Annotated in this window: 88 protein-coding genes, 1 tRNA gene, 3 rRNA genes and 1 pseudogene (2 of these 93 only partly in view); 66 read left to right on the top strand and 27 right to left on the bottom strand. The window is 73.3% G+C overall.

Translation table 11 applies throughout. The annotated features are described in order from the left end of the window. From AAG742_RS07290 to xerD, 10 genes are all read left to right on the top strand, one after another. Positions 1-441 (top strand): 16S ribosomal RNA (locus tag AAG742_RS07290) (it extends 1,080 nt beyond the left edge of the window). A gap of 441 nt (positions 442-882) precedes the next feature. Continuing rightward, positions 883-3,975 (top strand): 23S ribosomal RNA (locus AAG742_RS07285). 184 nt (positions 3,976-4,159) lie between these two features. Then, positions 4,160-4,276: ribosomal RNA gene (gene rrf / locus AAG742_RS07280) — 5S ribosomal RNA — on the top strand. Together the 16S, 23S and 5S rRNA genes form the textbook arrangement of a ribosomal RNA operon. A gap of 682 nt (positions 4,277-4,958) precedes the next feature. Then, entirely contained in the window at positions 4,959-5,927 is a 969-nt protein-coding gene (locus tag AAG742_RS07275; RefSeq protein WP_298711405.1) for a hypothetical protein, read from the top strand. Beyond that, on the top strand, positions 5,924-6,739 hold the full coding sequence (locus tag AAG742_RS07270; RefSeq protein ID WP_298711403.1) for an HAD-IIA family hydrolase: 816 nt from the start codon (positions 5,924-5,926) through the stop codon (positions 6,737-6,739). Before AAG742_RS07275 ends, AAG742_RS07270 begins: the two co-directional genes overlap by 4 nt. Further along, positions 6,732-7,544 carry a TlyA family RNA methyltransferase gene (locus tag AAG742_RS07265; RefSeq protein WP_298711400.1) on the top strand — a complete coding sequence of 271 codons (813 nt, stop codon included), beginning with the start codon at positions 6,732-6,734 and terminating at the stop codon, positions 7,542-7,544. Before AAG742_RS07270 ends, AAG742_RS07265 begins: the two co-directional genes overlap by 8 nt. Positions 7,545-7,614: 70 nt before the next feature. Further along, positions 7,615-8,712: an NAD kinase gene (locus tag AAG742_RS07260; RefSeq protein WP_298711396.1), complete on the top strand. Its 1,098-nt coding sequence runs from the start codon at positions 7,615-7,617 to the stop codon at positions 8,710-8,712. After that, positions 8,709-10,463: a DNA repair protein RecN gene (gene recN, locus AAG742_RS07255; protein WP_298711393.1), complete on the top strand. Its 1,755-nt coding sequence runs from the start codon at positions 8,709-8,711 to the stop codon at positions 10,461-10,463. The genes AAG742_RS07260 and recN overlap by 4 nt, the downstream gene beginning before the upstream one ends. Continuing rightward, positions 10,456-11,163, top strand: coding sequence for an NUDIX hydrolase (locus tag AAG742_RS07250; protein WP_298711390.1), 708 nt, complete (start codon positions 10,456-10,458; stop codon positions 11,161-11,163). The genes recN and AAG742_RS07250 overlap by 8 nt, the downstream gene beginning before the upstream one ends. Positions 11,164-11,261: 98 nt before the next feature. Continuing rightward, positions 11,262-12,188, top strand: a complete 927-nt coding sequence (xerD, locus tag AAG742_RS07245; protein WP_298711431.1) for a site-specific tyrosine recombinase XerD — start codon at positions 11,262-11,264, stop codon at positions 12,186-12,188. Between the two features lie 202 nt (positions 12,189-12,390). Here xerD and AAG742_RS07240 read toward each other — a convergent pair whose 3' ends face one another. The 4 genes from AAG742_RS07240 to AAG742_RS07225 form a co-directional block, all read right to left on the bottom strand. After that, a complete protein-coding gene (locus tag AAG742_RS07240) occupies positions 12,391-13,536 on the bottom strand; it encodes a bifunctional 2-methylcitrate synthase/citrate synthase (protein WP_298711387.1) in 1,146 nt (381 codons plus the stop codon). Between the two features lie 67 nt (positions 13,537-13,603). Beyond that, positions 13,604-14,542, bottom strand: a complete 939-nt coding sequence (gene prpB, locus AAG742_RS07235) for a methylisocitrate lyase (RefSeq protein ID WP_298711384.1) — start codon at positions 14,540-14,542, stop codon at positions 13,604-13,606. After that, positions 14,542-16,068 carry an MmgE/PrpD family protein gene (locus AAG742_RS07230; RefSeq protein WP_298711381.1) on the bottom strand — a complete coding sequence of 509 codons (1,527 nt, stop codon included), beginning with the start codon at positions 16,066-16,068 and terminating at the stop codon, positions 14,542-14,544. The genes prpB and AAG742_RS07230 overlap by 1 nt, the downstream gene beginning before the upstream one ends. Then, on the bottom strand, positions 16,065-16,751 hold the full coding sequence (locus tag AAG742_RS07225) for a GntR family transcriptional regulator (protein WP_298711377.1): 687 nt from the start codon (positions 16,749-16,751) through the stop codon (positions 16,065-16,067). The genes AAG742_RS07230 and AAG742_RS07225 overlap by 4 nt, the downstream gene beginning before the upstream one ends. Positions 16,752-16,907: 156 nt before the next feature. Between AAG742_RS07225 and AAG742_RS07220 the strand changes: the two genes are divergently transcribed. The 9 genes and pseudogenes from AAG742_RS07220 to AAG742_RS07180 all read left to right on the top strand — a co-directional run bounded on the left by AAG742_RS07220 (position 16,908) and on the right by AAG742_RS07180 (position 27,005). Continuing rightward, positions 16,908-18,863 carry an AMP-binding protein gene (locus AAG742_RS07220; RefSeq protein WP_343281965.1) on the top strand — a complete coding sequence of 652 codons (1,956 nt, stop codon included), beginning with the start codon at positions 16,908-16,910 and terminating at the stop codon, positions 18,861-18,863. A 151-nt stretch (positions 18,864-19,014) separates the two neighbouring features. After that, positions 19,015-20,395, top strand: a pseudogene (locus AAG742_RS07215) (cation:dicarboxylase symporter family transporter). Positions 20,396-20,601: 206 nt separating this feature from the next. Beyond that, positions 20,602-21,462, top strand: a complete 861-nt coding sequence (locus AAG742_RS07210) for a ParA family protein (protein WP_343282421.1) — start codon at positions 20,602-20,604, stop codon at positions 21,460-21,462. A 129-nt stretch (positions 21,463-21,591) separates the two neighbouring features. Then, positions 21,592-22,551 (top strand): pseudouridine synthase, encoded by a 960-nt coding sequence (locus AAG742_RS07205; protein ID WP_343281964.1) that lies wholly within the window; start codon positions 21,592-21,594, stop codon positions 22,549-22,551. After that, positions 22,548-23,690 (top strand): prephenate dehydrogenase, encoded by a 1,143-nt coding sequence (locus AAG742_RS07200; RefSeq protein ID WP_343281963.1) that lies wholly within the window; start codon positions 22,548-22,550, stop codon positions 23,688-23,690. The genes AAG742_RS07205 and AAG742_RS07200 overlap by 4 nt, the downstream gene beginning before the upstream one ends. Before the next feature lie 2 nt (positions 23,691-23,692). After that, a complete protein-coding gene (gene cmk / locus AAG742_RS07195; RefSeq protein ID WP_343281962.1) occupies positions 23,693-24,466 on the top strand; it encodes a (d)CMP kinase in 774 nt (257 codons plus the stop codon). Further along, a complete protein-coding gene (der, locus tag AAG742_RS07190; protein ID WP_343281961.1) occupies positions 24,463-26,001 on the top strand; it encodes a ribosome biogenesis GTPase Der in 1,539 nt (512 codons plus the stop codon). The genes cmk and der overlap by 4 nt, the downstream gene beginning before the upstream one ends. A gap of 103 nt (positions 26,002-26,104) precedes the next feature. Beyond that, positions 26,105-26,593, top strand: a complete 489-nt coding sequence (locus AAG742_RS07185; RefSeq protein ID WP_343281960.1) for a hypothetical protein — start codon at positions 26,105-26,107, stop codon at positions 26,591-26,593. A gap of 338 nt (positions 26,594-26,931) precedes the next feature. Then, positions 26,932-27,005, top strand: a tRNA-Pro gene (locus tag AAG742_RS07180). A gap of 97 nt (positions 27,006-27,102) precedes the next feature. Here the strand turns inward: AAG742_RS07180 and AAG742_RS07175 are convergent. Beyond that, positions 27,103-27,624 carry an adenine phosphoribosyltransferase gene (locus tag AAG742_RS07175; protein ID WP_298711359.1) on the bottom strand — a complete coding sequence of 174 codons (522 nt, stop codon included), beginning with the start codon at positions 27,622-27,624 and terminating at the stop codon, positions 27,103-27,105. 141 nt (positions 27,625-27,765) lie between these two features. Between AAG742_RS07175 and AAG742_RS07170 the strand changes: the two genes are divergently transcribed. From AAG742_RS07170 to AAG742_RS07135, 8 genes are all read left to right on the top strand, one after another. Continuing rightward, the gene (locus AAG742_RS07170; protein ID WP_298711357.1) at positions 27,766-29,304 is read left to right on the top strand and encodes a peptide MFS transporter; all 1,539 of its coding nucleotides are present in this window, start codon (positions 27,766-27,768) and stop codon (positions 29,302-29,304) included. A 178-nt stretch (positions 29,305-29,482) separates the two neighbouring features. After that, complete coding sequence (gcvH, locus tag AAG742_RS07165) at positions 29,483-29,869, top strand: glycine cleavage system protein GcvH (RefSeq protein WP_248117743.1); 387 nt, start codon at positions 29,483-29,485, stop codon at positions 29,867-29,869. Between the two features lie 101 nt (positions 29,870-29,970). Next, the gene (locus tag AAG742_RS07160; RefSeq protein WP_298711355.1) at positions 29,971-30,396 is read left to right on the top strand and encodes an FHA domain-containing protein; all 426 of its coding nucleotides are present in this window, start codon (positions 29,971-29,973) and stop codon (positions 30,394-30,396) included. 91 nt (positions 30,397-30,487) lie between these two features. Continuing rightward, positions 30,488-31,168, top strand: coding sequence for a MerR family transcriptional regulator (locus AAG742_RS07155; RefSeq protein WP_298711425.1), 681 nt, complete (start codon positions 30,488-30,490; stop codon positions 31,166-31,168). Continuing rightward, a complete protein-coding gene (locus AAG742_RS07150; RefSeq protein WP_298711350.1) occupies positions 31,161-31,682 on the top strand; it encodes a bifunctional nuclease family protein in 522 nt (173 codons plus the stop codon). Before AAG742_RS07155 ends, AAG742_RS07150 begins: the two co-directional genes overlap by 8 nt. Positions 31,683-31,951: 269 nt before the next feature. After that, positions 31,952-32,530 (top strand): MerR family transcriptional regulator, encoded by a 579-nt coding sequence (locus AAG742_RS07145; RefSeq protein WP_248117737.1) that lies wholly within the window; start codon positions 31,952-31,954, stop codon positions 32,528-32,530. An 80-nt stretch (positions 32,531-32,610) separates the two neighbouring features. Beyond that, positions 32,611-36,141 carry a pyruvate carboxylase gene (locus tag AAG742_RS07140; RefSeq protein ID WP_298711347.1) on the top strand — a complete coding sequence of 1,177 codons (3,531 nt, stop codon included), beginning with the start codon at positions 32,611-32,613 and terminating at the stop codon, positions 36,139-36,141. A gap of 38 nt (positions 36,142-36,179) precedes the next feature. After that, on the top strand, positions 36,180-37,643 hold the full coding sequence (locus tag AAG742_RS07135) for a mycothione reductase (RefSeq protein WP_298711345.1): 1,464 nt from the start codon (positions 36,180-36,182) through the stop codon (positions 37,641-37,643). Positions 37,644-37,668: 25 nt separating this feature from the next. On the opposite strand, the gene AAG742_RS07130 is transcribed toward AAG742_RS07135, so the two are convergent. Together AAG742_RS07130 and AAG742_RS07125 are read right to left on the bottom strand one after the other, a co-directional pair. Beyond that, positions 37,669-39,504 (bottom strand): AMP-dependent synthetase/ligase, encoded by a 1,836-nt coding sequence (locus AAG742_RS07130; protein WP_298711342.1) that lies wholly within the window; start codon positions 39,502-39,504, stop codon positions 37,669-37,671. Positions 39,505-39,607: 103 nt separating this feature from the next. Further along, entirely contained in the window at positions 39,608-40,387 is a 780-nt protein-coding gene (locus tag AAG742_RS07125) for an alpha/beta fold hydrolase (RefSeq protein WP_298711340.1), read from the bottom strand. A gap of 70 nt (positions 40,388-40,457) precedes the next feature. Here AAG742_RS07125 and AAG742_RS07120 point away from each other — a divergent pair, with 70 nt between their 5' ends. Together AAG742_RS07120 and AAG742_RS07115 are read left to right on the top strand one after the other, a co-directional pair. Continuing rightward, positions 40,458-41,171 (top strand): lysophospholipid acyltransferase family protein, encoded by a 714-nt coding sequence (locus AAG742_RS07120; RefSeq protein WP_298711337.1) that lies wholly within the window; start codon positions 40,458-40,460, stop codon positions 41,169-41,171. Positions 41,172-41,236: 65 nt separating this feature from the next. Next, the gene (locus tag AAG742_RS07115) at positions 41,237-42,637 is read left to right on the top strand and encodes a 3-deoxy-7-phosphoheptulonate synthase class II (protein ID WP_298711332.1); all 1,401 of its coding nucleotides are present in this window, start codon (positions 41,237-41,239) and stop codon (positions 42,635-42,637) included. A 21-nt stretch (positions 42,638-42,658) separates the two neighbouring features. Here the strand turns inward: AAG742_RS07115 and pknB are convergent, their stop codons facing one another. After that, the gene (pknB, locus tag AAG742_RS07110; RefSeq protein WP_343281959.1) at positions 42,659-44,584 is read right to left on the bottom strand and encodes a Stk1 family PASTA domain-containing Ser/Thr kinase; all 1,926 of its coding nucleotides are present in this window, start codon (positions 44,582-44,584) and stop codon (positions 42,659-42,661) included. A 44-nt stretch (positions 44,585-44,628) separates the two neighbouring features. After that, the gene (locus AAG742_RS07105) at positions 44,629-45,969 is read right to left on the bottom strand and encodes a LysM peptidoglycan-binding domain-containing protein (protein ID WP_343281958.1); all 1,341 of its coding nucleotides are present in this window, start codon (positions 45,967-45,969) and stop codon (positions 44,629-44,631) included. Between the two features lie 269 nt (positions 45,970-46,238). On the opposite strand from AAG742_RS07105, the gene AAG742_RS07100 reads away from it, so the two are divergent. Further along, a complete protein-coding gene (locus AAG742_RS07100; protein WP_343281957.1) occupies positions 46,239-46,637 on the top strand; it encodes an Rv2175c family DNA-binding protein in 399 nt (132 codons plus the stop codon). A gap of 44 nt (positions 46,638-46,681) precedes the next feature. Here the strand turns inward: AAG742_RS07100 and AAG742_RS07095 are convergent, their stop codons facing one another. Further along, positions 46,682-47,803, bottom strand: coding sequence for a polyprenyl synthetase family protein (locus AAG742_RS07095; RefSeq protein ID WP_343281956.1), 1,122 nt, complete (start codon positions 47,801-47,803; stop codon positions 46,682-46,684). A 36-nt stretch (positions 47,804-47,839) separates the two neighbouring features. Here AAG742_RS07095 and dinB point away from each other — a divergent pair, with 36 nt between their 5' ends. The 24 genes from dinB to nrdR all read left to right on the top strand — a co-directional run bounded on the left by dinB (position 47,840) and on the right by nrdR (position 75,674). Beyond that, on the top strand, positions 47,840-49,111 hold the full coding sequence (gene dinB, locus AAG742_RS07090) for a DNA polymerase IV (protein ID WP_298985444.1): 1,272 nt from the start codon (positions 47,840-47,842) through the stop codon (positions 49,109-49,111). 63 nt (positions 49,112-49,174) lie between these two features. Then, positions 49,175-49,567 (top strand): DUF3040 domain-containing protein, encoded by a 393-nt coding sequence (locus tag AAG742_RS07085; RefSeq protein ID WP_343281955.1) that lies wholly within the window; start codon positions 49,175-49,177, stop codon positions 49,565-49,567. 395 nt (positions 49,568-49,962) lie between these two features. Further along, on the top strand, positions 49,963-50,394 hold the full coding sequence (gene mraZ, locus AAG742_RS07080; protein ID WP_248117707.1) for a division/cell wall cluster transcriptional repressor MraZ: 432 nt from the start codon (positions 49,963-49,965) through the stop codon (positions 50,392-50,394). 157 nt (positions 50,395-50,551) lie between these two features. After that, complete coding sequence (rsmH, locus tag AAG742_RS07075) at positions 50,552-51,577, top strand: 16S rRNA (cytosine(1402)-N(4))-methyltransferase RsmH (RefSeq protein WP_298711310.1); 1,026 nt, start codon at positions 50,552-50,554, stop codon at positions 51,575-51,577. A gap of 20 nt (positions 51,578-51,597) precedes the next feature. Then, entirely contained in the window at positions 51,598-52,197 is a 600-nt protein-coding gene (locus AAG742_RS07070; protein ID WP_298711307.1) for a hypothetical protein, read from the top strand. Then, positions 52,197-54,020, top strand: a complete 1,824-nt coding sequence (locus AAG742_RS07065; protein WP_298711304.1) for a penicillin-binding protein 2 — start codon at positions 52,197-52,199, stop codon at positions 54,018-54,020. The genes AAG742_RS07070 and AAG742_RS07065 overlap by 1 nt, the downstream gene beginning before the upstream one ends. 38 nt (positions 54,021-54,058) lie before the next feature. Next, positions 54,059-55,801: a UDP-N-acetylmuramoyl-L-alanyl-D-glutamate--2,6-diaminopimelate ligase gene (locus AAG742_RS07060; protein ID WP_298711301.1), complete on the top strand. Its 1,743-nt coding sequence runs from the start codon at positions 54,059-54,061 to the stop codon at positions 55,799-55,801. Further along, entirely contained in the window at positions 55,798-57,321 is a 1,524-nt protein-coding gene (gene murF, locus AAG742_RS07055) for a UDP-N-acetylmuramoyl-tripeptide--D-alanyl-D-alanine ligase (RefSeq protein WP_298711298.1), read from the top strand. Before AAG742_RS07060 ends, murF begins: the two co-directional genes overlap by 4 nt. After that, positions 57,318-58,445 (top strand): phospho-N-acetylmuramoyl-pentapeptide-transferase, encoded by a 1,128-nt coding sequence (gene mraY / locus AAG742_RS07050; RefSeq protein WP_298711296.1) that lies wholly within the window; start codon positions 57,318-57,320, stop codon positions 58,443-58,445. Before murF ends, mraY begins: the two co-directional genes overlap by 4 nt. A gap of 14 nt (positions 58,446-58,459) precedes the next feature. After that, positions 58,460-60,040, top strand: coding sequence for a UDP-N-acetylmuramoyl-L-alanine--D-glutamate ligase (gene murD / locus AAG742_RS07045; RefSeq protein ID WP_298711422.1), 1,581 nt, complete (start codon positions 58,460-58,462; stop codon positions 60,038-60,040). 32 nt (positions 60,041-60,072) lie between these two features. Continuing rightward, positions 60,073-61,467, top strand: coding sequence for a putative lipid II flippase FtsW (ftsW, locus tag AAG742_RS07040; RefSeq protein WP_298711293.1), 1,395 nt, complete (start codon positions 60,073-60,075; stop codon positions 61,465-61,467). Next, the gene (gene murG / locus AAG742_RS07035) at positions 61,467-62,600 is read left to right on the top strand and encodes an undecaprenyldiphospho-muramoylpentapeptide beta-N-acetylglucosaminyltransferase (protein WP_298711290.1); all 1,134 of its coding nucleotides are present in this window, start codon (positions 61,467-61,469) and stop codon (positions 62,598-62,600) included. Before ftsW ends, murG begins: the two co-directional genes overlap by 1 nt. After that, on the top strand, positions 62,597-64,081 hold the full coding sequence (gene murC / locus AAG742_RS07030) for a UDP-N-acetylmuramate--L-alanine ligase (RefSeq protein ID WP_298711287.1): 1,485 nt from the start codon (positions 62,597-62,599) through the stop codon (positions 64,079-64,081). Before murG ends, murC begins: the two co-directional genes overlap by 4 nt. Next, the gene (locus tag AAG742_RS07025; RefSeq protein WP_298711285.1) at positions 64,078-64,860 is read left to right on the top strand and encodes an FtsQ-type POTRA domain-containing protein; all 783 of its coding nucleotides are present in this window, start codon (positions 64,078-64,080) and stop codon (positions 64,858-64,860) included. Before murC ends, AAG742_RS07025 begins: the two co-directional genes overlap by 4 nt. A 311-nt stretch (positions 64,861-65,171) precedes the next feature. Beyond that, a complete protein-coding gene (gene ftsZ / locus AAG742_RS07020; RefSeq protein WP_298711282.1) occupies positions 65,172-66,431 on the top strand; it encodes a cell division protein FtsZ in 1,260 nt (419 codons plus the stop codon). Beyond that, positions 66,428-67,258, top strand: a complete 831-nt coding sequence (locus AAG742_RS07015) for a polyphenol oxidase family protein (protein ID WP_298711280.1) — start codon at positions 66,428-66,430, stop codon at positions 67,256-67,258. The genes ftsZ and AAG742_RS07015 overlap by 4 nt, the downstream gene beginning before the upstream one ends. Positions 67,259-67,307: 49 nt before the next feature. Continuing rightward, positions 67,308-68,087: a YggS family pyridoxal phosphate-dependent enzyme gene (locus AAG742_RS07010; RefSeq protein WP_298711419.1), complete on the top strand. Its 780-nt coding sequence runs from the start codon at positions 67,308-67,310 to the stop codon at positions 68,085-68,087. 111 nt (positions 68,088-68,198) lie between these two features. After that, the gene (gene sepF / locus AAG742_RS07005) at positions 68,199-68,819 is read left to right on the top strand and encodes a cell division protein SepF (RefSeq protein WP_298711277.1); all 621 of its coding nucleotides are present in this window, start codon (positions 68,199-68,201) and stop codon (positions 68,817-68,819) included. Between the two features lie 7 nt (positions 68,820-68,826). Then, the gene (locus AAG742_RS07000; protein WP_298711274.1) at positions 68,827-69,117 is read left to right on the top strand and encodes a YggT family protein; all 291 of its coding nucleotides are present in this window, start codon (positions 68,827-68,829) and stop codon (positions 69,115-69,117) included. A 125-nt stretch (positions 69,118-69,242) separates the two neighbouring features. Continuing rightward, positions 69,243-69,872, top strand: coding sequence for a DivIVA domain-containing protein (locus tag AAG742_RS06995; RefSeq protein WP_298711271.1), 630 nt, complete (start codon positions 69,243-69,245; stop codon positions 69,870-69,872). A gap of 74 nt (positions 69,873-69,946) precedes the next feature. Beyond that, positions 69,947-70,405, top strand: a complete 459-nt coding sequence (gene lspA, locus AAG742_RS06990) for a signal peptidase II (protein ID WP_248117795.1) — start codon at positions 69,947-69,949, stop codon at positions 70,403-70,405. 5 nt (positions 70,406-70,410) lie between these two features. After that, the gene (locus AAG742_RS06985; protein ID WP_298711268.1) at positions 70,411-71,388 is read left to right on the top strand and encodes an RluA family pseudouridine synthase; all 978 of its coding nucleotides are present in this window, start codon (positions 70,411-70,413) and stop codon (positions 71,386-71,388) included. Positions 71,389-71,509: 121 nt separating this feature from the next. Next, positions 71,510-75,112: a DNA polymerase III subunit alpha gene (gene dnaE / locus AAG742_RS06980; protein WP_298711265.1), complete on the top strand. Its 3,603-nt coding sequence runs from the start codon at positions 71,510-71,512 to the stop codon at positions 75,110-75,112. A 67-nt stretch (positions 75,113-75,179) separates the two neighbouring features. After that, positions 75,180-75,674 (top strand): transcriptional regulator NrdR, encoded by a 495-nt coding sequence (gene nrdR, locus AAG742_RS06975; protein WP_298711262.1) that lies wholly within the window; start codon positions 75,180-75,182, stop codon positions 75,672-75,674. A gap of 132 nt (positions 75,675-75,806) precedes the next feature. Here nrdR and AAG742_RS06970 read toward each other — a convergent pair whose 3' ends face one another. After that, a complete protein-coding gene (locus tag AAG742_RS06970) occupies positions 75,807-76,616 on the bottom strand; it encodes an ROK family protein (protein WP_298711416.1) in 810 nt (269 codons plus the stop codon). A gap of 74 nt (positions 76,617-76,690) precedes the next feature. Beyond that, the gene (gene map / locus AAG742_RS06965; protein WP_298711258.1) at positions 76,691-77,635 is read right to left on the bottom strand and encodes a type I methionyl aminopeptidase; all 945 of its coding nucleotides are present in this window, start codon (positions 77,633-77,635) and stop codon (positions 76,691-76,693) included. A gap of 36 nt (positions 77,636-77,671) precedes the next feature. Here map and AAG742_RS06960 point away from each other — a divergent pair, with 36 nt between their 5' ends. Further along, positions 77,672-77,896 (top strand): SPOR domain-containing protein, encoded by a 225-nt coding sequence (locus AAG742_RS06960; RefSeq protein ID WP_298711255.1) that lies wholly within the window; start codon positions 77,672-77,674, stop codon positions 77,894-77,896. Positions 77,897-77,956: 60 nt separating this feature from the next. On the opposite strand, the gene panB is transcribed toward AAG742_RS06960, so the two are convergent. Then, on the bottom strand, positions 77,957-78,841 hold the full coding sequence (gene panB, locus AAG742_RS06955; RefSeq protein WP_298711252.1) for a 3-methyl-2-oxobutanoate hydroxymethyltransferase: 885 nt from the start codon (positions 78,839-78,841) through the stop codon (positions 77,957-77,959). A gap of 39 nt (positions 78,842-78,880) precedes the next feature. On the opposite strand from panB, the gene glnA (AAG742_RS06950) reads away from it, so the two are divergent. Beyond that, entirely contained in the window at positions 78,881-80,221 is a 1,341-nt protein-coding gene (gene glnA / locus AAG742_RS06950) for a type I glutamate--ammonia ligase (protein ID WP_248115679.1), read from the top strand. A gap of 8 nt (positions 80,222-80,229) precedes the next feature. Continuing rightward, complete coding sequence (locus AAG742_RS06945) at positions 80,230-83,319, top strand: bifunctional [glutamine synthetase] adenylyltransferase/[glutamine synthetase]-adenylyl-L-tyrosine phosphorylase (RefSeq protein ID WP_298711249.1); 3,090 nt, start codon at positions 80,230-80,232, stop codon at positions 83,317-83,319. 15 nt (positions 83,320-83,334) lie between these two features. Here the strand turns inward: AAG742_RS06945 and AAG742_RS06940 are convergent, their stop codons facing one another. Next, positions 83,335-84,339 carry an LLM class flavin-dependent oxidoreductase gene (locus tag AAG742_RS06940; protein ID WP_248115677.1) on the bottom strand — a complete coding sequence of 335 codons (1,005 nt, stop codon included), beginning with the start codon at positions 84,337-84,339 and terminating at the stop codon, positions 83,335-83,337. A gap of 207 nt (positions 84,340-84,546) precedes the next feature. Further along, positions 84,547-85,971, bottom strand: a complete 1,425-nt coding sequence (glnA, locus tag AAG742_RS06935) for a type I glutamate--ammonia ligase (RefSeq protein WP_298711247.1) — start codon at positions 85,969-85,971, stop codon at positions 84,547-84,549. A gap of 158 nt (positions 85,972-86,129) precedes the next feature. Here glnA (AAG742_RS06935) and AAG742_RS06930 point away from each other — a divergent pair, with 158 nt between their 5' ends. Beyond that, positions 86,130-86,645: an RDD family protein gene (locus AAG742_RS06930; RefSeq protein WP_298711244.1), complete on the top strand. Its 516-nt coding sequence runs from the start codon at positions 86,130-86,132 to the stop codon at positions 86,643-86,645. Between the two features lie 85 nt (positions 86,646-86,730). On the opposite strand, the gene AAG742_RS06925 is transcribed toward AAG742_RS06930, so the two are convergent. From AAG742_RS06925 to lipB, 3 genes are read right to left on the bottom strand one after another with little or no spacing between them, the layout of a single operon-like run. Further along, positions 86,731-87,537 carry a DUF4191 domain-containing protein gene (locus tag AAG742_RS06925; RefSeq protein ID WP_298711240.1) on the bottom strand — a complete coding sequence of 269 codons (807 nt, stop codon included), beginning with the start codon at positions 87,535-87,537 and terminating at the stop codon, positions 86,731-86,733. A 27-nt stretch (positions 87,538-87,564) separates the two neighbouring features. Beyond that, positions 87,565-88,572: a lipoyl synthase gene (gene lipA / locus AAG742_RS06920; protein ID WP_298711235.1), complete on the bottom strand. Its 1,008-nt coding sequence runs from the start codon at positions 88,570-88,572 to the stop codon at positions 87,565-87,567. Further along, positions 88,569-89,270 (bottom strand): lipoyl(octanoyl) transferase LipB, encoded by a 702-nt coding sequence (gene lipB, locus AAG742_RS06915; protein ID WP_298711232.1) that lies wholly within the window; start codon positions 89,268-89,270, stop codon positions 88,569-88,571. Before lipB ends, lipA begins: the two co-directional genes overlap by 4 nt. 176 nt (positions 89,271-89,446) lie before the next feature. On the opposite strand from lipB, the gene AAG742_RS06910 reads away from it, so the two are divergent. Then, positions 89,447-91,180 (top strand): serine/threonine protein kinase, encoded by a 1,734-nt coding sequence (locus AAG742_RS06910; protein WP_298711229.1) that lies wholly within the window; start codon positions 89,447-89,449, stop codon positions 91,178-91,180. Positions 91,181-91,266: 86 nt separating this feature from the next. On the opposite strand, the gene AAG742_RS06905 is transcribed toward AAG742_RS06910, so the two are convergent. From AAG742_RS06905 to AAG742_RS06890, 4 genes are all read right to left on the bottom strand, one after another. Continuing rightward, positions 91,267-91,617: a hypothetical protein gene (locus AAG742_RS06905; RefSeq protein ID WP_248115670.1), complete on the bottom strand. Its 351-nt coding sequence runs from the start codon at positions 91,615-91,617 to the stop codon at positions 91,267-91,269. Positions 91,618-91,627: 10 nt separating this feature from the next. Further along, a complete protein-coding gene (gene sucB / locus AAG742_RS06900) occupies positions 91,628-93,484 on the bottom strand; it encodes a 2-oxoglutarate dehydrogenase, E2 component, dihydrolipoamide succinyltransferase (RefSeq protein WP_298711226.1) in 1,857 nt (618 codons plus the stop codon). 108 nt (positions 93,485-93,592) lie between these two features. After that, positions 93,593-94,972: a dihydrolipoyl dehydrogenase gene (gene lpdA / locus AAG742_RS06895; RefSeq protein WP_298711224.1), complete on the bottom strand. Its 1,380-nt coding sequence runs from the start codon at positions 94,970-94,972 to the stop codon at positions 93,593-93,595. 117 nt (positions 94,973-95,089) lie between these two features. Beyond that, positions 95,090-96,625, bottom strand: coding sequence for a leucyl aminopeptidase (locus tag AAG742_RS06890; RefSeq protein WP_298711219.1), 1,536 nt, complete (start codon positions 96,623-96,625; stop codon positions 95,090-95,092). Between the two features lie 242 nt (positions 96,626-96,867). Between AAG742_RS06890 and AAG742_RS06885 the strand changes: the two genes are divergently transcribed. The 3 genes from AAG742_RS06885 (at position 96,868) to AAG742_RS06875 (ending at position 100,832) form a co-directional block, all read left to right on the top strand. After that, complete coding sequence (locus AAG742_RS06885) at positions 96,868-97,857, top strand: PAC2 family protein (RefSeq protein ID WP_298711216.1); 990 nt, start codon at positions 96,868-96,870, stop codon at positions 97,855-97,857. Positions 97,858-97,894: 37 nt separating this feature from the next. Continuing rightward, positions 97,895-98,959, top strand: coding sequence for a DUF4192 family protein (locus AAG742_RS06880; RefSeq protein WP_298711213.1), 1,065 nt, complete (start codon positions 97,895-97,897; stop codon positions 98,957-98,959). 208 nt (positions 98,960-99,167) lie between these two features. Further along, positions 99,168-100,832 (top strand): RNA polymerase sigma factor, encoded by a 1,665-nt coding sequence (locus tag AAG742_RS06875; protein ID WP_298711210.1) that lies wholly within the window; start codon positions 99,168-99,170, stop codon positions 100,830-100,832. A gap of 118 nt (positions 100,833-100,950) precedes the next feature. On the opposite strand, the gene AAG742_RS06870 is transcribed toward AAG742_RS06875, so the two are convergent. After that, positions 100,951-101,151 carry a hypothetical protein gene (locus AAG742_RS06870; protein WP_248115663.1) on the bottom strand — a complete coding sequence of 67 codons (201 nt, stop codon included), beginning with the start codon at positions 101,149-101,151 and terminating at the stop codon, positions 100,951-100,953. A gap of 281 nt (positions 101,152-101,432) precedes the next feature. On the opposite strand from AAG742_RS06870, the gene AAG742_RS06865 reads away from it, so the two are divergent. Next, positions 101,433-103,529: a DNA topoisomerase IV subunit B gene (locus tag AAG742_RS06865; protein ID WP_248115662.1), complete on the top strand. Its 2,097-nt coding sequence runs from the start codon at positions 101,433-101,435 to the stop codon at positions 103,527-103,529. 208 nt (positions 103,530-103,737) lie between these two features. Here AAG742_RS06865 and AAG742_RS06860 read toward each other — a convergent pair whose 3' ends face one another. From AAG742_RS06860 to AAG742_RS06845, 4 genes are all read right to left on the bottom strand, one after another. After that, positions 103,738-104,811, bottom strand: coding sequence for an NAD-dependent epimerase/dehydratase family protein (locus AAG742_RS06860; RefSeq protein ID WP_298711208.1), 1,074 nt, complete (start codon positions 104,809-104,811; stop codon positions 103,738-103,740). Further along, positions 104,808-107,696, bottom strand: a complete 2,889-nt coding sequence (locus AAG742_RS06855; protein WP_298711205.1) for an alpha/beta fold hydrolase — start codon at positions 107,694-107,696, stop codon at positions 104,808-104,810. Before AAG742_RS06855 ends, AAG742_RS06860 begins: the two co-directional genes overlap by 4 nt. Before the next feature lie 15 nt (positions 107,697-107,711). Next, positions 107,712-108,743 (bottom strand): 3-oxoacyl-ACP synthase III, encoded by a 1,032-nt coding sequence (locus tag AAG742_RS06850; RefSeq protein WP_248115659.1) that lies wholly within the window; start codon positions 108,741-108,743, stop codon positions 107,712-107,714. A 118-nt stretch (positions 108,744-108,861) separates the two neighbouring features. Then, positions 108,862-111,462, bottom strand: a complete 2,601-nt coding sequence (locus AAG742_RS06845) for a DNA topoisomerase (ATP-hydrolyzing) (protein ID WP_298711203.1) — start codon at positions 111,460-111,462, stop codon at positions 108,862-108,864. Between the two features lie 48 nt (positions 111,463-111,510). Here AAG742_RS06845 and AAG742_RS06840 point away from each other — a divergent pair, with 48 nt between their 5' ends. The 3 genes in view from AAG742_RS06840 to AAG742_RS06830 are tightly spaced (at most 52 nt apart) and all read left to right on the top strand, a layout consistent with a single transcriptional unit that may run on beyond the window. Continuing rightward, a complete protein-coding gene (locus tag AAG742_RS06840) occupies positions 111,511-114,240 on the top strand; it encodes a GNAT family N-acetyltransferase (RefSeq protein ID WP_248115657.1) in 2,730 nt (909 codons plus the stop codon). 52 nt (positions 114,241-114,292) lie between these two features. Then, positions 114,293-114,964 carry a DUF5998 family protein gene (locus AAG742_RS06835; RefSeq protein WP_248115656.1) on the top strand — a complete coding sequence of 224 codons (672 nt, stop codon included), beginning with the start codon at positions 114,293-114,295 and terminating at the stop codon, positions 114,962-114,964. Further along, positions 114,961-115,343, top strand: partial view of a nucleotide pyrophosphatase/phosphodiesterase family protein gene (locus AAG742_RS06830; protein ID WP_248115655.1) — the 5' portion only. The gene runs 835 nt beyond the window's last position; 383 of the gene's 1,218 nt are visible here — the first part of the coding sequence; its start codon is at positions 114,961-114,963; the stop codon falls past the right edge of the window. Before AAG742_RS06835 ends, AAG742_RS06830 begins: the two co-directional genes overlap by 4 nt.

Below are 115,343 nucleotides of genomic sequence, written 5' to 3'. Positions count from 1 at the left end.
GAGCGCAACCCTCGTTCCATGTTGCCAGCACTTCGGGTGGGGACTCATGGGAGACTGCCGGGGTCAACTCGGAGGAAGGTGGGGACGACGTCAAATCATCATGCCCCTTATGTCTTGGGCTTCACGCATGCTACAATGGCCGGTACAATGGGTTGCGATACTGTGAGGTGGAGCTAATCCCAAAAAGCCGGTCTCAGTTCGGATTGGGGTCTGCAACTCGACCCCATGAAGTCGGAGTCGCTAGTAATCGCAGATCAGCAACGCTGCGGTGAATACGTTCCCGGGCCTTGTACACACCGCCCGTCAAGTCACGAAAGTCGGTAACACCCGAAGCCGGTGGCCTAACCCTTGTGGAGGGAGCCGTCGAAGGTGGGACCATCGATTGGGACTAAGTCGTAACAAGGTAGCCGTACCGGAAGGTGCGGCTGGATCACCTCCTTTCTAAGGAGCATTAGTGCCCGTTGCATCACCGCGTGTGTGATGGCGGGTTGCTCATGGGTGGAACATCAACGAATGGTGCTGGGGAGTGTCCTGGTTCTGGCTGAGTACGCCGGCTGTTTGCAGCTGGTTGGAATGGTTGGGGCTGGTGATGGTTTCTGGTGTTGGCACACTGTTGGGTCCTGGGACAGCAGGCGCCTGGCAGCCTTTTGGGGTTGTTGGGTGGTGTTGTTTCTGTTTCCCTTGCTTGGTGAGTCGCATCGTTGTGGTGTGGTGAGCGGGTGTGGGGGTTGTTGTTTGAGAACTGCATAGTGGACGCGAGCATCTTATTTTTGTTGCTGCACTGTTGATCGCCGTGTTTCCCCCTGGGGACGTGGTGTGAGGTGTGGTGACGCCGAGAATGACATCTTAGTTATATTTGCTCATTTTAGGGCTTTCATGTGTGTGAAAGTTTCTAAGGGCGCATGGTGGATGCCTTGGCAACAGGAGCCGAAGAAGGACGTGGGAATCTGCGATAAGCCTGGTGGAGTCGATAACCGGACGTTGAGACCAGGATTTCCGAATGGGGAAACCCCGCACGACGTGTCGTGTGACCGCCCGTTGAACACATAGACGGGTTGGAGGGAACGTGGGGAAGTGAAACATCTCAGTACCCACAGGAAGAGAAAACAAAAGTGATTCCGTTAGTAGTGGCGAGCGAACGCGGATGGGGCTAAACCGTATGTGTGTGATACCCGGCAGGGGTTGCATGTGCGGTGTTGTGGGCCCCTCCTTGTCATGTCTGCCGGCATGGCGCGGTGAGGTGCGGGTGTATAGACGAACCGCTTTGGATGGCGGACCGTAGAGGGTGAGAGTCCCGTAGTCGAAATGCATTCCGCCGCCGTTGGAGGGTTGCCCGAGTAGCACGGGGCCCGAGAAATCCCGTGTGAATCTGCCAGGACCACCTGGTAAGCCTGAATACTACCTGTTGACCGATAGCGGATAAGTACCGTGAGGGAATGGTGAAAAGTACCCCGGGAGGGGAGTGAAATAGTACCTGAAACCATGTGCCTACAAACCGTCGGAGCCTCCTTGTAGGGGTGACGGCGTGCCTTTTGAAGAATGAGCCTGCGAGTTAGTGATACGTGGCGAGGTTAACCCGTGTGGGGAAGCCGTAGCGAAAGCGAGTCTGAATAGGGCGATTGAGTCGCGTGTCCTAGACCCGAAGCGGAGTGATCTACCCATGGCCAGGTTGAAGCGCGTGTAAGAGCGCGTGGAGGACCGAACCCACTTCAGTTGAAAATGGAGGGGATGAGCTGTGGGTAGGGGTGAAAGGCCAATCAAACTCCGTGATAGCTGGTTCTCCCCGAAATGCATTTAGGTGCAGCGTCACGTGTTTCTTCCCGGAGGTAGAGCTACTGGATGGACGATGGGCCCTACAAGGTTACTGACTTCAGCCAAACTCCGAATGCCGGGAAGTGAGAGCGTGGCAGTGAGACTGTGGGGGATAAGCTTCATAGTCGAGAGGGAAACAGCCCAGACCACCGGTTAAGGCCCCTAAGCGTGTGCTAAGTGGGAAAGGATGTGGAGTTGCTGAGACAACCAGGAGGTTGGCTTAGAAGCAGCCACCCTTGAAAGAGTGCGTAATAGCTCACTGGTCAAGTGATTCCGCGCCGACAATGTAGCGGGGCTCAAGTACACCGCCGAAACCGTGGCATTCAGCTTTTGTTGGATGGGTAGGGGAGCGTCGTTCACGAGGTGAAGCCAGCGAGTGATTTCTGGTGGATTGTGGACGAGTGAGAATGCAGGCATGAGTAGCGAAAGACGGGTGAGAAACCCGTCCGCCGGATGACTAAGGGTTCCAGGGTCAAGCTAATCTGCCCTGGGTAAGTCGGGACCTAAGGCGAGGCCGACAGGCGTAGTCGATGGACAACGGGTTGATATTCCCGTACCAGTGAAGAACCGTCCCTGCTGAGCCGGTGATACTAACCGCCCGAACCATCCCAAACCTGGTCTTTGATCAGGATGGTGGTGGGGAGCGCGGGACCTGAACCGGGGAGGCAAGCGTATTAACAGGTGTGACGCAGGAAGGTAGCCGGGCCAGGCAATGGAATCGACCTGGTCTAAGGGTGTAGGGCTGCTGGTAGGTAAATCCGCCAGCTTTGTGCTTGAGACCTGATGGGCGCCCACTTGGTGGGTGATCCGGTGATCCTATGCTGCCTAGAAAAGCATCGGCGCGAGGTTCAAACTGCCCGTACCCTAAACCGACACAGGTAGTCAGGTAGAGAATACTAAGGCGATCGAGAGAATCATGGTTAAGGAACTCGGCAAAATGCCCCCGTAACTTCGGGAGAAGGGGGGCCTCAACCTTGAGCATCACTTGCTGGTGTGAGGGGATCGGGGCCGCAGAGACCAGGGGGAAGCGACTGTTTATCAAAAACACAGGTCCGTGCGAAGTCGTAAGACGATGTATACGGACTGACTCCTGCCCGGTGCTGGAAGGTTAAGAGGACCCGTTAGCTTCGGCGAAGCGGAGAATTTAAGCCCCAGTAAACGGCGGTGGTAACTATAACCATCCTAAGGTAGCGAAATTCCTTGTCGGGTAAGTTCCGACCTGCACGAATGGAGTAACGACTTCCCCGCTGTCTCAACCGTGAACTCGGCGAAATTGCATTACGAGTAAAGATGCTCGTTACGCGCAGAAGGACGGAAAGACCCCGTGACCTTTACTATAGTTTGGTATTGGTGTTCGGTGTGGCTTGTGTAGGATAGGTGGGAGACTTTGAAGCGGGCACGCCAGTGTTCGTGGAGTCATCGTTGAAATACCACTCTGGTCACTCTGGATATCTAACTTCGGCCCGTGATCCGGGTCAGGGACAGTGCCTGATGGGTAGTTTAACTGGGGCGGTTGCCTCCCAAAATGTAACGGAGGCGCCCAAAGGTTCCCTCAGCCTGGTTGGCAATCAGGTGTCGAGTGCAAGTGCACAAGGGAGCTTGACTGTGAGAGTGGCAGCTCGAGCAGGGACGAAAGTCGGGACTAGTGATCCGGCGGCTCGTTGTGGAACGGCCGTCGCTCAACGGATAAAAGGTACCTCGGGGATAACAGGCTGATCTTGCCCAAGAGTCCATATCGACGGCATGGTTTGGCACCTCGATGTCGGCTCGTCGCATCCTGGGGCTGGAGTAGGTCCCAAGGGTTGGGCTGTTCGCCCATTAAAGCGGTACGCGAGCTGGGTTCAGAACGTCGTGAGACAGTTCGGTCCCTATCCTCTGCGCGCGTTGGAAATTTGAGAAGGTCTGTCCTTAGTACGAGAGGACCGGGACGGACGAACCTCTGGTATGTCAGTTGTACCGCCAGGTGCATGGCTGATTAGCTACGTTCGGGATGGATAACCGCTGAAAGCATCTAAGCGGGAAGCCGGCTTCGAGATGAGATTTCCTTGCCCCTTGAGGGTGTGAGGCCCCCAGCGAGAACACTGGGTTGATAGGCTGGATGTGGAAGCGAGGACTGAAGACTCGTGGAGCTGACCAGTACTAATAGGCCGATGATTTTTACACACATGTTCCTTCTGCTGCTTCAAGCGGGAGGGGTGATGGTGCTTGCGTCCACTGTGCGGTTGTCTGATTGCAACCGGTCCTGTTCCTTGTGGGGGGTGGGGTTGAGAATTGAAGAGTGTGTCACTGTTGTGTGACCCGATGGTTTCCCGCTGCGCCTGTTTGGGTGTGTAGGTGGGGTTAGGGTTACGGCGGTCATAGCGTGGGGGAAACGCCCGGTTCCATTCCGAACCCGGAAGCTAAGGCCCACAGCGCCGATGGTACTGCAACCGGGAGGTTGTGGGAGAGTAGGTCGCCGCCGGACATCTTTTGAAGAGGGAAAAGGCCCTGCACCGAGTGTGCAGGGCCTTTTTCTGTTTCTGCACCACTACGCTGGACGACAGACCTCGCGTTGCCTCGGACCTCGAGGACGAGCGCGGATTGAGCACCGCCCGATGCGTCCCTTTCCACGGGGCGGCGGGGAGAGAGGACACCACATGGCAGACGGCACCCCCCGCGGGGAGACCCCCCGAGACGATCGCCGCGATCGACCCTCCGGAGGCCGTGGGCATCCGGAGCGCTCCTCCGACGGCGGTCAGCGTTCTCGCTCTCCCCAGGCAGGGGCGGGACGCGGGGACCGCCGCCGGGATGACGCCGGGGGTGGTCAGCGTCGCGCCTTCTCCGGGGACCGTCGTCGCGACGACGCCGGCGGCGGAGAGCGGCGCGCGTGGGGTGGCGACCGTCGCCGCGACGAGGCGGCGGGCGATCGGCGGTCCTCCTTCGATGATCGCCGGCGCGACGGTGCGGGCAGTGGCGAGCGGCGCGCCTCCTTCGGTGATCGCCGCGGCGGCGCGGGGGAGCGGCGCCGGGACGGTGCCCCTCAGGGAGCCCGGCGGCAGGGCGACCGTGACGCCCGCGGCGGACGTCCGTTCGAGGACCGCCGCCGCCCGGACGCCGAACGTCAGCGCCCTGCCCACAACCCCCGGGATCTGCGCGCCGCGAACCGGGTGGACCAGGAGCGCTCCCCGGACATCGACCACGATGTGACCGGCAAGGAGCTGGACCGCGGCACTCTCAAGGAGATCGGCGGCCTCGACGAGCGCCCCGCGGAGTGGGTGGCCAAGCACCTGGTGATGGCCGGCCGTTACCTCGAGGACGATCCGGCCCTGGCGTTCCAGCACGCCCTCGCCGCGTCCCGCAAGGGCGGCCGCCTCTCCCGCGTCCGTGAGGCCGTCGCGCTCACCGCCTACGCGGCGGGGGAGTACGGCGACGCCCTGCGCGAGTTCCGCACCTACCGTCGCATGACCGGCGACGACACCCACATCGCGGCGCAGGTGGACAGCGAGCGGGCCCTCGGCCGTCTCGGCAAGGCGCTGCAGCTGGCCGCTGAGGTCGACCCCGCGGAGCTCAGCCGTGAGGCCCGGGTCGAGCTGGTGATGGTCGTCTCCGGCGTACACGAGGACCTGGGTGACCTGCAGGGCGCCCACGACGCGCTCCAGATCCCCGAGCTGGACCGCCGACGCGGATACCCCTTCTCTCCGCGCCTCTTCCAGCGGCAGGCCGACGTCCTGGCAGCCCTCGGCCGACGCGAGGAGGCCCGCCTGTGGGCGCGCTCCGTCCGTGTGGCGGAGAAGGCGCTCGGCATCGGCGGGTTCGCCGAGCCCGAGATCATGGACATCGAGGTGGAGCCGGCGGAGGAGCCCGACCGGGGTGCTCGGGCCGGCGACCGGGGCGGTGCCCGCCACGGACGCGCCGATGACCGCCGCGAGGACCGTCCTCCTCGCCCCGCGAGCCCCCACGAGGAGGCGTCGGTGCCCGATACCGCGGACACCGACGAGGCCGCTCCCTCGGTCGTCGTCGACCACGACCCGGAACAGATGGCCCTCTTCGACGCTCCGGCGGACGCCTCGGCCGAGGTCGCCGCGGCAGATCGGGCCTCGGAGGACGGTGCGGCGGCGGAGGGCCACGCCCGATGACGGCCCACGGTGTGCTCCACGGACACGACGGCCTGCTCTGCGACCTCGACGGGGTCGTCTACGCCGGCGGCGCCGCGATCCCGGGTGCGGTCGAGACCCTGACCACCCTGCAGGACCGGGGTGTCCCGGTCGCGTTCGTCACCAACAACGCCTCGCGCGCCCCCGAGGCGGTCGCCGAGCACCTCACCGCGCTGGGCATCCCCGCCGAGCCGTCCCAGGTCTTCGGCTCCGCCGTTGCGGGGGCCGACCTGCTCGGGGAGACGCTCGGGTCTCAGGCCGGCCGTGTGCTCGTCGTCGGGTCGCCATACCTGCGGGAGGTCGTGGCCGAGCGCGGCCACACCCTCGTGGAGTCCGCGGCCGAGCACCCGGATGCCGTCATCCAGGGCTTCGACCCGTCCCTCGCGTGGTCGGACCTCGCGGAGGCGGCCTACGCCGTCAACGCCGGCGCCGCGTGGGTGGCGACCAACCTCGACCGGTCCATCCCCCGGGGCGAGGGCGTCGCCCCCGGCAACGGCGCTCTCGTGGCGGCGGTCGGCCACGCGACGGGCACGTCCCCTGTGGCCGCCGGAAAGCCCGAGCCGCACCTGTTCCGCAGCGCTGCCCGCGCGCTCGGCCTCTCCCGTCCCCTCGTGGTGGGAGACCGCTTGGACACGGACATCCGCGGGGGCAACGCCGCCGGCTTCGACACCGTCCTCGTCCTCACGGGCATCGACACGCGTGCGACGGCCGAAGCGGCGCCCGCGGGGGACCGCCCCACGTGGATCGTCGCGGACCTCTCCGCCCTCCTCGAGGCGCTCGGGGCCGATGCCTGAGGTCGGACGCGCCGACGTCGTCCTGGCCGCCCGGGGCCTCGCCCGTTCCCGCACGGACGCCGCCGCCCTGATCCGCGCCGGCCAGGTCCTGGCGGACGGGACGCCGGTGCGCCGTCCCGCCCAGCCCGTGGGGCCCGGCGTCGAGCTCGCCCTCGTGGACGACGGCCCGCGGTACGTGTCCCGTGCCGCCCACAAGCTCGTGAGCGCCCTCGCGGCCTTCCCGGACGTGGCGGTCGCCGGGCGCCGCGCCCTGGACGCTGGGGCCTCCACGGGCGGCTTCACCCAGGTGCTCCTCGAACGCGGGGCCGCCCCCGTGGTGGCCGTCGACGTCGGCCACGACCAGCTGGCGGCCGAGATCCGGGCGGACGAGCGGGTGACCGTGCATGAGGGGCTGAACGTCCGCGATCTCACGGCCGCGCACACGGGAGGGCCGGTCGAGCTCGTCGTCTCCGACCTCTCCTTCATCTCCCTGCGCCTCGTGGTGGGAGCCATCGCGGGCGTGTGCACGCCCGACGCCGACCTGCTGCTCATGGTGAAGCCCCAGTTCGAGGTGGGCCGGACCGCGCTGCCGCGCACCGGCGTCGTGACGGACCCCTCGGCGCGCCGGCGCGCGGTGACCGACGTGGTGGCCGCGGCGCATCGCGCAGGGCTCGAGGCCACCGGCGTGGCCCGCTCGGGCCTGCCCGGCCAGGACGGCAACGTGGAGTTCTTCCTCCGCCTGCGCGCCGCCGCCTCGCCCTCCACCGACGACGCGGCGGGGCACGCGGAGCGGCTGTGCACCGCCCAGGCCGTCGACTGGGGCTGAGGCCGCCCCGCCTGGTTATCCTGGTCGGACGCGTCTCGCCCCACCCCGCCGTCCGCCCGCGGAAGGAACCATGCCCCAGAACCCCGCACGCCGCGTCCTCGTGCTCGCCCACACCGGGCGGCAGGACGCCATCAGTGCGGCGCTCCAGGCCACCGCGGCACTCGCGGACGAGGGCCTGAGTACCGTGATGCTCGAGCAGGACATCCGGGCCATCCGTGAGGCGGCCGACGAGCCGCACGGCTTCGCGCCCCTCACCCTCGGCGTGGACTGCGCGCTGACCGACGTCGCCCTCGGACTCGTGCTCGGCGGCGACGGCTCGGTGCTGCGCGCCGCCGACTTCGTGCGCGGGCACGGGGTCCCGCTCCTCGCCGTCAACCTCGGCCACGTCGGCTTCCTCGCCGAGTCGGAGCGCACCGACCTGCACCGCACGGTCCAGGCGATCGCGGACGAGGCGTACGTGGTCATCGAGCGGATGGCGCTCGACGTCGTGGTCCGGGTGGACGGGCATGAGGTGGCCCGCACGTGGGCGCTGAACGAGGCCTCCGTCGAGAAGTCGAACCGGGAGCGCATGCTGGAGGTCGTCGTCTCGGTGGACGACTCGCCGCTGACGGCCTTCGGCTGCGACGGTGTCGTCCTGGCCACCCCGACCGGCTCCACCGCCTACGCGTTCTCCGCGGGCGGTCCCGTGGTGTGGCCCGGGGTGGAGGCCCTGCTGTTCGTGCCCATCAGCGCCCACGCCCTCTTCGCCAAGCCGTGCGTGGTCGGCCCGCGCAGCACGATCGCCGTGGACGTCATGACCCGCACGCGGGAGACCGGCGTGCTGTGGTGCGACGGCCGCCGCACCGTCGAGCTGCCGCCCCAGGCGCGGGTCGAGGTGTCCCGCTCGGCGGAGCCGGTGCGGCTGGCCCGGCTGAACCCCACCCCCTTCGCGGAGCGCCTCGTGCGCAAGTTCCGCCTGCCCACCGAGGGGTGGCGTGGCCCTGTGACGGCCGAGGAGAGGGACGCGGCCGCGGGCTACGCCGTGGAGACGGTCGAGCCGCGGCACGCGGGTCCGCGTCCTGAGGTCGTCGCCCCGGCCACCGCCAGCCTGCCCGTGCTCTCCCCGGAGGAGCTGCGGCGGCACCGGGAAGAGGGCCGCCCGTGGCGCCGCTCGGAGGAGGGCTCGTGATCGACGTCCTGCGCATCTCCGGTCTCGGGGTGATCGGGGAGGCCAGCGTGGAGCTGGACCCCGGCTTCACCGTCGTCACCGGTGAGACCGGCGCCGGCAAGACCATGGTGGTCACCGCGCTCGGCCTGCTGCTGGGCGCGCGGGCCGACGCCGGCGTGGTCCGGCGCGGCGCCAGGTGCGCCGCGGTGGACGCCGAGGTCCGCGTCCCCGAGGGGCACGCGGCGCTGGCGCTCGCGGAGGGGGCCGGTGCCGTCGTCGACGAGGCGGACGAGGCCGGGGTGCGCGACCTGGTGCTCAGCCGTTCCGTGACCGCGTCCGGGGACGGCACCCGGTCCCGCGCGAGCGCGGGAGGACGCACGGTCCCTGTGGGGCTGCTCTCCGAGATCGGCGCCACGCTCGTCGCCGTGCACGGCCAGAACGACCAGGTGCGCCTGCAGAGCGCGCAGGCCCAGCGGCGCGCCCTCGACGCGTTCGGCGGGCCGCCGCTGCAGGCCGTGCTCGCCGCTTACCGCGGCGACCACGCGGCGTGGAGCGCCGCCCGCCGTGAACGCGACGAGCTCAGCACCCACCAGCAGGAGCGCGCCCGCGAGGCCGAGGCCCTGCAGCGCTCCCTCGAGGAGATCGACCTCGCCCAGCCGGCCGCGGGGGAGGACGAGGAGCTGCGGACGCGGATCCGCCGCCTCGAGGACGTCGAGGAGCTGCGCGCCGCCTCCGGCACCGCGTATGCCCACCTGACGGGCGGCGACGTGGACGCCGCCGAGGAGATCCCCGGGGCCGTGGCTCTCGTGGAGGCGGCCCGGCAGGCCCTGGCGGCCGCCCCCGGGAAGGACGCGGACCTCGAGGCCGCGGCGGCGCGCCTGGCCGAGGCCTCCCTCGTGCTCACGGACATCGCCGGGGACCTCGCGGGCTACGGCGCCGACCTCGACGCCGACGCCGCCGGAGACCTCGACGCCGCCCAGTCCCGGCTGGCCGAGCTCACCCGTCTCCAGCGCCTCTACGGGCCCGAGCTCACGGACGTCGTGGCGTGGGCCGAGACGCAGCGCCCGCGCCTCGACGAGCTGCAGGGAGACACCGGCCGCCTCGAGGAGCTCGACGCGGAGCTCGCCCGCCTGGACGCCGTCCTGCGCGAGCGCGCCGCGGAGCTCAGCGCCCTGCGCGCCGCCGCCGCCGAGCAGCTGGAGGCGGCCGTCACCGAGGAGCTGCACGCCCTGTTCATGCCAGACGCGTCCTTCCACGTGGGCCTCACCCCCCTGCCCGGGGAGGAGCTCGGACCGCACGGCGCGGAGGAGGTGGCCCTCGCGCTGCGCCCGCACGCCGGCTCCGAGCCGCGTCCACTGGGCCGCGGCGCCTCGGGCGGCGAACTGAGCCGCGTGATGCTCGCGCTCGAGGTCGTCCTGGCCGCCACGGACCCGGTGCCCACCTTCGTCTTCGACGAGGTCGACGCCGGCGTGGGCGGCGAGGCCGCCGTGCGCATCGGCGCCCGCCTGGCCCGCCTGGCCCGCCACGTGCAGGTGATCGCCGTGACCCACCTGCCCCAGGTGGCCGCCTACGCGGACCGCCACGTGCGCGTGGAGAAGAACTCGGATCCCGGAGCGGGCGTGACCGTCTCCGACGTCGTGACCCTCAGCGAGGAGGAACGCGTCGAGGAGCTGGCCCGCATGCTGGCCGGCCACGGGGACTCCGCGGCCGCCCGGGCCCACGCCCGAGAGCTGCTCGAATCCCGCACCCACGAGGAGGACGACGATGCCTGAGATCCCCGCCGCCGCGGGCCGCGCCCCGCTGCGCGACCTGCACGTCCCGCGCAAGGTGAAGAAGGCCAAGACCGTGTTCGAGGGGCGCGTGTGGGACATCGCCCGCGAGACCTTCCGGCTGGACCCGGCCGAGAAGGAGGTCGAGCCGATCACGCGCGAGCTCATGGTGCACCCCGGCGCCGTCGCCGTGCTGGCCCTGCGCACCGCCATGACCGGGGCCGGACCGCAGGAGCAGGTCGCCCTCGTGCGGCAGTACCGGCACCCCGTGGGCATGGAGCTGTGGGAGATCCCGGCCGGGCTGCGGGACGTGGACGGCGAGGCGATCCACGAGGTCGCCGTGCGCGAGCTGCACGAGGAGGCGGACCTGCGCGCCGACGAGTGGCACACCCTCGTGGACTACTTCACCACCCCGGGCGGCTCCACCGAGGCCATCCGCGTTTTCCTCGCCCGGAAGGTGCGCGAGGTGGGGGAGGAGGAGCGCTTCGCCCGCACCGACGAGGAGGCCGCCATGCCGCTGGCCTGGGTGGGCGTGGACGAGGTCGTCGACGCCGTCCTCGACGGACGGGTGCACAACCCCTCCACCGTGGTGGCCGTGCTCGCCCTCCAGGCGCACCGCGCGCGCGGCTGGCGGCGGCTGCGGCCCGTGGACGCCCCGTTCGTGCCGGACCGGCAGGGCCCGGGGGCGGACTGGCCCGCGTGAACGCGGCGAGGACGACGACGGCCGGCGGCCCGGGGGGACAGGGCGGGCCCGGCGAGACCGGGCGCGAACCCGACGCACCCTCGCCGCTCGCGGCCCCGATCCGGCGACATCTGGACCACCTCGCCGTCGAGCGGGGACTGGCCGCGAACACGCTGGCCGCGTACCGGCGCGACCTCGAGCGCTACCGGGCCTGGCTGGACGCACACGGCATCAGCGAGCCGCGCGCCGTGGAGCCGGGGCACGTCTCCGGCTTCCTCCAGGCGCTCGGCTCCGGAGCCGACGGCGGCCGTCCCCTCGCGGTGCGCTCGGCTGCGCGGGTGCTCGCCGCGGTGCGCGGCCTGCATCGGTTCTGGGCGCTCGAGGGGATCACCGAGTCCGACCCCGCGCGGGACGTCCACCCCCCGCGGCCCGGTGCCCGCCTCCCGAAGGCGCTGCCCGTGGAGCAGGTGACCGCGCTGCTCGAGTCCGTCTCCGTGGACACCCCGGCGGGGCTGCGCGACCGCGCCCTGCTGGAGTTCCTGTACGGCACCGGAGCGCGCATCTCCGAGGTCGTCGGCCTGGACGTGGACGACGTCGTGGGGCTCAGGGGCGTCGAGGACGGCGACGGCGGCCAGCCCGTGGTGCGCCTGTTCGGCAAGGGCTCGAAGGAGCGCGTGGTGCCCGTCGGCTCGTACGCGTCCGAGGCCCTCGAGGCGTGGCTCGTGCGGGGCCGGCCCGCGATGGTGGGCGGGGCGACGGCCTCCTCGCCCGCGCTGTTCGTGAACCGGCGCGGCGGGCGGCTCTCCCGGCAGTCCGCATGGGCCGTGCTGAAGCGAGCGGCGGAGCGCGCCGGGATCGACGCCGAGGTCTCCCCGCACACGCTGCGCCACTGCTTCGCCACACACCTGCTGGCCGGCGGCGCGGACGTGCGCGTCGTGCAGGAGCTGCTCGGCCACGCCTCCGTCACCACCACGCAGGTGTACACGCTCGTCACCGTCGAGTCGCTGCGCGAGGTCTACGCCACGGCGCACCCGCGGGCACGCTGATCCGCGCACGCTGACCCGGGCCGGCACGACGACGGCGGGCCGCCTCCCGTGTGGGGGGGGGGGCGACCCGCCGTCGTCGTGGGTCAGGTCGTGACGGCCGGTCCGGCCGCGGCCCTGGATCTGACCCCGCAGGCTGGTCACGACACGCCGTGTGCCGTTTCCGCACACGGCGTGTCGTGACCACTCTGCGGCGAGGGGGTGCTCACTGCTGGGGCAGCTCGCGCTGCTCGGGGCCGTCGTAGGCCGAGAGGGGGCGGATCAGCGCGTTGGCGGCGCGCTGCTCCATGATGTGGGCGGTCCAGCCCGTGATGCGCGCGGCGATGAAGATCGGCGTGAACATCTCCGTGTCGAAGCCCATGAGGTGGTAGGTCGGGCCGGCCGGGTAGTCGAGGTTCGGCTTGATCTGCTTCGCCTCGTCCATGGCCTGCTCGAGACCGTCGTACAGGCCGAGCATCTCGTGCCGTCCGTAGTGCTCGATCATGCGGTCCAGCGCGGCCTTCATGGTGGGCACCCGGGAGTCGCCCTTCTTGTACACGCGGTGCCCGAAGCCCATGACCTTCTTCTTCTGGGCCAGCGCGTCCTCCATCCACGCCTTCGACCGGGCGGCGGCGTCCTCGCGGGACTCCTCCTTGCGGATGCCGATCTCGTCGAAGGTGTGCATGACGGCCTCGTTCGCGCCGCCGTGCAGCGGGCCCTTGAGCGCGCCGATCGCGCCGGTCACGGCCGAGTGCAGGTCGGAGAGCGTGGAGGTGATGACGCGCGCCGTGAAGGTGGACGCGTTGAAGGAGTGCTCGGCGTAGAGCACCATCGAGACGCGGAACGCGTCCACCACCTCGGGGGCGGCCTCCTCGCCGAACGTCATCCAGAGGAAGTTCTGCGAGTAGTCCAGGTCCTCGCGGGGCTCCACGACGTCCTGGCCGCGGCGGCGGCGCTGGTCGTAGGCGACGACGGCCGGGAACGCCGCGAACAGCGCCTTGGCCTTCTCCAGCTCGGCCTCCGGGGACGAGTCCTCCGCCTTCGGGTGGTTGGCGCCCAGCACGGACACGGCGGTGCGGCCCACGTCCATGGGGTGGCAGTCCGTGGGGAGCAGGTCGATCGCGGCCTTCACCTTCGGGTCCAGGACGCGGTGGGCGCGCTCGAAGCGCTCGAACTCGGAGAGCTCCTCGTCCGAGGGCAGCTCGCCGGTCCAGAGCAGCAGCGCGACGGCCTCGAACGGCAGGCTCGCCGCGAGGTCCTGCACGGGGTAGCCGCGGTAGAGCAGGGAGTTGGTCTCGGGGTTGACCTTGGAGACCGCCGTGGTGTCCACGACGACGCCGGCCAGGCCCTTCTTGATCTCGGTCTCGGTCATGATGTGCCTCCTAGAGGAGAGGCGGCCCGCCCGGGCGGGCGGGCCGCGGTGGTGTCAACGGTGACGGTCAGAGATTGGCGTTGTTGGACTCGATGTCCGTGGTCGGCACATCGAAGTTGAAGATGCCGGTGTCGAAGGCGTTGTAGGCCTCGTAGTCCACGAGCTCGTACAGGCGGGCGCGGGTGAGCATGTGCTCCACCTGCGACTGCTGGGTGCCCTCGGACGAGATCGCGTCGAGCACACGCTCGGCGGCGCCCATCGCGGAGCGCAGCAGGGTCACCGGGTAGATGACCATGGCCACGCCCGCCTCCGCCAGCTGCTCACGGGTGAACAGCTCGGACTTGCCGAACTCGGTCATGTTGGCCAGCACGGGCACGCCGAGCGGGGCGAGCTCGCGGCACACGGTCTCGAACTCGGAGATGTCCTTGAGCGCCTCCGGGAAGATCGCGTCCGCGCCGGCCTCCACGAGCGCCTTCATGCGGGCGATCGCGGCGTCCAGGCCCTCGACGGCGCGCAGGTCGGTGCGCGCCATGACGAGGAAGTTCGGGTCCCGGCGGGCGTCCACCGCGGCGGCGATGCGCTTGACGGCGGTGTCCAGGTCCACCATGTTCTTGCCGTCGAGGTGGCCGCACCGCTTCGGGTTGAACTGGTCCTCGATGTGGCATCCGGCGAGTCCGGCGTTCTCGAGCTCCTGCACGGTGCGGGCCACGTTCATCGGCTCGCCGAAGCCCGTGTCCGCGTCGATCAGGCAGGGCAGGTCCGTGAGGCGGGCGATCTGCCCGCCGCGCTGGGCCACCTCGGTCAGCGTGGTCAGCCCGACGTCGGGCAGGCCGAGCTCATTGGCGAGCACGGCTCCGGAGATGTAGACGCCCGGGAACCCCTTCTCCTCGATGAGCTTCGCGGTGAGCGGGGTGAACGCGCCGGGGAACTGCTGCGCGCCGCCCTTCGCGAGGGTCTCGCGGAGGTCCCTGCGCTTCTGTTCGGCGGTCTTCGTGGAGTACAGCATCAGAAGAGGCCCTTCGGAGCGGCGGCCAGGTCGGCCTCGGACAGGTAGGCCGGGTCGGCCTGGACGTTGAGCTGGTCCAGCTCGCCGGCCTCCAGCTCGGACACGCGCTGGGCGGCCGCGAGGAAGCGGTCCTGCTCCTCGGGCGTGACGATGCCCTCGGCGAGGGTGCGGAACTTCTGGATGTACTGCTCGCGGGAGAACGGGCGCGCGCCGAGCGGGTGCGCGTCGGCCACCGCGATCTCGTCCGTGATGACGGTGCCGTCGGCCAGCGTGATCTCCACGGCGCCGCCGAACGCCTTCTCGGACAGGTCGAGGGAGTGGTAGCGGCGGGTCCACTCGGGATCCTCCACCGTGGTGACCTTGTGCCACAGCTCCACGGTGTCCGGGCGCGCGGCGCGCTCCGGGGCGTAGGAGTCCACGTGGTGCCACGCGCCGTCCTGGAGGGCCACCGTGAAGATGTAGGGGATCGAGTGGTCGAGGGTCTCGCGGGACGCGGTCGGGTCGTACTTCTGGGGGTCGTTCGCGCCGGAGCCGATGACGTTGTGGGTGTGGTGCGAGGTCTTGATCAGCACGGACGCCACGTTCTTCGGGTCCGTGGCCTCGGGGTGCTCGCCGTGCAGCTTGCGGGCGAGGTCGATCCAGGCCTGCGCCTGGTACTCCGCGGAGTGCTCCTTGGTGTAGGTGTCCAGGATGCCGCGCTTGGGTTCGCCCTTCTCGGGCAGCGGGACCTCGTAGGAGGCGTCCGGGCCGTCGAGCATCCACGCGATGACACCGTCCTCGCCCTCGTAGATCGGCACGGGGGAGGTCTGGCCGCGCATCGCGCGGTCCGCGGCCTCGACGGCCATCTTGCCGGCGAAGGCCGGGGCGTGGGCCTTCCACGTGGAGATCTCCCCCTTGCGGGACTGGCGGGTGGCCGTCGTCGTGTGCAGGCCCTGGCCGATGGCCTGGAAGATCGTCTCGGCGTCGAGGCCGAGGAGCGTGCCGATGCCGGCGGAGGCCGAGGGGCCGATGTGCGCGACGTGGTCGATCTTGTGGCCGTACAGGTTGATGGACTTCACGAGGTCCACCTGCACCTCGTAGCCGGTCGCGATGCCGCGCACGAGGTCCTTGCCGGAACGGCCCGCGTGCTGGGCGACCGCGAGGATCGGCGGGATGTTGTCGCCGGGGTGGGAGTACTCGGCGGCCAGGAACGTGTCGTGGTAGTCGAGCTCGCGCACGGCCACGCCGTTGGCCCAGGCCGCCCACTCGGGGGAGACCTTCTGGTCGATGCCGAACACGGTGGCGCCCTCGCCGCCGGTGGAGGCGGGGTGGGCGAGCGCCTGGGCGCGGGCGGCGACGATCGGGCCGCGCTTGAGCGAGGCGACGGCGACGGAGGCGTTGTCGATGATGCGGTTGACGATCATCTCCTCCACCTCCGGGAGGATCTCCACCGGGTCCACGGCGACCTCGGCGAGCTTCATGGCGAGCTGGTCCTTGCGCTCGAGGTTCTCTTCGGAGCGGTGGACGCGGACGTGGTGGTTCTTCATGGTCGGTCTCCTTCGGTGGGGGTCAGCAGGGCCCCGGCGTCGTCGCGACGGCTCCGGGTGAGGTGGTGGAAGGCGTGGTGCAGGTGGACGCGGGTGGTGGCCTCGGCCAGGTCGGCGGCGCCGGAGGCGACGGCGGACGCGATGTCCGCGTGCTCCTCGGCGGAGGTGGCCAGGCGTGCCGGGTCGTTCGCCGCGAGCCGGCGCAGGCGCGCGAGGTGCAGGCGCAGCGTCCGCAGGGTCGAGACGAGGTACGGGTTGTCCGCCGCGGCGTCGAGCGAGGCGTCCAGCTCGGACGTCATCGCGTAGTAGGCGGTCGGGTCGGACCCCGTGCGCAGGGACGGCGCGGTGGCCGCGAACCGCTCGGCCAGATCGGCCAGCGACTCGGCCGCCTCGTCCGTCGCCCGCTGGGCGGCGCGCCGGGCGAGGAGGGACTCGAGCGCGATCCGCAGCTCGAACAGCTGGTCCGCCTGCTCGAGGGAGATGTCGGCCACGACGGCGCCGCGCCCCGTGGCCTGTTCGGCCAGGCCGTCCGCGACGAGCCGGGAGATGGCCTCCCGCACCGGGGTGCGGGAGATCCCCAGCCGCTCGGCCAGCTCGACCTCGGCGAGCCCGGCGCCGGGCGGCAGGGACCAGTCGAGGATCTCCGTCCTCAGCGTCTGGTAGGCCCGCTCACTCGCTCGCATGCCAGAAGTGTATACACGGGCACTCCCCACCGCCAAGGCCCCTTCGGGGTGAATGCGCCTCAGAATCGCCTCGGTGGCCTCACGCAGGCCTGTAGTTGCGAGAACATGTATACAGAAACCCTTGATCTCTGTGATGCGGCGCACTACGATCGCGGCATGGCGACTCCCGACGCATCCCCGGCCCCCGGCACCCGCAGCTCCTACGCGGACGTCCACGCCCGCTCCCTCGCCGACCCGGAGGGGTTCTGGCTCGAGGCCGCCCAGGCGATCGACTGGACCACTCCGCCCACGCGCGCGGTCGACTCCTCGAACGCGCCCCTGCACCGCTGGTTCCCGGACGGCGTCCTGAACACCGCCCACAACTGCCTGGACCGCCACGTGGACGCCGGCCGCGGCGACGCGCTCGCGCTGGTCCACGACTCGGCGATGACCGGCACGGTCACCCGCTACACCTACGCGCAGCTGCGGGACGAGGTGGCCGCGCTCGCGGGCGCCCTCGCGGCCCAGGGGGTGGGCAAGGGGGACCGCGTGCTCGTCTACCTGCCGATGATCCCGCGGGCGCCCGTCGCGATGCTCGCGTGCGCCCGCCTCGGCGCCGTCCACTCGGTGGTCTTCGGCGGCTTCGCCCCGCGCGAGCTCGCCGCCCGCATCGACGACGCCGCGCCCGACGTCGTGCTGACGTGCTCGGGCGGCATCGAGCCGAAGCGCCGCGTGGAGTACCTGCCCGCCGTCGCCGAGGCGCTCGAGACGGCTTCGCACCCGGTGCGGACGGTCCTCGTCCACCACCGCGACGGCTTCGAGACCGCGCTGGCCGACGTCGCCGAGCGCGGGGGAGCGGCGTGGAAGGACTGGGACGAGGCCGTGGCCGCCGCTGAGCCGGCCGCCTGCGTGGACGTCGCCGCCACCGATCCGCTCTACGTGCTCTACACCTCCGGGACCACGGGCAGGCCCAAGGGTGTGGTCCGGGACAACGGCGGACACGCCGTGGCCCTGCGGTGGACCATGGAGAACATCTACGACGTCGGCCCGGGCCAGGCCATGTGCACCGCCTCGGACGTGGGCTGGGTGGTGGGTCACTCCTACATCGTCTACGGTCCGCTGCTGGCCGGGGCGACCACCGTCATGTACGAGGGCAAGCCCGTGGGCACGCCCGATGCGGGGGCGTTCTGGCGCCTGATCGAGGACCACGGCGTCCGCTCCTTCTTCACGGCCCCCACCGCGCTGCGCGCCATCCGCCGTCAGGACCCCGAGGGCGCGCTCATGAAGGAGCACGATCTCAGCACGCTCGCGCACTTCTACGCCGCCGGCGAGCGCCTGGACCCGGAGACCCAGCGCTGGATCGAGGGCCTGCTGGGCATGCCGGTCATCGACCACTGGTGGCAGACGGAGACGGGCTGGGCGATCGCCGCGAACCCGGTGGGGCTGGAGGAGCTGCCCGTGAAGATCGGCTCCTCGTCTGTGCCCTCGCCCGGCTTCGACCTCGTGGTGCTGGACGGCCTGGGCGAGCCGGTGGGCCCCGGAGAGGAGGGGAACATCGCGGTGCGCCTGCCCCTGCCCCCGGGCACCCTGCCCACCCTGTGGGGCGACGACCAGCGGTACATCGACTCCTACCTCTCCGCCTTCGAGGGCCACTACGCGACGGGCGACTCGGGCCTCGTGGACGAGGACGGCTACGTGTTCGTCCTGGGCCGCACCGACGACGTCATCAACGTGTCCGGGCACCGCCTCTCCACGGGCGTCCTCGAGGCGGCGCTCGCCGCGCACCCGGCCGTGGCGGAGTGCGCCGTCGTCGGGCTCGCGGATCCGCTCAAGGGCCAGCGCCCCTCCGGCTACGTGGTGCTCAAGTCCGGGGTGGAGACGCCGGAGCCGGGCTCCCCGGCAGAGGCCGCGCTCCTCGAGGAGCTGCGCCAGGCGGTGCGGCGGGGCGTGGGCCCCGTGGCCGACTTCCGCGACGTCGCGATCGTGGACGCCCTGCCCAAGACCCGCTCCGGCAAGATCCTGCGCAAGACCATGCGCCAGATGGCGGACGGCGAGGAGTACACGGTGCCCTCCACGATCGAGGACGCCTCCGTCCTGGACGATCTGCGCCGGCTCCTGCACCCGCAGCGCTGAGGCCGCGTCGAGGGCACGCGCCGTGACGGGGGTGGGAAGGCCGGCCGGCCTCTCCCGCCCCCGTCGCAATGCCGTGCGTGGCCGAAGTGGCGCTCATCTCATCGTAGGGTGATCCTTGACATCTCTCGCACCCTCTGAAACGACCGTGCCCATGGCGCACACGACCGCCGCCGCGCCGCCCACGGCGAAGAAGCCGAAGGACCGCACCCACTGGCTCTACATCTCCGTGATCGCCTCGGTGGTCCTCGGCGCCCTCGTGGGCCTGCTGTTCCCGGAGTTCGGCACGTCCCTCAAGCCCCTGGGTGACGGCTTCGTCTCCCTCATCAAGATGATGATCGGCCCCGTCATCTTCTGAACGATCGTGCTCGGCATCGGCTCGATCGCCAAGGCCGCCACCGTCGGCAAGGTCGGCGGCATCGCGCTGCTCTCCTTCATCACGAAGTCCACCTTCGCCCTGGCCATCGGCCTCGTGGTCGGCAACTTCGTGCACCCGGGCGAGGGCCTGGCCCTGAAGCCCTATGACCCGAGCGCCCCCAAGCCGGAGATGGACTCCACGGTCAAGTTCCTGCTGGACATCATCCCGGGCTCCGTGCCCGTGCTCCCCGTGCTGTTCGTGGCGCTGCTCGTGGGCCTCGCGCTGCAGCAGACGGGCCCGGCCGGCGCGCCGCTGCTGCGCGGCCTCACGCTCATCCAGGGCGTCGTGTTCCGCATCCTCATGATGATCACGTGGATCGCTCCCATCGGCGCCTTCGGGGCGATCGCGGCCGTCGTCGGGTCCACGGGCTGGTCCGCGATCGGCGCCATGCCCCTGCTGATGGGCTCGTTCTACCTGACCTGCATCCTGTTCATCACCCTGATCCTGGGCACCCTCCTGAAGGTGGTCACGGGCCTGAGCATCTTCTCGCTCATGAAGTACCTGGGCCGCGAGTACCTGCTCATCTTCGCCACGAGCTCCTCCGAGTCCGCCCTGCCGCGCCTGATCGCCAAGATGGAGCACGCCGGCGTGCACAAGTCCGTGGTCGGCGTGACCGTGCCCACCGGCTACTCCTTCAACCTGGACGGCACCGCCATCTACCTGACGATGGCCGCCCTCTTCGTCTCCAACGCGATGGGGATGGAGATGAACCTCGGCGAGCAGGTCGGCCTGCTGCTCTTCATGATCATCGCCTCCAAGGGCGCCGCCGGCGTGACGGGCGCCGGCCTGGCCACCCTGGCCGCCGGCCTGAAGGCGCACCGCCCCGAGCTGCTCGGCGGCATGGGCGTGATCGTGGGCATCGACAAGTTCATGTCCGAGGCCCGCGCGCTCACCAACTTCACCGGCAACGCCGTGGCCACCCTCCTCATCGGCCGCTGGGTCGGGGAGCTCGACGGGGAGCGCGCGCGCCGTCCTCGCCGGCGAGGTGAAGTTCGACGAGGCCTCCGTGGTCGGTCACGACGTCGTCGAGTCGCCCACGGCCGCCGAGCAGGCGTTCGAGGGCCACCCCGGGTCGAGCCTGCACACCGCGATCCCGGACGAGGCGACGCGCCGCTGACCGGACGGCGCACGCGCCGCCGTCGCGGAGGGGCCGGGGGCTGCTGCCCTCGGCCCCTCGGCGTCTCCGCCCAGGCACTAGGGTGGAGGGCGAGCATCGCGCCGACGGCAGCCGCGCGCCCGTGACCGGGCGAGGCGCCGGCAGGGCGCCACACCCCCGTGGAAGGAGCCGGCACCGCCGTGACCTCGAAGGAACCCACCCCCGTCATGACCATCCACGGGGAGCCCGTGATCGGCCCCACCGGCCGCCCCAAGCACGAGTTCCCCGAGCCTGCGCCCCTGGAGGGCCACGGCCCGGCCCGCATCATCTCGATGGTGAACCAGAAGGGCGGCGTCGGGAAGACGACGTCGACCATCAACCTGGGCGCCGCCCTCGCCGGGTACGGGCGCCGAGTGCTCATGGTGGACTTCGATCCCCAGGGCGCGCTCTCCGCGGGCCTCGGCGCGAGCCCCCACGAGCTCGACACCACCGTGTACAACGTGCTCATGGAGCGCTCCGTGACGGCGCGGGACGCGATCCTGCGGACCCCCTTCGAGAACATGGACCTGCTGCCGGCCAACATCGACCTCTCGGCCGCGGAGGTGCAGCTCGTGAACGAGGTGGCCCGGGAGCAGGTGCTCGACCGGGCCCTGCGCCAGGTGCGCGACGACTACGACGTGGTCCTCATCGACTGCCAGCCCTCCCTCGGCCTGCTCACCGTGAACGCGCTGACGGCCTCCCACGGCGTGATCATCCCGCTCACCGCGGAGTTCCTCGCGCTGCGCGCCGTCGCGCTGCTCGTGGAGACCATCGAGAAGGTCCAGGATCGGCTCAACCCTGACCTGGAGATCGACGGCGTGCTGGCCACGATGTTCGACCAGCGCACCCTCCACTCGAAGGAGGTCGTGGGCTCGCTCGTGGCCGGCTTCGGGGACAAGGTGTTCGAGACCGTGATCAAGCGCTCCATCAAGTTCGCCGACGCGACCGTGGCCGCCACGCCGATCACCAGCTACGCCGAGAACCACGACGGCGCCCGGGCCTACCGCCAGCTCGCCCGCGAGCTCATCAGCCGCGGCGGCGCCCCGTGATCCGCTGAGCGTCCGGGATCTGCGACAATGGAGGGTGCACGCGTGCGAACCGCCGCGTGAACCCCTCCGCATTCCGGCCCCTGGCGGACGGTCTGCGGTCGAACGCCTCCCGGAAGGAAGCACCCTCCCATGAACTCCCGCAAGCCGCGAGGCTCCGGACGAACCCCCGCCGTCGGACGACGAGGCGGCCCGTTCCAGGAGCGCGACTTCCAGCGTCAGATCGGCCCCCGCCGCGGGGCCGCCGCCCGTCCGCAGGACGAGGCCCCCTTCGACGAGAACGCCGTCGAGCGCCCCCGCGGGCGTCGCGGCCGCGGCGCCGGCGCCGCCCGCGCGAAGGCCGCGGACCTCACGGGCGTCCACACCGAGGACGGCGAGCGCCTCCAGAAGGTGCTGGCCTCGGCCGGCGTCGCGTCCCGTCGCGTGTGCGAGGACCTGATCGCCGAGGGCCGCGTGGAGGTCAACGGCAAGATCGTCACCGAGCCCGGCGTCCGCGTGGAGCCCCGCTCCGCCGTGATCCGCGTGGACGGCATCACGGTGCAGACGGACACCTCCCGTCAGTACCTCGTCTTCAACAAGCCCCGCGGCGTCATCTCCACGATGATCGACCCCGAGGCCCGTCCCTCGATCGCCACGTACCTCAAGCCGGGCCAGGAGCACCTCTTCCACGTGGGCCGCCTGGACAACGAGACCGAGGGGCTGCTGCTCCTCACCAACGACGGCGAGCTGGCCAACCGCCTCACCCACCCCAGCTACGAGGTCCCCAAGACCTACGTGGTGCAGACGCGCGGCCCGCTCGCGAAGGGCGTGTCCAACCGCCTGCGCGAGGGCATCGAGCTCGAGGACGGCATCGCCAAGGTGGACTCCTTCAAGCTCGTGGACTCCACGCCGGGCCACGTGCTCGTCGAGGTCGTCCTGCACTCGGGCAAGAACCGGATCGTGCGCCGCCTCTTCCAGGAGATCGGCCACCCCGTGGAGCGTCTCGTCCGCGTGAAGGTGGGCCCGATCCTCCTGGGCGACCAGAAGCAGGGCAGCGTCCGTCCGCTCTCGCAGCAGGAGCTGGGCCACCTCAAGGCCCTGGTCGGGCTGTGAGCACCGCCGAGGCGCCCGCCGCCGCGGTCGGCGTCCCGGATCCCGTGCTCATCCGCGGCACGGGCCTGCTCGGCACCTCGATCGGCATCGGCCTCAGCGCGGCCGGGTCCACCGTGCTCCTCCACGACCCCTCGCCCTCGGCGAGCGGCGTGGCCCAGGACATCGGGGCCGGCGTCGCGGTGGACCTCGACGGCGACGCCCTCCGGGACACCCCGCCCGTCCTCGTGGTGGTGGCGGCGCCGCCGGACGTGACGGCCGCCGTCGTGGTGGACTCGCTGCGGCGCTGGCCGGGCGCCGTCGTGGTGGACATCGCCTCCGTCAAGGAGGGCGTGGCCCGCGCGGTGCGGGAGGCCGTGGAGCGCGGGGAGATCTCCGCCGCCGACGCCGATCGCCACCTGGGCACCCACCCCATGGCCGGCTCCGAGCGCTCGGGCCCCGTGGCCGCCCGCGGGACGCTGTTCACGGCAAGCCCGTGGGTGCTGTGCCCCGAGCCCACGACCGCGCCGGCGGCCCTGGCGGCGGGGGAGGCCCTCGCCCGCGTCCTGAAGGCGACCCCGTCCCGCATGCACGCGCAGGCGCACGACGAGGCGGTGGCCCTGATCTCGCACCTCCCCCAGATCGCGGCCTCCCTCGTGGCGGCGCGACTGCAGGACACCGCGGACGCGTCGCTCGCGCTCGCGGGCAACGGGCTGCGGGACACCACCCGGATCGCCGCGTCGGACCCGCAGCTGTGGGTGCAGATCCTGGCGGGCAACGCCGAGCGGATCGTGCCTGCCCTGCGCAGCCTCCGGGACGACCTGGACGGCCTGCTCGACGTGCTCGAGGAGCCGGCGGCGCCGGGCGCGCGCCTGGGGATCGCCCGGCTCATCGCCGAGGGGAACGCGGGCCGGGCCCGCATCCCCGGCAAGCACGGGACGCCGCCTCAGGCGTTCGCCGTGGTGACCGTGGTCGTCGACGACGCCCCGGGCCAGATCGCAGCGCTCCTGGAGGCCGTCGGCCGCACGGGCGTCAACGTGGAGGACCTGCGCCTCGAGCACGCCTCCGGGCATCGGGCGGGCATGGTGGACGTGTCCGTGCTGCCCGGATGCAAGGACGAACTCGTGTCGGCACTGGCCGACGCCGGATGGAAGGTGGTCTGAGGATGACCGAGAACACCGCTGAGCACGCCCGCGCGGCCGAGGCCGCGCGCACGGACGCCGCGCCCCTCGTGGTGGCCGTCGACGGCCCCTCCGGGTCCGGCAAGTCCTCCGTGTCCCGCGAGGTGGCCCGCCGCCTGGGCGCCGCCTACCTGGACACGGGGGCGATGTACCGCGCCGTGGCGTGGCACTGCCTGGACTCCGGGGTGGACCTCGCCGACCCCGAGGCCATCCTCGAGGCGGCGCGCACCATGCCGCTGACCCAGTCGACCCACCCGGACGAGGACGTCGTGCTCGTGGGCGAGGCGGACGTCACCGAGGCCATCCGCGGTGCCGAGGTGACCGACGTCGTCTCCACCGTGGCCGTCGTCATCCCCGTGCGTGAGGAGCTGCGCCGCCGCCAGCGCGCGGCCATCGCGGACGCCGGGCGCATGGTGGCCGAGGGTCGGGACATCACGACCGTGGTGGCCCCCGATGCCCACGCCCGCGTCCTGCTGACGGCCTCCGAGGCCGTGCGCACGGCCCGCCGCTCCGGCCAGCTGGCCGCCGCCGGCGAGCCCGGCGTCGACGCCGGCACGCTGACTCGCCAGGTGGTCGGGCGCGACGCGCGCGACGCCACCGTCTCCACGTTCGACCGCCCCGCCGAGGGCGTGGTGCTCGTGGACTCCACCGAGCTCGACTTCGAGCAGACCGTGGCGGCCGTGATGGCCGCCGTCGAGGAACAGGCCGGGGAGGCAGCCCGTGGGGCGCGCCCGGCCGAGAAGGGACAGGGACGATGAGCGAGAACCCGCAGAACCGCCCCGAGGACGACGAGTACACGCCCGCGGGCGACGACAAGGTGGCCGAGCGCCTCGCCGCGATGAGCGACGAGGAGGCCGCCGCGCGGGCCGCCTCGCTGCGCGCCGGCCTGGCCGACTACGAGCTGGACGACGAGGACGCCGCGCTCCTGGGCGACTGGGACGTGGACGACGACCTCGAGCCCGATGCGCCCGTGCCCCCGGTGCTCGCGATCGTGGGCCGCCCCAACGTGGGCAAGTCCACCCTCGTGAACCGCATCATCGGCCGCCGCGAGGCCGTGGTGGAGGACGTGCCGGGAGTGACCCGTGACCGCGTCTCCTACGAGGCGGAGTGGAACGGCCGCACCTTCACCGTGGTGGACACCGGCGGCTGGGAGCACGACGCGAAGGGCATCCACCGCCGCGTGGCCGAGCAGGCCGAGCTGGCGGTGGACGTGGCCGACGCCGTGGTGTTCGTGGTGGACTCCACCGTGGGCATGACCTCCACCGACGAGGCCGTGGTGACCATGCTGCGTCGCAAGGACCGCCCCGTGATCGTGGCCGCCAACAAGGTGGACGACATGGTGCAGGAGGCCGAGGCGGCCTCGCTGTGGTCCCTCGGCTTCGGCTACCCCCAGCCCGTCTCGGCCGTGCACGGCCGCGGCGTGGCCGACCTGCTGGACGCCGCCCTCGAGGCGCTCCCCGAGGAGTCGGCGCACGGGGGCCTGGTGCCGCGTGGCGGCCCCCGCCGCGTCGCCCTCGTGGGCCGCCCGAACGTGGGCAAGTCCTCCCTGCTGAACAAGCTCGCGGGCTCCGACCGCGTGGTGGTGGACGACCTCGCGGGCACGACCCGTGACCCGGTGGACGAGCTGATCGAGCTCGGCGGGCGCCTGTGGCGCTTCGTGGACACGGCGGGCATCCGCCGCCGCCAGCACATGGCGCACGGGGCGGACTACTACGCCTCCCTGCGCACCGCGTCCGCCCTGGACCGGGCCGAGGTGGCCGTGGTCCTCCTGGAGGCCCCCTCGGTCATCTCGGAGCAGGACGTGCGCATCCTGCAGATGGCGCTCGAGTCCGGCCGCGCCCTCGTGGTGGCGTTCAACAAGTGGGACAAGGTGGACGAGGACCGCCGTGAGCAGCTCGAGAAGGAGATCGACCGGGACCTCGCGCACGTGGCGTGGGCTCCGCGCGTGAACATCTCGGCGCTCACCGGCTGGCACAAGGACCGCCTCGTGCCCGCGCTGGACACGGCGCTCGACTCGTGGGAGACCCGCATCCCCACGGGCAAGCTCAACGCGTTCCTCGGCGAGCTCGTGGCCGCGCACCCGCACCCGCTGCGCGGCGGCAAGCAGCCCCGCATCCTCTTCGCGACGCAGGCCTCGGTCCGCCCCCCGAAGTTCGTGCTGTTCACGACGGGCTTCCTGGATCCGGGCTACCGCCGCTTCATCACGCGCCGCCTCCGCGAGACCTTCGGGTTCGAGGGCACGCCGATCGAGATCGGCATGCGCGTGCGCGAGAAGCGCGGCCGCCGCCGCTGACGCCGGCACCCCCTCCGCCGGGGGAGTCCGCCGCTCGTGGACTCCCAGGCGGCGGAGGCGGTGCTCCCATGCGGCGTCCATGCCGCCCGGCTAGCCTGGATCCATGAGAACCCGCCGACGCCCCCGCCCCGCGGCCTCGATGGCCGCCGTCGCCGCCCTGGCGCTGACCCTCAGCGGCTGTGCCGCGGACGACTCCGACACCCAGGCCGCCCTGGAGAGCGCGAACGAGCGGATCTCCAGGGCCGAGCAGCGCATCCAGGAGCTCGAGGACGAGGCCGACCGCCGGGTCGACCTCCCGGACCTGCGGCAGCGGGCCGAGGACGCCCTCTCCGGGCTCGGCGACGCCTCCGAGGACGCGCAGGCCACGGCCGACGAGCTCGTGTCCTCCCTGCCCTCCGTGGACGACGTCGTGGACGTGGAGGCCATGAAGGAGGAGGGCAGGGTGATCGTGGACTACGCCGACGACGTCCTCTCCGCGGACCCCGCCGAGCTCGAGGATCAGCTGCGGGACGCCGCCGAGAGGGCCAAGGAGTCCATGCCGGACCTGAAGGACGTGGAGTTCCGCGTGGGGGACCGCGCGTTCACGTTCTGACCTGCGGCGCCGTGGCACGGCGGGAGGCGGCTCCCGTGCTATCCTCGCCTGCGTACGCATGATCATCGATGGTTCGTGCCGTCCCCCGGGACGGCCCTGCCGCAGATGCGTGTAGACCACCGCGGGACGCCTCGGCGAAGGCCGCGGACACCGGGGGACTCTCGGTCGGGTCACCCTTGGTACAGGGGCAAGGGGTGCATGGTCGCGGAAGCGGACGTGGGCCCCTTGTTCGTCTCCGGGCGGCGGGTCCCCGCCGCGTCGTCCTCGCCGATTCGCCTCCCGGCCGGGGGCGGTGTAGGATCATCGGGTGCCGAACCGCGCAGGACGCGGAGTCGCCACGGGCTGTAGCGCAGCTTGGTAGCGCACTTGACTGGGGGTCAAGGGGTCGCAGGTTCAAATCCTGTCAGCCCGACCGATCGAAGGACCCGGTTCCGCCGCAGGCGGGGCCGGGTCCTTCTGCGTGCGGGCCCGTCGGTGTGACGGGCCGTCCATGTGACCGCCCGTCCGGGTCAGACGCGGATGAGTGCGTGGGCATCGGGCACGGCCGCCCGTCCGCCGAGGCTCTCGAGCTCGAGCAGGCACGCCGCGCCGGCCACGTGTGCCCCCCGCTCCCTCACCAGCCGCGCCGCCGCGGCGAGCGTGCCGCCCGTGGCCAGGACGTCGTCGAGGACGAGGACGCGGTCTCCCGCGTGCAGGTCGGCGGAGACCTCGATGGCGGCCTCCCCGTACTCCAGCGCATAGCTCGCGGAGGCCACCGGGGCGGGGAGCCTGCCCGCCTTGCGCAGCGGCACGAGTCCCGTGCCCGTGAGCACCGCGGCGGCGCCTGCCAGCAGGAAGCCGCGGGCCTCCACCCCGGCCACCACGTCGAACGACCCCGCGAAAGGCTCCACCAGCGCCTCCACGCACGCCCGGAACGCCCGGGCGTCGGCCAGGAGCGGGGTGATGTCCTGGAACGCCACGCCCGGGACGGGGTGGTCCTGGACGACGCGGATCAGGGAGCGGGCGCGGTCGATCTCGGGGGAGTGCGGCATCGGGCCAGCGTAGACGGGCGCCCGCGGGTGGCCCTCCGCGCGCGGGATGAGAGAGCCCGCCGCCCCCGCAACGTCCGTCGAGTGTCGAGCATCACCCCTTGTCAGTTTGATAACGAGGGCGTCCGGGAGGACAGTGGATCGGTGATCCATCGCACAGACACCGCCCCCGGCTCCGCGCCCGACGTCGAGCCCTCCGCCCGCGTGAACCCCGCCATGGCGCCGTCGCCCGGCGCGCCGGACGCGCACAACCCCTCGGGCCGGCGGTTCTTCGGCCAGCCCGGATCCCTCGCCAACATCTTCTCCGTGGAGATGTGGGAGCGGTTCTCCTTCTACGGCATGCAGGCCATGCTCGTGTACTACATGTACTGGTCCGTCGCGGACGGCGGCCTGGGGATCGACCGCGCGGTCGCCACGGGCATCGTGGGCGCGTACGGCGGCATGGTCTACGTCTTCTGCATCCTCGGCGGCTGGGTCGCCGACCGCCTGATCGGCTCCGAGAAGACCCTGTTCTTCTCCGCCATCGGGATCATGCTCGGCCACATCGCCCTCGCCCTCGTCCCGGGCGTGCCGGGCCTCATCCTCGGCCTCTTCCTCGTGGCCATCGGCTCCGGCGGCCTCAAGGCGAACGCGGCCAACATCGTGGGCTCGCTCTACGCCAAGGGCGACCGGGCCCGTGACGCCGGCTTCTCCATCTTCTACATGGGCGTGAACATCGGCGCCCTCATCGGCCCGCTCCTCACGGGCTGGGCCCGCGACATGTGGGGCTTCCACGTGGGCTTCGGCCTCGCCGCGGCGGGCATGGCCATCGGCCTGACGCAGTACGCCCTGACGCGCACGGACCTCCCGGACAGCGTGCACGGCGTCCCGGACCCGCTGCCGCGCTCCCAGTACGGCCGCTGGGCGCTCATCGCGCTCGCCGCCGTGGCCGTCGTCGCGGCGCTGTTCCTCACCGGACTGGTGACGGTGGACAACCTCGCCGACGCCGTCGTCGCGCTCTCCGCCCTCGCGGCGGTCGGGATCTTCGTGATGCTCCTGACCTCGTCCAAGGTGGACGCGGACGAGCGGTCGCGCGTGAAGGCCTTCATCCCGCTCTTCGTCGGCACCGCGGTGTTCTTCGCGCTGTTCCAGCAGCAGTTCACCGTGGTGGCCCTGTACTCGGAGAACCGCCTCGACCGCGTCGTCGCCGGCTGGGAGGCCCCGATGGAGTGGGTCAACTCGATCAATCCGGTGTTCATCATCGCCTTCGCGCCGATCTACGCGGCCCTGTGGACCCGCCTCGGGAACCGCCAGCCCTCCACCCCGGTGAAGTTCGGCATCGGCATCCTCCTGATCGGCCTCGCGTTCCTGCTCTTCATCCCCATGGCGGGCGTGGCCTCCGTGCCGCTGCTGTGGCTCACGCTGATCCTCTTCGTCATGACGCTGGGCGAACTGATGGTGTCGCCCGTCGGCCTCTCCCTGTCCACGAAGCTGGCGCCCGCGGCCTTCCCCGTGATGACGGTGGCACTGTTCAACCTCGCCGTCGCGCTGGGCTCGGCCCTCGCCGGGTCCCTCGCCGGGTCCTACTCCGAGCAGAACGAGGCCGGCTACTTCGGCGTCATCGGCGCCGTGACCGTGGGCGTGGGCCTGCTCATGCTCCTGTTGGCCCCGGCCATCCGCCGCGGCATGCGCGGCGTGCGCTGACGCACGCCGTTCCCCTCCCGGCCCGCGCGCCGTCGCAGGCCCGCTCCGCGCCCCGCACCCCTCCCGGTGCGGGGCGCCGAGCGTTCCGAGTGCCGTGCGGTGGCGCGAGTCACCCGCGGATTCGGTAAGGTGCTGGAGAGCACCCACCGTCGTCTCCACCAGTGAAGGGGCCCTCCCGATGAGCACCATCCCCGCAGGACTGAAGTACTCCGCCGAGCACGAGTGGATCGCCGAGGCCGACGCCGCGGGCACCGTGCGCGTCGGCATCACCGACTTCGCCCAGGACGCCCTCGGCGACGTGGTCTACGTCGACCTCCCCGAGGTCGGCACCGAGGTCACCGCGGGCACCGCTGTCGGTGAGGTCGAGTCCACCAAGTCGGTCTCCGACATCTACGCCCCGGTGTCCGGCACGGTCTCGGCCGTCAACGAGGAGCTCGACGGCGAGCCCGGCCTCGTCAACAGCGCCTCGTACGAGGGCGGCTGGCTGCTGGAGATCACCCTCTCCGACGCCGCCGAGCTCGACGGCCTCATGGACGCCGAGGGCTACGCCTCGCACGTCAGCTGATCCCCTCCCTCCGACGCCGCCCCGCCCCCTTCGCGCGGGGGCGGCGTCGGCGGCACCCACACCACCCCCGCGCGTCGGGGGCCCGCGCACAGGAGCACCCCATGCAGCAGCCCGGACACGAACCGGACCTCCACACCTCCTCCATCAGCCTGACGGAGCTCGCCCCCCTCGTGGCGGCCGACCTCACCCCGGAGGAGTCCGATGCGGTGCGCGCGCTGCCCGTCGGCTCCGCGCTGCTGCTGGCCCACGGCGGCCCCGACCACGGGGCGCGCTTCCTCCTGGACCAGCCCGTGGTGACCGTGGGCCGCCATCCGGACGCGGACATCTTCCTCGACGACGTGACCGTCTCCCGCCGCCACGCCGAGCTGCGCGCGGAGGGCGGCGGGCACCGGATCGTGGACATGAACTCCCTCAACGGCACCTACGTGAACAACGACCGGGTGGACGAGGTGCGCCTGCGCTCCGGCATGCAGGTGCAGATCGGCAAGTACCGCCTCGCCTACTACGCCGGCGTCGCCGGCGCCTGAGCGCCGCCTCCGCTCCGTGAGCGCCCCCTCCGACGAGCCGACGCCGCCGTCCCGCACCGACGCGGGGACGCGGCCGCTCGGCGCGCTCGGCATCGGGGACGTGGTGGCCGAGCTCAAGCCGCACTTCCCCGCCGTGAGCGCCTCCAAGGTCCGATTCCTCCAGGAGCGCGGCCTGGTCCATCCGGAGCGCACCCCGGCCGGATACCGCCGCTACACCCCGGCCGACGTCGACCGGCTGCGGTTCGTGCTCACCCTCCAGCGCGACCAGTTCCTCCCGTTGAAGGTGATCCGGGAGCACCTCGACGCCATCGACCGCGGCGAGCGCCCCCAGGACCTGCCGGGCGGGGTCACGCTGGCCCCCCAGTCCGAGGCCGAGCGCCTCGGCCACGAGGTGGCCGGAGGCGAGCGGCGGCGGTCCCGCGCCGAGCTCGCGCGGGACTCCGGGGCGGCGGAGGAGCTGCTGGAGGAGCTCGAGAAGTACTCCCTGCTCCCCGTGGACGACGACGACGGGTACAGCGTGCACGCCGTGAGCGTGGCGAGGGCCGCCGTCGCCCTGGCCGCCCACGGGCTCGAACCGCGCCACCTGCGCCCCTTCCGTGCGGCAGCGGACCGGGAGCTCGGCCTCGTGGAGCGGGCCGTCGTGCCCCTGACGTCGCGCCGCGACGCCGCGACCCGCACCCGCGTGGCCCGCCGGGCCCACGAGATCGCCGAGGCGTGCCTCCAGCTGCACTCCGCGCTGGTGAGCACCGGCCTGGAGCAGTGGGATGACTGAGGGCGGGGACGGCAAGGCCCGCGGACCGCGCAGGCGCGGTCCGGACGTGCCGCTCACGGTGCTCGGCGTGCGCGTCGAGCTGCCGGAGCAGCACCACGTCGTCCTGCTGCTGAACCCGGAGGGGGACACGATGCTGCCCCTCTGGGTCGGGGCGCCGGAGGCCGCGGCCGCCGCGCTCGCCCTGGACGCCGCACCCACCCCGCGGCCGCTCACCCACGAGCTGCTGGTCTCCGTCCTGGCGGCCCTGGGCCAGACGCTCGAGCGCGTCCGCCTCACGGAGGTGCGGGACGACGTCGTGCATGCCGAGCTCCACCTCAGCGGCGGCGCGACCGTGGACGCCCGGGCCTCCGACGCCGTGGTGCTGGCCCTGCGGGCCGAGGCCCCCGTGCTGTGCGACCCCGCGGTGCTGGCCGAGGCCGGGATGGACGCGCGCGGGCAGGAGGCCGGAGACGAGGGCGAGCTGGACGACTTCCGTCACTTCCTGGACTCGGTGCGCCCCGAGGACTTCGGCTGAGCGGTGCGCCCGGGCCCGCGCGGTGACGCCGGGCGAGTCCCCGCGGGCGCGAGCCGGGAGGGTCCGGGGGCCCGAGCCGGGAGGGTCCGGGGGCGCGACACGACCGCCGTTCACGGCCGGGTTCGTTGACCGGCCCGGGGCTCGGACGTACCGTCGAGCAGAAGGGTCCCGCGCCGTGGACCGCCAGGACGCGTCCCCGCCTCGCCGGCCGGGCCGTCCGGGCGTCCTCGGCATCTCGCACGGGGGCCCATGATCAGAAGGGTCCACCCATGACGCCGAGGACAGGTGCCGGCCATCCGCCCGTGATCGACGGCCGGCAGGACAGCCTCTTCGAGGCCGCCTCACCCGACGGCGACGTCGGCTACCGCGGCCCGACCGCGTGCAAGGCCGCGGGCATCACGTACCGGCAGCTCGACTACTGGGCGCGCACCGACCTCGTGGTGCCCACCGTGCGCGGAGCGGCCGGCAGCGGATCTCAGCGCCTCTACTCGTTCCGCGACATCCTCGTGCTCAAGGTCGTCAAGCGGCTCCTGGACACGGGCGTGTCCCTCCAGCAGATCCGCACCGCCGTCGCGCACCTGCGCGAGCGCGGCGTCGCGGACCTGGCCCAGATCACCCTGATGAGCGACGGCGCCTCCGTGTACGAGTGCACCTCCGCGGACGAGGTCGTGGACCTCGTGCAGGGCGGGCAGGGCGTCTTCGGGATCGCCGTGGGCCGCGTGTGGCGTGAGGTCGAGGGGAGCCTGGCCGACCTCCCCAGCGAGCTGCTCGGCGCCGCGACGGACGAGCCCGCGGACGAGCTCGCCCGGCGTCGGCACGCCCGCCGGCCCGCCCGCAGCGCCTCCTGAGACCCGCCTGGCGGCGGCCCCGCGCGTCATGTGTGGGTCAGGTCAAGGGAAATCAGGGTGCGCTGTGACACACTCGGGGTATGAATGCACCTGAGGAATCCGTCACCACCCGCAGCGCCGCGGGTCGGCAGGCCGAGGCCGGTTCGACCCCCGTCTTCTCCAAGGTCCTCGTGGCGAACCGCGGCGAGATCGCGGTGCGCGCCTTCCGTGCCTGCTACGAGCTGGGAGCCCGCACCGTCGCGGTCTTCCCCGTCGAGGACCGCAACTCCATCCACCGCCAGAAGGCGGACGAGGCCTACCGCATCGGCGAGGAGGGCCACCCGGTCCGCGCCTACCTCGACGTGGACGAGATCATCCGCGTCGCCAAGGACGCCGGCGCGGAAGCGATCTACCCCGGCTACGGCTTCCTCTCCGAGAACGCGGGCCTGGCCCGCGCGGCGGCCGAGAACGGCATCACCTTCGTGGGCCCGCCCGCGGACGTGCTGGAGCTGACCGGCAACAAGGTGGAGGCCCTGCGCGCCGCGAAGAAGGCGGGCATCCCCACGCTCGCCTCCTCCGAGCCGAGCGCGGACGTCGAGTGGCTCCTGGAACAGGCGGAGGGCATCGGCTTCCCCATCTTCGTCAAGGCCGTCGCCGGCGGCGGCGGTCGCGGCATGCGCCGTGTCGAGCGACGCGAGGACCTGCGGGACTCCCTCCAGGCCGCGATGCGCGAGGCGGAGACCGCGTTCGGCGACCCCACGGTCTTCCTCGAGCAGGCCGTCCTGCGCCCCCGGCACATCGAGGTCCAGATCCTTGCGGACTCCGAGGGCAACGTGGTGCACCTCTTCGAGCGCGACTGCTCGCTGCAGCGGCGCCACCAAAAGGTCATCGAGATGGCACCGGCACCGAACCTGGACGAGGACATCCGCCAGGCCCTGCACCGGGACGCCGTCGCCTTCGCCAAGGAGATGGGGTACGTCAACGCCGGCACCGTCGAGTTCCTGGTGGACACCGCAGGCGAGCGCGCCGGCCAGCACGTGTTCATCGAGATGAACCCCCGCATCCAGGTGGAGCACACGGTCACCGAGGAGGTCACGGACGTCGACCTCGTGGCGGCCCAGCTGCGCATCGCCGGCGGCGCCACCCTGCCGGAGCTCGGCATCACGCAGGACTCCCTGCACGTGCGCGGCTTCGCCATGCAGTGCCGCATCACCACCGAGGACCCGGCAAACGGGTTCCGCCCGGACACCGGCACCATCACGGCGTACAGGTCCGCCGGCGGCTCGGGCGTGCGGCTCGACGGCGGCACCATCTACGCCGGTGCCGAGGTCAGCCCCCACTTCGACTCGATGCTCGTGAAGCTCACGTGCCGCGGGCGGGACTACGCCACCGCCGTGCGCCGCGTTCGCCGCGCGCTGGCCGAGTTCCGCGTGCGCGGCGTGGCGACGAACATCCCCTTCCTCATGAACGTCATGGACGACCCGCAGTTCCTCAGCGGGGACGTGGCCACCGACTTCATCGACAAGCACCCCGAGCTGGCCTCCGTGAACCGCTCGCAGGACCGCGGCTCCAAGGCGCTGCAGTTCCTCGCAGACATCACGGTCAACCAGCCGCACGGCCCCCGCGTCGAGGGCATCGACCCGCGCGACCGGCTGCCCGAGCACCCCGGGGACAAGCGCCAGGAGCCCGACCGCTCGCCGTTCGACGGGCCGAGCCGTGACCCCGCGGCCGTGCCGCCGCCCGGCTGGCGCCAAGTGCTGCTCGAGCGGGGCCCGGAGGGCTTCGCCGCCGCGCTGCGCGAGCAGACCGCGCTGGCCGTCACGGACACCACGTTCCGCGACGCCCACCAGTCCCTCCTCGCCACCCGCGTGCGCACGCGCGACCTCCTGGCCGCCGCGCCCGCCGTCGCCCACACCCTCCCCGGGCTGCTGTCCGTGGAGGCCTGGGGCGGGGCCACGTACGACGTCGCCCTGCGCTTCCTGCACGAGGACCCGTGGAAGCGGCTGGCGCTGCTCCGCGCGGAGCTGCCCAACATCCCGATCCAGATGCTGCTGCGCGGGCGGAACACCGTGGGCTACACGCCGTACCCCACCGAGGTGACGGACGCGTTCGTGGCCGAGGCCGCCGCCACCGGCGTGGACGTCTTCCGCATCTTCGACGCCCTCAACGACGTCTCCCAGATCACCCCGGCGATCGAGGCCGTGCGGGCCACGGGCACCGCCGTCGCGGAGGCGGCGCTGTGCTACACGGGCAACATGACCGACCCGGCTGAGACCCTCTACACCCTCGACTACTACCTGGGGCTCGCCCGCCGGATGGTCGACGCCGGCGCGCACGTGCTGGCCATCAAGGACATGGCCGGGCTGCTGCGCCCCGCCGCCGCGCGGGAGCTCGTGGGCGGCCTGCGCGCCGAGTTCGACCTGCCCGTCCACCTGCACACGCACGACACGGCCGGCGGCCAGCTGGCCACCCTGCTCGCGGCCTCCGAGGCGGGCGTCGACGCCGTGGACACGGCCACCGCGTCCATGGCGGGCACCACGAGCCAGGTGCCGCTGTCCGCTCTGGTGGCCGCGCTCGAGCACACCGAGCGGGACACCGGCCTCGGCCTCGACGCGGCCACGGCCATGGAGCCCTACTGGGAGTCCGTGCGCACCGTGTACGCGCCGTTCGAGGCCGGCCTGCCGGCACCGACCGGCCGCGTGTACCGCCACGAGATCCCGGGCGGCCAGCTCTCCAACCTCCGCACCCAGGCGATCGCCCTGGGGTTGGGGGAGCGGTTCGAGCAGATCGAGTCGATGTACGCGGCGGCCAACGGCCTGCTGGGCAACATCGTGAAGGTGACCCCGTCCTCCAAGGTGGTGGGCGACCTCGCACTCCAGCTCGTGGGCCAGGGCGTGGACCCGGCGGAGTTCGGGGAGCGGCCGCAGGACTTCGACATCCCCGACTCCGTGGTCGGCTTCCTGCGCGGCGAGCTCGGCGACCCGCCCGGGGGCTGGCCGGAGCCCTTCCGCACGAAGGCCCTGCAGGGCCGCCGCGAGGGCGCCGGCACGGCCGAGGTGAGCTCCGAGGACGCGGCCGCCCTGGCCGCCGGCGGCCAGGCGCGCCGCGACACCCTGAACCGCCTCCTCTTCCCCGCCCCCACGCGGGAGTACGAGGCGCACCGCGAGGAGTTCGGCGACACCGGGACGCTGCACACGCGTGACTTCCTCTACGGGCTCGTCCCGGGGCGGGAGCACGTCGTCTCGCTCGGCCGCGGCGTCCGCCTGCTGGCCGTCCTGCAGTCCGTCTCCGAGCCCGACGAGAAGGGCATGCGCACCGTCATGCTCACCCTCAACGGGCAGCTGCGCCAGGTGATGGTGCGGGACCGCTCGGTGGAGTCCACGGTCCGCACCGCCGAGAAGGCCGACCCCGCGGCGGCCGGCCACGTGGCGGCGCCCTTCGCGGGCTCGGTGACGGTGCAGGTCGCCGTGGGCGACGCCGTGGAGGCCGGCCGGCCCGTGGCCACGATCGAGGCCATGAAGATGGAGGCGGCCATCACCGCCCCCGTCACTGGCACGGTCTCGCGAGTGGTGACGGAGGGCGTGACGCCCGTCAACGGTGGCGACCTGATCCTGGTGATCGACGGTCAGTGAGCCAGCGACGACATGCCCCCAGCCCCTAGGCTGGGGGCATGTCCACGTCTGAGGAACACTTCGACCTGATCGTCATCGGCTCCGGATCGGGCAACACGCTCATCACGGAGCACTGGGAGGGCCGCCGCGTCGCCCTCGTGGACTCCGGCACCTTCGGAGGCACGTGCCTGAACGTGGGCTGCATCCCCACGAAGATGTACGCCTACCCCGCCCAGCTCGCGGCGACCCCCGCCGAGGCCGCGCGCCTCGGGGTGGGGCTCGATTTCACGGGGGCGGACTTCCCGGCCATCCGTGATCGGATCTTCACGCGCATCGACGGCATCAGCGCCGACGGGCTGCGCTTCCGCAGCGAGGACCAGCCGCACGTCACCGTGGTGCGCGAGGAGGTCAGGTTCACGGGGGAGCGGCGCCTGGAGACGGCGACCGGGCGCGTGCTCACCGCTGACCGTGTGGTCGTGGCGGTCGGCTCCCGCCCGGCTGTGCCGGACGTCCCGGGCATGGACCTGCCCTCGGTCCACACCTCGGACACGGTGATGCGCCTGGACCGTCTCCCGCGCCGACTGGTGGTGGTCGGCGGCGGCTACATCGGCGTGGAGTTCGCCGCGATCTTCTCCGCCCTCGGCTCCGAGGTGATCGTGCTGAACCGCGGACACCGGCTGCTGAAGGAGCACGACCTCACGGTGTCCACGCGCTTCACCGAGATCGCCCGCGAGCAGTGGGACGTGCGCACCGGATGGACGCTGGCCGGCGTCGAGCCCGCCGAGGACGAGGCGCGCGCCGCCGACGGCTGGGTGCGGGTCCGCCTGGACCCCGCCGAGGGCCAGGAGCAGAGCGGGACGGTGGAGGAGGAGATCGAGGCCGACGCGGTGCTCATGGCCGTCGGCCGCATCCCCAACACGGACCGGCTGCACGTGGACGCCGCCGGCCTGGACCTCACCGAGGGCGGCGTGCTCGCGGTGGACGAGCACCAGCGCGTGCTGCGCGGCGGCGAGCCGGCCGAGGGGGTCTTCGCCCTGGGCGACGCCGCCAACGACTGGCAGCTCAAGCACGTCGCCAACCGCGAGGCCCGCGTGGTGGCGCACAACCTCGAGCACCCCGACGACCTCCGCGCCATCGGCGACGTCCCGGTCCCCGCCGCGGTGTTCACGCGGCCCCAGGTCGCCTCGGTCGGGCAGACCGAGGCCCAGGCCCTCCTCGAGCACGGCGCGGAGGCCGTCACCGTGAAGGTCCAGCGGTTCGGCGACGTGGCGTACGGCTGGGCCATGGAGGACCGTGAGGGGCTGTGCACGGTGGTGGCCGAGCGGGCGACGGGACGCATCCTGGGCGCCCACATCCTCGGGCACGAGGCCGCCAACCTCATCCAGCCCTTCGTGCAGGCCATGACGTTCGGGCTCGACGCCCACACGATGGCGCGGGGGCAGTACTGGCCGCACCCCGCCCTCACGGAGGTCATCGAGAACGCCCTGCTGGGGCTCGACGTCCCGGACTGCGGGCTCCTCTGACGCCGCCCCCGCCACGCCGCCCCGGTCAGGGGCGGGGGGCGGCGCCCGCGTAGATGTCCTCGATCTCCTTCTGGAAGTCGCGGAGGATGGCCGCGCGCTTCATCTTCAGCGAGGGCGTCATGTGGCCCTCGTCCTGGGAGAAGTCCCGGTCCAGGATCCGGAACTCGCGGATGCCCTCCGCGCGGGACACGGTGGCGTTGGCGCGGTCCACGGCGGCCTGGATGTGGGCGCGCACCTTCTCCTCCCGGGCGGCGGCGGCAACATCCAGGGTCCGGGGCAGGCCGTGGGCGGCGAGCCAGGCGGGCAGGGTCTCGGCGTCGAGGGTCACGATCGCCGCGACGAAGGGCTTCGCATCGCCCACGACCATCACCTGGGAGATGAGCGCGTCGGAGCGGATGGCGTCCTCCAGCTGGGCCGGCGCCACGTTCTTGCCGCCGGCCGTCACGAGGATCTCCTTCTTGCGGCCCGTGATGCGCAGGTAGCCGTCGTCGTCGAGGCTGCCGAAGTCGCCGGTGCGGAACCAGCCGTCCTCGAAGGCCTCGGCGTCCGCCTCGGGACGGTTGTGGTAGCCGCGCATGAGCGAGGTGCCGCGGGTGAGGATCTCCCCGTCCTCGGCGATCCGGACCTCGTTGCCGCCCAGCGGAAGACCCACCGTGCCGATGCGCAGGCCGCCCGGACGGCCGACCGTCACGGGCGCCGTCGTCTCGGTCAGGCCGTAGCCCTCGAGGATGGTGACGCCCAGGCCGCGGAAGAAGTGCGCGAGGTCGGGGGAGAGGGGGCCGCCGCCGGAGACCGCGTACCGCAGGCGTCCGCCCATGGCGGTGCGGATGCGACGGTAGATGAGCGCCGAGTAGAAGGCGCGGCTGACGCGCAGCGGCACGGGCACCTTCCCGGAGTCCAGGGCCTTGGAGTAGCGGACCGCGATGTCCGCGCCGCGCTCGAAGATCCGCCCCTTGCCCCCGGACTGCGCGGAGAGCAGTGCGGCGTTGTAGATCTTCTCGAACACGCGGGGCACGGCCAGGAGGAACGTGGGCTGGAAGGACTGCAGCGAGCCCGAGAGCTGCGCGAGGTCCGCGACGTGCCCGCAGCGCGCGCCGGCCCCCACGGTGAGCACCGAGACGAAGCGTGCGAACACATGCGCGAGCGGGATGAACAGCACGGTGCTGGCGTCCTCGGTGACGACCTCGCCCAGCGAGGAGGAGAGGGTCTGGTTCACCAGCTCCGCGAAGTTCCCGTGGGTGAGCTCGCACCCCTTGGGGCGGCCGGTCGTGCCCGAGGTGTAGATGATCGTGGCGAGGTCGGCCAGGTGCGTGGCGGAGCGCCGCGCCTCGAGGTCGGCCTCCGTGACGTCCGCCCCGAGGCGGGTCAGCTCGTCCAGTCCGGCGCCCGGCTCGCCGTCGGGGGCGTCCATGGTCCAGAGGCCCACCAGGGCGTCGAGCCCCTCACGGTGCACGGCGTCCCGCACGGTCTTGGCGCGCTCGGCGGTGTCGGCGACCACGGCGCGAACACCGGAGTCCTCGAGGATCCAGGCCACCTGGGAGGCGGACGAGGTCTCGTAGATCGGCACGGTGACGGCGCCGGCGTACCAGATGGCGAAGTCCACCAGCGTCCACTCCAGGCGCGTGGCGGCCATGAGGCCCACGCGGTCCCCGGGACCGATGCCGGCGGCCATGAGCCCGCGGGCGAACTCGGCGACGCGGTCCCGGGCCTGCGCCGCGGTGACGTCCCGCCAGCCGCCCTCGCCCTCGGGCACGGCGAAGAGCGCGGCGTCCGGGCGTTCGCGGGCCTGGCGCTCCAGGACGTCGGTGATGTTGGCCTCCGGCGCCAGCCGGGGGTGGTAGGGCTCGCTGACTTCGCGCATGGTCCTCCTTGGGTCGGGTGCCTCCTCTGCGCCGCTGCGGGGACCCGGGCGGATCGCGGCGTGGACGCACGGGGCTGGCAGGTGAGGCGGATCACAGGCCAGCCTACCGCAGGAGCCCCTGCACGGCGCCGGCGACGGCGGTCCGGCTGCGCTCGACCAGCAGCTCCCTGTCGAGGTCCATCGTGGCCACGTGCCGACTGCGCGGCAGGGGCACCACCTGGACGGGCGCGCGGCGCAGTCCGCGCAGGAGGGTGCGGTGGCTCGCGGCGGGGACGACGGCGTCGCGCGCCGAGCGGAAGACCGTCACGGGAGCCGTGACCCGGCCGAGCCCGCGGCGCGCCGCCCGCTGGATCGCGCCCACGGCCGCGACGCCGGCCACCGGCGTGCGCTCGTACGCGAGCTCGTCCGCCTCGGGGTCGGCCACGTCGTTGGCGATCGAGGCCACGGTGGGCACCACGTGCCGCAGCAGCGGTGCGGTCGGGGCGAGCGGGCTTGCGAAGCGCAGGGCGGGGTTCACGAGCAGGACGCCCGCCACCGGCCGGTGCGCGGCGGCGTCGAGGGCCAGGGCGCCGCCCAGGGACAGGCCTGCGACGACGACCGGCAGCCCGCGGGCGAGCTCGGCGTCGACGGTCCGGCGCACGGCCGCCCGGATCTCAGGGGCGGGGGTGTCCGCGAGGTCGCGCCAGTGGGTGCCGTGGCCGGGGAGCAGCGGGACGGCGACCTCGGAGCCCGCCGCCGCGAGGCCCTCGGCCCACGCCCGCACGGAGTGGGGACCGGAGGTGAAGCCGTGCAGCATCACCACGGTGTGCGGCACGCGGGCGGGCGCGGCGGGGGGCAGGCGGAACGGGCGGTGCTCGGCGCGGACTTCGGAGTGCTGGACCATGGCGTCAGACTACGACGGACCCCTGCGTAGGATGGTCTCCGCACCCGCCCCGTCTCCGGAAGGCCCCGCCGTGTCCACGTTCTACTGGTCCGCCAAGACCTTCGTCGTGGCCCCCGCCACCCGCGTGCTGTTCCGCCCCTGGGTCAAGGGCCTGGGCAACGTCCCGGCGTCCGGCCCGGCGATCCTCGCGTGCAACCACCTCTCCGTCTCGGACTCCGTGTTCATGCCGGCGATGCTCGACCGCCAGGTGCACTTCCTGGCGAAGAAGGAGTACTTCACCGGACCCGGCGTCAAGGGCTGGGTCACCCGGAAGTTCTTCGAGGCCGCCAACCAGCTGCCCATGGACCGCTCGGGCGGGGCCGCCTCCCTGCGCTCGCTCGAGGCAGGCGTGGACTGCCTGCGCCGGGGGGACCTGTTGGGCATCTACCCCGAGGGGACCCGCAGCCCGGACGGGCGGCTGCACCGCGGCAAGATCGGCGTGGCGAAGCTCGCCCTGGCCACCGGCGCCCCCGTGGTGCCGATCGCCATGATCGGCACGGACCGCGTGCAGCCGATCGGACGCAGCCTGCCCTCGATCCGCCGCCTCGGGATGATCTTCGGCGAGCCCCTGGACTTCTCCGACCGCGTCGCGGACGCGGACGACCCGCGCGTCCTGCGCGAGGTCACTGACGAGGTCATGGAGGCGATCCGCCGGCTCTCCGGCCAGGAGTACGTGGATGCGTACGCCGGGGACGTGAAGGCGGGCCGCGCCGTGGCCCCGCCCCGGAGACGCCCGGGCGCGTGAGGCGCGGGCCGCCGCGCCGCGTCATGCGCGCGCCCCGGCCCCCGGTGCGCCCCTAGCCTGGAGGCATGAGTTCGGACCCCCGCGATCAGATCCTGGCCTTCGGCACCGCCATCACGGAGGGCGCCGCGGACACCCCGGGCCTCGACGACTGGCGCTCGCTGCCCATCACGCAGGCCCCCTCCTGGGCGGACCGGGAGGACTACGAGGCGGCCGTCGCCGAGCTGAGCACCGTGCCCCCGCTCGTCTTCGCCGGCGAGGTGGACGTGCTGCGCACCCGCCTGGCCGCCGTGGCCCGCGGTGAGGCGTTCCTCCTTCAGGGCGGCGACTGCGCCGAGACCTTCGCCGGCTCCACCGCCAACCGCATCAGCGCCCGCGTGAAGACCATCCTCCAGATGTCCGCCGTGCTCACCTACGGGGCGTCGATGCCCGTGGTGAAGATGGGGCGGATCGCCGGGCAGTTCGCCAAGCCGCGCTCCTCGGACACCGAGACCCGCGACGGGGTCACCCTGCCGAGCTTCCGCGGGGAGATCGTGAACGGCTACGAGTTCACGGAGGAGGCGCGCCGCCACGACGCGCGGCGCATGGTGCGGGCCTACCACACGGCCGCCTCCACCCTGAACCTGGTGCGAGCGTTCACGCAGGGCGGCTTCGCGGACCTGCGCAGCGTCCACCAGTGGAACCAGGGGTTCATGGCCAACCCCGCGTACGCGCAGTACGAGGAGCTCGCGGCGGAGATCGACCGCGCCGTCCGGTTCATGGACGCCGCCGGCGTGGACTTCGAGGCGATGCGCCGCACCGAGTTCTACTCCGCGCACGAGGCGCTGCTCCTCGACTACGAGCGTGCGCTGACGCGCGTGGACTCCCGCAGCGGCGACCCCTACGCCACGAGCGCGCACTTCCTGTGGATCGGGGAGCGCACGCGCGACGTGGCCGGCGCCCACGTGGACTACCTCTCCCGCGTCCGCAACCCGATCGGCGTGAAGCTCGGCCCCACCACGACGGCGGCGGACGCGCTCGAGCTCGCGGAGAAGCTGGACCCGGAGCGCGAGCCCGGCCGCCTCACCTTCATCACGCGCATGGGGGCGGGCGTCATCCGCGACGTCCTCCCCGGGATCGTGGAGGGCGTGCGCGATGCGGGCGTGCAGCCGGTGTGGGTCACCGATCCCATGCACGGCAACACGGTCACCGCCGCGAACGGCTACAAGACGCGCCGCTTCGAGGACGTCATGGACGAGGTCAGCGGATTCTTCGAGGTGCACCGCGCCCTCGGCACCCACCCGGGCGGCATGCACGTGGAGCTCACGGGCGACGACGTGGCCGAGTGCCTCGGCGGCTCGGAGCCGGTGAACGAGGCCGACTTCGACGCGCGCTACGAGACCCTGTGCGACCCGCGGCTGAACCATCAGCAGTCGCTCGAGATGGCGTTCGCCGTCACCGACGCGCTCTCCCACCCCGAGCGCGGCTGACCTTCGGCGGGGAGGGCGCCGTCAGAGGCCCCAGACCTCGACGGCGGTGCCCTCGTCCAGCTCCGTCCCGGCGGCAGGGCTCTGGCGCGCCACGACGGGGGAGCGCTCCCGCAGCGGCGTGAGCGGGGCCTCGTGGACGCGCACCGTGAAGCCCAGCTCCTCGAGGGCGGCCCGGGCCCGGGCCACGTCCTGCCCGCCGAGCTCGGGCACGACGCGGCGCGCCGGACCCGCGGACACCACCACGCGGACCGCGGAGTCCGGCGCGGCCTGCGCTCCGGCGGCCGGGGTCTGGAGGAGCACGGTGCCGGCCGGGACCTCGCGGTCGGTCCGCCGCTCCGCCACGCTCACCCGCAGGTGCCCTTCGGCGGCGCGCGCGTGGGCCCGCCTGATGGTGGAGCCCGTCAGGTCCGGGACGGACACGGGGGCCGGGCCGGTGGAGACGGTCAGCTCCACGCGCGTGCCCGGGGCCAGCGGGGCTCCCGCGGCCGGAGCGGCGGCCGCGACCGTGCCGTCCGAGTAGCGCTCGTCGGCCCGGGCCGAGACCTCGACCGCCACACGGGCATGGGCGAGCCGCTCCTCCGCCGTGGCGCGGTCCAGCCCCTCGAGCGCCGGCATGACGGCGACGCCGGCCGCGCCGAGCGGGGCACCGCCCGAGCCGAGCGTCCATCCCAGGAGCAGCGCGGCACCGGTGAGCAGGAGGGTGACCGCCGTGCCGATCGCCACCGTCCTGCCGGCCCCCTCGCCGAGCGGCACCTCGGCCCGGCGCGCGGCGCGACGGCCCTCACGGGCCGGACGGGGGGGACGGGGGGTGGCCGCGGGGCGCGCGCGGGACGCGGCGGGCTCCCGCATGTCAGGACGGTCTCGCGACGCGGGCGGGTCCGTGCGCGGGAGCGGCGCCGGGTCCGCCGCCGGTGCCGGGGATGCCGACGGTGCGGGCGCCGGGGAGGAGCGGGGCGTGGAGGCGCCGTGGACGGCGTCGAGCACGGCGGTCTCGGGGTCGCCGGAGTGCCGCGGCGCAGAGGCCAGCACCCGCGTCTCGTCGTCCACCGGGACAGGATGGCCGTGGGGACGGTGGTCCAACTCCTCGGGCGTGAGCCGCACGGCCAGGGAGCGCAGCTCGGTGAGGAGCGCCCCGGCGTCGGCGGGACGATCCGCGGGGTCCGGCTCCGTGCACCACAGGACGAGGTCGTCGAGGGGCTCGGGCAGCCCGGGGACCACCGAGGACGGCACGGGCACGCGCTCGTGCACGTGCCGGTAGGCCACGCGGATGGGGGTCGCCGCCGGATAGGGCTGCCGGCCCGTGAGCAGCTCGAAGAGCACGATGCCCGCCGCGTACACGTCGGCGCGGGCGTCCGCGGTCCCGCCCGTGATGAGCTCCGGGGCGAGGTAGGCCGGCGTGCCCACGAGCGCCTGGCCCGTGGCGGTGTGGGTGGTGGCCGCGCGGGAGAGGCCGAAGTCTGCCACGGTGATCCGCCCGTCCGTGGAGACCAGGACGTTCTCCGGCTTCACATCCCGGTGCACGAGCCCCGCATGGTGGGCCGCCGCCAGGCCGTCCACCGCCGGGGCGAGGACGTCGAGGGCCTCGCGCGGGGTCAGCGGCGCGTCCTCACGGATCACCGTGCGCAGCGTGTGGCCCGGCACGAGCTCCATGACGAGGTAGGCCAGCACCCCGCCGTCGCCGTCGTCGGTGTGCCCCTGGTCCAGCACCGCGACGACGTGCGGGTGCGAGAGCCGGGCGGCGGTCTTCGCCTCGCGTTCGAAGCGGCCCACGAGGGCCGGGTCCTCCGCGAGGTGCGGGTGCATGACCTTGAGCGCGACCTCGCGGTCGAGGCGCAGGTCCACGGCCCGGTAGACCGTGGACATGCCGCCGCGGGCGAGGCGGTCCCGGACCTCGTAGCGGCCGTCGACGATGCCCCCGACGAGGGGGTCGCGGCGTGTGCTGCTCATCGCTCCAGCCTAGAGGACCGGATCCCGCCCGCGGCGGGCGCCGCTCAGAACATGGCCATCGCGGCCTTCACCTTGGCGATGTAGTCCACGGTGTCCGGGCGGGGGCCGTCGCGCAGCACGCCGCCGAGGCCCTGGTAGTAGGCGCCGATCCCCAGCTCGAGGGTGGGCGTGCGGGCCTGGATGTACTTGATGTACGCGATGCCTGCCGTCACGTTGTCGTACGGGTCCAGCAGGTTCAGCTTCCGGCCCACCAGCTGGGACGCGAACTCGCCCGTCACGGGGATGACCTGCATCGTGCCGATCGCGTTGGCGGGGGAGACCGCCCGCTGGTTGAAGCGCGACTCGGTGTACGCGTGGGCCAGGGCCAGGCGCGGGTCGACGCCCATCTTGGCGGCCGTCTCGCGGACGATCTGCTGCATCTGCTCGCGGGAGGGCACCGGCACGGACTGGAGCAGGCGGTAGTTCTCGTTGGCCGCGGCGGTCACGTGCGGCGGGTACGTGTAGTGCAGGAAGGTGTTGCCGATCGGCTGGACGTCCGAGACGGGCTGCGGGGCCACGGCGCCGTTGGAGATCACGAGCACCTGGCCGGGCCGCAGGATGGACTCCGCGGTGATCCTGTTCAGGCTGAGCAGCTGGGAGATGGAGACCTCGAAGCGCTGGGAGATGCCCCACAGGGTGTCGCCGGTGACCACGGTGTAGCGCACGGTGGACCCGGTGGTCGGCGCGGGGGCGGGCGTCGGGGTCGGCGCGGGGGCCGGGGCGGAGGCGGCCGCGCCGGTCTTCAGGACCATGCCGGGGTGGAGCATCGTGGAGGCGCTCATCCCGTTGAGGGACCACAGGGTGGACATGGAGACGCCGGTGCGCTCCGAGATGACCCACCAGCCGTCGCCGGGGCGCACGGTGTAGGTGCCGGACCCGGTGGTCGGCGCGGGGGCCGGGGTGGAGGCGGCCGCGCCGGTCTTCAGGACCATGCCGGGGTGGAGCATCGTGGAGGCGCTCATCCCGTTGAGGGACCACAGGGTGGACATGGAGACGCCGGTGCGCTCCGAGATGACCCACCAGCCGTCGCCGGGGCGCACGGTGTAGGTGCCGGACCCGGTGGTCGGCGCGGGGGCCGGGGTGGAGGCGGCCGCGCCGGTCTTCAGGACCATGCCGGGGTGGAGCATCGTGGAGGCGCTCATCCCGTTGAGGGACCACAGGGTGGACATGGAGACGCCGGTGCGCTCCGAGATGACCCACCAGCCGTCGCCGGGGCGCACGGTGTAGGTGGTCTCAGCGGCCTGGGACTGCGCCGGGACGGCGGCCAGGAGCATCAGGGGGACGGCTCCGCCGGCGAGTGCGGAGCGCAGGCGGCGGCGGGCGGGGGTGCGAGCGGAGAGGGGCACGGTGAGGACCTCGGATCCAGGGTCATGCGGGACATGGCGGTGGGGAAGCGCCGGGGGTTCCCCAGCAGTCGGGCGGAGTGGGGGAGCGTGAGCCCTCCCCGTCGTGCCGTGCGACCTCGTCGATGTTATCGGAACGTGATCTGATCTCCTATTCCCCATTGCTGAGGAATTTCTGTGCAGCTCGGACGTCAATTGTCACTCGCAGTTCACCCTGTATTCACCGTCACGGGGGCCCGGAGGCGTCCCGCGGCCGCGCGTACCCTTGACGCGTGACCATTCCTTCCTCAGACTCCCGCGTCCCCGCCGACGCCATCCCCGCCGAGCTCGATGCCCTCGTGGGCGAGTGGCTCGCGCTGCCCGACGTCGCCGAGCGGCTCGACGTCGTGGTGACGCGCGTGCACTCCCTCGTGAAGGACCGCCGCCTCATCGCCGTCCGTCGTCCCGATCCCGCGGTGCGCGCCGTCCCGGCGCTCTTCCTCGACGAGGAGGGGATCCTCGACTCCCTGCGCGGCACGCTCGTGCTCCTGCAGGACGCCGGGTACAACGACGCCGAGGCCCTGCGCTGGCTCTTCACACCGGACGAGTCCCTCCCTGGCCGCCCGATCGACGCGCTGCGCGGCGGACACAAGACCGAGGTGCGGCGGCGCGCGCAGGCACTCGCCTGGTGACGTCGGCCGGGTGAGCCCTCCCGTGGTGCCGCGCGCGCCCCACCTCAGGCGGAGCGGCGGGTGAACGCGTCGATCAGCCCGCTCACCGCAGAGCAGACCGCGTCCTCCACGCCCAGCCCCTCCCAGGCGGCGACCCCCGCGGTCGCCTCGGCGGAGAGCCGGTCGACGTCGGCCGCCACCGCGGCGCGCGCGCCGCACTCCTCCAGGCGGCGCTGCCAGTGGGCCACCCGGTCGTCCGCGAGGTCGGCGTCGCCCAGGTCGGCGTCCAGGGCCTCCGCCTCGGCGGGGTCGAGGAGCGCCGCGGCCCGCGCGATCAGGACCGTCCGCTTGCCCTCCCGCAGGTCGTCTCCACTCGGCTTGCCCGTGAGGGCAGGGTCGCCGAAGACGCCCAGCAGGTCGTCGTGATACTGGAAGGCCAGGCCGAACGGCAGCGAGACCGCCGCGAACGCCTCCAGGAGGGCGTCCTCGGCCCCGGCGAGCAGTGCGCCCAGGGCGAGGGGGTGCACGGCCGAGTAGCGGGCCGACTTGAACTCCACGACGGTGGCCGCGGAACGCACGGCCTCGGCGGGATCCGGGTCCGGGGGCGTCATCTCCGCGAGGACGTCCAGGTACTGGCCGGCCATCACCTCGAAGCGCATCCGCTCCATCTCCGCACGAGCCCGGCCCGCCCGCGGCGAGCCGGCGATCGCCTCGGCGAACGCCTCGTCGCTCAGGGCCAGGCACACGTCGCCGGCCAGGATGGCCGCGGAGACGCCGAAGTGCTCCGCCTCGTGACGCCATCCCGCCGCGCGGTGCGTCGCCTCGAAGTGCCGGTGCACGCTGGGCATGCCGCGGCGCGTGTCCGAGCGGTCCAGGATGTCGTCGTGGATGAGCGCCGCCGCCTGGAAGAGCTCGAAGGCGGCCCCTGCCGTCACGATGCGCGGGTCGGCCGGGTCCGCGCCGGCGGCGCGCCAGCCCAGCCAGCACAGCACGGCGCGCAGGCGCTTGCCGCCCGAGGTGAGCCGGGCGATGGCGTCCACCACCGGCACGGCCCCGGGGTGGATCGCCCGCGCGTCGTCCCGCCGTCGGTCCAGGATCTCCTCGAGCCGGGCCGCGACGGCGGCGCGGTGGGTGTCCGGCGAGGGCGCGTCGGCGGGGGAGGGGCTCAGGGTCGCGGCGTCGGGCATGCCCACACCCTAGCCGCCGGTCACTAGGCTCGACCCATGCCCGCACGCCCGTCCGATGCCGCCGCCGCACCCGTGCGGGAGGCCTCGATCCTGCACGTGGACATGGACGCCTTCTTCCTGTCCGTGGAGGTGCGGGAGCGGCCCGGGCTCCGGGGCCTGCCCGCGGCCGTCGCGTCCCCGATCGGGCGCTCCGTCGTCCTCTCCGCCTCGTACGAGGCGCGCGCGTACGGCGTCCGCTCCGCCATGCCGCTCGCCCACGCCAAGGCGCTGTGCCCCCCGCTCGCGGTGGTGGCCCCGCGGCAGGACGTCTACCGTGCGGTCTCGGCGGAGGTCATGGCGCTGCTGGGGAGCGTCACCCCGGTGATGGAGCAGCTCAGCGTGGACGAGGCGTTCCTGGACGTGGCCGGCGCCCGACGGCGGCTGGGACCGCCCGAGCGCATCGCCCGGCTCATCCGCCGTCGGGTGGCGGACGAGCTGGGCCTGCCCTGCACGGTGGGCGGGGCCGCCGTGAAGTTCGTGGCGAAGATGGCCTCCACCGCCGCGAAGCCGGACGGGCTGCTGATCGTCCCGCCCGAGCGCACCCTCGCCTTCCTCCACCCCCGGCCCGTGGGGCACCTGTGGGGCGTGGGCCCGGTGATGGCGGGACGGCTCGAGACCCGGGGGATCGCCACGATCGGCGACCTCGCGCGGACCGACCCCGAGCGGCTGCGCGGGTGGTTCGGCGCCGCCGGCGCGGCCTGGTCCGAGCTCGCCCGCGGCCGGGATCCCCGCCCGGTGGCCCCGCGCGCGGCGGCGCGCACGGTGGGCGCCGACCACACCTTCGACGTCGACCCCACCGACGGGGAGGCGGTGGCCCTCGAGCTGCTGCGTCTCGGCCACCGGGTCGCGGCGCGGCTGCGCGCCGACGGCGTGGAGGCCGCGGGGGTGACGGTGCGCCTGAAGGACCCCCGCGGCCTGGTGCGCGCCCGCACCGCACGGCTGCCGAGGCCGAGCGCGGCCGCCCACGACCTCGTGGCCGCGGGCCGGCGGCTGGCCGACGAGCTGCTGGCAGAACGCCGTCACCCCGTCCGTCTCGTGGGACTGCGGGCCGAGCGCCTGACAGCAGCGGGGGAGCCCGTCCTCGAGCAGGACGCGCTCTTCCCCGCCGAGGGTGAGGAGCCGGCGGCCTCGTCGTCGGCCTGGACGGAGGCCGAGACCGCCGCCGACGCCGTCGCCCGGCGCTTCCCGGGGGCGGCCGTCCGTCCGGCGTCGCTGCTGCCGGCCCCGCGGCCGGACTCGCGCGGGGCTCCTGGCACGCCCGTCCGGTGAGCACTATCCTGGTCTGACCCGGCGCCCCGTGCGCCCGCGTCCGCGGCCTCACGGACGACGCCTGTGATCGAAGGAGCGGGAGTGCCTCTCTCGGAGCACGAACAGCGCATGCTGGACCAGCTGGAGCGCCAGCTCAACGACGAGGACCCACGCCTCGCCACCCAGCTCGCGGAGACGTCGCGACCCGCCCTCCCGGTGCGTCGCATCGTGCTGGGGGCGGTGCTCGGCGTCGTCGGCCTGCTCGTCATCCTGGCGGGCGTGTCCACCCACCTCCTCCTCGTCGGCGTGCTGGGAACGCTCCTGCTGGGCGCCGGGATCCTGGTGCTCACGGCACGGAGGCCGGCCCAGGCCGCCCGCCCCGGGCGCTCCGGGCGTCCGACCCCGGACGCCGGGCGGGGCGAGTTCATGTCCCGCCTCGAGCAGCGCTGGGACGAGCGCCGGCGCCGCGAGCCGTGACCGCACCGGCGCGCTGAGCCCGCCGGTGCGGGAGATCCGGTCCGTCCTCGCGCCGCCCCGTCCCCACTCTCCTCCACCAGACCCCTCCACTTTCCTCCTCCACCGCCTCCTCGGCCCTCCATCGGCCCCGATCCCGCCCCGGGATCGGGGCCGGCGGCGTCCTGGGGCTCATCGGCGTGTCCCGGAGTGGGCGGCTCTCCACCGCCCCCCACCCGCCGACGACCGCGGGATTCCGCGGAGGTGAGCGGCGTCATCGGGCCGACGGGAAACGCCGCGCCGACGCGGTGGGAGGAGGGGGTTGTCGGTGGGGGAAAGTGGGGTAAAGTGGAGCACAGGAGAGAGCAGTGGTCCCGACTCTGGTCGGGAGGGACCACTCGGCGAGTCAGGGGGGTGCCATGTTCCTCGGGACCTACACCCCCCGGCTCGACGAGAAGTTCCGGCTGATCCTCCCCGCGAAGTTCCGTGAGGAGCTGTCCGAGGGACTCGTCCTGACGCGCGGGCAGGAGCGGTGCCTCTACGTCTTCAGCGCCCGTGAGTTCGAGAGGGTCCACGAGCAGATGAGGGCGGCTCCGCTGTCCTCCCGCCAAGCCCGTGACTACATCCGCGTCTTCCTCTCGGGAGCGTCGGACGAGGTCCCGGACAAGCAGGGCCGCGTGACCGTGCCCGCTCCGCTGCGCCAGTACGCGGGGCTGGACCGGGACGTGACCGTGATCGGCGCGGGGACCCGGGTCGAGATCTGGGACACCGCGTCCTGGAACGAGTACCTGGCGGAGCAGGAGGCCGCGTTCTCCGAGACCGACGAGGACGTCCTCCCCGGCGTGTTCTGACCACCGACTCACCGACTTCCCCCGCGTGAGACCTCCACCCGACGTCGCCGCACCTGACCCGCCTTCCCCTGGGCCAGGCACGGCGACGGACGGATGGGGATCCCGCCCGAGGGACCATGTCCCACCGATGGATGAGAGCAGGAGCAGGAGGTCGCCCATGGACGCCGACGCCCCCCTCTCGGACCGCTCCGCGGATTCCGCCCCCCGCCCCGAGGACCGCCACGTCCCCGTCATGCGCGACCGTGTGGTCGACCTGCTCGCCCCCGCCGTCCAGGCCGCCGTCGGCGCCGGGCGCGTCCCCGTCGCGATCGACGGCACGCTGGGCATGGGCGGGCACACGCAGGCCCTGCTCCGCCGTTTTCCCACGCTGCGCGTGATCGGGATCGACCGCGACCCCCACGCCCTGCGCATGGCGCAGGAGCGCCTCGGGGAGCTCGCAGAGCGCCTCGTCCCCCACCACGGCACCTACGACGAGGTGCCCGAGGCCATGGATGCCGCCGGCGTGAGGCGCGTGGACGCGGCCCTCTACGACCTCGGCGTCTCCTCCTACCAGCTGGACGACCGGGAGCGGGGCTTCGCGTACTCCTACGACGCGCCGCTCGACATGCGCATGGACACCACCGCAGAGCGCTCGGCCGCGACGCTGGTGGCGGACCTGGACGAGGACGAGCTGCGTCGCATCATCCGACGCGACGGCGAGGAGCGGTTCGCCGGGCCGATCGCCGCGGCGATCGTGCGCGCCCGTGACGAGGCCCCCATCGAGACCACGGGCCGCCTCGTGGACGTCATCCGGGATGTCGTGCCCGTCTCCGCCGGCGCCAAGGGCGGCCACCCGGCCAAGCGCACCTTCCAGGCCCTGCGGATCGCGGTGAACGAGGAGCTCGACATCCTCGACGCCGCCGTGCCGGCCGTCCTGGACGCCCTCGCCGTGGGAGGCCGCCTCGTCGTGATGAGCTACCACTCGCTCGAGGACCGGATCGCCAAACGGCACCTGAGCGCCTGGGCCACCTCGACCGCGCCGCCCGGGTTCCCCGTGGTCCTGGAGGAGCACGAGCCCGTGGTGCGCATGCTGACCCGCGGCACCGAGAAGCCCACTTCCAGGGAAATCGCTGAGAACCGCCGCGCCTCCTCCGCGAAAGTGCGTGCGGTTGAGAAGATCAGGGCGACGAGGACACCGCAATGACGGCGTATGAGGAGTTGGGCATGAGCGCACAGGCGCGGATCGAGACCACGCTGCACCCGGTCTCGCCCTACGAGGCGGTCCCGCCGCGGGCCCCCGAGCCGCGCACCCCCCTCTCCGTCGTCCCCGCCCCGCTGCCGCGCTCCGGACCGGGGCTCGTCGTGTTCTGCGTGAGCCTGCTGGTCGCGGCCCTCGCGGCCGTCCTCGTGCTCAACATCACGCTCTCCAACCGTCAGTACGCCCTGCTCGAGCTGCGCGCAGAGCAGCAGACCCTGATGCAGACCAACGAGCGCCTGGCCGAGCAGGTGGGCTACCTCGAAGCACCCCAGAACCTCGCCGCGCGCGCCGACGCCCTCGGCATGGTGCCCCCCGCCGGCACCGCGGCCCTGGACGCCTCCACCGGAGAGTTCTCCGGCGAGGCCGTCGGGGCGGGCACCGGCAGCGTCTCGGCCGCCTTCGTCGCCCCGCCCGCCGGCGCTGACGCGGCGGGCCCCGCGGACGCCGAGGGCCGCATCCCCGCGCCGCGCACGGGGGCCGGCGCGGCCGACCCGGCAGCGGCCGCCCCTGCCTCCGGCGAGCCGTCTGCGCCCGCCGCAGGCCAGCCGGGGCCCTCCGTCGACTGATGACGCGTTCCGCCCCCCACCCCGCCCACGGCGGGTCTCGGGTCCTCTCCGCGCCCGGACTGCCCACCGTCCGCACCCGAGCCGCCCTGCTGGTGGTGTTGGGACTCCTCGCCGCCCTCGCGCTTCGCCTCCTCTTCGTGCAGGGCGTGGACCCCACGGGCCAGGCCGCCAGGGCCATGGACGAGAGGCTGCGCACCCAGACGCTCGAGCCCGAGCGCGGGTCCATCCTCGACCGCGACGGCGACGTCCTCGCCGCCAGCGTCCGCCGCTACGACATCGTGGTGGACCAGCGCCTCGTCAAGGACTTCGACGAGTGGGACCGGGAGAGTGGCGGGGAGAAGCGGGTGAGCGTGGACGAGCGGCTCCGGGAGCTCGCCGGGGTGCTGGAGCTCTCCGAGGAGGAGGTGCGCCGCTCCACCCTCGGCGACCGTCCCTACGCGGTGGTCAAGCGCTCCGTCACCCCCGAGGTCCGTGAGCGGGCGCTCGCCGTCCGCGTGCCCGGCGTCCTGGCCGATCCGGTGGACCGTCGGACCTATCCGAACGGGGCGGTGGCCGGCAGCGTCGTGGGCTTCATGGGCGGCGACGGCGAACCCCTCGAGGGCCTCGAGCTCAGCCAGGACGCCGTCATGTCCGGCACGGAGGGCACGCGCACCTTCGAAGTGGGCGCGGACGGCATCCGCATCCCCAACGCGGAGTACGAGGAGACACCCGCGGTGGACGGTGCGGACCTGCGCCTCACGCTGGACAAGGACGCCCAGTGGTTTGCGCAGGAGCAGATGGGCGCCCTCGCGGCCCAGCACCAGGCGGAGTGGGCGAACGCCGTCGTGATGGACGCCCGCACCGGCGACGTGCTGGCCATGGCCGACTCCACCACGGTCGACCCGGCGGAGCCGGACGCCACCGACGCCCGCTTCCGCACGCCCACCACGCTCACCACGCCGTACGAGCCGGGGTCCACGGGCAAGGCCCTCACGCTGGCTGCGGCCCTCGACGCCGGCGTGGTCGAGCCGGAGGACGCCTTCACCGTCCCCAACCGGATGGACTTCCACGGCCAGACGATCAGCGACGCCGGGCGGCACCCGACCTTCGACATGACGGCGGCGGGCATCTTCGCGCGCTCGTACAACACGGGCACGGTCCAGATCGCGGAGCGGCTCACGGACCAGCAGCGGTACGACGCGATGCGCGCCTTCGGGATCGGCCAGCCGATCCCGCTCGGCCTTCCCGCGCCCGCGACGTCCGTGCTCGTCCCGCCCTCCGCGTGGGACGGCCGCCAGCGCCTCGTCACGGCCTTCGGGCAGGGCTACACGCAGACCACCCTGCACACCGCCCAGATGTACCAGGCCCTCGCCAACGGCGGCATGCTCATGCCCGCGCGGCTGATCGACGCGGCCGTCGACGCGGACGGGGCGGAGCGGCGCTGGGAGGACGGGCGCACGCCGCGCCGCGTGGTCTCCGAGGACACCGCGGCAGAGATGCTACGCATGATGGAGACGGTGATCACCCAGGGGACGAGCAAGGCCGCCGCGATCCCCGGGTACCGCGTGGGCGGCAAGTCCTCCACCGCCGAGGCCGCCGGACAGACCGGGCGCTACGACGGGTACAACTACGGCTTCACGGCGGTGGCGCCGCTGGACGACCCGCGCTTCGTGGTCTCGGTGTCCCTGCACCGCCCCACGGCAGGCGGCAGCTCGAAGGTGGCCGCGGAGGCCGCCGCGCGGATCATGGAGCACATGCTGCGCCAGGCCAACGTCCCCGCCACCGGGGCGGACCCCCACGACTACCGTGTGTTCGTGGACGACCCGCAGGAGCGCCCGTGGTGACGCGAGGACAGACAGTGACGAGCACGGAGGAGCACCCCATGACGCAGACGCCCGGACCCGAGGCGCCGCTGAGCCCGGCGGAGCAGGACGGGGCGTTCCGACCCGCGCACGTGGACCCGCTGCCGTGGGACGCCCTCCTGAGCGCTCTCGAGACCGCCGGGCAGCCTGCCCGCGTGCACGGCGAGGCGCCCGCCGCGGGCCTCACGGGGGCGTCCCTCGACTCACGGGTCGTCCGCCCCGGCGACCTCTACATCGCCCTGCCCGGTGCGCGTGCCCACGGCGCCGCGTTCGCGGGGGCCGCCCTCGACGCGGGCGCCCGCGCCGTTCTCACCGACGCCGCCGGCGTGCGGCTGCTGGCCGAGGCCGGTCGCGACGCCGTGCCCGTCCTGGACGTGGAGTCAGTGCGCACCGCCGCCGGCGTGGCGGCGGCGGCGGTCTACGGCCGGGGCCTGGATGCGGGGCCCCGACTGGTGGGCGTGACGGGCACGAACGGCAAGACCACCACGAGCTTCCTCGCCGCCGCGCTGCTCGAGGCGCTCGGGCGCCGCAGCGGGATCATCGGCACCATCCTCACCCGCGCGGGGGAGCGCACGGTGCCCTCCACCCTCACCACCCCGGAGTCCACCCAGCTGCACGCCCTCATGGCGCTCATGCGTGAGGAGGGCGTGGACACCACGGTCATGGAGGTCTCCTCGCACGCCGTCTCCTACCGGCGCATCGCGGGGCTGCGGTACGCCGTGGCCGGCTTCACGAACCTCACGCAGGACCACCTGGACCTGCACGGCTCCATGGACGAGTACTTCGCGGCCAAGGCCGGGCTCTTCGACGCCGACCGCACGGACCGCGCCGTCATCACCGTCGACGGCGGCGAGGGCCCCCGCTGGGGCCTGTCCATGGCACGGGCCGCGCAGGCGCCCGTGACCACGCTCGCGCTCGGCCCCGCGGCCCCCGTGCCCGGCGCGCTCGCCGAGGAGGACCCGGACTTCCGCGCGGACTGGGCGATCACGGAGCTGACGCCGGACGGCCTCGGCCACCGGTTCACCCTGCACCACGCCGCGTCGGGGCGGGTCCTGCGGGCCTCCGTGGGCCTGCCCGGGCGCTTCAACGCGGCCAACGCCGCGCTCGCGGCCCTCCTGGTGCTGCACGCCGTCGGGGAGGACCAGCTGGACGCGCTCGAGGCCGTGCTGGACGTCCCGGCGGGGGAGGGCCCGTTCGCCGCGGCCGTCCCCGGCCGCATGGAGGTCGTGGGGCGCGAGCCGGACGCCGTGGTGGACTTCGCCCACAACCCCGACGGCATGGTCCAGGCGCTCACCTCCCTCTCGGACGCCCGCGCGGCCGGCGGCCGGACGGGGCGCACGCTCATCGTCTTCGGCGCCACGGGCGACCGCGACGTCACGAAGCGTCCGCTCATGGGGCGGATCGCCGTCGACCACGCCGACGTCGTGATCGTCACGGACGACACGCCCCACTCGGAGGACCCCGCGCCCATCCGCGGCGCCGTGCTCGCGGGTGCCCGCGAGCAGGCCGCCCGTGCGGCGGCCGAGGGCCGCACGGTGCTCGTGGAGGAGGTCGTCCCGCGCGCCGCGGCGATTCGGCGGGCCGTGGAGCTCGCGGGGGACGCGGACGGCATCCTCGTGGCCGGCCGCGGCCACGAGACGGAGCAGGACTTCGACGGCGTGGCCGTGCCGCTGGACGACCGCGTCGAGCTGCGCTCCGCGCTGGCCGAGCGCACGAGGGGCCGGTCGCAGGCGTCCTCCGGGGGTAAGGTCGACCCGTCATGATCGCTCTCACCGCCGCCCAGATCGCCGACGCCGTCTCCGGCGCGCTCACCGCCGCCCTCGACCCCGAGACCGTGCTCGTGCACGCCACCCCGGACTCCCGGCAGGTGGAGGGGGCCGGCACGCTCTACATCGCGAAGCCGGGGGAGAGCGCCGACGGCCACGACTTCATCGACGAGGCCCTCGCCGCCGGCGCCTCCGCGGTGCTGGCCGAGCGCGTCACCCACGCCCCCGACGGCGCGGAGCATCCCGCGATCGTCGTGCCGGATGCGGTGCTCGCGATGGGCGCCCTCGCCCGCGAGGTGATCCGCCGCATCCGCGCGCACTCCGAGACCACCGTCGTCGGGATCACCGGCTCGGCCGGCAAGACCACGACGAAGGACCTGCTGGCGGCCCTGCTGTCCACGCAGGGCCCCACCGTCGCCCCCGTCGGATCCTTCAACGGCGAGGTCGGCGTGCCGCTGACGGCCTTCCGCGCCGAGCTGGACACGCGCTTCCTGATCGTGGAGATGGGGGCCGACCACGTCGGCAACATCGCCTATCTGTGCGACATCGTGCAGCCGGACGTCGGCGTGGTGCTCATGGTGGGCACCGCCCACGCGGGCAGCTTCGGCGGGGTGGAGAACATCGCCACGACGAAGGGCGAGCTCGTCGAGGCGCTGGCCGCCGACGGCGTCGCGATCCTCAACCGGGACGACCCGAAGGTCGCCGCGATGGCCTCCCGCACCCAGGCCCCCGTCACCTGGTTCTCCGCCGACGAGGACGCCCTCGCCACCGTGGCCGAGGACGTCGCCGCGGGCCGCGCCGCCGCCCTCGTGGCCGCCCGCGACCTGCGCATGGACGCGGAGGAGCGTCCCGAGTTCGACCTCCAGGTCGGCGCCGACCTCGACGCGCCCCGCCACCCGGTCCGCTCGGGCCTGACGGGCGCCCACCACGCCTCCAACGCTCTCGCGGCGGCCGCGGCCGCCCACGCCGCGGGCATGGAGCCCGCCGAGATCGCCCGCGTCCTCGACGGGCTCGGCCCCACGAGCCGCTTCCGCATGGAGCGCACGGACCGCGCGGACGGCGTCACGGTCATCAACGACGCGTACAACGCCAACCCCGAGTCCATGCGCGCCGCCCTGCGGACCCTGGCCACGCTCGGCCGCTCCACGGGGCGCCGCACGTGGGCCGTCCTCGGCGAGATGCTCGAGCTGGGCGACGCCCGCGTGCGCGAGCACACCCTCGTGGGCGAGTCCGTCGTGCGCCTGAACATCGCCCAGCTGCTCGTGGTCGGCGCCGGCGCGCGCCCCCTCTACCTCGCCGCCCTCAACGAGGGCAGCTGGGGCGAGGAGGCCCACTTCGTGGACGACGCCGCGCAGGCCGAGGCGTTCCTCGCCGCGCGCCTCGAGCCCGGCGACATCGTGCTCGTGAAGTCCTCGAACGGGGTCGGTCTGGCCGCCCTCGGCGAGCGGCTCGCGACCGCGGACGTCGACCCCTCCGCCTCCCCCTCCGTCCCGTCTCTCAAGGAGCCCCGCCCGTGATCGGCCTTCTCGTCGGTGGCCTCCTCGGCCTGATCCTCTCGATCGTCGGCACCCCCCTGTTCATCCGGTTCCTCGTGCGGAAGGGGTACGGCCAGTTCATCCGTGACGACGGTCCCACCACGCACAAGACCAAGCGCGGCACGCCCACCATGGGCGGCGCCGTGATCATCGGGGCGCTCGTGCTCGGCTACCTCCTCACGCACGCGGTGCTCGCCCTGATCGGCAGCCCCATGGCCGGCCCCACGGCGTCGGGCCTGATCCTGCTGTTCCTGACCGTCGGCATGGCGTTCGTGGGCTTCGTGGACGACTTCACGAAGATCACGAAGCAGCAGTCCCTCGGCCTCACGGCGCGCGGCAAGATCATCCTGCAGGCGCTGATCGGCACCGCGTTCGCGCTGCTGGCCCTGAACTTCCGCGACGAGCGGGGCCTCACCCCCGCCTCCACCGCGGTCTCCTTCGTGCGCGACGTGCCGTGGCTCGACCTCGCCTTCGCCGGCCCCGTGCTGGCCGTGGTGCTGTTCGTGATCTGGTCCAACCTCATCACCACCGCCACCACGAACGCGGTGAACCTCACGGACGGCCTGGACGGCCTGGCCACGGGCGCGACCGCCATGGCGACCGGCGCGTACGTGCTCATGTCCCTGTTCCAGGCGAGCCAGCACTGCGGGCTCGGCGGAGCGCCCGGGTGCTACGAGGTCCGCGACCCCATGGACCTCGCCCTGCTGGCCGCCGTGCTCACCGGCGCGCTGCTCGGCTTCCTGTGGTGGAACACCTCGCCGGCCAAGATCTTCATGGGCGACACCGGCTCCCTCGGCCTCGGCGGCGCCCTCGCCGGCTTCGCGATCTTCACGCGCACCGAGATCCTCGTGGTGCTGCTCGCCGGCCTCATGGTGGCCATCACCCTCTCCGTGATCATCCAGGTGGGCTGGTTCAAGATCTCCGGCGGCAAGCGCGTGTTCCTCATGGCGCCGCTGCAGCACCACTTCGAGCTGAAGGGCTGGGCCGAGGTCACCGTGGTGGTCCGGTTCTGGCTCGTGGCGCTGATGTGCGTCATCGCCGCCCTCGCCGTCTTCTACGGCGAGTGGCTGCTCGCCCAGGGCGGCCTCGCCGGGGTGACCCCGTGAGCGTCGTCGAGGGGATGGGCCCCGTGCTGAGCCCCCGTGCGGACACCCCCCGCACGGAGTCCCTGCACGGGTGGGACGCGCCGGGCTGGCGCGGCCTGCGCGTCGTGGTCACCGGGCTGGGCGTCAGCGGATTCTCCGTGGCGGACACGCTGGCCGAGCTCGGCGCCGTCGTGACGGTGGTGGACGGCAACGACGGCCCGGAGAACCAGGCCCGCGCGGAGACCCTGCGCATCGTCGGCGTCTCCGAGGTGCTCCTCGACGCCGAGGCGACCCGCTCCCTGCCCGCCGTGGCCGGGGAGCCGGCGGACCTCGTCGTGACCTCCCCGGGCTGGCGCCCGGACCAGCCGCTGCTCATGGAGGCGCACGCCGCCGGCCTGCCGATCTGGTCGGACATCGAGCTGGCCTGGCGCGTGCGGGAGCGGCCCGGCCGCCCGACCGCCGAGTGGGTCTGCCTCACGGGCACCAACGGCAAGACGACCACCGTGACGATGGTCGAGGCCATCCTGCGCGCCGACGGGCGCCGCGCGATCGCGTGCGGCAACGTGGGCACGCCCGTGCTCGACGCCGTCCGCGACCCCGAGGGCTTCGACGTCCTCGCCCTCGAGCTCTCGAGCTTCCAGCTGCACTGGACGCACAGCCTCGCCCCGGCCGCCGCCGCCGTGCTCAACCTCGCCGAGGACCACGTCGACTGGCACGGCTCCCTGGAGGCCTACGCCGCGGACAAGGGCAAGGTCTATCAGAACGCTCGCGTGGCCTGTGTCTACAACGAGGCCGACGCCCTGACGCGCACCCTCGTGGAGCGCGCGGACGTGCAGGAGGGCTGCCGCGCAATCGCCTTCACCACGGGCACCCCCGGGCTGTCCACGGTGGGCATGGTGGACGGCATCCTCGTGGACCGCGCCTTCACCGAGAACCGCCGGCACGAGGCCGTCGCCCTCGCCGCGCGCTCCGACCTGGGCACCGTCGCCCCGAAGCACACGGTGGCGAACGCCGCGGCCGCCGCCGCGCTCACCCGTGCCGTGGGCGTGAGCCCCGAGGCCGTCGCGGAGGGCCTGCGCGGCTACGACCGCGGCGAGCACCGCATCCAGCTCGTGGCCACCTCCCGCGACGTGATGTGGGTGAACGACTCCAAGGCCACGAACCCCCACGCCGCCGACGCCTCCCTGGCCGCGTTCACATCGATCGTCTGGCTCGCGGGCGGACTGCCCAAGGGCGTGACCTTCGACGAGCTCGTGAGCACGCACGCGAGGCGGCTGCGCGCCGTGGTCCTGCTCGGCACGGACACCTCCGTGCTGCGCGCGGCCCTCGCGGCCCACGCCCCGGACGTGCCCGTCCACGCGCCGCTGGCGGCCGCCGACGGCGCCGGATCGCCGGACGGCCCGGCCGTCATGGCCGAGGCCGTGCGGCTCGCGGACAGGCTCGCCCGGCCGGGGGACACCGTCCTCATGGCGCCGGCCGCGGCGTCCATGGACCAGTTCCGCTCGTACGCCGAGCGCGGAGACAGCTTCATCGCCTCCGTCGCGGCCCTGATGCAGGAGCACGGCTGGGACGTGGACGGCGAGGGCCCCGGCCCCGACGCCCCGGACCCGTCCTGACCACCCGACCGACCGCCACCCCGAGGAGCACCATGCCGCACACCGCACCGAGCCGCCCGGCGGCGACGCGCGGAGCGCACGGCGCCCCGGGCCGTCTTGCCCGCCCCGGCAGCCCGATGACCCGGGTCTGGGCGGGCCTGGAGGGCGCCCGCGCCCTGGACCTCTCCGCGTTCCTGATCGGGACCAGCGCGGCCCTCCTGACCGTGCTGGGCCTCGTGATGGTCCTCTCCTCGTCCTCGGTCGAGGCCATCGGCACCGGCGGAGGCTCCTACGACCTGTTCCTGCGCCAGCTCATGTGGGCCGGCGTGGGCGTGGCCGTGCTCATCGGGTTCTCCCTCACGCCCCTGCGGGTGCTGAAGGCGCTGGCGTGGCCGGCGATCGGCATGGCGATCCTGCTCCTGGTGCTCGTGGCCTTCACCCCGCTGGGCGTGGAGGTCGGCGGCAACCGCAACTGGCTCGGCATCGGCGGCTTCCGGATGCAGCCCTCGGAGGCGGCCAAGCTCGCCCTCGCGCTGTGGAGCGGGGCCGTGCTGGAACGCAAGGCCCGCCTCATCTCCCACGTCAAGCACGCGCTGCTGCCCGTGCTCCCCATGGCCGCGCTCCTGATCGGCCTCGTGCTCGCCGGCCGGGACCTCGGCACCGCCCTCATCCTCGCCCTCGTCCTCATGACCGTCCTCTTCGTGGCCGGCACCCACCGGGGGGTGTTCCTCGTCTCCGGAGCCGTGGTGACGGTGGGGGCGATCCTGATGACCGTGTTCGCCCAGCACCGCATGGTGCGCGTGCAGGCGTGGCGCGGGATCTGCGACTTCCCCACGGACCCGTGCTTCCAGCCGGACCACGGCATGTTCGCGCTCGCCTCGGGCGGCTGGTGGGGGGTGGGCCTCGGCCAGTCCCGCCAGAAGTGGAGCTACATCCCGGAGGCGGAGAACGACTTCATCTTCACCATCCTGGGCGAGGAGCTCGGCCTCGTCGGCACCCTCGCCGTGATCCTGGCGTTCGCCGCCCTGGCCGTCGGCATGTACCGCGTGGCCGCCCGCACCACGTCCACGTTCATCCGCCTGACCACGTGGGGGATCCTCGCGTGGCTCGTGGGACAGGCCTTCGTGAACATCGCCATGGTCTCCGGGATGATCCCCGTGGTGGGCGTGCCCCTGCCGTTCATCTCCTACGGCGGCTCGGCGCTCACGCTGTCCCTGGCCGCGGTGGGCGTGGTCCTCTCCTTCGCCCGCCACGAGCGCCAGCGCGCCGCAGAGCTGCGGGCACTGGCCCACGACGACGACGGCGCCGCCGGCCTCGACGACGGGCCGGCGGCCGACGCCGTGCCGGACGCCCGGCCCGCCTCCCGGGCGCACACCGACTCGGCGGAGCCGGAGACCGATCCCATCCCGCTCGTCCCTTCCCCCACCCGTGCACCGCAGGAGTCCTGATGCCGCAGATCCCCGAGACCGACCGTCCGCTCCGCGTCGTCCTGGCCGGCGGCGGCACCGCCGGCCACATCTCGCCCATGCTCGCCATCGCCCGTGCCCTGGGGGCGGACCAGGGGCAGGCCCCCGCCGTGTGCACCATGGTGGGCACCGCCTCCGGCATGGAGACCCGCCTGGTTCCCGAGGCCGGCTTCGAGCTGGACCTCATCGACCGCGTCCCCATGCCCCGACGCCCCTCGATGGACGTCGTCCGCTTTCCGGGGCGCTTCCGCGCGGCCATCGGCGCGGCGAGCCGCATCCTCGCCGAGCGGGAGGCGGACGTGCTCGTGGGCGTGGGCGGCTACGTCGCCACGCCGATGTACCTCGCCGCCCAGCGGGCCGGCATCCCGTACGTGGTCCACGAGGCCAACGCGAAGCCGGGGCTGGCCAACCGCCTCGGCGCCCGCCGGGCCTCGCGCGTCGGCACCGCCCTGCCCCAGACCCGCCTGCCGCGCGCGGAGTGGGTCGGGATGCCCATGCGCCCGGAGATCTCAGGCCTCGACCGCAGCGCCGCACGGGCCGCCGCCCGCGCCGAGCTCGACCTGGACCCGGAGCGCACCACCGTGGTGGTGACCGGAGGCAGCTCCGGTGCGCTGGCCGTGAACCGCACCGTGCGCGAGTCGCTGGACGACCTCCTCGGAGCGGGCCTGCAGGTCTTCCACCTCACGGGCCGAGGCAAGGAGCTCACCGACGACGCCGGCCACCGGGTCCAGCGCGACGGCTACGTCCAGCGCGAGTTCCTGAGCGGCATGGAGCAGGCCTACGCCGCCGCCGACCTCATGGTCGCCCGCTCCGGCGCCGGCACGGTGTGCGAGGTCTCGGCGGTGGGGCTGCCCGCCGTGTTCGTCCCGCTGCCCGTGGGCAACGGCGAGCAGGCGCTCAACGCCGGGCCCGTGGTGGAGGCCGGCGGCGCCCTCCTCGTGCGCGACGACATGTTCCGCGCGGACTGGGTCCGACGCGAGCTGATCCCCCTGGCCACCGACCCCGCGCGCCTGTCCGCGATGGCGGAGGCCTCCGCGCGCCTGGGCGTGCGGGACGCGGACGTGACGATGGCCGGCCTCGTGCGCGCGGCGGCCCAGGAAGGAGCACGGCGATGAGCCACCAGACCACCCCCGCATCCGAGGGGCGCTTCGCCGACCTCGGCCGCGTCCACCTGCTCGGGATCGGCGGCGTCGGCGTCTCCGGCGTCGCGCGCATCCTCCAGGACCAGGGCGTCGCGATCTCCGGGTCGGACGCCAAGGACCTGCCCGTCATGCGCGAGCTCGCCGCGGGCGGGGCCCGCATCACGGTGGGCTACGCGGCCGAGCACGTGGGGGAGGACGTCACCACCGTGATCGCCTCCTCGATCGCCGGCCCGGGCAACCCGGAGCACGACGCCGCCGTGGAGCGCGGCCTGCGCGTGCTGCACCGCTCGGAGGGCCTCGCCCTCGCCATGGCGGGGCACCGGGTGCTCGCCGTCGCCGGCACCCACGGCAAGACCACGACCTCGTCCATGGCGGCGATGGCCTTCTCCTCCGCGGGCTGGGACCCGACGTTCGCCGTCGGCGCCGCCGTCGCCGGGCTCGGCACGAACGCCCAGGCCGGCCGGGGCGAGTGGTTCATCGCGGAGGCCGACGAGTCCGACGGCACGCTCGTGAACTACCCCAGCACGATCGCCGTGGTCACCACCGTGGAGGCCGACCACCTGGACCACTACGGCACGGAGGAGGCGGTGCACCAGGTGTTCCGCGACTTCGCGGCCGGGCTGCCGGCCGCCGCGGACGGCGGAGCACTCGTGGCGTGCCTGGACGACGACGGCGCGGCCGCCCTGGCCGCGTGGGTGCGGGTCCACACCGCGGCGCGGGTCCTCACCTACGGCTCCGCCGAGCGCGACGGAGTGCGTCCGGACCTGCTGGTCTCGGACCTCACGGTGGAGCCGGGGGAGTCGGGGGTGGGCCAGCGCGCCCGCTTCACGCTCGCCGACGGGACCTCCGCGGAGGTCCGGCTGCTGGTGCCGGGACGCCACAACGCCCTGAACGCGGCGGCCGTGGCGCTCGCCGCCGTCGAGGCCGGCATGGCGTTCGAGGACGCCGTGCGCGGCCTCGAGGCCTTCCGAGGCACCGCCCGGCGCTTCGAGTTCCGCGGCGCCGGCCGTGGCGTGCGCGTCTTCGACGACTATGCGCACCACCCCACCGAGGTGGCGGCCGCCGTCTCGGCGGCCCGTGCGGTGGCGGACGGGCACCGCGTGCACGTGCTCTTCCAGCCGCACCTGTTCTCCCGGACGCGCGAGTTCGCCGCCGAGTTCGCCTCGGCGCTCTCCGGAGCGGACGTCGTGCGCGTGCTGCCCGTGTACGCGGCCCGCGAGCAGCCGATGGAGGGGGTGGACTCCTCGCTCATCGCGTCCCGCCTGACCACCGCCGACCCGGCAGACCGGGCCGTGGCGGAGGACCGCGCCGCCGCCGTGGCCCAGCTGGCCCGCGGTGCGGCGGACGGCGACGTGATCCTCACGATGGGCGCGGGCGACGTCACCGCCCATGGCGCCGACCTCGTGGCGGCCCTGGCCGACGACGCGGGCACGGCGTCCTCCCCCGCCTCGTGAGCGAGCGGCCGGGCCGTCCGCTGCCTCCCGTGGGGGACGCCGGGTCCACGGTGGTCCGCTTCCCCGGGCGCAGCGCCCGCCAGCGCCGGGCCGCCCGCTGGGCGATCGGCGCCGGCGTTGCCGCGCTCCTGGCCCTCGTCGCCTGGATCCTGTTCTTGTCTCCCGTCCTCGCGGTCGACCGCGTGTCGGTGACCGGCACGCGGCTGGTGGACCGGGCCGACGTCGAGCGTCGTCTCGAGCCGCTGCGGGGCGAGCCGCTGCCGCGCATCGGGACGGGCCGGGTGGAGGGCCTGCTCGCGGACGTCCCGGGCATCGCCGAGGTGCGCTCCGTGGCCCAGCCGCCCACCGGTGTGGAGGTGGTCGTGCGCGAGGAGACCCCCGTGGCGCGGAAGGAGGCGGGGGACGGGGTCGACGTGCTGCTCGCGGACGGCTCCGTCCTGTCCGGCATCGCGGACGAGGCGCCCGGGGTCGGCGCGCTGCCCTCCATGGCGGATCCCCTGCCCGGCGGGGACGAGGCGGTGCGCGCCGAGGCGGCCCGCGTCCTCACCACGCTGCCGGACGCGGTCCGCTCCCGCGTGGAGACGGTGGGCGCGGGCGCGCCCGGGCAGGTGAGGCTCGGGCTCGACGGCGGCACGGTCCTCGTGTGGGGAGACGACTCGCACGCCGACCTCAAGGGGGATGTCGTCGAGGCCTTCCTGGACGAGGACGGCGGCGGCCCGGACCTGCGCCGTGTGAAGGAGCTGGACGTCTCGGTCCCGGAGCGGCCGATCACCCGCTGACGCGGCTTCCCGAGGGCGACGGGGTCTCAAGGTGAAAGTGAAGCTGAAGGTTGTGCGCGGCGGGCCGGCGCCCCCGGTCGACCTGCTCCGACGAGGACCTGAAGTTCGACTCTCATGTGAAGGTTGAACAACGACACGCGCGAGCCCCGCCGTGATGCGGATTTCTTTGCGCTGGCCGCGCCCGTGCCAGTACGGTGGTCCTGAACGCGCGTGAGCGGCATCATTCAAGCTGAGCTTGAAGGCGGCTCGTCAAGGGGTCCGTACCCCGTCGGGCGTGGACATCGCGATTCCGAGCAAAGGGACTGAACACCGTGGCTGCACCCCAGAACTACCTGGCCGTCATCAAGGTCGTCGGCATCGGCGGCGGCGGCGTCAACGCCGTGAACCGCATGATCGAGGTGGGGCTCCGCGGCGTGGAGTTCATCGCGATCAACACGGACGCACAGGCGCTCCTGATGTCCGACGCGGACGTGAAGCTGGACGTGGGCCGCGAGCTCACCCGCGGCCTCGGTGCCGGCGCGAACCCCGAGGTGGGCCGCCAGGCCGCCGAGGACCACGCCGATGAGATCGAGGAGGTCCTGCGCGGGGCGGACATGGTCTTCGTGACCGCCGGAGAGGGCGGCGGCACCGGCACCGGCGGCGCCCCCGTGGTGGCCCGCATCGCCCGCTCGCTCGGGGCGCTGACCATCGGCGTCGTGACCCGCCCGTTCACCTTCGAGGGCCGCCGCCGCGCGGGCTCCGCGGAGAACGGCATCGACGCGCTGCGGGACGAGGTCGACACCCTGATCGTCATCCCGAACGACCGCCTGCTCTCCATCTCGGACCGCAACGTCTCCGTCATGGACGCGTTCCGTCAGGCGGACCAGGTCCTGCTCTCCGGCGTGCAGGGCATCACCGACCTCATCACCACCCCCGGCCTGATCAACCTCGACTTCGCGGACGTGAAGTCCGTGATGCAGGGCGCGGGCTCGGCGCTCATGGGCATCGGCCACGCGCAGGGCGAGGACCGTGCCGTCAAGGCCGCCGAGCTCGCCATCGCCTCCCCGCTGCTCGAGGCCTCGATCGACGGCGCCTACGGCGTGCTGCTCTCCATCCAGGGCGGCTCCGATCTCGGCCTGTTCGAGATCAACGAGGCCGCGCGCCTCGTCCAGGAGGTCGCGCACCCCGAGGCCAACATCATCTTCGGCGCCGTGATCGACGACGCCCTGGGCGACGAGGTCCGCGTCACCGTGATCGCCGCCGGGTTCGACCAGGTGGACGCCACCTCCGCCCCGCAGGCCTACCAGCAGCCCGCCCCGCAGGCGCAGTCCTCCTCCTACCAGCAGGCGCAGCAGCTGCCGCAGCAGCGCGAGGCCCCGTCCACGCAGCAGCAGCAGGCCCCGCAGCAGTCGGCTCCGCAGGGATACACCCAGCAGCAGCCGCAGCGTGCCGCGGTGCCGGGCACGGTCCCGACGCAGTCCGGCCAGCAGGGCCAGCAGCAGTCCCGCCCGCGTCCCGAGCTGCCCACCGTCGTCGAGCCCGACCTGGGCGCCGGCTCGTCCGACCTGGACGTGCCGGACTTCCTGAAGTGACCGCCTCGAAGGGGCCGGAGGGGACCGTCGTGGGCCGCTCCGGCCCCTTCGTGCACCGTGTGGACCTCCCGGCAGACGGCCGGGGGAGCGCGGTGCACGTGGCGTGGACGTCCGTGGACGCGGGCAGCCTCGCCTTCCACGTCCTGGACTCGGACGCCCCCGCCGCACGCGCGGACGTCTCGGCGGCGCGCCGCGCCCTCGAGGCGGAGATGGGCGTGACGCCCGGGTCCACCGTCTACCTCGACCAGGTCCACTCGGCGGACGTGGTGTGGGCCGAGGGCCGCGGCTGGGAGCACGACGCCCCCGTGACCGCCGACGCCGCGGTGAGCCGCGACGGGACCCGTCCCCTCGCCGTCATGGTGGCCGACTGCCTCCCGGTGGTCCTCATGGACGAGCGCACGGGCGCCACCGCGGTCGCGCACGCGGGCCGGCGCGGCCTGCTGGGCGGCGTCCTGGAGAACACGCATGCGCGCCTCCTCTCCCTCCGCCCGGCCGAGGACCGGGAGGCCCCGGGGATCCGCGCGTGGATCGGTCCCGGCGTGTGCGGGAACTGCTACGAGGTCCCCCCGCAGATGTGCGCCGACGCGGCCGAGCGGATCCCCGCCGTCGCCTCGCGCACCTCGTGGGGCACCCCCGCGCTCGACCTGCCGGCCGGCGCCGAGGCCGTCCTCGCGTCCCTGGGTGCCGCCGTGGAGCGCGTCCGGGCGTGCACCCTCGAGGACGATCGGCTCTTCTCCCACCGGCGGGCGCCGGGCCGAGGCCGGTTCGCCGGGCTCGTGTGGCGCACCCCCGCGGACGCGTCCACCGGGGAGGCGCAGCGTGGCTGAGCGCCCCGCCGGCACCTGCACCCCCGATGCCGGCACCGGGGACGTCCCCATCGACGGCGACGGTGCCGCCGATGCCCGCGCCGCTGAGCTGGCCGCCGCGCTGGACGCCGTCCGTGCGCGCATCGCGCGGGCCGCGGCCGAGGCCGGACGCGCCGACGTGCCCGAGCTGATCGTGGTGACCAAGACCCACCCGGCCGCCGACGTCGCCCGGCTGGCGCGCCTCGGCGTGCGTGACGTGGGGGAGAACCGCGACCAGGAGGCCCGGCCCAAGGCGGCCGAGGTCGCCGAGGCGCTCGGCGCCGACGCCCCGCGGTGGCACTTCATCGGCCAGCTGCAGACCAACAAGGCCAAGCTCGTCGTGCGGTACGCGAGCGCCGTGCACTCCGTGGACCGCGTCGAGCTCGCGGACGCGCTCTCCCGCGCCGTGGTGCTGCGGCGCGAGCGGGAGGACGGGGGAGCGGACGGAGTGCCCGACCTCGAGTGCCTCGTCCAGGTGGACGTGGACCCGCGGTCCGACGACGAGCGCCCGGAGGGCATCGGACCGCGCGGGGGGGCGTCCCCCGAGGACGCCTCCGCGATCGCCGAGCGGATCGCCGCCGTCGAGGGGCTCGCCCTGCGCGGGCTCATGTGCGTGGCCCCGCGCGGACTCGACGCGGAGGAGTCCTTCCGCCGCCTGGCCCGTCTCGGCCGCGACCTGCGGGCGGCCCACCCCGAGGCCGACCGGCTCTCGATGGGCATGAGCGGGGACCTCGAGGCCGCCGTGCGTGCGGGGGCGACACACGTCCGGATCGGCTCGGACGTCCTCGGCGCGCGCGGCGCCGTGGGATAACGTGGGGAGGGCATGCCCGCGAGGCGGGCGACACCCCGCGCCCCGTGCGCGGGCGACGAACGACGGCGATCCGCGCCCCGGCGGATCGCAGGACGTGGTGAAGGAAGAGTCATGGCTGGCGCACTGAAGAAGACGATGATCTACCTCGGTCTCGCCGACGGCGAGGAGTACGAGGAGCACGAGCGCACCGCCGCTCCGCGCGAGGAGGCCTCCCGCCGCGACGTGGTGGAGGCTCGCCGTGCCCCGGTGTCGGACGAGGCTCCCGCAGTTGAGGAGGCTCCCGCGCGTGTGGAGCCGCCCGCCCACGCCGCCGGCTCCACCGCCGCCCCCGTGGTGTCCGAGCCCACCGAGGTCCGGCGGGCCGCGCGGCCCGAGCCGGCGGACCAGGGCTACCGGGCTCCCGTCACCCCCATCAAGCGAGCCGCCGCCTCGTCGGCCGAAGGAGCCCCCGTGCGCACCCTCTCCACCGTCCACCCCCGCTCCTACGACGACGCCAAGGCGATCGGCGAGGCGTTCCGCACCGGCATGCCGGTGATCATGAACGTCACGGAGCTCGGGGAGAACGAGGCCAAGCGCCTCGTGGACTTCGCCGCGGGCCTCGTGTTCGGCCTGCACGGCTCGATCGCGCGCATCACGAACAAGGTCTTCCTCCTGACCCCCGCCACGGTCGAGGTCGTGGGCGCGGACACCGCAGAGTCGGCCGAGGCCGACGCGCCGTATGACGCCAACTGAGGCTGCCGTGGACCTGCTGCTCGCCCTCGTCTACCTCGCGCTCACGCTCGTGATCGCGGCCCTCACGGTCCGCATCGTGTTCGACGTGACCGAGTCCTTCGCCCGCTCGTGGCGGCCCTCGGGTGCCGTCCTCGTCGTGGCGAGCGGCATCTACGCGGTCACGGATCCCCTCCTGGACACCGCGCGGCGGCGCATTCCGCCGGTGCGGCTCGGCGGCGTCAGCCTCGACGTGGCCTTCCTGGTGGTCTTCATGGCCGTGGTGCTGCTGCGCGTCCTGGTGCTCGCCCTCGCCCGCTGACCCCCGGAGTCGCCGCGGCACCCGGTGGTATCGTGCGGTGACGACCTGAGGCGCGCGCAGTCGGCCGCGCCCACCACCGCGGGCCGTGCCGGTGCTCGGCGCGCGCGAGAGAAGGGTGCCCCTCCGTGGCTCTGACCTGGGAAGACGTGCTCAACAAGCAGTTCCAGCACACCAAGTTCCGGGAGGGGTACGACCAGGACGAGGTCGACGACTTCCTCGACGCGGTCGCGGAGGAGCTCAAGCGCCTGCACGCCGAGATCGAGCGGCTGCGCGCGGGCGGGGCCGTCGAGGCCCCCGAGGCGGGCGTCTCGTTCGCGCCCGGCGACGCCCCCGCGCAGGAGCGCCCGGAGCTCGTGCTGGCCGCCGGCGAGGCGGAGGCCGCGGCTCTCGAGGCCGAGGAGACGGCCGCACCCGCCGCGTCCGACGGGCCTGCTCAGGCCGGCTCCTCGGCGGCCGCCGTGCTCGCCATGGCCCAGCGGCTGCACGACGAGCACGTGGCCGACGGCGAGCAGCGCCGCGCCGCGCTCATCGCCGAGGCCGAGGCCACGGCCGCCGAGGTGCTCGGCCAGGCCGAGGAGACCAAGGCAGCGACCCTCGCGGAGCTGGCCTCCCAGCGCTCCGAGCTGGAGTCCGAGGTCGAGCGGCTGCGCGGCTTCGAGACCGACTACCGCCTCCGCCTGACCGCCTACATCGAGGGGCAGCTGCGCGAGATCCGATCCCAGGAGCGGGTGGAGCCCCGCGGGGAGACCGCGTGAGCACAGCGCTCGACGGGGCCGGGGACGGCACCCCCCGCGCGGCGGTCTCCGGCCGCCGCGCCGTCGGCGTCGCCCTGACCCTCGCCGTGCTCGCCTACGCGCTCGACCAGCTGAGCAAGCTGTGGGTCGAGCGCACCATGGAGCTCGGCGAGTCGATCGTCGTGATCCCGGGCCTGCTGCGGTGGCACTACATCCTGAACCCGGGCGCGGCCTTCTCGATCGGGGAGGGGCACACCTGGGTCTTCACCCTCATCCAGGCCGTGGTCGCCGTGGTCGCGCTCGTGCAGATCGCCCGCGTGCGCTCGCTGCCGTGGGCGCTCGCCCTGGGCGGCCTGGCCGGCGGCGTGCTCGGCAACCTCACGGACCGGCTGTTCCGGCCGCCGTCGTTCGGCCAGGGCCACGTGGTGGACATGATCTCCGTGCCCCGCTTCGCGGTCTTCAACGTGGCCGACTCCTTCATCGTGTGCTCCATGATCCTCGTGTGCCTGCTGCTGGTGACCGGCCGCCGGCTCGACGGCACCCGCGAGGCGTGAGCGGCATGGGCGCAGGCGTGCGGCGCGTGGAGGTCACGGCCGAGCAGGCGGGCAGGCGCGCCGACGCCGTCCTCACGGAGGCCCTCGGCGTGTCCCGCGCACGCCTGGCGGACTGGTTCGCGCGCGGGCTCGTCCGCGCCGAGACGCGCGGCGGGCGTCGGGACCGGGTGCTCGCCAAGTCGGCCAGGGCGGTGCCGGGGGAGACCCTGGCCGTGGACCTGCCGAACGATCCCGATCCGCTGGAAGTGAGGGCAGAGGCCGTGGACGAGATGACCGTGCTGCACGAGGACGAGCACCTGCTCGCCGTGGACAAGCCGACCGGCGTGGCGGCCCATCCCTCGCCGGGCTGGAACGGGCCCACCGTGGTCGGCGGCCTCGCGGGCCTGGGCTACGACATCACCACCTCGGGGGCGCCGGAGCGCCAGGGGATCGTGCACCGGCTCGACGTCGGCACCACCGGTGTGATGGTGGTGGCCAAGACGGAGCGCGCGTACGCCGCCCTGAAGGACCAGTTCCGCGAGCGCGTGCCGCACAAGGTCTACCACGCGGTGGTGCAGGGGATCCCGGACCCGCTTGCGGGCACGATCGACGCCCCGATCGGCCGCCACCCGGGGCACCAGTGGAAGTTCGCCGTGCTCGAGGGCGGACGGCCCTCCGTGACGCACTACGAGACCCTCGAGGTCTTCGGCCGCGCCACGCTGCTACAGGTGCACCTCGAGACCGGGCGCACGCACCAGATCCGCGTCCACACCTCCGCGCTGCGGCACCCGTGCGTGGGCGACCTCACCTACGGCGCCGACCCGCGCCTGGCCGCCGAGCTGGGGCTCACGCGGCAGTGGCTCCACGCCCACCACCTCTCCTTCCCGCACCCCGTCACGGGGGAGCCCGTGAGCATCACCTCGCCCTACCCGGACGACCTCGCCCACGCGCTGGCGGCGCTGCGCGGCGACGACGCCGCCGACGCCGCGGGCGAACGGGACTGACCGCCGGGGACCGGAGACCGCAGGCCCGACGCCCGCCGGGCCCGTCCCGCCCGCCCCCCCGTGACGCGCAGTAGGCTGGGGCGGGCCCGCCGTCGTCCTCTCCGAAGGAGCTCCACCCCGCATGACCGCGACCTCCGAGACCCGCGCCGAGGCCCTCAAGGACGGCGGCTTCGTCCACCTCCACACGCACACCGAGTACTCGATGCTCGACGGCGCGGCGAAGCTGGACGAGCTGTTCGCCGAGGCCGACCGCCTCGGCATGCAGTCCCTGGCCATCACGGACCACGGCTACCTGTTCGGCGCGTTCGACTTCTGGCGTCAGGCCACCGCGGCGGGCATCAAGCCGATCATCGGCCTCGAGGCCTACCTGACCCCGGGCACGCAGCACCGCACGGACAAGGAGAAGATCCGCTGGGGGGAGCCGCACCAGCGCGGCGACGACGTCTCCGGCGGCGGCGCCTACACGCACATGACCATGCTGGCGCAGTCCACCACGGGCATGCACAACCTCTTCCGCATGGGCTCCATCGCCTCGCTGGACTCGGTGTACGCCAAGTGGCCGCGCATCGACCGGGAGCTGCTGAGCCAGTACTCCTCGGGGCTCATCGCCACCACGGGCTGCCCCTCGGGCGAGGTGCAGACGCGCCTGCGCCTGGGCCAGTACAAGGAGGCCGTGGCGGCGGCGGCCGAGTTCCGGGACATCTTCGGGGCCGAGAACTTCTACTGCGAGATCATGCAGCACGGCCTGGACATCGAGAAGCGCGTCATCACGGACCTGCGCCGCCTGGCCAAGGACCTGAACCTGCCGCTCGTGGCCACGAACGACCTGCACTACACGCACGAGCACGACGCCAAGGCCCACGAGGCGCTGCTGGCCCTGCAGTCCGGCTCCAAGCTCAACGAGCCCAGCTACGACCAGGGCGGCTCGCGCTTCGCGTTCTCCGGCACGGAGTACTACCTGAAGTCGCCACGGCAGATGCGCGAGCTCTTCCGGGAGATCCCGGAGGCGTGCGACAACACCCTCGTGATCGCCGAGCGCTGCGAGTCCACGTTCGACACGGACGCCAACTACATGCCGGTGTTCCCCACGCCGGAGGGCGAGGACGAGACCAGCTGGCTCATCAAGGAGGTCACGAAGGGCCTCGACTACCGTTATCCGGACGGCGTCCCGGACCACGTGCGCAAGCAGGCGGACTACGAGCTGGACGTCATCATCTCGATGGGGTTCCCGGGGTACTTCCTCGTCGTCGCCGACTTCATCAACTGGGCCAAGGAGAACGGGATCCGTGTGGGCCCGGGCCGCGGCTCGGGTGCCGGCTCCATGGTGGCGTACGCGCTGCGCATCACCGACCTGGACCCGCTGAAGCACGGGCTGATCTTCGAGCGATTCCTCAACCCGGACCGCGTGTCCATGCCCGACTTCGACGTGGACTTCGACGACCGGCGCCGCTCCGAGGTGATCGACTACGTCACCCGCACGTACGGCGACGAGCGCGTCACCATGATCGTCACGTACGGCACCATCAAGACGAAGCAGGCCCTGAAGGACTCGGCCCGTGTGATGGACCAGCCCTTCTCCATGGGCGAGGCGCTCACCAAGGCCCTGCCGCCGGCCGTGATGGCCAAGGACATCCCGCTCAAGGACATCGAGAACCCGGACGCCCCGCGCTACGGGGAGGCGGCGCCGTTCCGCGAGCTGATAGCGACGGACCCGGTGGCGGCGCAGGTGTTCGAGACCGCGAAGGGCATCGAGGGCCTGAAGCGGCAGTGGGGCGTGCACGCGGCCGGCGTCATCATGTCCTCCGTGCCCGTGGTGGACGTCGTGCCGATCATGCGCCGCCTCCAGGACGGCCAGGTCATCACCCAGTTCGACTACCCCATGGCGGAGTCGCTGGGCCTGATCAAGATGGACTTCCTGGGTCTGCGCAACCTCACGATCATCTCGGACGCGATCGAGAACGTGAAGGCGAACCAGGGCGTGGACCTGGACCTCGAGACCCTCGACGTCGACGACCAGGCCTCCTACGACCTGCTGGCCCGCGGCGACACCCTGGGCGTGTTCCAGCTCGACGGCGGTCCCATGCGCTCCCTGCTGAAGATGATGCGCCCGGACAACTTCGAGGACATCTCGGCGACCATCGCGCTCTACCGTCCGGGCCCCATGGGTGCGAACTCCCACACGAACTACGCGCTGCGCAAGAACGGGCAGCAGGAGATCACGCCGATCCACCCGGAGCTCGAGGAGCCGCTGCGGGAGATCCTGGACACGACGTACGGCCTGATCGTGTACCAGGAGCAGGTCATGGCGATCGCCCAGAAGGTGGCCGGGTACTCGCTCGGCCAGGCGGACATCCTGCGCCGTGCGATGGGCAAGAAGAAGAAGTCCGAGCTGGACAAGCAGTACGCCGCCTTCCACCAGGGCATGCTGGACCGCGGCTTCTCCGAGGCCGCCGTGAAGGCGCTGTGGGACATCCTCCTGCCGTTCTCGGACTACGCGTTCAACAAGGCCCACTCCGCGGCGTACGGACTGGTCTCCTACTGGACGGCGTACCTGAAGGCGCACTACCCGGCCGAGTACATGGCGGCGCTGCTCACGTCGGTGGGCGACGACAAGGACAAGCTCGCGATGTACCTGAACGAGTGCCGCCACATGGGCATCACGGTGCTCCCGCCCGACGTCAACGAGTCCCACCTGACGTTCACCCCGGTGGGCCGGGACATCCGCTTCGGCATGGGGGCGGTGCGCAACGTGGGCGCCAACGTGGTGAAGGGCATGGTGCAGGGCCGCGAGGAGAAGGGCCTCTACACCGGCTTCGGCGACTTCCTGGCCAAGGTGCCGCTCGTGGTCTGCAACAAGCGGACGATCGAGTCCATGATCAAGGCCGGCGCCTTCGACTCCCTCGGCTACGCCCGGCGTGCCCTGCTCGCGGTGCACGAGGAGGCGGTGGACGCCACGGTGGCGCAGAAGCGCAAGGAGGACCACGGCGAGTTCACGTTCGACCTCTTCGCCCTCGGCGGCGCGGCGGAGGCCGAGGACGTCTCCGACGCCTCGGACGGCGTCGCCGTGCCCGAGCTGCCCGAGTGGTCCAAGAAGGACAAGCTCGCCTACGAGCGGGAGATGCTGGGCCTCTACGTGTCCGACCACCCGCTGCAGGGCCTGGACGCCGTGCTCTCCCAGCACGCGGACACGCAGATCACCCGCGTGCTCGACGACGACGGGCCCGCCGACGGCTCCCAGGTCACCATCGCGGGGCTCATCACCACGCTCGAGCGGCGCATCGCCAAGTCCTCCGGCAACGCGTACGCGCGGTGCGAGATCGAGGACCTCGGCGGATCCATGGACGTGATGTTCTTCGGCCAGGTGTACGCCCCGATCGCCATGATGCTCGCGGAGGACCTCGTCGTCGCCGTGAAGGGGCGCGTGCAGCGCCGAGACGACGGCTCCGTTTCCCTCTCCGCGATGGAGCTGACCATCCCCGAGCTCACGGACGGCACGTCCGGGCCCGTGCGCATCCAGATGCCCTCCTTCAAGGCCACGGAGCAGGTGATCGGCCAGCTCGCAGACGTGCTGCGCACCCACGAGGGCTCCTCCGAGGTGCGGCTGACGCTGATGGGCCAGCGCGGAGCGCAGGAGTTCGTGCTCGGCCCGCAGTTCCGCGTGAGCCCGAACCCGGCGCTCTTCGGCGATCTGAAGATCCTGCTCGGTCCGGCCTGCCTGGGCTGATCGCCGGCCGCCGCCGTAGAGTGGGCGCAGGTCAGGCCGAGGTCGTCCACGAGGAGGGAGCGAGAGAGTGCACTGCCCGTACTGCCGTCACGAGGACTCCCGCGTGGTGGACTCCCGTTCCCTCGACGACGGCTCGGCGATCCGCCGCCGCCGCCAGTGCCAGGCGTGCGGCAAGCGCTTCACCACCATGGAGACCACCGCGCTCACCGTGGTCAAGCGCTCGGGCGTGGCCGAGCCCTTCGACCGCTCCAAGGTGATCAACGGGGTCCGCAAGGCCTGCCAGGGCCGGCCGGTCACGAGCGACGACCTGGCCATGCTCGCCCAGGAGGTCGAGGAGACCGTCCGCGCCTCGGGCAACGCCGAGGTGGACGCCCACGACGTGGGCCTGGCGATCCTGGACCCCCTGCGCCGCCTCGACCAGGTCGCCTTCCTGCGCTTCGCCTCCGTCTACCGGGACTTCGAGTCGCTGAGCGACTTCGAGGACGCGATCGCGGACCTGCGCGACGCCGAGGGCGAGGCCCCCGGACGGCCCGCGGTGCAGCCCCGGCTGTTCACGCGCTAGGGGCTGGACAGGGGAGCCCGCCGAGGGGCTACAGTGGAGGCGGCGAGGCCCCCAGCGGGCGACGCACAGACTGCCGAGGGCGGTTCCGGAGGGGAAGCCGGAACCGCCCTCGGTGTCTCCACCGGCCGGGGCTCAGGTGTGGTCGGCCGCCGAGCCGTGGGCCGCGAGCGCGGCGCCTACGATGCCCGCGTTGTTCTGCAGCTGCGCCGGGATGATCGGGGTGTCCAGCCGCAGCAGGGGCAGGTAGTCGTCGGGGCGCTTGGAGATGCCGCCGCCCACGATGAACAGGTCGGGGGAGAAGATCCGCTCCACGTGGGAGAAGAAGCGCTGCAGGCGCACCGCGTACTCGGCCCAGCTCAAGCCGTCGCGCTCGCGGGCCTTCGCGGACGCCCGGGTCTCGGCCATGACGCCGTCGAGCTCCATGGAGCCGACCTCGAAGTTGGGCACGAGCACCCCGTCGTTGATCATCGCCCCGCCGATGCCGGTGCCGAGGGTGATGACCAGGACGAGCCCCTCGTGGCCGCGTCCCGCGCCGTAGCGGGCCTCGGCCAGGCCCGCGGCGTCGGCGTCGTTGACCACGGTGACGGGGCGGCCCAGCCGCTCCTCGAACATCGACCGCAGGTCCGTGCCGATCCACGAGGGGTCGATGTTGTTGGCCGAGCGGCACACGCCGGCGCGCACGATCGAGGGGAAGCACACGCCGATCGGGGAGTCCGGCGCGGGGGCCTTCTCCCGCCGGTCCAGCTCGGCCGTGATGGCCGCGAGGGTCTCCGCCACGGGCAGCGGCATGGCCGGCTGCGGCGTGGCGACGCGGAAGCGGTCCCCGCGCAGCGTCCCGGCTTTGGGGCCCGTGCCGAGGCGCACGAGGCCGCCCTTCATGCCGGTGCCGCCGATGTCGACGCCGAGCACGGTCGGGTACTTCGACACCCCGGGGTCCTTCACGGACTGCGCGGTGCCGGGCTGGTCAGGGGGGGAGGCTTCGAGGTTGCTCACGTGCGCCAGTGTACGGACACCCCTCACGGGAGGGTGAGGATCTCCGCGCCGTCGTCGGTGACCACGAGCGTGTGCTCGAACTGCGCGGTGCGCCGGCGGTCCCGCGTGACCACGGTCCAGCCGTCGTCCCACTGGTCCCACTCGATGGTGCCGAGGGTGATCATCGGCTCGATCGTGAACACCATGCCCGGGACCATGACGGTGTCGTGCAGGGGCGCGGCGTCGTAGTGCGGGATGACCAGGCCGGAGTGGAAGTCCGTGCCCACGCCGTGACCGATGAAGTCGCGCACCACGCCGTAGCCGAAGCGCTTGGCGTAGGACTCGATGGCCCGGCCGATCACGTTGACCTCCCGGCCCGGCTTCACGGCCTTGATGCCGCGCCGCAGGGCCTCCTCGGTGCGCTCCACGAGCAGGCGGGACTCCTCGTCCACCTCGCCCACGAGGTAGGTGCGGTTGTGGTCGCCGTGCACGCCGTCCACGTAGGCGGTGATGTCCAGGTTGACGATGTCCCCGTTTTCCAGGACGGTGCCGTCCGGGATGCCGTGGCAGATGACCTCGTTCAGCGAGGTGCAGATGGAGCGGGGGAAGCCGCGGTAGCCCAGGCACGAGGGGTAGGCGCCATGGGAGACGAGGAACTCGTGGGCCACGCGGTCGAGCTCGTCGGTGGTGACGCCCGGGGCGATGTGCGCGGCCGCGGCCTCCATGGCCTGCGCGGCGAGCCGGCCGGCCGTGCGGATGCGCTCGATCCCGGCGGCGTCGTACACGTCCGAGGCGTGGCCCTCGTCCGGCGTGGCCTTCCCCACGTACTCGGGGCGCGGGATCGCGGCGGGCACGGGAGGGGCGGGGGAGAGGACGCCCGGCGCGAGCGTGCCCACCGGGGCCTTCGAGCCCGGCTCCGGCGCCGGGGGCCCCGCGGGGCGGGGGCCGTTGTGGCTGGACGGGGCGGCGGGGCTCTGGCGATCGGACATGTCCTCCAGCGTATCGGCCCCGTTAGGGTGGCCCGCATGAACGACGACGTGAGCACCGCTCGGGAGTACTACTTCAACGTCCGCACCCACGAGGTGGAGGAAGGGGCCCAGTCCAACTGGAAGGAGCTCCTCGGCCCGTACGCCTCGCATGCCGAGGCGGAGTCCGCGCTGGCCCGCGTCCAGGCCCGCAACGAGGCCTTCGACGAGGCCGAGGACCACGACGAGAAGTGGAATGCCAACCCGCTCGACGACGCGAGCTGAGCCGTCCCGGCACCCGGCCCGTCGCGGTCCACCCGGCCAGGGTGGGCCGAGAGGGGCGTCTCAGCCCTCGAACCCGTGCTCCGGCGCCGGGAACGAGCCCTCGAGCACGTCCGCGCGGAAGGCGCGCACCGCGTCGCCCATGACCGCGTGCAGCTGCGCGTACTGCTTCACGAACCGGGGCATGCGCCCCTCACGCAGGCCGAGCATGTCCTGCCACACGAGCACCTGGCCCGTGGTCCCCGGCCCCGCCCCGATGCCCACGGTGGGCACGCGCACCGCGGCGTCGACGGCGGCGGCCACGTCCGAGGGCACCATCTCCATGAGCACGGCGAAGGCGCCCGCCTCCTCGAGTGCCCGTGCTGAGGCGGTCATGCGCTCGACGGCCCCCTCGCCGCGGCCCTGCACACGGTAGCCCCCGAGGACGTGCTCGGACTGCGGGGTGAAGCCGATGTGCGCCATCACGGGGACGCCGGCCGCGGTCAGCGCGGCGACGTGCTCGGCGAAGCGTTCGTCGCCCTCCATCTTGACGGCCGCCACACCCGCCTCCTTCATGAGGCGCACGCCCGCGGCCACCGCCTGCTGCGGGGAGGCCTCGTAGGAGCCGAACGGCAGGTCGGCGACCACGAGCGCGCGCGTCGCTCCGCGCACCACGGCCGCGGAGAAGAGCACCATCTCGTCGAGGGTCACGGGCAGGGTGGAGGGATGGCCGAGGACCGTGTTGCCCACCGAGTCGCCCACCAGGAGCACCTCGACGCCGGCCTCGTCGAAGAGCGCGGCCGTCATCGCGCCGTAGGCCGTGAGCATCGCGAAGCGCCGGCCCTCGTCCTTCGCGCGCTGCAGGTGCACCGTGCGCCAGCGCGCGGGCGGGCCGGCTGACGCGGGCGCGGCGCCGCCGTAGGGGGCCGGGGACTCGGGGGCGGGCGTGGCGGAGGGGGTGGCGGACATGCCCCGGAGTCTACGGCGGGCGTGGATAGAGTGGGCGGCATGGATCGTCAGCAGGATGTCGTGCTCCGCACCATCGAGGACCGGGACGTGCGCTTCGTGCGCCTCTGGTTCACCGACGTGGTGGGCACCCTCAAGTCCGTCGCCCTCGCCCCCGCCGAGGTGGAGTCCGCGTTCACGGAGGGCCTCGGCTTCGACGGCTCCTCGATCGACGGCTACACCCGCATCTCCGAGTCGGACATGCTCCTGCAGCCGGACCCGGCCACCTTCACCATCCTCCCGTGGCGGGGGGAGCAGGGGCAGACCTCCCGCATGTTCTGCGACCTCCTCACCCCGGACGGCGCCCCCGCCCCGGCCGACCCCCGCCACGCCCTGCGGCGCGTGCTGGAGAAGGCCTCGGACATGGGCTTCAGCTGCTACACGCACCCGGAGATCGAGTTCTACCTGCTCAAGAGCTCGGAGCTCGGCCCGGACGGCCAGCCCCAGCCGGTGGACACCGCCGGGTACTTCGACCACGTGCCCGGGGGAGAGGCGCAGGACTTCCGGCGCGACGCCGTCACCATGCTCGAGGAGATGGGCATCTCGGTGGAGTTCAGCCACCACGAGAACGGGCCGGGCCAGAACGAGATCGACCTGCGCGCCGCGGACGCCCTGACCACCGCGGACAACATCATGACCTTCCGCACCGTGGTCAAGGAGGTGGCCGCGCAGCAGGGCAGCTACGCCACGTTCATGCCGAAGCCGTTCGCGCTGCACCCGGGCTCGGGCATGCACACCCACTTCTCCCTGTTCGAGGGGGACGCCAACGCGTTCTACGACCCGGCGGACGAGTTCCGGCTCTCCAGGACGGGCCGCAGCTTCATCGCGGGCCTGCTGCGGCACTCCGAGGAGATCAGCGCCGTCACCCACCAGTTCGTGAACTCGTACAAGCGCCTGTGGGGCGGGGGCGAGGCCCCCTCGTACGTGTCCTGGGGCCACAACAACCGCTCGGCGCTCGTCCGCGTGCCCCTCTACAAGCCGGACAAGGCCGGTTCGGCCCGCATCGAGTACCGCGGGATCGACGCCTCCGCCAACCCCTACCTCACCTACGCGCTGCTGCTCGCGGCCGGGCTGAAGGGCATCGAGGAGGGCTACGAGCTGCCGGAGCCGGCCTCGGACGACGTGAGCGCCCTGAGCCCCCACGAGCGCCGCGTGCTGGGCCACACCCCGCTGCCCGGCACGCTCCACGACGCCCTGCGGCTGGCCGAGGACTCCGAGTTCGTGGCCTCCGTGCTCGGCGAGCACGTGTTCGACGCGTTCCTGCGCCACAAGCGCCAGGAGTGGGACGACTACCGCGTCGAGGTCACCCCCTACGAGCTGCGCCGCTACCTCAGCGCCCTCTGAGGCTGACGATGCCGACCCTGCCCCCGTCCGGCAGACCCCACCGCCGCGCCCTGACGCGCGCGGGTGTGCAGGCCGTGCCCCGCGCCGTCGGCCTCCTCGAGTCCCCCGAGCTCCAGGGGGTCGACGTGGGACCGCTCGTGGACGTGCTCCGCCATGCCGCGGACCCGGACCGGGCCCTGCTGCTCTGGGTGCGTCTGGCCGATCGCGAGCCCCGCGTCCACACCGCTCTGGCCGACCCGGACCACGCGACGCGCCTCGTCCGCCTGCTCGGCGCCTCCGACGCCCTGGGCGAGTTCCTCATCCGGTGCCCCGAGCACCTCGACCTCGTGCTGGACCCGGAGGCCGCGGCCGCCACGGCCCCCGCCCTCACCGGCCTCGAGCACGGGGACGGGCCGGACACCGCCCCGGGCGAGGACCTGCGCCGCCTGCTGCTCGCGGCCGTCGAGGCGGACCCGGAGGCCGAGCGGCCCTGCGCCGGGCTCACGGGGGCGGACGCCGCCGTCGCGCTGCGCCGGGCGTACCGCCGCCAGCTCACCGCGATCGCGCTCGCGGACCTCGCCGCGCCCGACCCGTCCGCCGTGATGCCGGCCGTCGGCGCGTGGCTGGCCGACCTGGCCGGTGCGGCGATCGACGCCGCCCTCGCCGTCTCCCGCGCCGAGCTGGTCGCTCGCGACGGGGATGCCGCCCGCGGGGTCGAGCTCGCCGTCATCGGGATGGGCAAGTGCGGGGCGCGCGAGCTGAACTACGCGTCCGACGTCGACGTGGTGTTCGTGCACGACGTGGCCGAGGACGCCGCGCCCGTCGGCGGCGCCGCCTCCGTGGCGGCCGAGCTGGCCGCAGGGATCTCGCGCGTCATCACCGGCGCCGCCCCCGAGCCGGGCCTGTGGGAGGTGGACGCGAACCTCCGCCCCGAGGGCAAGGACGGCGCGCTCAGCCGCACCGTGGACTCCCACGTGGAGTACTACCGCCGCTGGGCGCACGGCTGGGAGTTCCAGGCCCTGCTCAAGGCCCGCCCGGTCGCCGGCTCCCGCGCCCTCGGCGAGCGCTACGTGGAGGCTGTGTGGCCGCGCGTGTGGGAGTCCTCCGCGCGGGAGGGGTTCGTGGACGCCGTCCGCGCGATGCGCCGGCGCGTGCTGGACACGATCGCGCCGGCCGAGCGGGACCGGGAGATCAAGCTCGGCGCCGGCGGGCTGCGCGACGTCGAGTTCACCGCCCAGCTGCTGCAGCTGGTGCACGGCCGCGCGGACGAGTCCGTGCGCGTGCGGGGCACCCTCGACGCCGTGGCGGCCCTCCACGCCGCCTCCTACGTGAGCACCGCGGACGCCGCCGCGTTCGAGGAGCACTACCGCTGGCTGCGTGCCCTCGAGCACCGCATCCAGCTCGTGCACCTGCGCCGCACCCACCTCCTGCCGGCCAAGGACGACGCCCTGCGCGTGATCGCCCGCTCGCTGCGCGGCGCGGGGCGCACGGAGCCCGCCGCGGCCGAGGGCCTGAGGGAGCGCTTCGGAGCCGTCCGCCGCCACGTGCGCTCGCTCCACGAGACGGTGTTCTACCGTCCCCTGCTCTCCACCACGGCGGCGCTCTCCGACGACGAGGTGCGCCTCTCCGCGGACGCGGTGCGCGAACGTCTCGCCGCCCTCGGCTACCGCGACCCGAAGGGCGCCCTGCGCCACATCGAGGCGCTCACGCAGGGCGTCTCCCGACGCGCGGCCATCCAGCGCCAGCTGCTGCCGGCCATGCTGGGCTGGTTCGCCGACGGGCCCGACCCCGACGCGGGGCTGCTCGCCTTCCGGCGCCTCTCCGAGGCCCTCGGCACCTCGCCGTGGTTCCTGCGCATGCTGCGGGACTCGGGGGAGGCTGCCCGGCGCGTGTGCCTCGTGCTGGCCGGCTCGCGGTTCGTCGGCGACCTCCTCGAGCACGCCCCTGAGTCGGTGGCGTGGGTCGGGGAGGACCGTGAGCTGGAGCCCCGCGGCTCCGCGACACTGTGGCGTCAGGTCGCCGCCCGCCTGGACCGGCACGGCGACGACGGGTCCCCCGCCCAGTCGATCCGCCACGTCCGGCAGATCCGCCAGCGCGAGATCCTGCGGGTGGCGCTCGCGGACATGTCCGGGCAGCTCGGCCTCGAGACGATCGGGGCGGCACTCGCCGACATCGACCAGGTGGCCGTCGCCGGGGCGCTGCGCGTGGCCGTGCACGCCGCCACGCAGGGGCAGGAGCCCCTCACCGACGTCGTGGTGGTGGCCATGGGCCGCCAGGGCGGACGCGAGATCATGTACGGCTCCGACCTCGACGCGATGTTCGTGCACCGCCCGCGGCCGGGAGCCGACGACGAGGCCGCCGGCGCCCAGGCGGAGGCGGTGGCCCGCCACGTGGTCTCCCTGCTGAAGCAGCCGGCGGCGCCGCCCCTGCCGGGGGAGAGGCCGCTCGAGGTGGACGCGGACCTGCGCCCCGAGGGGCGGCAGGGCCCGCTCGTGCGCACCCTGGACTCGTACCGGGAGTACTACCGGCGCTGGGCGGAGGTGTGGGAGCGGCAGGCGCTGCTGCGCGCCCGGCCCGTGGCCGGGGACGACGGGCTGGCCGACGAGTTCCGCCGCTGGGCGGACTCCGTGCGCCACGCCCAGGGTCTCACCGACGCCGACGCCCGCGAGATCCGCCGCATCAAGGCGCGCGTGGAGGCCGAGCGCCTGCCCCGCGGCGCCGACCCGGCCCGGCACGTCAAGCTCGGCCGCGGAGGGCTCTCCGACGTGGAGTGGCTCGTGCAGTCCCTGCAGCTGCGCCACGCTCCCGAGGTCGAGGACCTGCGTGTGACCTCGACCCTGCCCGCCCTGCGGGCCCTCGCCCGGCACGGCCTGCTGCCCGACGCCGAGGCCGGCGTGCTCGAGGAGGCCTGGCTCCTGGCCAGCCGCATCCGCGCCGCCACGGTGCTGTGGAGCGGCAAGCCCGGGGACGTGCTGCCCACGAACGCGCGCGACCTGGCCGCGATCGCCCGCCTCAGCGGGGCGGACGGCAACGTGGGCCCCGCGGCGTTCGAGGAGCGCTACCTGCGGGTCACCCGGCAGGCCCGCTCCGTGTTCGAGACGCGGTTCTACGGGCTCTGACCGGAGCGCCCGGGCTCAGCCGCGGACCACGTGCTCGCCCAGGATCCGCAGCGTGCGCTCGCGCACGGCTGGGTCCGGGGCCGCCGTCGTGACGATCACCTCGTCGGCCTGCACACCGGCGGCGAAGTCCCGCAGCCAGGCGGCCACGGTCTCGCCCGTGCCCACGGCGGTGCGCGCGAGCATGCCGAGCACCTGCTCGCCGGCGGGGGAGTCGAGCAGCATCTCGACCTCGTCGTCGCCGAGGGTGCGGCCGCGGCCGAGCATCATGCGGATGCGGTCGCGCTTGGCCCGCTCCCACTGCGCCTGCGCCTCCTCCTCGGTGTCTGCCGCGATCACGTTCGCGGCGGCGATGAAGTGGGGCTCGGCCAGGTCGGCCGAGGGTTGGAAGTGCTCGCGGTAGACCCGGGCGGCGTGCTCGAGCATCTGCGGGGCGAAGTGGCTCGCGAACGCGTACCCCAGGCCGAGGCGGGCGGCCAGCTGGGCGCCGAACGCAGAGGAGCCCAGGATGTACAGCGGCACGTCGGTGCCCTTGCCCGGGTACGCGTCGATCCCGGGGATCCGGCTCTCGCCCTTCAGGTAGCCCTGCAGCTCCAGGACGTCCTGCGGGAAGTGCTCGGCGGCATCGGGCGAGCGCCGCAGGGCCTGGAGCGTGCGCTGGTCGGTGCCGGGGGCGCGGCCGAGGCCGAGGTCGATGCGGCCCGGGTGGAGCTCGGCCAGCGTGCCGAACTGCTCCGCGATCACCAGCGGGGAGTGGTTGGGCAGCATGACGCCGCCGCTGCCCAGGCGGATGGTGCTCGTCCGGGCGGCCACGTGGGCGATCAGCACGGACGTCGCCGACGAGGCGATCGCGGGCATGTTGTGGTGCTCTGCGTACCAGACACGGCGGAAGCCCTCCTCCTCGGCCACGCTCGCCAGGCGCACCGACTGCGCGATGGCCTCGCCGGCCCCCTCGCCGGGGCGGGCCACGGCGAGGTCCAGGAGGGACAGCGGGAGGGGTGTGGGGTCAGGCGTCTCGGTCATGGTGCTCCTCGGGCGGCAGGCGGGCAGTGCTCTCCCCCAGTGGAGCGTCCGCGGGGGCCCGGCTATTCCAGCGCTGCCCCGCCCCGTGCTCCACGTCTCAGGCCACGTGCTGCACGCCCGGTGCCGCCCTCCCCGGGCACGACGCCGGCCGGCCGCCTCCCCGGGGGAGACGACCGGCCGGCGTCGTGGACCGCGCGGAGGCGCGGGTCAGCAGGAGTAGTACAGCTCGAACTCGTAGGGGTTCGGCCGCAGCGAGAGCGGGGTGAGCTCCTTCTCCCGCTTGTAGTCGATCCAGGTGCGGATGATCTCCTCGGTGAACACGTCACCGGCGAGGAGGAACTCGTGGTCCTCCTCGAGCGCGCCGAGCGCCTCCTCGAGGCTCGTGGGCGCCTTCTGGATGTCCGCGGCCTCCTCCGGGGGCAGCTCGTAGAGGTCCTTGTCGATCGGCTCGGCCGGCTCGATGCGGTTGCGGATGCCGTCCAGGCCGGCCATCAGCTGCGCGGCGAACGCGAGGTAGGGGTTGCCCGAGGAGTCCGGGGCGCGGAACTCGAGGCGCTTGGCCTTCGGGTTGGAGCCGGTGATCGGGATGCGGATGCCCGCGGAGCGGTTGCCCTGCGAGTAGACCATCGAGACCGGGGCCTCGTAGCCGGGCACGAGGCGGCGGTAGGAGTTCACCGTCGGGTTGGTGAACGCCAGCACGGCGGAGGCGTGGTGCAGCAGGCCGCCGATGTACCAGCGCGCGGTGTCCGAGAGGTTGGCGTAGCCCTTCTCGTCGTAGAACAGCGGCTCGCCGCCCATCCACAGCGACTGGTGGCAGTGCATGCCCGAGCCGGCCTCGCCGAAGACCGGCTTCGGCATGAAGGTGGCGGACTTGCCGAACATGTCGGCGACGTTCTTCACGACGTACTTGAACTTCAGCAGGTCGTCCGCGGAGTGGGTGAGGGTGTTGAACCGGTAGTTGATCTCCGCCTGGCCGGCCGAGCCCACCTCGTGGTGGGAGCGCTCCACCGTCAGGCCCACCTCGGCGAGCATCGTGCAGATCTCGTCCCGCAGGTCGGCCTGCTTGTCCGTGGGGGAGACGGGGAAGTAGCCGCCCTGCTTGGGCGTCTTGTAGCCGAGGTTGCCGCCCTCCTCCACGCGGTTGGTGTTCCAGTAGGCCTCCTCGGAGTCCACGGCGTAGGAGGCGCCGCGCGCGGAGGACTCCCAGCGCACGTCGTCGAACACGTGGAACTCGGCCTCGGGGGCGAAGAACGCGGTGTCCGCGATGCCCGTGGAGGTGAGGTAGGCCTCGGCGCGCTGGGCCACGCCGCGGGGGTCGCGGCGGTAGGGCTCGCCGGTGCGGGGGTTCACGATGGAGAAGTTCATGGCGAGCGTCTTGCGCACGCGGAACGGGTCCAGGTAGGCGGTCTCCACATCCGGGATGAGCTGCATGTCGGACTCGGCCAGGCCGGCGAAGCCGCGGATGGAGGAGCCGTCGAACAGCTGGCCCGTGACGAAGAAGTCCTCGTCCACGGAGGAGGCGGGGACGTTGAAGTGGTGCTGCATGCCCGGCAGATCGGTGAAGCGGATGTCGACGAACTCGACACCCTCCTGCTCGATGTACGCGAGGACTTCTGCGGGGGAGGTGAACACGGTTCTCTCCTGGCCTTCCTGGGACGGAACGGGGGCGCCGGCAGACACCCGGGCCCGCCGGCCGACGCCCTCCATACTACTCAGGGGGCGACGTTCCAGCGTAGCCAGAGACTCTTCGTGACTGCTGTGGCGCGCCGGGCGACGACTACGCTGGAGGGGTGGCACACCGAGCGACCGACCCCCCTGACCGGCCCGACGAGTCCCGGCGCGGCGCCGGAGACCGCGCCGAGCCGCTCATCACGCGCGCGGACCTCGCGGGGTGGGTGGACGGTCCGGGCGGCGGCCGCGCGGCGGGGCGGTGGCCCGGCGACCTCCTCGGCCTCCCCCAGCGCGGCCCGGCCTCCATGGCGACGGCCGCCCGCCGATTCGGGGCGCTGTGCATCGACTGGGCGCTCGCCCTCGTCGTCTCGAACCTCGTGTTCGGCGGTGAGGCGATCGCCACGCTGCTCGTCTTCGCGGTGGTGCACGTCGTCGGGATCTCCCTGCTGGCCACCACCGTGGGCAAGGCCCTGCTGCGCACCCAGGTGGTGCGCGTGGGCGGCCGCACCGCGCCCGTCCACCGCGTCCTCGTCCGGACGGTCCTGCTGTGCCTCGTGCTGCCCGCCGTCGTGGTGGACCCCGATGGGCGCGGCATGCATGACCGCGTGGCGGGCACCGTCGAGATCCGCATGTGAGCGCGCCGAGACGCGACAGGGGCGGCCCACCGTGCTGGTGGGCCGCCCCTGTCGCGTCCGGTCCGGACGTGGCACCGAGCGGGCCTCAGCGGCCGCGCATGCCTCGGCGGTCGGCGCGGGCGCGCATCGGGTCGATCCCCTTGGGGATCGGAGGGCGGGAGGTGTTCAGGGCGGACAGGCGCTTGTCGATCGCGCTGACCTCCTGGTCGGTGAGCGTCTTCTTCATGGACTTCAGCGTCTTGGGCACGAGGTGCAGGGGCGTCTGGCCCTCCCCGTTGCCGGCCTGCACCACGTGCACGGGCACGTTGGGCAGGAAGCGCTCGAGGCTGCGCTCCTCCTTGGACAGCAGCTTCGCCAGGCGCGGGGCGGGGCCCTCGGTGACGAGCACGACGCCGGGGCGGCCGATCGCGCGGTACACGACGTCCTGGGTCTTCGGGTTCACGGCCACGGGCTGCTCGGGCACGATCCAGCCGCGGCGCAGCGTGGACAGGGCGGCGCCGACGGATCCGGGACGCCCCTCGAGCTGGGCGAACATGGCCCGCTCCGCGAGGCGGTTCATCACGATCACCGCGGCGAGCACGCCGAAGGGGATGGCGATCAGCAGCCACGTGATCCAGTTGTGCAGCAGCAGGCCGATGACTAGGCCCACCACCAGCGCAGCCGAGAAGGCCAGCGCCATCCACAGCACGACCTTCGGGTTGTGCTGGCGGGTCATGGCGAAGACCTGCTTGAGCTGCGTGAGGATGCCGGGGCCGCCGGAGGAGCGCTTGCGCCGGCGGTCCGCCTTCGCGTCCACCTTCATCTGGCGGCGCCGCTCGCGCTGCATGGCCTTGACCTCCTTGAGGGAGGTGGATCCGGCGGAGGGCGAGGGGGTCTGCGTGTTCTTGGCCATAGCGGGGTCCAGTCTACCGGGGCCGGATCAGGACATCCGCGCGACGACGGCCGAGGCCTCCTGGCGCGCGGTCCGCTCGCCGGCGAGGTGGGTGAGGTTCGCGGGCAGCGTGCGGCCGAGGCGCTCCATGGCCTGCGCGTAGAGCTTCCCGGCGCGGTAGGAGGAGCGCACGAGGGGGCCGGCCATGACGCCCGTGAAGCCGATCTGCTCGGCGCGCTCCGACCACTGCACGAACTCGGTGGGCTTCACCCAGCGGTCGATCGGGTGGTGGAGCTTGGACGGGCGCACGTACTGCGTGATCGTGATGATGTCGCAGCCGGCCTCGTGGAGGTCCACGAGCGCCTGGTCGATCTCCTCGTCCGTCTCGCCCATGCCCAGGATGAGGTTGGACTTGGTCACCAGCTCGTCCGCCTTGGCCATCGTCAGGACGCGGAGGGACTTCTCGTACGTGAAGGCGGGACGGATGCGCTTGAAGATGCGCGGCACGGTCTCCAGGTTGTGGGCGAAGACCTCCGGGCGGGCGTCGAAGACCTGCTGCACGAGCTCGGGGACCGCCCCGAAGTCCGGGGGCAGGATCTCGACGCCGGTCCCGGGGTTCAGCTCGTGGATGCGCCGGATGGTGTCCGCGTAGAGCCACGCGGCGCCGTCCTTCTGGTCGTCGCGGGCCACGCCCGTGACGGTGGCATAGCGCAGGTCCATCTCCCGGATGTTCTCGGCGACCTTGAGCGGCTCGTCCATGTCCAGGGGGAGAGGACGGCCCGAGGCGATGTCGCAGAAGTCGCAGCGCCGGGTGCAGATGTCGCCGCCGATGAGGAACGTGGCCTCGCGGTCCTCCCAGCACTCGAAGATGTTGGGGCAGCCGGCCTCCTCGCACACGGTGTGCAGGCCGGAGCCCTTCACCTTGTTCTTCAGGGAGATGTACTCCGGGCCCATGTGCACCTTGGCCTTGGTCCACTCGGGCTTGCGCTCCACGGGGACCTCGGCGTTGCGGGCCTCGACGCGCAGCAGGCGGCGTCCTTCGGGTGCGGTGCTCATGCGGTGGGTCCTTCCGTGGGGGTGACGGCGATGTACCGGGGACCGAGCTCCTCCAGGTGGCGGGTGAGCACGGGGACGACGTCGGCCGGCGTGATGGTCCGGCCCGTCTCCTCGGTGAGCGTGGTGGTGGCGGCGTCGGCGATGCCGCACGCGATGATGCCCGCGTAGGGGGCGAGGGAGTTGGAGCAGTTCAGGGCGAAGCCGTGGGTGGACACGCCGTCGTGGATGGCCAGGCCGATGGCGCCGAGCTTGCGGTCCGGGCGCGCCGCGCCGTCGGCGTCCGTGTCGCTGAGGACCCAGATGCCGGCCCGGCCGTCCACGCGGACGGCGGTGACGCCGTACTCGGCGGCCGTGCGGATCAGCAGCTCCTCCAGGAACCACACGTAGTCCTTCACGTGCGCGCTGTCCTTCAGGCGCACCACGGGGTAGCCGACCAGCTGGCCGGGGCCGTGCCACGTGATCTTCCCGCCGCGGTCCACGTCCACCACGGGGGCGCCGTCGGCGGGACGCTCGTGGTCCTCGGTGCGGCGGCCCGCGGTGTACACCGGGGCGTGCTCGAGGAGCAGGAACTCGCCCTCCGAGCGGCCGGCGACGACGTCGTCGTGGAGCGACTTCTGGCGGTCCCATGCCGCGTGGTAGTCGACGAGGCCAGGGGCCAGGCCGAGCACGCGCAGGGGAGGGAGGAGGGGGTCGGACATGCCGTCCACTGTATCCCTCGGGCCCCGGGAGCCGGACGCGGAGGAACGGGTCCGCCTCGGCCTGTGGACAACCCGGATCGCGGGTCCTGGAGGAGGCACGATGGTGGCGGGGGCCGGAGGAGGCCCTCCCGGGCGCCTGTCGGAGGCGGTCGGAGGGATCGGGAGGGGAGCGCGCGATGGGGGCGCACGGAGGGGGCGAGGGGCCCGAGGCTCGGCACGGGCGCCTGGATCCCGCGGGAGCGGAGCCGGGGACGGCGCCGGAGGACGCGGCCGAGGGCGGCGCTCCCCGGGTCCCCGGCTGGGAGGCTGTGCGGCTGCTGGGCGAGGGGTCCCAGGCTCGCGTGTGGCTGGTCCGGGACGCCGCCGGGGGCGAGGCCGCCCTCAAGGTGCCCCGCTCCCCGGCCGCGGGGGATTCGCTCTCGGCGGAGGCGGCTGCCCTCGCGCACGTGCGGCATCCGCACCTCGTCGCCGTGCTGGGAACCGTGCCGACGGACCAGGGCACGGGCATGCTGAGCGAGCATCGGCCTGCGGGCTCGCTCGCGGACCTCGTGCGCGAGGCCGGGCCGCTCACCCCGGGCCAGGCGGTGACCGTCCTCGTGCCCATGGCCCAGGCCCTGGCCCGGCTGCACGAGCACGGGATCGTCCACGGGGACGTCTCCCCGGGCAACGTGCTCTTCGGCGTGGACGGCAGCCCGGCCCTCGCGGACCTCGGGGTGGCGCGCGTCGTCGGGGGAGCCCAGGGTGTCGGCGGCACGCCCGGGTTCGCGGCGCCCGAGGTGCTGCGAGCGCTGCAGGAGGCGGAGGCGCCGGCGGACGGGGAGCGGGCCGCTGCGCCGGACCCGCTCACCGCCGCGTCGGACGTGTTCTCGTGGGCGGCCCTCGGGTGGTTCGCGCTGACCGGCCGGGCGCCCGGGCCCCACGGCAGCCGGGCGCCGCTGCCCGTGCTCGTGCCGGAGGTCCCCCCGGAGCTCGCGATCCTGCTGGACGCGGCGCTCGACCCCGACCCCGCGGGCAGGCCGAGCGCCCTGGAGGGCGCCTCCGCCGCCTACGCGGCCGCCGCTCCGGAGGCCGTTCCCCTCCACGAGGCGGCTCCGATCGAGGTGGCCCACCTGCTGCCCACGCTCTTGCCCGGCGGCGGCGGAGGGCCGGGCACGAGGCACGGACGGCGGAGGCGGACCGGGGGCCGAGGTGCGGTGGGCCGGCGAGGCCGACGGGCGCCTGGACCGGCCGTGGGACTCGCGGCGGGGGCCGTCGCGCTCCTGGCGGGGCTGGCCGTGGCGGGCGCCGTGCTGCACCGGACCGCGGACGGCCCCGCAGCCGGGGAGGGACAGGGACCGGCGGCGCCGACGGCGCCGTCGGGTGCCGCCCCCGCGTCGGGCACCCCGCCCTCGTCGAGTGCGCCCGGCCGGCCGCCGGACGCTGCGGCGTCGTCCACCCGGCACGGGGTGTCGGGGGAGGCCTCCGGGGAGGCGCCCGGGGACCCGTCCACCGGCACCGAGGCCTCGGCCCGCCCGGAGGAGCTGTCGGAGGACGCCGTCGCGCTCGAGGAGGTCCTGGCGGGGGTGGGCCGCGCGCGGACGGCCGCGCTCGAGGACCCGCGGGCGGAGCGGCTGGAGGCCTACGCCGTGCCGGGCAGTCCCGCGTGGCGCAGGGACGCCGCAGTGCAGCGGGACCTGGCCGGCGGCGGCTACGCGTTCGCCGGGCTCACGGTGTCCGTGGAGCCGGACGGGGCCGCCGAGGTCGAGGGGGATGCGCTGCGGGTGCCGGCCCGGATCGTCACGAGTGCGCACGCGGTGCAGGACGGCGCCGGCGCCGTCGTCGGGGACGTGGAGGAGCGAGACGAGGCCGTGGAGCTGACCCTGCGCGCGGACGGGACGCGGTGGCGCGTGGAACGGGTGGACCCTCGCTGAGCCGTCCGGGGACGGGGAACGCCGTGTGCCCCGAGGATCTCTCCTCGGGGCACACGGCGTGAACGCGGCTCAGCCGCAGAGGCGGATCAGTGCCAGAGCAGCGCGATCAGCATGTTGACCAGGCCCAGGCCGCCCACGGCGTGGGCCAGGCCGGTGGGCACGGCCTCGCCGCGGTTGAGGCGGCGCCGACCCAGCAGGGCGGCCACGAACACGATGACGCCGATCAGGAACTTGATCCCCAGCTTCATGTGGTTCGGGTCCTCCCACGTGGCCATGGCCACGCCGAAGAGCGCGATGCCCGTGAGGATCATGCCGATCGAGCCGATCCACTGCGAGGCGGTCACGGTGGGGTTGCGGAAGTGGGCGAACCAGCCGCCCACGATCGCCGCGGCCGAGACGACGTGGATCGTCACCAGGATGGTGGTCAGGACGTCCATGACGGTCCCCTCAGAGGCCGAGCTCGGGAGCGAACTCGCCGGCCTCGAGGCGCTGCTTGAGCGTCTGGAGGAAGCGTCCGGCGTCCGCGCCGTCCACGAGGCGGTGATCGTAGGTCAGGGACAGGTACATCATGTGGCGGATGGCGATGGTGTCGTTGCCGTCGGCGTCGGCCACCACCATCGGGCGCTTCACGATCGCACCCGTGCCCAGGATGCCCACCTGCGGCTGGTTGATGATCGGCGTGTCGAACAGGGCGCCCACGGAGCCGATGTTGGTGATGGAGAAGGTGCCGCCCGAGAGCTCGTCCGCGGAGATCTTGTTGGTCCGGGTGCGCTCGGCCACGTCCGCGATCTTCTGCGCGATGCCCGTCAGGTTCAGCGAGCCGGTGTCCTTGATGACGGGCACCAGGAGGCCCTTCTCGGTGTCCACCGCGATCGCGATGTCCTCCGAGGAGTGGTAGGTGATCTCCTTGTTGTCCTCGGAGAAGGACGCGTTCAGCTTGGGGTGCTGCTTGAGCGCCTCGGCCACGGCCTTCGTGATGAACGGCAGGTAGGTGAGCTTGACGCCCGACTGCTGCTGGAAGGAGGACTTCGCCTTGGCGCGCAGCTGCACGATGCGGGTCATGTCCACCTCGTGCACCTGGGTCAGCTGCGTCGAGAGGTCCAGGGACTCGCGCATGCGCTGGGCGATGACCTGGCGGATGCGCGGGGCCTTCTCGGTCTCGCCGCGGACCGAGGGGTCCACGGAGGACGCGGCGGCCTGCGGGGCCGAAGAGGCGGCCGGGGTGGCGGACTCGGCGGGGGCAGTGGCCTCGTCACCGGAGGACTTCTTGGCGAGCGAGGCCGCCAGGACGTCCTGCTTGCGGATGCGGCCGCCCACGCCGGTGCCGCGCACCGTGGAGAGGTCGACGTCGTTCTGGTGCGCCAGGCGGCGGACCAGCGGGGTGACGTAGCCCTGGCCGGGCTCGGTCGCGGAGGGCTCGGCCTTCGCCTCGCCGGACTCCTTCGCCGAGGACTCCTGCTCGATCGCCTTCTCGGAGGCGGACTCCTCGGGGGCCTCGGCGGCGGGCTCGGTGCCGGCGTCCTCGGCGGCCTCCTCGGTCTCGGTCGGGACCGCGGCCTCGGTGGCGGCGTCCTCGATCTCCTCCGGGGTGGCCTCGTCCCCGGCGGGGGAGGCGTCCGACGAGGCGTCCGACGAGGGCTGCGAGCCGCCGGCGGAGCCGGAGCCCACGAGCGCCAGCACGGCGCCGACCTCGACGGTCTCGTCCTCCTGGGCCTTGATCTCCACCAGGGTGCCGGCCACGGGGGATGGGATCTCGGTGTCGACCTTGTCCGTGGAGACCTCGAGCAGCGGCTCGTCGACCTCCACGTCGTCGCCGACCTCCTTGAGCCAGCGGGTGACGGTGCCCTCGGTGACGGACTCGCCCAGGGCGGGGAGGGTCACCTCGGTGGCCTCGCCGGCCTGGTCGCCGGAGGACTGCTGGTCCGCCTCGGTGCTGGCGCGCTCCTCGGGAGCGGGCTCACCGGCGGGCTCCTGCTGCTGCTCGTCCTCCTGGGCCTCCTCGACGGCCGGCTCCTCGGCCTCGGCGTGCTCCTCGGACGGGGCGTCGTCGGACTGCGTGGAGCCGGAGCCGTCGCCGATGGTCGCCAGCGGGGCGCCGACCTCGACGGTCTCGTCCTCGTCGGCCAGGATCTCCTCGAGCACGCCGGCCACGGGGGACGGGATCTCGGTGTCGACCTTGTCGGTGGAGATCTCCACCAGGGGCTCGTCGACGGCGACCTCGTCGCCGACGGCCTTCAGCCAGCGGGTCACGGTTCCTTCGGTGACGGACTCACCGAGGGCGGGCAGTTTCACGGTTTCGGACATGGGACCGTCTCTCCTCACGGGGGTGGCGCGGCGGCTGCGGATCGCCGCTGCGCCGGGGTGGGTGGGTGGGACCGTCGGACGGCCCCGTCAAGGGTCTGGCTCGGTCGGTCAGCCGTGCAGCGGGTGGCCGAACAGGGCCATCGCGGCCTCGCCGAGCGACTCGTTCTGCGTCGGGTGGGCGTGCACGAACTGGGCGACATCCTCCGGGTAGGCCTCCCAGTTCACGATGAGCTGCGCCTCGCCGATCTGCTCGCTGATGCGCTTGCCCACGCCGTGGACGCCGACGATGGGGCCGTTCTTCTGGCGCACCAGCTTGATGATGCCGCCGGTGCCGAGGATGGAGGACTTGCCGTTGCCGGCCAGGTTGTACTCCGCGACCTCGACGTTGTCCTTGCCGAACTTCTCCTCGGCCTTGGGCTGGGAGTAGCCCACGGACATGATCTCGGGATCGGTGAAGGTGACCTTCGGGACGTTGATGTCCTCGACGACCATCGGGGTGTTGCCCGCGATCTCCTCGGCGACGAAGATGCCCTGCTGGTAGCCGCGATGCGCGAGCTGCAGGCCGGGCACGATGTCGCCGACGGCGTAGATGTTGCCCACGCCGGTGTGGAGGCGCTCGTTCGTGATGACGAAGCCGCGGTCCAGGGTGATGCCCTGCTCCTCGAAGCCGAGGCCTTCGGTGTTCGGGCCGCGGCCCACGGCGACGAGGCACACCTCGGCCTCGAACTCCTTGCCGTCGGCCAGGGTCACCTTGACGCCGGACTCGGTCTCCTCGACCTTGTCGAAGAAGGTGCCGAGGCTGCTCTTGATGCCGCGCTTCTTGAACTCGCGCTCCACGATCTTGATGATCGCGGGGTCCTCGTTGGCCACGAGGTTCTTCAGGCCCTCGATGATGGTGACCTCCACGCCGAACGAGTTCCACAGGGAGGCGAACTCGGACCCGATGACGCCGCCGCCGAGCACGATGGCGGACTTGGGGGTGTAGTCCAGCTCCAGGGCCTCGGTGGAGGTCATGATCTTCTTGGAGATCGGCAGGCCCATCGTCTTCGAGACGGACCCGGAGGCCAGCACGATGTTCTTGGCCTTGTAGCGGGTGCCGTCGACCTCGATCTCGTCCTGGGAGACGAGCTTGCCCTCACCCTCGATGACCTGGACCTTGCGCATCTTCATGAGGCCGGTGAGGCCCTTGTGCTTGCCGGCGACGATGCCGTCCTTGTAGTCGCGCACCTTCGCCATGTCCACGGACTCGAGCGTGGCGTTGACGCCGAACTTCTCGGCGTGGCGGGTCTCGTCGGCCACCTCGGCGGCGTGGAGGTAGGCCTTCGTGGGGATGCAGCCCCAGTGGAGGCAGGTGCCGCCGAGCTTGGCCTTCTCGACCAGGCCGACGGTCATGCCGTACTGGACGGCCCGGAGGGCTGCCGCGTACCCGGCGGAGCCACCGCCGAGGACGAGGACGTCGAATTCCTGAGCGGTTGCCGAATCGGCCACTTGTCATGCTCCTTGTGCTGGGAGTGGGTGGAGCAGGGGATCCCTGCTGGTCACCGCCTCCCCGCCGGCCCGGCACAGAGCCGGGACCGGGACGGGGGACGGACGTCGGAGCCCACCTTACCCGGCGCGTCCTGCGATGAGACCAACCAGGGTGCGCACCATCACGCCGGTCGCGTCGCGGGGGGTGTAGCCGTGGGCAGCGGCGTCGTTGAAGGAGGGTCCGGCGATGTCGAGGTGGGCCCACGGGGTCGGGCTCTCGGCGCGCTCGGCGGCGTCGCGGCCGGCGTCGACGAACTCGCGCAGGAAGGCGGCGGCGGTCATCATCCCGCCGAACTTGTCGCCCATGTTCGAGAGGTCCGCCACGCGCGAGTCCAGCGAGGCGCGCTGGTTCTCCGGGATGGGCATGGCCCACGCCAGCTCGCCCACGCGGTCGGCCGCCGCCGCGACCTCCGCGCGCAGGGCCTCGTCCCCCATCACGCCGGTGTAGCGCGTGCCGAGGGCGACGAGCTGGGCGCCGGTCAGGGTGGCGATGTCCAGCACGGCGTCGGGGCGCTCGTCCGTGGCGGCGACGAGCGCGTCGGCCATCACGACGCGTCCCTCGGCGTCCGTGTTCATGATCTCCACGGTCTTGCCGCCGTACATGGTCACGACGTCGGAGGGGCGGATGGCGGTGTCCGAGGGCATGTTCTCCGCGAGGGCCAGCCAGCCCGTGACCTTCACGGGCAGCTGGAGGGCGGCCGCGGCGCGGACGACGGCGAACACGGTGGCGGCGCCGGCCATGTCCGACTTCATGGTCATCATGGAGGCGGCCGGCTTGAGGGAGATGCCGCCGGTGTCGAAGGTGATGCCCTTGCCCACGAGGGCGATGTGGGCGGCGACGCCCTCCGGGGCGTGCTCGAGGCGCACGAGGCGTGGCGGACGGGAGGAGCCCTGGCCGATCGCCAGGATGCCGCCGAAGCCCTCGGCGGCCAGCCGCCCCTCGTCCCACACGGTGACGTCCACGGACGTCCCGGCCAGGTCCTGCTCCACCGCGTCCGCGAAGGTGGAGGGGTAGAGGTGTGAGGGGGCCGTGTTCACGAGGTCGCGCACGGCGCACACGGCGTCGCCCACGACGGCGGCGCGGCGCAGGGCGGGGCCGGCGACGTCCTCGCCCAGGTCGGTGACGACCTCGAGGGACCGCACCGGGCGGGAGCGGCGGGACTCCTCGCGGACGGTCTCGGACTTCAGGGCCGTGAACGCGTAGGCGCCCATGGCGGCGCCCTCCGCGACGGCGGCGAGGCGCTCCGCGGAGTCGGAGGGCAGGGCGAGGGCCACGGCGTCGGTGCCGGCCAGGGAGCGCACGGCGGCGCCGGCCGCGCGGCGCAGCGCCTCGGAGCTCACGCCGCCCTCCTCGTCCAGCGGGCCCACGCCCACGAGCACGAGCAGGGGCACGGGGGAGCTGCCGACGCCGGGGAGGCGGTGGACCTCGTCCGCGCCGCCGCGCACGCCCAACAGCTCGAGCGAGGCCTCGAGCGCGGTGGCCGCCTCGGCCGGCAGGGCATCCGTGAGCAGCAGCGGCCCGTCCGGTCCGGAACCCACCCCCACCACCAGGGCGGACGCGGTCACGTCCTCGAGGGTGCGGGCGGTCAGGGACGGGCGGTCCTGTGTGATCACGGTGGTGCCTCTTTCTCTTCTCGGCGGGGACTGCGGGACGGGTGGGCCGGCGACACCCGTGTGACGCGGCCCTCATCGGCCATCCTAGTCACGGCCCCGGCGGCCCCCTGGCCCCGCCGCGGTGGAATAGGGGAGGCCGTCGGGGAGGTTGACCCTGGCGGAGGCGGGGCCCGGGACCACGGGCGTCCGCCGCAGACCATCAGCAGGACGAGATCGAGCAGGACGAACCGGGAGGGCGCGCGGTGCAGGATCCCACGCAGCTGTACACACGTCACGACGGCGGGCCTGAGGGCGCCGCAGACCTGGCCGTCCCCCCGGGGCTGGGCATGCTGGTCGTGCTCACGGGCCACATGGACGCGGGTCGGGTTGCCCTCCAGGTGCGCTCGGCGCTGCGCGAGCACCTCACGCACCGGCTCGTCGCCGACTTCGACCTGGACCAGATGTTCGACTACCGGGCCCGCCGCCCGCGGCTGCGGTTCGAGCGGGACCGATACAGAGACCTGCGCATGCCCTCGCTGCGGGTCGAGGTGGTGGAGGACCTGATCGGCCACCCGTTCCTGCTGGTGGCCGGCCCCGAGCCGGACTTCCAGTGGGAGCGCTTCACCGCTGCGCTGCTCGGGCTCGCCGAGGAGTGGCAGGTGGACTCCCTCACCTTCCTCGACGCCGCCCCCATGCCGGTCCCGCACACCCGCCGTCTCGGGGTGACCACCCACGGCTCCCGCCAGGACGCCGTCGGCGGGCTCTCCACGTGGAGCCCTGAGGCGGACATCGTCTCCGGGGCGCTGCAGATGCTGGAGGTCCGCGCGCAGGAGGCCGGCATCCCCACGGCCGGGTACACCCTGCACGTGCCGCACTACCTCGGCGAGGCGGCCTTCCCCCAGGCGGCGGTGGCCGCACTCGAGTACGCGGGCGCCGCGCTGGGCCTCATGCTCCCCACGGACGAGCTGCGGGACGCCTCCCGGGAGATCGAGGCGGAGATCGAGCGGCAGGTGGCGGGCTCGGAGGAGGTCCGGTCCATGATCACGGGGCTCGAGAAGAACTTCGACCAGAACGCCGAGGACCAGGAGCGCTCCCTCCTGGAGACCGACGGGGGACTGCCCGACGGCGACGCGCTCGCCTCCGCCGTCGAGGCCTACCTCGCGGAGCGGGACGGGGCGGTGCACCCCTGGACGCGGACGGATCCTGCACAGGAGGACCGGCCCGGTCCGCCCTCCACCGATCCGACCGACTGACCCCCGGCGGCGGGGGCGCCCGACCCAGGATCGGGCCATGGACCCTTGCACCCCCACCCCCACCCCCACCCTCGCCCCCGGCACCCTCTCCGCCCGCGGGGTGGACGACCTCCTCGGCTACGTCGGTCACGCCCTCGGCACCCTTCCCCGGCAGAGCCTCGTCCTCGTGACCCTCGAGCACCGCCTCCTGCGCGCCGTCGTGCGGGTGGACCTGCCGGGGCATGCCGACGCGCAGGGGCGCTGGGCGCGCACGGTGGCCGGCGTCTGCCGGCGGGACGCCCGGGCGACCGCCGTCCTGGCCCTGGTGCTCGACGCCTCGGCCGAGCCCGGCGCGGCCGCCGCGCCTCCATGGTGGCCGGCCCTCGAGGACGCCCTGTGCCGTGCGGACATCCCGGTGGCCGAGGCGTGGTGCAGCGCGGGTGAGCGGGCCTGGCCGTGGCCTCCCGGGCGGGGCACGGCGTCGCAGGCGCGCGCGGTCAGCCCTGAGTCCAGCGTCCTCTCCCTTCACCTGCTCGCCCAGGGTTCCGTGTGGGGCCTGCGGGACCGCGACGTCCTCGTGCCGCCGCCGCGACGGGCGGCGCCCGCCGACGCTCGGCGGTGGCCGGCGCCGGACCCACAGGACGCCGCCGGCCGGGCCGCCTGGCAGGACGCGTGGCGCACCGTGCTGCGCGGCGGGTGCGCGCAGGACCACGAGCTCCTCGCCGGGCCGCTCGTCCTCCCTGCCTGGCGCGACGCCCTCGTGGTCCTGGCGGCGTGCGGCCCGGACGCCGCCGCGGCCGACGGCGCCGCGCGGGAGCCGATCCTCACGGCCTCGACGCCGGAGCCGCCGGACTGGCGCTCCCTCGACCGCCTGTGGGAGGCGTGCCGGGGCATCGCGAGCACCGCCCCGGCACGCCACGCGGCCCAGGCGCTCGCGGTGGCGGCATGGGTCTCCTGGGCACGGGGCCACGGCTCCGCGGCGAGCGCGCACCTGGAGGCCGCCGAGGCGCTGGACCCGAGGGACCGCTTCGGCTCGGTGCTGCGGGCCGTCACGGGAGCGGGCCTGGTCGCGGGGTGGGCGACGTCCCCGGAGACCGCATGGCGGGCCGGTCCGCGGCGGTGACGCCCCGCGGGGCGTGGCCGGGGTGGGGGCCTGCCGCACCGTGCGACAATGGATCGGTTCAGCGCCGGTCGAGCCGCGCGGTCCGCCTCGGTGCGATCCGCGTGGAATAGACCCGGCCGCCTCGGTGTTGAGCACTCCAGGACCCTGCAGTCTGCGGGCCCGGGCGACGTCGTCGCCCGCGGCCGGGACTTGACAGGGTCACGCGTATATGGACTGCAGGGGATCCGCGCGCAGGCGCGGACCGACGGAAAGGCCACGAGTGACCACTTCGACGACCAGCGGAGCGCAGGACGGCCCGGAGACGACCGGCACCGGTGCGGCCAAGAAGGCCGCCACCCGCACCCGGGCGAGCGGGACCGCCGCGAAGAAGACCACCGCCACGGCGAAGAAGACGGCCACGGCCCGAACGAGCACGGCAGCCACGAAGGCCGCCGCGACGAAGACGACCGCGGCCAAGACGACCGCGGCGAAGTCCGCTGCCGGCACGAAGTCGGCGGCAGGCGCGAAGTCCGCGACCGGCACCGCCAAGAGCACCGCCGCCAAGAAGTCGACGACCCGGTCCACCGCGGCGAAGACCGCCGGTGCGTCCAAGGCCACGGCCCCCACGGCGGCTGCGAAGGCCGCCTCCACGAAGGCGACGGCCGCCAAGGCCGCCGCCGCGAAGGCCGCCGACGCGGACGCCGAGGCGGAGACGGACGAGGCGGCCGTCGACGCCCGCGAGGAGACCGCCAAGGCCGACGCGGTGGGCCCGGAGGACGAGGCGCTGGCCGCCAAGGGCGACACCACCGCCGACGAGGACTCGGACGATGAGGACGCCGACGGCTCGGACGCGAACCAGGCGCCGGCCATGGCCCCCGAGTCCGTCACCGGCACCAAGGCGAGCGGCCCCGCCGTCGTCCGGGGCGCCTTCGTGGTGGACAACTCCGAGGACGACGCCCCGGTGCAGCAGGTCGTCGTGGCCGGCGCCACCGCCGACCCGGTGAAGGACTACCTGAAGCAGATCGGCAAGGTGGCCCTGCTGAACGCCGAGCAGGAGGTGGACCTCGCCATGCGCATCGAGGCCGGCCTGTACGCCGAGCACTGGCTCAAGGAGAACCCGGTGGACGACTACCGGGTGCGCCGCGACTACGAGCTGATCATCGCCGACGGCCGCCGCGCCAAGAACCACCTGCTCGAGGCGAACCTGCGCCTCGTCGTCTCGCTGGCCAAGCGCTACACCGGGCGCGGCATGCTCTTCCTGGACCTGATCCAGGAGGGCAACCTCGGCCTCATCCGCGCCGTGGAGAAGTTCGACTACACCAAGGGCTTCAAGTTCTCCACGTACGCCACGTGGTGGATCCGCCAGGCCATCACCCGCGCCATGGCAGACCAGGCCCGCACCATCCGCATCCCCGTGCACATGGTGGAGGTCATCAACAAGCTGGCCCGCGTGCAGCGCCAGATGCTCCAGGACCTGGGCCGCGAGCCCACCCCGGAGGAGCTCGCCAAGGAGCTGGACATGACCCCGGAGAAGGTCGTGGAGGTCCAGAAGTACGGCCGCGAGCCCATCTCCCTGCACACCCCCCTCGGCGAGGACGGCGACTCCGAGTTCGGCGACCTCATCGAGGACTCCGAGGCCGTCGTGCCCGCGGACGCCGTCTCCTTCACCCTGCTCCAGGAACAGCTGCACTCCGTGCTGGACACGCTCTCCGAGCGTGAGGCCGGCGTGGTCGCCATGCGCTTCGGCCTCACCGACGGCCAGCCCAAGACCCTGGACGAGATCGGCAAGGTCTACGGCGTGACGCGCGAGCGCATCCGCCAGATCGAGTCCAAGACCATGTCGAAGCTGCGCCACCCGTCCCGCTCGCAGGTGCTGCGGGACTACCTGGACTGATCGCGGGGAGGGCGGGTCCGACGCGGCCCGTCCCCCTACGCGGCGGAGGGCCGGGACACCGTCATGGTGCCCCGGCCCTCTGCCGTTCGGTTCGGCTGCAGCGCAGCCGGGGGTCGGCTCAGCTCAGGCTGGACGTCTCGTCCTGCCACACGGCGGTCTTCGGGCGCAGGGCGGCCTCCACGTCACGTGCGTGGTGAGCGCAGAAGAGCAGCTCGCCGCCGGCCTCGAGCACAGCGCGGACGTAGGCCTGGGCGCCGCAGCGGTCGCAGCGGTCGGCACGGGTGAGGGCGGCCGGCTCGGCCAGGGCGGTGATGGACACGGTGTCCTCCTCGAGTTCGGGTCTGGGGGCTGACAGCCGGCGGATGCGCCGGCTGCCCCACTCGTCCGATGGAACAGCCAGGATGGCAGGGTTATTCGCGGCGCGGGGCGCGGACCCGCCCCGTTTCGCTGGGCGCGTATCGGCGACGTCGACGTCGGTCTCCGGACGCTGCGGGCCTCCCGTAGGGCGCCCTGCCGTGTCCGGCCCCCCGAGTAGGCTGGACGGGCCGTCGCCGCGCCGCCTCGGCCCCCGCGTCATCCCCGTCGAAAGGCCCGCCTCCCGTGCCAGCGTCCTCCGAGTACACCGCGCGCCACCTCTCCGTGCTGGAGGGGCTTGAGGCCGTGCGCAAGCGGCCAGGCATGTACATCGGCTCCACGGACTCCCGCGGCCTCATGCACTGCCTGTGGGAGATCATCGACAACTCGGTGGACGAGGCCCTCGGCGGCTTCGGCCAGTCGATCGACGTCACGCTGCATCCGGACGGCTCCGTGGAGGTGGAGGACTCAGGCCGCGGCATCCCCGTGGACGTCGAGCCCAGGACGGGCCTGACCGGCGTCGAGGTGGTGTTCACCAAGCTCCACGCGGGAGGCAAGTTCGGCGGCGGCTCCTACGCCGCCTCGGGCGGCCTGCACGGGGTGGGCGCCTCCGTGGTGAACGCCCTGTCCTCCCGTCTGGACGTGCAGGTGTTCCGCGGCGGGAAGGTCCACCAGATGTCCTTCCGCCGGGGCGAGCCCGGCCGGTTCGCGGACGCTTCGAGGCCCTCCCCGGAGGCCCCGTTCGAGCCGGCGAAGGACGCCTCGCCGCTGGACGTCGTCGGCAAGGCCAAGCGCGGCCGCACCGGCACGCGGGTCCGCTACTGGGCGGACGACCAGATCTTCATCAAGGACGCGAAGTTCTCGGCGGAGGACCTGCGCGCTCGGGCCCGGCAGACCGCCTACCTGATCCCCGGGCTCCGGATCACGGTGCGGGACCTGCGCCGCGCCGCGGGGGAGGAGGCCCCCGCGGAGGAGGTCTTCCAGTACGACGGCGGCATCTCGGAGTTCGTCGAGCACCTGACCCCCGCGTCCCCCGTCACCGACGTGTGGCGCATCCAGGGCTCGGGCACGTTCAAGGAGCGCGTGCCGGTGCTCGGCGAGGACGGCCGGACGGCGATGCAGGACGTCCAGCGCACGTGCGAGGTGGACCTCGCCCTGCGGTGGGACGTCGGCTACGAGACCGTGTTCCGCTCCTTCGTGAACATCATCGCCACGCCCAAGGGCGGCACCCACCAGTCCGGCTTCGAGGCCTCGCTGCTCAAGGTGCTCCGCGCCCAGGTGGAGGCCAACGCGCGCCGCCTGAAGGCCGGCACGGACAAGGTGGAGAAGGACGACGTGCTGGCGGGCATGACCGCCGTGCTCACCGTGCGCCTCGCCGAGCCGCAGTTCGAGGGGCAGACCAAGGAGATCCTCGGCACCTCGGCCGTGCGGCGCATCGTCGCACAGGTGGTGGAGAAGGAGCTCACCGCGCGCCTGGCGTCGTCGGCCCGGGCGCAGAAGCAGCAGACGGCGGTGCTGCTGGAGAAGGTCGTGGCGGAGATGAAGTCCCGCATCTCGGCGCGCACCCACAAGGAGAACCAACGGCGGAAGAACGCGCTGGAGACCTCCACCATGCCGGCCAAGCTCGCGGACTGCCGCAGCTCGGACGTCGCCTCCTCGGAGCTGTTCATCGTGGAGGGCGACTCCGCCCTCGGCACCGCCAAGCTCGCCCGGTCCTCCGACTTCCAGGCGCTGCTGCCCATCCGCGGCAAGATCCTCAACGTGCAGAAGGCCTCGGTCTCGGACATCCTCTCCAACGCCGAGTGCGCAGCCCTGATCCAGGTGGTGGGCGGCGGCGCCGGGCGCAGCTTCGACATCGACGCGGCGCGCTACGGCAAGGTCATCCTCATGACGGACGCGGACGTGGACGGTGCCCACATCCGCACCCTCCTGCTCACCCTCTTCTTCCGGTACATGCGTCCCATGGTGGAGGCGGGCCGCGTGTTCGCCGCCGTCCCGCCCCTGCACCGGATCGAGGCGGTCACCCGCGGGCAGAAGGAGCGCGAGGTCATCTACACCTACTCCGAGCAGGAGCTCCGCGAGGTCCTCGCCCGCCTGGAGAAGGAGGGGCGCTCCTACCGCGAGCCCATCCAGCGCTACAAGGGCCTCGGCGAGATGGACGCGGACCAGTTGGCGGAGACCACCATGGACCCCCGCCACCGCATGCTGCGCCGCGTGAACATCTCCGAGCTGGAGGCCGCCGAGCGCGTGTTCGACCTGCTCATGGGCTCCTCCGTCGCCCCTCGCAAGGAGTTCATCGTCTCCGGCGCGGACGACCTGGACCGCGCCCGCATCGACGCCTGAGCCCGGCACCTCCGGGGAGGAGTCGGGTTCCCCTCGATCGCCGCACAGGCCTGTGAGGGCCTGGACACATGAACGCGACGATGAGCGAGCGGTCCTGGCGGTGGCGCATCGGGGTGGCCTCGGCCACCACCACGCCCGAGCCGCAGCCGGTGCCCGACCCCGTCCCCCGGGGGAGTCCGGCCAGGTGAGCCGCCACGCCGGGGCGGGGTCAGTGCTCCCGGTAGTACTGCGCGAGCCGGTGGAGCCCCTCGTCGATGCTGACGGACGGCGTCCATTCGAGCACCTCGCGCGTGCGGCGCTGGTCGAACCAGTGGGCCGTGGAGAGCTGCTCGGCGAGGAACTCGGTGAGCGGCGGCTCGCCGTCGTCGGAGCCGAGGCCCGCCGAGCGCACGCCGAACAGGTTCCGCTCCCAGGCCTTCTCGATGAGCGCCCCCGCGCGGCGCGCGAGCCCCGCGGGCACCGTGCGCGCCGGCTCCGCCGCGCCACCGGCCAGGGCGATCCCGCGCACGAGCTCGCCCACGGGGCGCGGCTCCCCGTTGGTGACCACGAGCGCCTCGCCGTGGGTGTGGTCCGCGGCGCTCACGGCGGCCACCGTGGCCTCCACGGCGTTGCCGGTGTAGAGCGTGTCGATCAGCGGTGCCCCGGTGCCCAGCACCGGCATGCGGCCGGCGCGGGAGCGCTGGACGATCCGGTCCGTGAGCTGCCGGTCCCCGGGTCCCCACATGAGGTGCGGGCGCAGCACGAGGACGCGGAAGTCGTCACGGTCCGCGGCCAGGGCCAGCAGCTCGCCCTTGGCCTTGGTGCGCGCGTACGGGCCGCGAGCGTGCTCGGGGCTGGCGGGCCCGGCGCCCTCGCCCACGATGGAGGAGCCGGCGTGGGCCACGGACGGGGAGGAGACGTGGATGAACCGCCGCACGCCGTGCCGCCGGGCGGCCTCCAGCGTGATCCGCGTGCCCTCCACGTTCACGGCCTCGAACTCGCGCTCGGGGCCGGAGACGGACACCTTGGCGGCCACGTGGACCACGGTGTCCGCACCGGTCACGGCCTCCTCGACGGCGGCGGGATCGGTCACCGAGCCGCACACGTCCACGGCCCCCGGCACGCCCGAGGGGCGGCGCTGCAGGGTGGTCACCGCGTTGCCGGCCTCGGACAGCACGCGGGCCACCCCGGAGCCGAGCAGGCCGGACGCCCCGGTCACGAGCACGCGGCGCGACTCGAGACGCTCCATGAGCACGGGCATGCCCTGCGGGTCGATCTCGACGTCGTAGCCGAACCGGTTCACAGCGACCCCACCTTGCCGCCCGCCAGCACCCGCTCGGCCCAGCGCGCCACCCGGGGCCGGTCGATCTTGGAGTTGTGCCGGATGTCCGTGGGGATCTGATCCGCGACGAGGACCGCCGCCACGGGGAGCGGCTCGAGCGCGGAGCGCACGGCCGAGGCCACGGACGTGGGGGCGAGGCCCTGGTGGGGGCGGCCGTCCCGGTGGTGGCCGGCGCGGCGGGCGGGGCGCGTGGCGGGCACGGCGGCCTCCACCACCACGACGACGGCCTGCGTGCCCCGCGGGCCGACGCCCACCACGGCGGAGCGCTTCACGGGGCCGAGCGCGTCGACGACCTTCTCGGGGCCGCCCGGACCGATCGGCCCCTCGGGGAGCGTCAGCACGTGCTGCAGGCGCCCCTCGATCCACAGGCGGCCCTCGGCGTCGAAGTGCCCGATGTCCGCGGTGCGGTGCCACACGCGGCCGTCCTGGAACCAGAGCCCGTCCCGCTTGGACTGGTGGTCGGTGTACCAGAGCGCGTCATAGCGCTCCTTCAGGTGCGGCGCGGTGACCACGATCTCGCCGAGCACCCCGTGCCCGGTCTGCGCGTCGAGCACGACGTCGTCCGCGGTCCCGTCCTCGAGCAGGGGCGCGATGCCCAGCGTCACGGTGGGGACGGCGGTGCCCACGCACACGCCCTCGTCCGCAGCGCGGCGCAGGTCCTGCACGGTCTCCCCGTCCACGTCGGTGAGCAGCAGCCCCTCGGTCATGCCGTAGGGCGTGTGCACGCGGGCGTTGGGCAGAAGGGCGCCCACCTGGCGCAGGAGGTTCGGGTGCACGGGCGCGCCCGCGGAGAGCGCGAGCCGCACCTGCCCGAGCGCCCGCCGCTGCTCCCGGTTCAGCTTCCCCGCGGTCGCCACGATGTTCTCCAGCGCCGCGGGGGAGGCGAAGAGCACGGTGGACTGGCCGGCGATCGCCGCGTCCGCCAGCGCCGTCGCGGTCAGGGTGGCCGGCTTGGTGACGTCCATCTCCGGGGAGACGGAGGCGGCCCCGAGGGCGGGGCCCAGGAGGGCGAAGGGGGCGAAGGCCGCCAGCAGCGAGGATCCCGGGCGCACCTCCAGGGTGTCCCGGACCAGGGCGACCAGGCGGCCGAGCCGCTCGTGGGTGTAGACCACGCCCTTGGCTGGACCGGTGGAGCCGGAGGTGAAGAGGATGGCGGCGTCGGCGGACGTCTCCGGCTCCGGGAGCACGGCGCCGGCGGCGTCCCGGGCGTCCCCGGCCTCGGCGTCCCGATGGCGGTCGACCATCTCGTAGAGCGAGCCCTCCACTCCCAGCAGCGCCCGCTGGCCCGCGCCGAGCGGCGCGACGGAGAGGCGGGTGCCCGGCCAGGACTGTGCACGGGCGAGCGTGAGGCCCGGGGTCTTCCCGATCACCCAGCGCGGCCGCGCGGACTTCATGGCGCGGGTCATGCCGGAGATCCCCAGGCCCTGGTCCGCCACCACGGCGACCCCGCCGACGCGCAGCACGGCGTAGAGCGCGGCGGAGAGGTCGCGGCCGGGCGGGACGAGCATGGCCACGCGGTCGCCCGGCCGCATCCCCGCGGCCCACAGGCCGGAGGCGATCGCGGACACCATCTCCTGCAGCTCGCCCCAGCTCACGGCCACGGGGCGGCGCGAGCCGCCGAGGATCGAACGGCCGGTGTCGGCGCCGGCCATGTCCACGAGCGCGGTGTAGTCGCGGTACGCGGAGTCCGGAGCGCCCCAGTCGCGCAGGTGGTCCCACAGCAGGGCGACCCCCGGCTCGGGTCCGGCGAGGGCGGCGCGCGGGTCCGGTCCCGGCAGGCCGGAGGCCGGATCCTCCAGGAGCCCGGTGTGCAGCAGCTGCGCCCACGCGAGGATCGGGAGGGTGAGGTCCCGGTCGTCGACGAGCAGGTGGCCGGCCTCCTCGTAGCGGTGGACGCGGGCCTGCGGGAGGCGCTCGCGCAGGTCGTCGAGGTAGCGGTCCAGGAACACCGGGTCCTCGGCGCCCCACAGGATGAGGGCGGGCGTGCCCGCCGCGCCCAGGGCGCTGACGCCGTCGGACACCGCGGTCAGGGCGGCGTGGCTGGCGTGCTCCTCGTCCACGGGGATGTCGGCGACGAAGCCGCCGATGCCGCCGCGGCGGTTCGCGCCCTCGTAGGGCAGGTGGTACGCGGCGCGGACGTCGTCCGGCAGGGACGGGTTCGCGAGCGAGGTGGTGACGGCCAGGAAGGCGTCGGTGGTCACCGTGGAGCCGGGGAGCAGCGGGCCGGCCAGCGCGGCCTGCAGCGGGGCGGGGATCGCCGCCTCCGGCGGCTGGTGCACGGCGGTGTTCAGCGTGGCCACGCCCGAGACCACGTCCCGGTGGCGGCCCGCCCAGCCCAGCGAGACGACGCCGCCCCAGTCGTGGCCGAGCGTGATCAGCGGGTGGCCGGTGCGGGCCAGGTCCGTCAGGCCGAGGGCCTGCACGAGGGCGTCGAGGTCGTCGATCCGCGCGCCGAGCGTGCGGTACGTGCCGCCCGGGGCCCCGAGATCGTCGGGCCTGGGCAGCCGGGGATGGGCGAGGCGCTCGGAGAAGCCCATGTCCAGCTGGTCCGGGGCGACCACCCTCCAGGCCGGCTGGCCCTGACGTGCGCGGCGCACCGTGGCCTCCATCAGCGAGCGCCACAGGTAGGACCACGTGGGGTTGCCGTGCACGGCCACGACGGTGCCGGCGATCTCCACGCCGAGCGAGGCCAGGACGGGCCCGGTGTCCGCCACGTGCAGGGTGCGGACGGTGCCCTCGGGGTCGGCGGCGGAGCGGATCTCCACCAGGCGGGACCATGCGGCGTCCCATCCGGGGAGCCGGTCGGCGGGGGGCAGGACGGCGGGGGCGGAGGGGATCTGCGGCATGGGGGCTCCTTCAGCTCACCACTGGATCTCGAGCATGGCGGTGTTCAGGCCCGAGCCGACGCCCAGGCACAGGACATGGTCCCCGGCGGAGAGGCGCTCCTGCTCGCGCACCAGCGTGATGGGCAGCGAGGCCGGCCCCACGTTGCCCAGGGTGGGGAACGTGCGGGGGATGCGCTCGGGGTCGAGGCCGGCGGCCTCGGAGATGGCGTTCGTGTGCAGCTGGGAGACCTGGTGGGTGATGTAGCGGTCCATGTCCCGCCAGCCCCACTCCTGCGGCGTGTCGTTCCACGCGTCCATGACGAGCTCGAGGCCGTCGGTCAGCAGCGCCGTGGAGTCCGTGAACATGCCGTTGTGGTCGCCCACGCACAGGCCGTGGTGGTCCGTGCCGGCGCGGGTGACCCCGCGCAGGATGCGGTGCGCGTCCGGGTGGTCCTCGATGCTCCCCACGACGGCGGCGGCTGCTCCGCAGCCTAGGGTGAGGGAGGCGAACTGCTCCATGAAGTTGCCGCGATTGGTGGTCTGCGCGTGCAGGTTCCGCACGGTGGCCTCCTGCACCCTGCCGGAGTCCTCGCCGGCCACCACCACGGCGTAGTCGATCTGTCCGGCGTCCACGAGGGTGGAGGCGATCATCAGGCCGTTGACGAACCCGAGGCACGCGTTCGTGATGTCGAAGTTCGTGGCGGAGGTCGGCAGGCCCATGAGGTCGTGGATGCGCACGGCCACGGAGGGCTCGAGGGTGGCGCGCGTGACGGAGGTGTTGATCAGCAGGCCCACGCGCGAGGCGTCGACGCCCGCGGCCGAGAGCGCGGCGGTGCCGGCGTCCGCGGCGGCCTCCTGGAAGTCGCGCGTCTCGTCCCAGAAGCGGCGGGCCCGCACCCCGGCGACGCGCTGCAGCAGGGAGGCGGGCAGCTTCAGCCGGGCGAGCACGTCCTTCAGCTTCTCGTCGAGGTCATCCGAGGTCACCTCGAGGGGTGCCTCCACCTCGGTCACCGCCAGGAGGGCGGCGCGGGAGTATTCGAAGCTGGCGTTGCCGGACACGTGGGGCACCTGGACCGTTCTTGTTGGCGGTGGGGATCCGGCCCGTGGCTGGCACGGGCCGGGCTGTCACTCTAGCCGAGCCCCCCGGAGGCCCTGACGGGATCACGGCGTCCGGGGGGAGGGGTTCTCACTCAGCGGACACCGTCACGGCGTCGTCCTCGGGCGGCGCCGCGGCGACGAGCGTGGGGGAGGCCCCGGCGCCGAGCGCCTCGATCCGCTGGTCCACCGGCACGCCCGAGCCGTCCCGGCGCCCGAACTCCACGGGCAGCGAGCGGGCCACGCCGGCCCGGGAGGCCGCCAGGGCGGGGGCGGGGCCGACCCAGGCGAGCGCGAGCCCGGACTCCCCGCGCAGCAGGCGATGGGCCCGCACGCCCGCGGTGCCGCGGCCCTTGGCCGGGTACTCGGCCAGCGGCGTGACCTTCACGGAGCCCGGGGCCGAGCCCAGCAGGTCGCCCTCGCCGTCGGCCACGGTCACCACGACGGCGGCCCGCGCCGCGGCGGCGTCGCCCTCGCCCGCACCCTCGGCCACGGACGAGGCGGGGGCGACGCCGAAGCCGATCACCGCGTCCTCGTCGGCCACGCGCATGCCGGCCACGCCGCCCCCCGCCGGCCCCTGGGGCCGCACGGCCGAGGCCGGGTAGCGCAGCAGCTGCCCGGAGCGCGTGAGGAACACGAGGTGGTCCTCGTCGTCGGCGGCCGGCGCCGCGCCCACCACGGCGTCGGCGTCCTTGAGGGCGATCGCCTCCATCGCGTCCCGGTTCAGGGGCCACTCAGGGCGCACTCGCTTCACCACGCCGCGGGCGGTGCCGAGCGCGAGGACGGCGTCGAGCGGGACGAGGGCGACGAGGGACTCTCCACGCTCGAGGGGGATGAGCGTCTTCGCGTCCGCCGCGGCGGCCATGGCCGGCGCCTCCGAGGACTCGGGCGCGGCCGGGAGGTCCACCACCTGCAGCCGGTGCACGCGCCCCGCGGAGGTCAGCGCGCCCACCTCGCCGCGGGCCGTGGCCGGGACCACGGAGACGAAGGCGTCGTGCTTGCGGCGGCGGCCCTGCGCCGTGATCGGGGTGCGGTCCGCGGTGCGCAGCACCTTGCCCGCCGTGCTCAGGAGCACCCAGCAGGCGGTGTCCGGGACCATGAGGTCTGCTCCGGCCTGCGCGGCGCCGGCCGCCGAAGGCTCCCGGCGGGAGCCGGCCGGGGCGGCGAGCGTCTCGGCCGCCAGGAGCTGGGTGCGCCGCTCGTCCCCGAACTCGTCGGCGACGGCCTGCAGCTCGGAGGAGACCGCGTCCCGCAGCCGGGCCGCGGAGCCCAGGATGGCCTCGAGCTCGGCGATCGCGTCGGCCAGCTCGTCCCGCTCGGCCTCCAGCTCGATGCGGGAGAACCGGGTCAGCTGGCGCAGCCGCAGCTCGAGGATGTGCGTGGCCTGCGCCTCCGAGAGGTCGAAGACCTGCTCGAGGCGGGCGCGGGCCGAGGCCGTGTCGTCCGAGGTGCGGATGATCTGGATGACCTCGTCGATGTCCACCAGGGCCAGCAGCAGGCCCTCCACGAGGTGGAGGCGGTCCCGCCGTCGCCCCAGGCGGTGCGCCGTGCGCCGACGCACCACGTCCAGGCGGTGGTCCACATACACCTGCAGCAGCGGCTTCAGCCCCAGGGTCTGCGGCTGCCCCTCCACGAGGGCCACGTTGTTGATGCCGAAGGACTCCTCCAGCGGCGTGTGCTTGTAGAGGGCGGCGAGCACGGCCTGGGGGTTGAAGCCGGACTTCAGCTCGATCACCAGCTTCAGCCCGTTCTTGCGGTCGGTGAGGTCCACGACGTCGGCGATGCCCGCGAGCTTCTTGGCGTTGACGCCGTCCTTGATGCGCTCGATGACCTTCTCCGGGCCCACCCCGTACGGCAGCTCCGTGACCACGAGGCCCGTGCGGCGCGGGGAGACCTGCTCCACGGCGACGGCGGCCCGCATGCGGAACGAGCCGCGGCCCGTGGCGTAGGCGTCCCGCACGCCCTCGAGCCCCACGATCCGTCCGCCCGAGGGCAGGTCCGGGCCGGGGATGTGCGCCATGAGCGCGTCGAGGTCCGCGTCCGGGTGGGCCAGCAGGTGCCGGGCTCCGGCCACCACCTCGCGCAGGTTGTGCGGGGCCATGTTGGTGGCCATGCCCACGGCGATGCCGGCCGCGCCGTTGACCAGCAGGTTCGGGTAGGCCGCGGGCAGCACCGCGGGCTGCTGGAACTGGTTGTCGTAGTTGGGGACGAAGTCCACGGTGTCCTCGTCGAGGTCCGCGGTGAGCGCGAGCGCCGCCGGGGCCATGCGGGCCTCCGTGTAGCGCGGCGCCGCGGGGCCGTCGTCGAGGGAGCCGAAGTTGCCGTGCCCGTCCACCACGGGCAGGCGCAGGGAGAACGGCTGCGCCAGGCGAACCATCGCGTCGTAGATGGCGGTGTCGCCGTGGGGGTGGAGCTTGCCCATCACCTCGCCCACCACGCGCGCGGACTTCACGTGCCCCTTCTCCGGGCGCAGGCCCATCTGGGACATCATGAAGAGGATGCGCCGCTGCACCGGCTTGAGGCCGTCGCGGGCGTCGGGGAGCGCGCGCGAGTAGATCACGGAGTACGCGTACTCGAGGAACGAGCTCTCCATCTCCTGCGCCACGTCGACGTCGACGATGTTCTCCTGCTCCAGCGGGAGGGGACGCGCGGCGTCCGGGTCGGCGGGACGGGAGCGGGACGAACGGGCCATGGCGGTGGGGGGATCCTCACGGGGTCGGTGATTGTCTACCCTGATCCTATGGGTGACACCGAGTCCGTCCGCGGATACCCGAGCCACTGGGAGGCCGACGTCGTGCTGCGCGACGGCGCCACGGCGCGACTGCGCCCCATCACGCCCGACGACGCCGCCGGGCTGCAGGACATGCACGCCCACCAGTCCGAGGCCTCGATCTACCTGCGGTACTTCACGTACAAGTCCGAGTTGTCCCGCAAGGACCTCGAGCGCTTCACGACGGTGGACCACCGGGACCGCGTGGCCTTCGTGATCACGCGCGGAGGGCAGATCCTGGGCATCGGCCGCTACGACCGCTTCCCGGGCACGGACGCCGCCGAGGTGGCGTTCAACATCTCCGACGCCGCCCAGGGCCGCGGCCTCGGCTCCATCCTCATGGAGCACCTGGCCGTCGCGGCCCGCGAGTTCGGCATCCGCCGCTTCACGGCGGAGGTCCTGCCGGAGAACCGCAAGATGCTCTCCGTCTTCCAGGAGTCCGGCTTCGAGGTGGCCCGCCACTTCGAGGACGGCGTGGTGGCCGTCGAGTTCCCCATCAACCCGACCGCCCGGTGGCGCGCCGTGGTGGAGTCCCGGGAGCACCGTGCCGAGGCCCGCAGCCTCGCCGAGCTCGTCGCGCCCGAGTCCGTGGCCGTCGTCGGGGCCTCCCGCGACCCGCAGTCCGTGGGCTCGATCGTGCTGCGCCACATCCTCGAGGCCGGCTACACGGGCACGGTGCACGCGGTGAACCACGCGGCGGAGCAGGTGCAGGGCATTGAGGCGCACGCCGCGCTCGCGGACGTCGGCGAGCCCGTCGAGCTCGTGGTCGTGGCCGTGCCCGCGGACGCGGTGGACGACGTCGTCGCCGACGCCGCCGCGATCGGCGCGAAGGGCCTGCTCGTGCTCACCTCCGGGTATGCCGACGCCGGCGCGGCCGGCCTGGAGGCGCAGCGCCGCCTCGTCTCCCGCGCTCGCGCCGAGGGCATGCGCGTGATCGGCCCCGCCTCCGCCGGGCTCGTCTGCACCGATCCGGCGGTGCGCCTCAACGCCTCGCCGTCGCCGGGGCTGGCGGGCCGTGGCCCGGTGGGCCTGTTCAGCCAGTCCGGCGCCGTGGGGGCCATGGTCTCGGCGGGCGTCAAGCGGCGCGGGATCGGCGTGTCCACCTCCCTGAGCGCGGGCAATCGGGCGGACGTCTCCGGCAATGACGCCATGCAGTACTTCGAGGACGACCCGCACACCGCCGCCGTGGGCGTCTACCTGGAGTCCTTCGGCAACCCGCGCAAGTTCTCGCGGATCGCGCGGCGGCTCTCACGCACCAAGCCCGTGGTGGTGGTCCGCTCGGACGTGACCGGCCGATTCCTGCCCCCGGGCCACGAGACGCGCACCACGCAGGCGCCCGCGGGCGCCGTGGACTCGATGCTGGACCAGACCGGCGTCCTCGAGGCCTCCACCCACGACGACATGCTGGACGTGCTCATGGCCGTGGCCTCGCAGCCGCTGCCGACGGGCCGCCGGGTGGTGCTCGTGGCCGACTCCCTGGCCCTGGACCGCCTCACCCGCGACGCGGCCGCCGAGGCCGGGCTCGACGTGATCGAGACCCTGGGCCTGGGCGACCGCGAGAACGGCATCGCCCCGCTCGAGGAGCAGCTCGTCGCCTCGGTGCGCGCGGCCGTCGCCCACCCGGAGGCGGACGCCGTCGTGGTCGTCGGCCGCCTCGGGCTGCACCAGGGTGAGGACGAGCCCGAGGAGCTGGCCCGCGCCCTCGCGGAGATGACCGCGGGCGCGGCCGTGCCGGTGGCGGTGTGCCTCACGGACGTGGTCTCCCCGCGCTACTCCGCCGCCACCCTCGGTGCGTCCGGGCCGCTGCCCGACGACGCCGAGCCGGGCTCCCTCCAGGCCGGCGTGCCGTTCTACCCCTCGCCGCAGAAGGCCATGGCCGTGCTCGGCCGGCTGGCCGACTACGTGGACTGGCGGCGTGAGGAGGCGGGGGAGCCCCTCGAGCCCGCCGGCACGGACCTGCACGCGGCCGAGTCGCTCGTGGAGGCCGCGGCGGCCCGCGCGGCGGGCACGGAGCTCGTGCGCCTCACCCCGGAGGAGACGCAGGAGCTGCTGGGCCACTACGGGATCGACGTCCTGCCCTCCGTGCGCTTCTCCACTGCGGAGGAGGCCGTGGCCGCGGCCGAGGAGCTGGGCTTCCCCGTGGCGGTGAAGGCCGTGGACCCGCACCTGCGCCACCGCCTGGACCTCGGCGGCGTGCGCCTGAACGTGGTGGACGCGGACTCCCTGCGCCGCAACGTCCAGCAGATGCGCCGCGTCCTCGAGCCCTTCGGCGTCACCGAGCTGGAGGTGCAGTCCATGGCCCCGGCCGGGCAGGCGTGCATGGTCACGGCGCTTGAGGACCCGCTCCTGGGCCCGGTCGTCTCGTTCGGGATCGCCGGAGACGCCACGGACCTGCTGGGGGACTGGGTGCACCGCGTGCCGCCCCTGACGGACCGGGACGTGGCCCGCATGGTGCGCGCTCCCCGCGCGGCCGCCAAGCTGGAGGCCACGGGCGGGGTGCCCGCCGTGGACCTGGCCGCCCTCGAGGACCTCGTGGGGCGAGTCAGCGTGCTCAAGGACGACCTCCCGCAGGTCGCTCGCCTGCGCTTCGCTCCCGTGCTGGCCTCGCCCGAGGGCGTCACCGTGCTCCAGGCGGAGGTGGACGTGGCCAACGCCGCACGGCGCACGGACTCCGCGCGCCGCGCGCTGCGGGGTGACTGAGCGCGGCCCTGCGGACGGCGGCTCCCGCGGGCCTCGCCGTAGCATGGACCCCATGACCCCGCTGCGCAGGAATCACGACTCCGGCCACCAGGACCCCCGCCACGGGGGCCGTCCCGAGGGCCCTGACGCCCGCACCGGGCACCGCACCGTGGACGCGGCCGCCACCCTGGGCGGCTCCCTCGTGCGCGCCGGCTTCTACCCGGAGCTCGTGGCCCACGCGATCGCCCAGGAGCTCGAGGGGCGCGCCGTGCTGGCGCACCTGGTGCACGTGGACACGCACTTCGACTACGACGAGATCCACCGGCACATCACCGTGCTGGTCCTCGCCGCGGACGTGCTGCTCGCCGTCCACCTCGACGACCATGCCGCCGACCCGGAGGGCCAGGCCGTGCTGGCCCAGGTGTCCACCGAGCTGGTCCCGCTGACGGCGATCGCCTCCGTCCTGCTCACCACGGGTCACGCCGATCCGGCCCGCTTCCACCCCTCGGACCCGGTGGCCGAGGTGACGCTGGGCGTGCAGTGGGCCGGAGGCCAGCGCCTGGACCTGCAGCCGGCCGGCTGCGCCGATCCGCAGTGCGAGGAGGACCACGGCTACACCGGGACCGCAGCACGGGAGGACCTCGTGATCCGCGTGGCGGCCGACGCCGAGGGCCAGGCCGCCGTGGACGGCGCCGTCGTCTTCGCCCGCGCCCTGCGCCGCGCCCACCTCCGGGCGGCCGCGTGACGGGGGAGTCGGCCCCCACCTCCCCGCAGGCGCCGGGCGGCCCGGCCGTCCCCGCCGGCGTCGTCCCGCCCGAGCGTGCCCTGCGCTCCGTGCTGGTCTCCGCGGCGGCCGCCCTCGGGGTGGAGGGGATGACCAACGCGCTCGGCCTGCCGTCCACGCGGCGCGTCGTCGTGGCCCTCGTGGACGGGCTGGGACGTGCCCATCTCCGGCGCTTCGGCGGACACGCGCCCACGCTCCGCGCGGCGATGGCGGACGGCGGCCGCGTGCTCCAGGCGGCCGTGCCCACCACCACCGCCGCCTCGCTCACGAGCCTCGGCACGGGCCTGGAGGTCGGGGAGCACGGGATCGCCGGCTACGACGTCCTGGACCCGGAGCGCGG

It is taken from the genome of Micrococcus sp. 2A (assembly GCF_039519235.1).
In the GTDB taxonomy this organism is placed as follows: Bacteria; Actinomycetota; Actinomycetes; order Actinomycetales; family Micrococcaceae; genus Micrococcus.
Note: the sequence above shows the minus strand (reverse complement) of the source record. Positions and strands in the feature narration are given on the sequence as shown.

What these genes read in the sequence shown, in the direction of transcription:
- AAG742_RS06835 (WP_248115656.1), top strand. Translation starts at nt 114,293, where the DNA reads ATGACCCCGCTGCGCAGGAATCACGACTCCGGCCACCAGGACCCCCGC.
- AAG742_RS06905 (WP_248115670.1), bottom strand. Translation starts at nt 91,617, where the DNA reads ATGGACGTCCTGACCACCATCCTGGTGACGATCCACGTCGTCTCGGCC.
- AAG742_RS07125 (WP_298711340.1), bottom strand. Translation starts at nt 40,387, where the DNA reads ATGGTCCAGCACTCCGAAGTCCGCGCCGAGCACCGCCCGTTCCGCCTG.
- mraZ (WP_248117707.1), top strand. Translation starts at nt 49,963, where the DNA reads ATGTTCCTCGGGACCTACACCCCCCGGCTCGACGAGAAGTTCCGGCTG.
- panB (WP_298711252.1), bottom strand. Translation starts at nt 78,841, where the DNA reads ATGTCCGCCACCCCCTCCGCCACGCCCGCCCCCGAGTCCCCGGCCCCC.
- der (WP_343281961.1), top strand. Translation starts at nt 24,463, where the DNA reads ATGAGCGAGAACCCGCAGAACCGCCCCGAGGACGACGAGTACACGCCC.
- rsmH (WP_298711310.1), top strand. Translation starts at nt 50,552, where the DNA reads ATGGACGCCGACGCCCCCCTCTCGGACCGCTCCGCGGATTCCGCCCCC.
- AAG742_RS06945 (WP_298711249.1), top strand. Translation starts at nt 80,230, where the DNA reads ATGCCGACCCTGCCCCCGTCCGGCAGACCCCACCGCCGCGCCCTGACG.
- AAG742_RS07130 (WP_298711342.1), bottom strand. Translation starts at nt 39,504, where the DNA reads ATGCGCGAAGTCAGCGAGCCCTACCACCCCCGGCTGGCGCCGGAGGCC.
- glnA (WP_248115679.1), top strand. Translation starts at nt 78,881, where the DNA reads ATGGATCGTCAGCAGGATGTCGTGCTCCGCACCATCGAGGACCGGGAC.
- AAG742_RS07270 (WP_298711403.1), top strand. Translation starts at nt 5,924, where the DNA reads ATGACGGCCCACGGTGTGCTCCACGGACACGACGGCCTGCTCTGCGAC.
- dnaE (WP_298711265.1), top strand. Translation starts at nt 71,510, where the DNA reads ATGACCGCGACCTCCGAGACCCGCGCCGAGGCCCTCAAGGACGGCGGC.
- AAG742_RS06845 (WP_298711203.1), bottom strand. Translation starts at nt 111,462, where the DNA reads ATGGCCCGTTCGTCCCGCTCCCGTCCCGCCGACCCGGACGCCGCGCGT.
- AAG742_RS07060 (WP_298711301.1), top strand. Translation starts at nt 54,059, where the DNA reads ATGACGCAGACGCCCGGACCCGAGGCGCCGCTGAGCCCGGCGGAGCAG.
- AAG742_RS07265 (WP_298711400.1), top strand. Translation starts at nt 6,732, where the DNA reads ATGCCTGAGGTCGGACGCGCCGACGTCGTCCTGGCCGCCCGGGGCCTC.
- AAG742_RS07230 (WP_298711381.1), bottom strand. Translation starts at nt 16,068, where the DNA reads ATGAAGAACCACCACGTCCGCGTCCACCGCTCCGAAGAGAACCTCGAG.
- pknB (WP_343281959.1), bottom strand. Translation starts at nt 44,584, where the DNA reads ATGAGCAGCACACGCCGCGACCCCCTCGTCGGGGGCATCGTCGACGGC.
- murG (WP_298711290.1), top strand. Translation starts at nt 61,467, where the DNA reads ATGCCGCAGATCCCCGAGACCGACCGTCCGCTCCGCGTCGTCCTGGCC.
- AAG742_RS07150 (WP_298711350.1), top strand. Translation starts at nt 31,161, where the DNA reads ATGACTGAGGGCGGGGACGGCAAGGCCCGCGGACCGCGCAGGCGCGGT.
- gcvH (WP_248117743.1), top strand. Translation starts at nt 29,483, where the DNA reads ATGAGCACCATCCCCGCAGGACTGAAGTACTCCGCCGAGCACGAGTGG.
- AAG742_RS07225 (WP_298711377.1), bottom strand. Translation starts at nt 16,751, where the DNA reads ATGCGAGCGAGTGAGCGGGCCTACCAGACGCTGAGGACGGAGATCCTC.
- AAG742_RS07065 (WP_298711304.1), top strand. Translation starts at nt 52,197, where the DNA reads ATGACGCGTTCCGCCCCCCACCCCGCCCACGGCGGGTCTCGGGTCCTC.
- AAG742_RS07185 (WP_343281960.1), top strand. Translation starts at nt 26,105, where the DNA reads ATGAGAACCCGCCGACGCCCCCGCCCCGCGGCCTCGATGGCCGCCGTC.
- dinB (WP_298985444.1), top strand. Translation starts at nt 47,840, where the DNA reads ATGCCCGCACGCCCGTCCGATGCCGCCGCCGCACCCGTGCGGGAGGCC.
- AAG742_RS07205 (WP_343281964.1), top strand. Translation starts at nt 21,592, where the DNA reads ATGAACTCCCGCAAGCCGCGAGGCTCCGGACGAACCCCCGCCGTCGGA.
- AAG742_RS06855 (WP_298711205.1), bottom strand. Translation starts at nt 107,696, where the DNA reads ATGCCGCAGATCCCCTCCGCCCCCGCCGTCCTGCCCCCCGCCGACCGG.
- lipB (WP_298711232.1), bottom strand. Translation starts at nt 89,270, where the DNA reads ATGTCCGACCCCCTCCTCCCTCCCCTGCGCGTGCTCGGCCTGGCCCCT.
- AAG742_RS07145 (WP_248117737.1), top strand. Translation starts at nt 31,952, where the DNA reads ATGACGCCGAGGACAGGTGCCGGCCATCCGCCCGTGATCGACGGCCGG.
- AAG742_RS06940 (WP_248115677.1), bottom strand. Translation starts at nt 84,339, where the DNA reads ATGACCGAGACGCCTGACCCCACACCCCTCCCGCTGTCCCTCCTGGAC.
- AAG742_RS07095 (WP_343281956.1), bottom strand. Translation starts at nt 47,803, where the DNA reads ATGCCCGACGCCGCGACCCTGAGCCCCTCCCCCGCCGACGCGCCCTCG.
- AAG742_RS07220 (WP_343281965.1), top strand. Translation starts at nt 16,908, where the DNA reads ATGGCGACTCCCGACGCATCCCCGGCCCCCGGCACCCGCAGCTCCTAC.
- murF (WP_298711298.1), top strand. Translation starts at nt 55,798, where the DNA reads ATGATCGCTCTCACCGCCGCCCAGATCGCCGACGCCGTCTCCGGCGCG.
- ftsW (WP_298711293.1), top strand. Translation starts at nt 60,073, where the DNA reads ATGCCGCACACCGCACCGAGCCGCCCGGCGGCGACGCGCGGAGCGCAC.
- AAG742_RS07260 (WP_298711396.1), top strand. Translation starts at nt 7,615, where the DNA reads ATGCCCCAGAACCCCGCACGCCGCGTCCTCGTGCTCGCCCACACCGGG.
- AAG742_RS06840 (WP_248115657.1), top strand. Translation starts at nt 111,511, where the DNA reads ATGGGTGACACCGAGTCCGTCCGCGGATACCCGAGCCACTGGGAGGCC.
- murC (WP_298711287.1), top strand. Translation starts at nt 62,597, where the DNA reads ATGAGCCACCAGACCACCCCCGCATCCGAGGGGCGCTTCGCCGACCTC.
- prpB (WP_298711384.1), bottom strand. Translation starts at nt 14,542, where the DNA reads ATGCTGTACTCCACGAAGACCGCCGAACAGAAGCGCAGGGACCTCCGC.
- AAG742_RS07070 (WP_298711307.1), top strand. Translation starts at nt 51,598, where the DNA reads ATGAGCGCACAGGCGCGGATCGAGACCACGCTGCACCCGGTCTCGCCC.
- AAG742_RS07175 (WP_298711359.1), bottom strand. Translation starts at nt 27,624, where the DNA reads ATGCCGCACTCCCCCGAGATCGACCGCGCCCGCTCCCTGATCCGCGTC.
- map (WP_298711258.1), bottom strand. Translation starts at nt 77,635, where the DNA reads ATGTCCGATCGCCAGAGCCCCGCCGCCCCGTCCAGCCACAACGGCCCC.
- AAG742_RS06925 (WP_298711240.1), bottom strand. Translation starts at nt 87,537, where the DNA reads ATGGCCAAGAACACGCAGACCCCCTCGCCCTCCGCCGGATCCACCTCC.
- AAG742_RS06880 (WP_298711213.1), top strand. Translation starts at nt 97,895, where the DNA reads ATGGACCCTTGCACCCCCACCCCCACCCCCACCCTCGCCCCCGGCACC.
- AAG742_RS06960 (WP_298711255.1), top strand. Translation starts at nt 77,672, where the DNA reads ATGAACGACGACGTGAGCACCGCTCGGGAGTACTACTTCAACGTCCGC.
- AAG742_RS06910 (WP_298711229.1), top strand. Translation starts at nt 89,447, where the DNA reads ATGGGGGCGCACGGAGGGGGCGAGGGGCCCGAGGCTCGGCACGGGCGC.
- AAG742_RS07250 (WP_298711390.1), top strand. Translation starts at nt 10,456, where the DNA reads ATGCCTGAGATCCCCGCCGCCGCGGGCCGCGCCCCGCTGCGCGACCTG.
- AAG742_RS06875 (WP_298711210.1), top strand. Translation starts at nt 99,168, where the DNA reads ATGGACTGCAGGGGATCCGCGCGCAGGCGCGGACCGACGGAAAGGCCA.
- AAG742_RS07240 (WP_298711387.1), bottom strand. Translation starts at nt 13,536, where the DNA reads ATGACCGAGACCGAGATCAAGAAGGGCCTGGCCGGCGTCGTCGTGGAC.
- AAG742_RS07115 (WP_298711332.1), top strand. Translation starts at nt 41,237, where the DNA reads ATGAGTTCGGACCCCCGCGATCAGATCCTGGCCTTCGGCACCGCCATC.
- cmk (WP_343281962.1), top strand. Translation starts at nt 23,693, where the DNA reads ATGACCGAGAACACCGCTGAGCACGCCCGCGCGGCCGAGGCCGCGCGC.
- sucB (WP_298711226.1), bottom strand. Translation starts at nt 93,484, where the DNA reads ATGTCCGAAACCGTGAAACTGCCCGCCCTCGGTGAGTCCGTCACCGAA.
- AAG742_RS07160 (WP_298711355.1), top strand. Translation starts at nt 29,971, where the DNA reads ATGCAGCAGCCCGGACACGAACCGGACCTCCACACCTCCTCCATCAGC.
- AAG742_RS07135 (WP_298711345.1), top strand. Translation starts at nt 36,180, where the DNA reads ATGTCCACGTCTGAGGAACACTTCGACCTGATCGTCATCGGCTCCGGA.
- murD (WP_298711422.1), top strand. Translation starts at nt 58,460, where the DNA reads ATGGGCCCCGTGCTGAGCCCCCGTGCGGACACCCCCCGCACGGAGTCC.
- AAG742_RS07140 (WP_298711347.1), top strand. Translation starts at nt 32,611, where the DNA reads ATGAATGCACCTGAGGAATCCGTCACCACCCGCAGCGCCGCGGGTCGG.
- sepF (WP_298711277.1), top strand. Translation starts at nt 68,199, where the DNA reads ATGGCTGGCGCACTGAAGAAGACGATGATCTACCTCGGTCTCGCCGAC.
- AAG742_RS07210 (WP_343282421.1), top strand. Translation starts at nt 20,602, where the DNA reads ATGACCATCCACGGGGAGCCCGTGATCGGCCCCACCGGCCGCCCCAAG.
- lipA (WP_298711235.1), bottom strand. Translation starts at nt 88,572, where the DNA reads ATGAGCACCGCACCCGAAGGACGCCGCCTGCTGCGCGTCGAGGCCCGC.
- AAG742_RS06985 (WP_298711268.1), top strand. Translation starts at nt 70,411, where the DNA reads ATGGGCGCAGGCGTGCGGCGCGTGGAGGTCACGGCCGAGCAGGCGGGC.